Below are 94769 nucleotides of genomic sequence, written 5' to 3'. Positions count from 1 at the left end.
CGATCATCTCGCCGATCTCGGTGTCGCCGTTGGCGGAGATCGTGCCGACCTGGGCGACCTCTTCGGAGGAGGCGACCTTCTTGGCGCGGGCGGTGATGTCCTTCACCGCGGCCTGGGTGGCGAGGTCGATGCCGCGCTTCAGGTCCATCGGGTTGATGCCGGCGGCGACGTACTTGGCGCCCTCGCGGACGATCGCCTGGGCCAGCACCGTGGCGGTGGTGGTGCCGTCACCGGCGATGTCGTTGGTCTTCGAGGCCACTTCGCGCACCATCTGGGCGCCCATGTTCTCGAACTTGTCGGCGAGCTCGATCTCCTTGGCGACCGTCACACCGTCCTTGGTGATGCGGGGGGCGCCGAAGCTCTTCTCGATGACGACGTTGCGGCCCTTGGGGCCGAGGGTGACCTTGACGGCATCCGCGAGGATGTCGACGCCGCGCAGCATCTTGTCGCGAGCGTCGGCGGAGAAACGAACGTCTTTCGCTGCCATGTGAGTACCTGCCTCAGATGAGAGTGTCGGAAAGCCCTGAAGCCTGCGGGAGCGGCCTCGAAGGGCGATGGAACGGGGTCGGCCTTAGGCGGCGACGACGCCCATGATGTCGGATTCCTTCATGATCAGGAGATCCTGGCCGTCGATCTTGACCTCGGTGCCGGACCACTTGCCGAACAGAACGCGGTCGCCGACCTTGACGTCGAGGGCGTTGACACGGCCCTGCTCGTCACGGGCGCCGGGGCCGACGGCGACGATCTCGCCCTCTTGCGGCTTCTCCTTGGCGGTATCCGGGATGATGATGCCGCCCTTCGTCTTCTCTTCGCTCTCGATGCGACGGACGACGACGCGGTCGTGCAGCGGACGGAACTTCATGAGCTGCCCTCTTGCTTCGAAATGGCGGTTGGTCTTCATGCGGCCGGGGGCGACCGCGCTCCACCTGTTTGTTAGCACTCTAAGCAAGTGAGTGCTAACGACGGCCGCGAGATAGGCGCGGGCCGATTTCGAGTCAAGGCGCAGCTTCCTAACGGCTGCGGCGTTTTCGCACGAATTTCTCGCGCAGCCCGGACGAGACGGACGATTCTTCCCGATGATGAGCCTGCATGGGGCAAACGGCGCCGTCGAGCACGGCGGCGCGGAGGGCGGCGCGAGCCTGCCCGATCACGCGCTCTGGATCGACCTGAACGATCCGACCGCCGAGGAGGCCGAGCAGGTCGAGCGCAAGACGGGCATCCGCGTGCCCTCGCGCGCGGCGCTGAGCGAGGTCGAATCGTCGAGCCGCCTGCGCCGCAACCGCGACGGCCTCTCCCTCTCGACGCCGATGGTCACCTTCGACCGCTCGGATTTCAGCCTGAAGCCGCTGGGCTTCCTGCTGAATGCGGACCACCTCGTCACCGTGCGCTTCCACGAGATGCGGGCCTTCGCGGCGGTCAGAAAACGTGTGGACGACGGCGATGGCGACGGAGGGTCCAGCACGCGGATGTTCCTGCTCGTAGTCGAGGAACTGGTCGACAACCTCGCCGACCTGCTCGAGGAGATGTCCGGCGACCTCGACTCGCTCTCGACGCGCATCTTCGATTTCGATTCCGGCGCCCGGCCCGGTGCCCGCAAGGGCGATTCCACCGCTCCCAAGCGGCGCGATCTCGCGCTGCGCCGCCTGCTCCGCTCGGTCGGCCGCCACGGGAAGTCGTTGTCGAAAGTCCGCGCGAGCCTGCTCGGGCTCGGGCGCATCATCGCCTTCGCCAAGAGCGAGTGCGGCCAGATCCTCAAGGCGGACGATGCGCCGCGCTTCGATACCCTGGCGGGGGACATCGCCTCGCTCGACGAGTTCGAGACGCGGCTCTCCGAGACCGTTCAATTCCTGCTCGATGCCACGCTCGGCCTCATCAACATCGAGCAGAACAACGCCTTCCGCATCCTCACCGTCGTATCGGTGGTCGGCGTGCCGCCGACGCTCGTCGCCTCGATGTACGGCATGAACTTCAAGCACATGCCGGAACTCGACTGGGTCTACGGGTATCCCTACGGCCTCGCGCTGATCGCGATCTCGGCGGTCGTGCCGCTGCTCTATTTCCGTTCAAAGGGCTGGCTGTAAAGGCGCGGCTCTGACCGCTCGGCCCGGTCACATGAGCTGAGTTCTCGACGGGGACGATACAGGCTTTCTTCGAGTTATGCGGAGTGGAATGCAGCCTCTCTGGCGCATCACGCATTGAATATATATATTCATCAAATAATGAGATAATTTTCACTTTATCTCGAATCATCTATTGATGTCGGTCCGCTCTTTCCTGCCGAGAACCGCACATTTTCATCTTCGGCCTGCAATTTGAGGTATTGCGCCTCGCGCCGAAAGCATGAAAATATCGCCGAAATTGATAAAATCCTTTGATTCGCAGGTTATTTGCCGTCTCACCAGGAGTGGGTCGATGGAAGTACCGGATTTCGTCAAGACGATCCTTCGCAACGCCGCGCCGACGCTGTTGACGGCGTTGGGGTTGCCGCCGCCGTTCAGCAACATCGCCGCCTCCGTCGTGACCGGCGTTCTCGACAAGTATCTACCGCAGTCGCCGGTCGCCGGCCCGCCCGCGACGAAGCCGCCGCTCACGCCCGAGCAGGTCACGGACATCGTCCGCACGAAGGCGGACGACCCTCAGCTGATCCTCGACCTCAAGAAGGCCGAGGCCAGCCTGCGACAGTACGAGCTCGATGCCGGCATCCGCTTCGCCGAACTCGAGATCAAGGATCGGCAACGGGCCGGCGACTTTCAGCAATCGACCGGACTGGCGCTGCGCAGCTTCAACGTCGGCATGGCGATCGTGATCCTCGCGGTGGCCGGCATGTTCATGATGATCGCCGGCGCGCTCTACATCTCGCTCGGCGGTTTCACGTTCGATCCGGGAAAGGCGGAACTGACGACCGCCGCCTTCAGTCTGATCGGCACCGCGGTCGGCTTCATCAACGGCATCGCCGCGACCATCATCTCCTTCTACTACGGCAGCAGCCAGGGCTCGAAGGAGAAGAGCGACGTCATCTCGACCGCCGTCCGCAATCTCGGCGAGGGCATCGAGCGCGTCGCCGCGCGCGAACCCACCGTGATCGCCGCACCTGCGCCCGTACCCGCGCCGGCCCCGGAGGCGGACCCCGAGGTGGCCTCGCCCAAGTTGCTGGAGCCGGCCAAGCCGGCCGATGTGAGCACCCTCACCGACGCCCTTCCCGGACTGACCAAGCCGCACCGGTTGTTCCCGGACAGCGTGGCCTGGAGCCTCGGCGCCGCCGGGATCGGCGTCGACGGGGCGCAGCCGCAGGGCACCTACGGACAGCCTCTGACCGTGCGCAAGATCTGGCTCAAGTACGGCGAGGCCTGCGCCGCCAGCGCGCGGGCCTACGGCGTGCCGGTCGAACTGATCGTCGCGACGATCGCAACCGAGAGTTCCGGCGATCCGACCGCCCGCCGGCGGGAGCCCAAGATCAACGACGAGAGCGTCGGCCTGATGCAGACCCTCGTCCGCACGGCACGGGGCGCCCTCGGACGCGGCAGCCTCCGGGGCGACGATCTCCTCGACCCGGCAACCTCGATCGCCGCCGGCACCGCCTACATCGCCCAGCAGCGAGCGCAGACGCATTTCGACCCGCCGCTGGTCGCCGCCGCCTACAATGCCGGCTCCCTGCGTCGCGACGACAGCGACAAGAACCGCTGGCGGACCCATTGCTACCCGGCTGGGACCGGCCAGCACATCGATCGCTTCGTCGCCTGGTTCAACGACTGCATGGAAGTCGCGGGCAAGGACGGTTGGGGCGGCGGCGGAACACCGAGCTTCGCCGTCGCTCTCACGGGGGCGGAAAGCGCTGCGACGAAGCCGGCCGCGCCGTTCGTCGTCGGCACCGGTACGGGGACGACCTTTCCGCCGGCACCGGATTTCGTCCCCCTGAAGAACACCGCGGCCCGGCAGGCGCTGTTCGGGACGTTCCAGTACGTCCTCGATCCCCAACCCGACAATCCGGAGCATATCCGGATCACGGACGGCTGGGACAAGAAGGAGATCGTGAACGTTCAGGTCACCACCCTCGACGTCGCCGGCAGGAAAGGGCCCTTCGCCTTTCCGTTCAACCGGAAGGCGGCGCCGCAATTGCAGGCGCTCTGGGCCGCGTGGGAGAAGGCCGGGCTGCTCGACCGCATCCTGACCTTCGACGGCAGCTTCGTTCCCCGGCTCATCCGCGGCTCGCAGGCCTCGCTCAGCTGCCACGCCTTCGGCGCAGCCTTCGACATCAATGCCGCCTTCAATCCCCGCGACAGGATCCCGGCGACCATCGACAAGAAGGGATCCGTGCGCGAACTCGTGACCATCGCGAACGCCCACGGCTTCTTCTGGGGCGGACATTTCAGGACCCGCCTGGACGGCATGCATTTCGAGGTCGCCAAGCTGCTGTAGCCCCGCCGCCTCTCGCCCGACCGAGCTCAGATTGGCCCGGGCCTCGGCGCGCCGGGGCCTGTCCGTTCAATCTTTCTTTGGGTCTCGCCTCAAATCTGCCCTGGCGCGTTCCGAACGAGCGGCAGATCCGAGCGAGCCCGATCCTTCATGGCCGTCATCGCCGCCTTCATCCTCAATGCCGGGCTGAATTTCGTCCTCGGCATCGCCATCGCCCGGATGCTGGGCCCGGCCGATTTCGGCCGCTTCGCCCTGGCGACGGCGGGCGCGGTGGTGCTCAACACCCTCCTGTTCGAGTGGCTGCGGCTCTCGGCGACGCGGTTCTACTCGGCGCGGGTGCGCGAGGCCGAGCCGTGGATCCGCCGCGGGCTCGACCAGGCCTACGGGGCCGTCGCCCTGGCGCTGTTCGCCGCCGCCGCCCTCTGCGCCGGGCTCGGGATCGCCGTCAACCCGACCCCCGAGGGCCGGCTGGTGATGACCGCCGGCACCATGGTCGCGGCGATCGGCATCGGGTTGTTCGACTACCACGCGGCGCTCGCCCGCGCCCGCTTCATCGGCGGCGCCTATCTCCGGCTGGTGGTGTGGAAGAACGCGCTCGCCTTCGTGCTGATGGCGGGCACGGCGTGGCTGTTTCCGCAGCCGGTCTGGGTGCTGATCGCGGGGGGCTTGAGCCAGTTCCTGGCGGTGCTGCCGATGCGCAAGGTCCTCGGCGACGGGCTGCTCGGGCACGCGCCGGCCCTGCCGCGGGGCAAGGCCCGGGAGACCCTGCGCCTGTTCGCGGTCTACGGCCTGCCGCTGATCGCGGCCAACGCCGTCTACCAGATCATGCCCTTCCTCAACCGCGCCGCCATCGCCGGGACCGCGGGCTTCGCCGAGGCCGGCTACTTCGCGCTCGCCGCCGATCTCGGTTCGCGGGCGTTTTCCACGCTCGGCGCGGCGCTCGACCTGCTGCTGTTCCAGATCGCCGTGCAGGCCGAGGAGCATCACGGCCGCGAGGCCGCCGAGACCCAGGTCTCGCGCAACATCGCCATCGTGGTGGCCCTGCTCCTGCCCTGCGCCGCCGGCTACTGGGCGGTGACGCCCGCGCTGCAGGCGCTGATCGTGCCGGCGGAGTTCCGCGGGCCGTTCGCCGACTATACCGACTGGCTGATCCCGGGGCTGCTCTGCCTCTCGATCATGAACTTCGCCCTCAATCCCGTCTTCCAGATCCGGCGCCGGACCAGCCCGGTCGTCTCCGCCGCCCTCGTCGGCCTGGTCGTCAACGGGATCGGCATCCTCCTCCTGCCGCGGGTGATGGGGCCGCAGGGCGTCGCCGTCGCGCAGACCCTGGGTCTCACGGCGGCCGTCGTCGTGCTCGGCGGCAAGGCGCTGATGGGCGTCGAACGGCTGCGTCTGCCGGGCCGCGACCTCGCCCTGACCGCGGGCGCCTGCCTCGCCATGATCTTGAGCGTCCTGCCGTTCCGGGGCCTCGAACCGGCGCTCGCCCTGCCGGCCTGCGTCGCCGTCGGCGTGCTTGTCTACGGCGCGCTGGTCTGGTTCCTCGACATCGCGGGGCTGCGCACGATCGTGCGGGAGCGTTTTCCGAAGCGGCTTCCCGCGGCCGCGCGGTGACTTCGGCTTGCCAGCTTCGCCCAATCGGGGTTTGAGTCCGGCCTTTCGAGAAACGTTCAAAAACACCCCACGGGACGGAAACGATGACCTCATACGCGCCGGCCAACGAGCAGGAGGCGGCCGCCATCGTCGCGCAGGCCGCCGGCCGGTCGGAGCCGCTGCGGCTCGTCGGCGGCGGCACCAAGGCGGCGTTCGGCCGTCCGCCCCAGGACGAGGCGACGCTTTCCGCGACGGGGCTCACCGGCATCACCCTCTACGAGCCCGCCGAGATGGTGGTCGCCGCGCGGGCCGGCACGCCGCTCGCCGAGGTCGAGGCGCTGCTGGCCGGGCGCGGCCAGATGCTGCCCTTCGAGCCGATGGATCACCGCCCGCTCCTCGGTTCTACCGGCGAGCCGACCTTCGGGGCGGTGGCGGCGGCCAACAATTCCGGCCCCCGCCGTATCAATGCGGGCGCAGCCCGCGACAGCCTGATCGGCGTGCGTTTCGTCAACGGCCGCGGCCAGCCGATCAAGTCCGGCGGGCGGGTGATGAAGAACGTCACCGGTCTCGACCTCGTGAAGCTGATGGCCGGCTCCTGGGGCACGCTCGGCCTGCTCACCGAGGTGACCTTCAAGGTGCTGCCGGTGCAGGAGCAGGTTTCGACCCTCGTTCTGCCGGGCCTCGGCGACGCGGCGGCCGTCGAGGCGCTCGCCGCCGCGCTGGGCTCGCCCTTCGAGCTGACCGGCGCCGCCCACCTGCCCGCGGGCGTCGGCGGCCCCGAGCCGCGGACGCTGATGCGTGTCGAGGGCTTCGCGAAATCGGTCAACTATCGCCTCGGCGAGCTGCGCCGTCTCCTGCGCCGCACCGGCGAGGCACACGTCGTCGAAGGCGAGGAGAGTGCCGCGCTCTGGCGCGCCGTGCGCGACGCGACCCCCCTCGCCGAGCCGCGGGAGGCCGCGATCTGGCGCATCTCCACCGCCCCGACCCGCGGTCCGGCGGTCACCGCGGCGATCGGGGCCGCACGCGCCGCGCGCTGGTTCTACGATTGGGGCGGCGGCCTGATCTGGCTCGCCACCGAGGCCGCCGACGATGCCGGGGCCGCGATCATCCGCGCCGCGGTGAAGGCGGCGGGCAGCGGGCACGCGACGCTGGTGCGCGCGCCTGAGACCCTGCGTGCGGCCGTGCCCGTCTTCGAGCCGCTGCCCGAGCCGCTGATGCGGATCACCGCCGGCATCAAGGCGGCCCACGACCCGGCCGGCATCTTCAATCCCGGCCGGATGTACGCGGGGGTGTGACACTTAAGCGGCGAAGCGCGGACGCCGCCTGCGTGAAAGTGAAAGAAGAGGCCGAGCCGGGCCGGATGCATCCGCCCGTCGAGATCGGGCCTTGGGGCACTGAGCCGCTGCCCTCAGCCTATCCGATCCCGTCCTCGTCCATTCGGGCTTGAGTCCGTCTCCGGGTCGAAATCCGTCGGCTCCCGTCGAGGGACCGACGGCACTCGCGGATGCCGACAACCCGCTTCGGGGACCGGCGACCAGCGGGACGCTCGGGTCCGGATCGTCGTACAAGGTCGCCATGCTGACTCTCGCGCTCTCGCTCGCCCTCCTCGTCGTGCTGATCTTCATGATCGTCCGGCGGCGCCATCTCACCATCCTGATGAGCGTGGCCAGCCTGCTCGCGGGCCTACTCGCCATGCTCTGGCTTCAGGATCTCGGGCTGCTGCCCGGCTCGCAGGGTCCGCTCACCCACACGCGTCCGCAGACCCTGGAGGATGCCCGCCGCTGAGGAGGGGGTGATGCGCGGCTCGGCCAGGGAACTCTCCCGGGCCTCGCGCGTCTGCCGCGATGATGCCGGCGTCGCGAGGTCCGCCGGAATGGAGACGTCCCGTGCGCAACCTTCTTCTGCTCCTGATCCTGATCGCCGGCGGCTTCGTCCTGACGGCCATGTACGTCGCGCCGAAGCAGCCCGAGCTTCGGGGCTGGTACGAGACCAATGCCTGCCCGCATCTCGACCAGATCAGCCCGAAGATCTGCGAGCCGATCCGTGCCGCCCGGGGCACGGGCGCGATCTGAGGCCCCGCTTGCGCCGGGCTTTCGACTGGTTCTTCCGCGACCGCACCACCGGCGCGGTCGTGATCGGCCAGTGGCCGAATTGGCCGCTGTGGATCTTCGCCGCCGCCTCGGCCCTGGAATGGCTCCTTGAGGCGGCGATGCCGGGTCTGCCCGTGCCCGTCTTCGCGGGCCTTCGCGTCCTCGCGCTCGTGAGCCTCACGATCTGGGCGCTCGATGAGATCGTGCGCGGGGTCAATCCGTGGCGGCGCTGCCTCGGCGGCGCCGTGCTGATCGGGATCGTCGTCAGCCTCGGCCTCAGCGGTCTGGGCCGCCCGTGAGCGAACCCGTCGATCTTCTCGTCATCGGTGGTGGCATCAACGGCGTCGGCATCGCCCGCGACGCCGCCGGACGCGGGCTGCGGGTCCTGCTGTGCGAGCGGGGCGACCTCGCCGAGCACACCTCGTCGGCCTCGACCAAGCTGATCCACGGCGGCCTGCGCTACCTCGAACAATACGCGTTCCGGCTCGTGCGCGAGGCGCTGGCCGAGCGCGAGCGGCTGATGCGGCTCGCGCCGCACATCATCTGGCCGCTGCGCTTCGTCCTGCCGCACGATGCCGGCCTGCGCCCGGCCTGGATGCTGCGGATCGGGCTGTTCCTCTACGACCACCTCGCGCGCCTCAAGGCGCTGCCGCGCTCGCAGGCGCTCCGCCTCAGCCGCGAGGGTGTCGGCGCGCCGCTCCAGAAGCGGCTGACGCGCGGCTTCGCCTATTCCGATTGCTGGGTCGAGGACAGCCGCCTCGTCGTGCTGAACGCCCTTGACGCCGCCGAGCGCGGCGCGCGGATCCGCACCCGCACCACCGTCGAATCCGCCCGGCGCGAGGACGGCGCCTGGACCGTCACCCTCCACGATGCCGAGCGGCGGCAGCGGGAGAGCGTGCGGGCACGGATCGTCGTCAACGCCGCCGGACCCTGGGTCGGCGAGACGCTGCTGCGCACGCTCGCCGTCGAAGCCCGGCCGAAGGTGCGGCTCGTCAAGGGGAGCCACATCGTCGTGCGGCGGCTCTACGAGGGGGACCAAGCCTACATCCTGCAGCAGCCCGACCGGCGCATCGTCTTCGCCATCCCCTACGAGCGCGACTTCACCCTGATCGGCACCACCGACGTGGCCCACGAGGGCGAGCCCGGCCCGGTCCGGATCTCGGCCGAGGAGACTCGCTATCTCTGCGCCTGCATCAACCGCTCGTTCGAGCGGCAGATCGGCCCGGACGACGTGGTCTGGAGCTTTTCCGGCCTGCGCCCGCTCTACGACGACGCGGCCGCGAACGCCTCCGCCGTCACCCGCGACTACGTGCTCGAACTCGACCACGACGGGCCACCGGTGCTCTCGGTGTTCGGAGGCAAGATCACCACCTACCGGCGCCTCGCCGAGCACGCGCTGGAGAAGCTCGGACCGCACCTGCCGGGCATGAAGCCGGCCTGGACGGGCGACGCGCCGCTGCCCGGCGGCGACATGGCGGGCGCCGATTTCGATCTTTTCGTGGGGACCCTCGCGGCCCAGTACCCGTTCCTGCCCGAAGCGACCGCCCGGCGTCTCGCCCGCGCCTACGGCACCCGCGCCGAGCGGCTGCTCGGCGATGCGCGCACGTTGGCCGATCTCGGCGAGACGTTCGGGGGCGATCTCAGCGCCCGCGAGGTCGATTACCTCGTGCGGCACGAATGGGCGCGCACCTCCGACGACATCCTTTGGCGCCGCTCGAAGCTCGGCCTGCGCATGGATCGCGAGGGCGTCGCGCGGCTTGGGCGCCACCTCGCCGCCGTGTCGGCCGAGGCCGGCGCTCACCGTCCGTAGACGTCCTCCAGGCGGATGATGTCGTCCTCGCCGGTGTAGGAGCCGACCTGCACCTCGATCAGTTCGAGCGGGATCTTGCCGGGATTGGTCAGCCGGTGCATCGAGCCGATCGGCAGGTAGACCGCCTCGTTCTCGTGGACGAGGATGACCTGATCGTTGAGCGTCACCTCCGCCGTGCCCTTGACCACGACCCAGTGCTCGGCCCGGTGGAAATGCTTCTGCAGCGAGAGCCGCCCGCCCGGCGTCACCATGATCCGCTTCACCTGGAAGCGCTCGCCGATATCGATGCGCTGGTACCAGCCCCAGGGCCGATACATCCGGCGGTGGGCGTCCGCTTCCGGGTGCGCCTTCTCGCGCAGGACGCTCACCAGGTCCTTCACCTTGCCCGACTGCGCTTTGGAGGCGACGAGCACCGCGTCGGGGGTCGCGACGACGACCACGTCGTCGAGCCCGACCACGGTGGTGAGCCCGTCGCCCTCGCTGTGGACGAGGCTGCCCGTGGTCTCCACCAGCTCGACGCGGCCGCGCACGGCGTTGCCCTGCGCGTCCCGCTCCAGCACCTGCCAGACGGCGTCCCAGGTGCCGACATCCGACCACGCGAAGGAGACCGCGAGCACGCCCGCGCGGGTCGTCCGCTCCATCACCGCGTAGTCGATCGAGGTCTTCGGCGCGCGGGCGAACGCCTCCGCCTGGAGCCGCACGAAGTCGAGATCGGTGACGGCGGCGGCGAGCGCGGCGCGGGCGGCGTCGAGCACCGCCGGTGCGTGCGCCTCCAGCTCGGCGATCATCACGTCGGCGCGGAACAGGAAGTAGCCCGAGTTCCACAAGGCGCCCTCCCCGATCAGGCGCTCGGCGCCCGCCGCGTCGGGCTTCTCGACGAAGCGCTCGACCCGGTGCAGGCCCGGCGCGTCGGGAAGGGCGCCGCCGGTGCGGATATAGCCGTACTCGGTCGCGGGCCGGGTCGGGGTGATGCCCAGCGTCATGATGTGGCCGAGCCGGGCGCCGCGGGCGGCCTCCTGCGCGGCGCTCGCGAAGGCGTCGGCGTCCTCGATCACGTGGTCGGCCGCCATGACCAGCACCACCGTCTCCGGTCCCCGCCGCGCCCCGTGCAGGGCGGCCACCGCCACGGCGGCGGCGGAATCGCGGCGCTCGGGTTCGAGCAAGATGTCGGCAGCGATGCGGCTCTGAGCAAGCTGCTCGGCGACGATGAAGCGGGACTCGGCCGAGGCGATGACGGTGGGCCGCGCGAACACACTCCCGTCGGCGACGCGGCGGGCGGTGGCCTGGAAGGTGGAGGTCGAGGGATCGACGAGCGGCGTGAACTGCTTGGGCATGCTCTCGCGCGAGGCCGGCCAGAGCCGCGTACCGGAGCCGCCGCACAGGATCACGGGCAGGATTTTGTCGTGGTCCGCCTCGGCCATCGCCCAGCCCCGTCGCGTATCGAGAGGCGCCAGCCGGTCGGGAAACGTGCGAGAGCGGCGAGCGCGAAAATCAGCCCTCGCGTCTTAGCCGATCCACCCGCACGGCACCACGATGCGGGCCAACCTGCCTGCGATTCAGGTAAATCCCGGAGAAATCCGGTGAGGAACGGCGGAGGCGAAAAGCCTCCGCCGACTGTCCGGATCGGCTATTCGGCGGCCTGCCGCTCGCCGTAGCCGAGGCGATCGTTCAGTTCGTGCAGAAGCTTCACGGCGGCTTCCGCGATCACGGTGCCCGGCGGGAAGATCGCCGAGGCGCCCGCGGCGGTGAGCGCGTCGTAATCGCCCGGCGGGATCACGCCGCCGACGACGATCATCACGTCGTCGCGCCCTTCCGCCTTCAGGGCGGCCTTCAGCTCCGGCACCAGCGTCAGGTGGCCCGCCGCGAGCGAAGAGACGCCGACGATGTGCACGTCGTTCTCCACCGCTTGGCGTGCGGCCTCGTCGGGGGTGGCGAAGAGCGGCCCGATGTCCACGTCGAAGCCGAGGTCGGCAAAGGCCGAGGCGATCACCTTCTGGCCGCGGTCGTGCCCGTCCTGGCCCATCTTGGCGACCAGGATGCGCGGCCGGCGCCCGTCATTCTCCTCGAAGGCCTCGACGAGGCCGCGGACCTTCTCCACCACCGGCGACATGCCGCCCACCTCCCGCTTGTAGACGCCCGAGATCGAGCGGATCTCGGCGCGGTGACGACCCCAGGCCTTCTCCAGCGCCTCGGAGATCTCGCCGACCGTGGCCTTGGCCCGCGCCGCATTCACCGCCAGTTCGAGCAGGTTGCCCTCGCCGTCCGCGGCCTGCGTCAGGGCGGCGAGCGCCGCATCGACGTCGGCCTGGTTGCGCTCGGCCCGCAGGCGCTTGAGCTTGTCGATCTGCTTGGCGCGTACGTCGGCGTTGTCGACCCGCAGCAGGTCGATCTTCATCTCGTCGTTGGGCTTGTACTTGTTGATGCCCACGATCGTCTGGCGCCCGGAATCGATCCGCGCCTGGGCGCGGGCCGCCGCCTCCTCGATGCGGAGCTTAGGGATGCCCGCCTCGATGGCTTTCGCCATGCCGCCGAGCGTCTCGACCTCGCGGATATGCTCCCAGGCCCGCGCGGCGATGTCGTGCGTCAGCCGCTCGACGTAGTAGGAGCCGCCCCACGGATCGATGATCCGCGTCGTGCCGCTCTCCTGCTGTAGGAAGAGCTGGGTGTTGCGGGCGATGCGGGCCGAAAAGTCGGTCGGCAGCGCCAGCGCCTCGTCGAGCGCGTTGGTGTGCAGCGACTGCGTCCCGCCTTGCGTCGCTGCCATCGCCTCGATGCAGGTGCGGGTGACGTTGTTGAACACGTCCTGGGCCGTCAGCGACCATCCGCTCGTCTGCGAGTGGGTGCGCAGGGGCAGCGACTTGTCCGATTTCGGATCGAACTCCTTGACGAGCTTCGCCCAGATCAGGCGCGCGGCCCGCATCTTGGCGATCTCCATGAAGAAGTTCATTCCGATCGCCCAGAAGAACGACAGGCGCGGGGCGAACTGGTCGATGGTCAGGCCGGCCGCCAGACCCGCCTTGATGTACTCGACGCCGTCGGCCAGCGTGTAGGCGAGTTCGAGATCCTGCGTCGCCCCGGCCTCCTGCATGTGATAGCCGGAGATCGAGATCGAGTTGAACTTCGGCATGTTCTTCGAGGTGTAGCCGAAGATGTCCGAGATGATCCGCATCGATCCCTTGGGGGGATAGATGTAGGTGTTGCGGACCATGAACTCCTTGAGGATGTCGTTCTGGATCGTGCCGGCGAGCTTTTCCGGCGGCACGCCCTGCTCCTCCGCCGCAACGATGTAGAGGGCGAGAACCGGCAGCACCGCGCCATTCATCGTCATCGACACGGTCATCTGGTCGAGGGGAATCCCAGAGAACAGTGTGCGCATGTCGTAGATCGAGTCGATCGCCACACCCGCCATGCCGACATCGCCTGAGACGCGCGGGTGGTCGGAATCGTAACCGCGGTGGGTGGCGAGGTCGAAGGCGACCGAGAGGCCCTTCTGGCCGGCCGCGAGGTTGCGCCGGTAGAAGGCGTTCGAATCCTCCGCCGTGGAGAAGCCGGCATATTGCCGGATGGTCCAGGGCTGGGTGACGTACATCGCCGGATAGGGGCCGCGCAGGTAGGGCGGCAGGCCGGGGAACGAGTCGATGCCCTCGCATCCCTCGCGATCCTCGGGGCCGTAGAACCCCTTCACCGGAATGCCCTCGGGCGTCATCCAGGGCTCCCCGGCCGGCGGAGGCGGCGCCTTGAAGCCGTCGGCCGCGTAGGCGACGGAAGCGAAATCGGGGATCCGGGAGCTCATCGTGCAACTGTTCCTGGCGTCAGTCTCGGCGTCGGCGGAGACGATGAATTTTTTTGAGCATTATAGGCAAGCCACCAAACGCGGCTACTGTCCATTAGGCGGGGCTCACCGGCCGCGCTTGCGCCGGCTGGCCGCCAGGTGATGACGTCCGCGCGCGTCCCGGCGCAGGCTCGGGGCCGGTCCCGACGGCGCGGCGAGCCAGGCCCGGCGCTGCGCGATCAGAGCCTTGAGCCGCTCGGCCCGCTTCTCCTTGCGCGCGCAGTCGCAGGGGCAGTCGCAGTCGAAATGGTGCGAGCCGCCCTCGCCGGAGAACAGGCTGAGGAGCCCCACCACGATCCCGACCAGGCCCACGATGCCGATCACCAGCGCCGGCCACGCGAGGCCCAGGCCGACGAGGACCGCGATGGCGGCCTTGCCCGCGAGGGTCCCGATCACCTTCACTTTCAGGAGAGCGAGGAAGGTCGCCGCCGCGCCGGCCGATCCGCGCAGCGCGCGAAGGCTCCGTCTTCGGTATCGCTTGCGCGCCGCGAGCGCTTCGAGCCGGCGCAGCTCGCGCTCCATCCGCCGCCGGGCCGGCGCCCGATCCTCCGCGACAGGTGCCTCCACGCCCCCTCCCCGCCGTGTTCGACGGGGTGAAGTGTGGGACATGGCAAGCGCGACCGTCAAACCGCCGCTTTCCGACCCTCGTTTCGCGCGAGAGCGCCGGGCGCGACGGAGGACGGGATGCGGTCAGGGCGGACGACGCCGAGTGCGGCACGCAACTGGCCGTTCCTGGCAGGTTTCGTGGCGACCGAGCGCAGGCTCGGCGAGCGCGCGCGCGCCGCGGGAAGCGGGCCGGCCTTCGCCTACGAGTTCTTGCGCTTCGGTGTGAAGCAGGGCTGGGCCTGCCTGTTCGGCGGCCTCCTCTGCGCGCTCCTGATCGGCACGCACCTGTTCTACCCGGCCGACGCGCCGCTGACGCGATACGATTTCCTGACGCTCGCGGCCGTCCTGATTCAGGTCGCGCTGCTGGCGCTCGGCATGGAGACCTGGGAGGAGGCCAAGGTCATCGCGATCTACCACGTCGTCGGGACCGCGATGGAGATCTTCAAGACCGGCGTCGGCTCATGGATCTATCCGGAGGCGAGCCTTCTGCGAATCGCCGGCGTGCCGCTCTTCACGGGCTTCATGTATGCCAGCATCGGCTCCTACATCGCCCGCGTCTGGCGCCTGTTCGATTTCCGCTTCAGCCGCCATCCGCCGCTGGCGCTCACGCTCCCTCTGGCGGGGGCGATCTACGTCAACTTCTTCAGCCACCACTACACGGCGGACATGCGGGCCGTGCTGTTCATCGCCACCGGACTCCTGTTCGGCGGCACGGTGGTGCACTTCAAGGTCTGGCAGGTGCATCGCCGGATGCCGCTGCTGCTCGGCTTCGTTCTCGTGTCGCTCTTCATCTGGCTCGCCGAGAACATCGGCACGGCGAGCCGCGTCTGGCTCTACCCGAACCAGGCGGCCGGCTGGTCGCCGGTCTCGGCGGCCAAGCTCGGCTCGTGGTTCCTGCTGATGATCGTGTCCTACGTGCTGGTCACGCTGGTGAACCGGCCGGAGCCGATGCCCGAGGCCGATGCGGCCCCCGGGCAGCCCGTCGGTTCGAACGCACCGCGGCCCGCGCGCTGAGGCCGCGATCAGTTGACGTAGGTGCGGATCCAGTTCGGGGAGAGGATCTCGCCCTCTTCGGTGATGATCCAGGGCTGCTTCGAGGGATCGCCCAGGGCGCCTTTCGCGGCGGCGAGCGCCTCGCGCAGGGTGTCGTAGCGCTCGGGCTGGGCCAGCGGAGAGGAGGCCGGCAGCGTGCGCCAGATGGTGAGGTCGGCAGGACGTTCGAGAGCTTCGGTTTCCATCTCTTGTTCTTCCTGTTCGAACCGTCTTCGTCCGTTGAGGACATCGCGACGACAAGAGCCGTCGGGACGGTATGCTCAAAGTTTCAAGGGCGATCGAAGCATCTCTGGGGCAGCTTTGCGATCAATTCGAGTGCTCGACAGCCGATCGGTCACCGTCTCGTCGCAGTTCCTCGCCCAGACCTTGCCTTGGTTTCGCCAAGAATTGATCCAGGCCCGCCCACCGATGCCTTCTCATCAGTAGGAAGACACTGCGTACGAAACAGTATGCAATTGGTTACTCTCGGTAGCGAGCCTTGACCGTGCGGTGTCGCACCCGGCCCGCCTGTGAGGAAAAGCGGGGATTTGTTGACCGGAAGCCACACCGGACACAGCTAAGTCTCATTCTTCGAATTCCCGCGATCGCTGTCATGGACCGCATATCGGGGAGTTTGCCGGAGCCAGTCTGAACGCGGCCCGTACCGCCGGGGCGGATCGCGCGTTCGGTGAGCGTGCCGGCATCGGGCGGGCGTTAGGATAAGGGTTGGGGTTGTCGGTGCCGGATCGTTTCGTGCGGATCGCCCTGGGCGTGACCCTGGGCCTGCTGATCGCCTTCGTGGCGCAGCCCTACATCCTCGCCTTCCTCTACTCCGCGGACGCGCCCCGCTCGGTGACGGCGCGCGGCGACCTGTCAGCGGCGGAGAAGACCACGGTCGATCTCTTCGCCCGCGCCTCGCCCTCCGTCGTCCACGTCTTCGCTCAGGCCGCGGCGCAGGGGCGTGCCCTGATGGAGCCCGACGACGAGTTCGGCCAGGGGCCGGGAGGGGGCGAGCAGCAGCAGGGCTCCGGCACGCAGACCGGCACCGGCTTCGTCTGGGACGCCGCCGGCCATGTCGTGACCAACAACCACGTGGTCGAGGCCGCGACGAAGGGTGGCGGCACGATCTCCGTGCGGCTCGCCTCCGGCGAGGTGGTCGGCGCGCGGGTCGTCGGCACGGCGCCGAGCTACGACCTCGCCGTGCTCCAGCTCGGGCGCGTCGCCAAGATGCCCCCTCCCCTCGCCGTCGGCACCTCGGCCGACCTCAAGGTGGGGCAGTCGGCCTTTGCCATCGGCAACCCGTTCGGTCTCGATCACACCCTCACGACCGGCGTCATCAGCGCGCTGCAACGGCGCCTGCCGACGCAGGAGGGCCGCGAACTGTCGGGCGTGATCCAGACCGATGCGGCGATCAATCCCGGCAATTCCGGCGGACCGCTGCTCGATTCCGCGGGCCGCCTGATCGGCGTCAACACCGCGATCTTCTCGCCCTCGGGCGCCAGCGCCGGCATCGGCTTCGCGGTGCCGGTCGATGTGGTGAACCGGGTGGTGCCCGACCTCATCAAGAACGGGCGCGTGCGCAACCCCGGCATCGGCATCATCGCCGGCCAGGAGGCGACCGCGGCCCGGCTCGGCATCGACGGCGTCGTCGTGCTGCGGGTGCTCCAGGGCTCGCCGGCGGCGCAGGCGGGCCTGCGCGGCGTCGATCCCCGCACCGGCGACATCGGCGACATCATCGTCGGCGCCAACGGCCGGCCGGTCCACCGCCTGTCCGACCTCACCGCCGTGGTCGAGGAGGCCGGGCTCGACCGCCCGGTCACGCTGCTGGTCGAGCGCGACGGCCGGGTGCGGACCGTTCGGCTGAACACGGCGGACGTGGCGCAGACGCGGTTGTGATGCCGCTGCCCCGGCTCGTGCGCCGGATGAGCGCTTTACCCGCGGGCCGAACCGGCCGATGAGCGAAGGATGCTCCTCGCCCTCGGCCTTCTGGCGCTCATCGGATTCTGGTGGCTCGGCCGCCGCAAAGGGCGCCTGCCCTTCGGCCTGACGCCGCGGCTGCTCGCCGGCTACGGCCTCCTGGCGACGGCCTTCGCGCTGTCCCTGCGCGGCAGCGTCCTCCCCGCCCTGCTGCTCGGCGCCGGAGGGCTCTGGCTGGCGGAGGGCGAGGCCGGCGTGATCCGGCGTGTCCGCGCGTGGCGCGGGTACCGGCAGCCGCAGCCCCTGCGCACGGCCTCGCTCGAACTCGACATCCGCTCCGACGGCGTGCCGCGCGACGGAACCCTCTTCGTCGGGCCCTTCGCCGGGCGCCGCCTGTCGGCGGTGCCGACGGAGGCGCTGATCGAGCTGACGATCCTTCTGCGCGCCAACGATCCCGAGGGCGGGCGCCTTTTAGAGGCGTATCTCGACCGCCGGCAGTCCGGCTGGCGTGTAGACGCTGATGGCGACGGTGACCCGCGGCCGGGCGGCGCGGCGAAGCCAGGGACGATGACGGAGGAGGAGGCCTATCAGGTCCTGGGGCTTGAGCGCGGGGCGTCCCTGGAGGAGGTCCGCGCGGCTCATCGGACGCTGATGAAGCGGCTGCATCCCGACCAGGGCGGCAGCGTCGAGAGGGCGGCGCGCGTCAACGCGGCGCGTGACAGGCTGGTGAACCGACATCGCTAGAACTCCACGCGCGTTGTCAGGGTCGATGGATCGAAAGAGGTCCCGGCCGCTTCGGCGCGGCTCTTGTCATCGAAGGGCCGCCGGCCGAACGCGCCGGCAGCCGCTCCGAGGAAGGCTGTTCGAGACGGTCAGCTCCGGGTGGCGAAGCAGTTGAAGCCGTTCTTCTTCAGCGCGGCGCAGGCATCCTGCGCGGTGCTCTGCTCGGAGAAGCCCGAGAATCGGGCGCGGTAGAGCGTGGCGCCGCCATGGGTCACCCGCACCGTGTAGGGGGCGGCCTTGGACAGCATGCCGGTGCGGCTGCGGGCGTCGGCGAGGATCGACTTCGCCTTGTCCTCGTCGTCCATGGCGCCGAGCTGGATCACCCACGGCGTCGGCGTGACGGGCTTGGCGCTGTCGCCGCGGGCATCCTTCGGGGGGCCCTCGGCGCGGGAGGCGACGCCCTCGACAGCGGGCAGGCGGGCGGTCGACTTGCTGCCGGCGCCCGGGAACGGCGCCTGGCTCGCCGGCCCGGCATACGCCTGGGCGGCGTTCGGCAGCGCCTGGAGGCCCGCGCGGCGCGATCCCGGGGTCGTCGTGGCCGGGCGGATGTCGAGGGGGGCGGTGCTCGTCGAGCTCGTGGTCTCGACCGCGTCGTCGTCCGCCGAGGCGATGACGGTGCGTGTGCGGGATTCGGCCTCGGCGACGACCGCCGGGCGGCCGCGCTCGGCCACTTCCACCACCGGCGCCGTCTGGCGGGCGCCGGCATAGGCGCGCGGCAGGTTGGCGCGGACGAGGTCGGCCATGATCCGGTCGCGGCTGGCGCCCGACTTGCCGCCGAGCACGATCGCCACGATCTGCCGGTCGCCGAGCTTGGCCGCGGTCATCAGGTTGAAGCCGGAATCGCGCGTGTAGCCCGTCTTGATGCCGTCCACGCCCTCGACATTGCCGAGCAGGCGGTTGTGGTTGCCGATGGTCCGGCCGCGGAAGGCGAAGGAGCGGGTCTGGAAGTAGCGGTAGTAGCGCGGGAACCGGTCCTGGATCGCGCGGGCCAGGATGGTGAGATCCTGGGCGGTGGTGATCTGGTCGGGATCGGGCAGGCCGGAGGCGTTGGCGTAGTGGGTGCGGCTCATGCCGAGCGCCTTGGCCTTGCGGGTCATCATCTCGGCGAAGCGCGGCTCGGAGCCGGCGATGTTCTCGCCGATGGCGCAGGCCACGTCGTTGGCCGACTTGGTGACGAGCGCCTTGATCGCCTCCTCGACGGTCACGGTCGAGCCGGGGCGCAGGCCGAGCTTCGACGGCGCCTGGGCGGCGGCGTTGGCCGAGATGGTGAGCGGCGAGTCGAGGTCGTAGCGGCCCTTATCCAGCTGCTCGAACAGCATGTAGAGGGTCATCACCTTGGTGATCGAGGCCGGGTGGCGCAGCGCGTCCTCGTTGACCGCGTGCAGGGTCCGGCCCGACTTCACGTCGACGACCATGGCGGCGTAGGGCGGGTTGTAGCCGCCGACCGCCTTGCGGGCGTGGCCTCGGCGCCTCGCCTCGGCGGGATCGGCCACCGCGACGAGGAAACTCGTCGCCAGGAGCAGCACGGCGACAGCGCGGGATCCCGTGGGCCGGCCTTCTACGCGACGCATCTCGAAACCTTCGCCTCGACAGCCGGACGTTCGAGCCCGGCTGGCACCCTTCACGGACGCCGCCAGCCGGGTCCGCAATCTCTGGCGAGGACGGTAGGATGAACGCGGTTACGCGGCCGTTAATGCGGCCGCTCGCAAGTTCGAGATCGTCCTTTCGCCACAGGGGTTAAGCCGATCTTGACGAATGCGGCGCCCTCCGCGCCGCTCGATCGTGCGTTGCGTCGCCGCCGCCCGCGTCGTCGCCATTCGGACCGAGCGCCGCTGCGGCTCCGGGAATGCGGCTTGGCCGGACAGTTTCACGCACCTCTCTGGCGCAGTCGCCGATCGGCCTATAGATTGCCTCTTGAGCGCCGCGCCCCTTGCCGGGACGCCGGTGCCGAAGGCTGCCAGACCAGGGTCGCTTCGATTCAGATGTCTTCCAAGCTGATCCAGAACGAAGTGCAGGAGGCGGGTCGGGGACGGGTTCCGGTGCGTGCGGCCTCGACACCGCGCAACCCGGGCGACGACGATCGTTCGGGCACCGCGATCATCACCCGGACCAAGCCGCGGGCGAAGCGGCCGAGTCTGTACCGCGTGCTGCTTCTCAACGACGACTACACGCCGATGGAGTTCGTCGTGCACGTCGTCGAGCGCTTCTTCAACAAGAGCCACGACGACGCCTACCAGATCATGATGCACGTCCACCACAATGGTGTGGGGGAGTGCGGCGTGTTCACCTACGAAGTCGCGGAAACGAAAGTGACGCAGGTGATGGATTTCGCCCGCAAGCACCAACATCCGCTTCAGTGCGTTATGGAAAAGAAATAGGCATCCAGCGAAGGCCAGAGCATTGCCAAGCTTCTCACGTAGCCTCGAGCAAGCCCTCCACCGCGCCCTGGCCCTGGCCGGAGAGCGCCGCCACGAATACGCGACTCTCGAACATCTCCTGCTCGCCCTCGTCGACGACCAGGATGCCGCCGCGGTGATGCGGGCCTGCAACGTCGAGATCGACGTCCTGCGCCGCAATCTCGTCGAGTACGTCGACACTGAGCTCTCGAACCTGACGGGCGACGGGCGCCAGGACGCCAAGCCGACCGCCGGCTTCCAGCGCGTGATCCAGCGCGCGGTGATCCACGTGCAGTCGTCGGGCCGCGAGGAGGTGACCGGGGCCAACGTGCTCGTCGCGATCTTCGCCGAGCGCGAGAGCCACGCCGCCTACTTCCTGCAAGAGCAGGACATGACTCGCTACGACGCGGTGAACTACATCAGTCACGGCATCGCCAAGCGGCCGGGCGCCTCCGAGGCCAAGCCCGTGCGCGGCGCCGACGAAGAGGCCGCGTCCGAGCGTCCGGGCTCCGACGACGGCGAGGCGCGGCCCAAGAAGAAGGGCGACGCGCTGGAGGCCTACTGCGTCAACCTCAACAAGAAGGCGCGTGACGGCAAGATCGACCCGCTGATCGGCCGCCACGCCGAGGTCGAGCGCACGATCCAGGTGCTCTGCCGCCGCCAGAAGAACAACCCGCTGCTGGTGGGCGACCCCGGCGTCGGCAAGACGGCCATCGCCGAAGGTCTCGCGCGAAAGATCATTCAGCACGAGGTTCCCGAGGTTCTGGCCGACGCGACCGTCTTCTCCCTCGACATGGGCACGCTGCTCGCCGGCACCCGCTACCGCGGCGACTTCGAGGAACGCCTCAAGCAGGTGATGAAGGAGATCGAGGCGCACCCGAACGCCATCATGTTCATCGACGAGATCCACACCGTCATCGGTGCGGGCGCCACGTCGGGCGGCGCGATGGATGCCTCGAATCTGCTCAAGCCCGCACTCGCCTCCGGCGCGCTGCGCTGCATCGGCTCGACCACCTACAAGGAGTACCGCCAGTACTTCGAGAAGGACCGTGCCCTGGTGCGCCGCTTCCAGAAGATCGACGTCAACGAGCCGTCGATCCCGGACACGATCGAGATCCTCAAGGGCCTGAAGCCCTACTTCGAAGAGTTCCACAAGCTGAAATACACCACCGACGCGGTGAAGGCGGCGGTGGAGCTGTCGGCGCGCTACATCAACGACCGCAAGCTGCCGGACAAGGCGATCGACGTGATCGACGAGACCGGCGCCTCGCAGATGCTCGTGCCGGAGGCGCGCCGCAAGCGCACCATCGGCGTCAAGGAGATCGAGACCACCATCGCCACGATGGCGCGGATCCCGCCCAAGACCGTGTCGAAGGACGATGCGGTGGTGCTCAAGAATCTGACCGAGAACCTGAAGCGGGTCGTCTACGGCCAGACCAACGCCATCGAGGCGCTGACCTCGGCGATCAAGCTCGCCCGCGCCGGCCTGCGCGATCCCGACAAGCCGATCGGCTCCTACCTGTTCGCGGGCCCGACCGGCGTCGGCAAGACCGAGGCCGCCAAGCAACTCGCCGCCTCGCTGGGCGTCGAGATGCTGCGCTTCGACATGTCGGAGTACATGGAGCGCCACACGGTCTCGCGGCTGATCGGTGCGCCCCCCGGCTATGTCGGCTTCGACCAGGGCGGCCTGCTCACCGACGGGATCGACCAGCACCCGCACTGCGTGCTCCTGCTCGACGAGATCGAGAAGGCGCATCCGGACCTGTTCAATATCCTGTTGCAGGTGATGGACCACGGCAAGCTGACCGACCACAACGGCAAGCAGGTCGATTTCCGCAACGTCATCATCATCATGACGTCGAACGCGGGTGCCTCGGATCTGGCGAAGTCGGCCTACGGCTTCACCCAGAGCAAGCGCTCGGGCGACGACGTCGAGGCGATCAACCGGCTGTTCGCGCCGGAATTCCGCAACCGTCTCGACGCGATCATCTCGTTCGGCCACCTGCCGAAGGAGGTCGTGGCCAAGGTCGTCGACAAGTTCGTGCTCCAGCTCGAAGCGCAGCTCGCCGACCGCAACGTCACGATCGAGCTCTCGGACGAGGCCCGCGACTGGCTGGTGGAGAACGGCTACGACGACGCGATGGGTGCCCGGCCCATGGCCCGCCTGATCCAGTCCACCATCAAGACGCCCCTCGCCGACGAGGTGCTGTTCGGCCGCCTCAAGGATGGCGGCGCGGTCAAGGTGGTGCTGAAGAAGCCGGAGGGCGAGGACGGCAAGGCCAAGGCGGAGCTCGGCTTCGAGTTCCCCGCCGGGCCGGTCACGCCGAAGCCCGAGACGGACGTCGCCAACGCCGCCAAGCGCAAGCGCTCCAAGCCGCGCTCGGCCCCGCGCAAGAAGGCGAACAAGCGCGACGGCGGTCCGTCCGGCGGCGGATCCTCCGGTGGAGGATCGGTCCGCACCGTGCCGAAGGTCCCGCTGAAGGTCTGACGCTCGCAGGATCGGTCACTCGGAAGGGTGACCGATCTTCCGTGCCGGCGCGGGTTGCGTTCCCGTGCCGGCTCCCGGATATGGACGGCGCCGCTCTCTGCCAGAGAACCCGGCATCGGCCAGCAATGGGGGTAGCATGACGAGCGACGCGCAGGAGGAGCCCCTCACGCCTGTCGCGCCACAGCCGGCTCCGGCGCGGCCGAATCCGCCGACCGCCCGCGAGAGACGCCGCCGCCGCCGCAAGGCCCGCCACCGCGGCGAGGAGATCCTGGGCTGGATCCTGGTGCCGGTGATCCTGTTCGGCCTGTTCTGGGGCGTGAACGCGGTCCTCGAGGCGATGGGCACCAGCCCCGGCGTGGTGTGGGATCAGCTCATGCAGGTGAAGGCCGCGCTCGAGAAGAAGATGTAGCCGCGGGGGCGGCGATTCAGCTCGCTGCCTGTTCGAGCGCCCGCGCGACCCATTTGTTGAGGCTGAGACCGGCGCGGCGGGCCGCGGAGGCGACGGCGCGGTGCAGTCCGGGATCGACCCGGACGACGAACTGCCCGGAGAACGGCTTTTCCGGCTCCTCGCCGCGCTCGGCACAGAAAGCCATATAGTCCTCGATGCTGTCGGCCAGCGCCCGCTTCAGCTCCTCGACCGAACGGCCCTGAAAGGTGATCACGTCGCGGAGGTTGAGCACCTCCCCGTGGAACAGCTCGGCTTCCTCGTCATACTCGACGAGGGCCTCGTAACCCTTGTGATGCATGACGGTCATGGCCGCAGTCCCGCTTCGCTCAGGAAGCGCCGGACGGATTTCACCGCCCCCTTGTCCGTCTCCTTCTTCGGGTGCGGGCGGTGGAACACGGCCCGCACACCGTTCAGGGCAATCCGGACGCGAGAGCCTCGTCCTTCTTCGATCGATGCACCGCAGGCCGTCATCAGGGCTTCGATGTCGGTCCAAGCGATGCCGGAACGGACAGGATCGGCGAAAACCGCTTCGAGCGTCGCTCGATGCTTCCCACTCAGCTTAATCTAGTATCGATTTTCGATACTGAAAGCCAGCAGGCGGCGGCGCCCCATCGCCTACTCCGCCGCCGCCTTGCTCAATCCGATCCGCCGCCAGATCGTGCTCAGCGCGTCCACGAGATGATCGATGTCGGCGTTGGAATGCAGCGGCGAGGGCGTGATGCGCAGACGCTCGGTCCCGCGCGGCACGGTCGGGTAGTTGATCGGCTGCACGTAGATGCCGAACTCGTCGAGCAGGGAATCGCTGATCGCCTTGCACAGCACGGGGTCGCAGACCATCACCGGAACGATGTGGCTGTGGTTGGCCAGCGTCGGGATGCCCGCCGCGTCGAGCGCCTGCCGCACCCGCGCGACCCGGTCCTGATGGCGCGCCCGCTCGACGCTGCTGGCCTTGAGATGGCGGATGCTCGCTGCCGCGCCCGCCGCGACCGCGGGCGGCAGCGAGGTCGTGAAGATGAAGCCCGAGGCGAAGCTGCGCACGAAGTCGCAGAGTTGGGCCGAGCCGGTGATGTAGCCGCCATGGACGGCGAACGCCTTGCCGAGCGTTCCCTCGATCACGTCGAGCCGGTGGGCGAGGCCCATCCGCTCGGAGATGCCGCCGCCGCGGTCTCCGTAGAGGCCGACCGCGTGCACCTCGTCGAGATAGGTGAGCGCCCCGTGCGCCTCGGCCACGTCGCAGATCTCGTCGATGGGCGCGATGTCGCCGTCCATGGAATAGACCGACTCGAAGGCGACGAGCTTGGCCCGGCCGGGCTCGATCAGGCCGAGCTTGCGGTCGAGATCCTCCGGATCGTTGTGGCGGAAGATCTGTCGCTCCGCCCGGCTCGACCGGATGCCCTCGATCATCGAGGCGTGGTTGCCCTCGTCGGAGAACACCACGCAGCCCGGAAGCTTGGAGGCGAGGGTGCCGAGCGCCGCCCAGTTCGAGACGTAGCCGGAGGAGAAGATCAGCGCCGCCTCCTTGCCGTGGAGGTCGGCGAGTTCCTGCTCCAGGAGCACGTGGTAGTGGTTGGTGCCGGAGATGTTGCGGGTGCCGCCGGCGCCCGCCCCGCAGCGGTCGATCGCCTCGTGCATCGCCCGCAGCACCGAGGGGTGCTGGCCCATGCCGAGATAGTCGTTGGAGCACCAGACGGTGACCTCGCGTTCGCCGCCGGGGCTGTGATGCGTGGCGTAGGGAAAGCGCCCCGCCTGCCGCTCCAGGTCGGTGAAGACGCGGTAGCGCCCCTCCCGGTGGAGTCCGGTGATCGCGCTGCCGAAGAAGGCTTCGTAGTCCATGCCCGTCCTCCCCGATGAAGATCTAACTGTGCGGGCGGATCTCGTGTCCGCCTCGGTTCATTCGCGCGGCACCCCTGCTTCCGGCACCTCGGTGACGGGCGCCGCGCGGCCCGGCAGGCTCCAGTTCCACAGGGCCGCCGAAGGCAGCGGCAGCATCAGGAACCAGTGTTCCAGGGTGGCGAGCGCCGCGAGGGTCGCGAGCAGGCTCATGCCCGTGACCATGTGAGGGGCGACGTCCACCCCGAGCGCGCCGCGGGCGAGCAGCACCGTCGCGGCGGTCCCGAGCGTCACCGAGACCGGAAACAGCGGGTTCATCGGCCGCCGGCTCAGGTAGCAGGCAAGATAGCCGAGATGCGGCGGCAGGAACTCGGCGTGGAGGTTGCGCACGCCGAGGAACAGGTTGAGCCGCGCCGAGGCGTTCATCAGCGCGAGCAGCGCGTAGGTCCAGAGCGCCACCCGGTTCCCCTCCCCCCAGGTGAGGCAGAGGATGGCGAGCCCGCCGAGCAGGATCGCGAATTCGTGCCAGAGGCTGGTGCCGAGCGCCGCGAGGAAGCGATCGAGCCCGCGCAGGTTCGGCGCGCAGGCGGCCGCCTTCGGGCCGGAGACGAAGCCCATATAGTAGCTCATCTCCTGCCAGCCCCAGACGATCACCGCGGCGGTGAAGCCGACATAGGCGCCCGTCTCCGTGTCGTCGTCGGCGACCGCGCCGATCGCCCAGAGCGCCGCCGCCAGCACGGCGCTCGCCGCGACCATGCTGCGCGGATGCGTCCGCCGCGGCAGGTGCTGGAGCACCAGCACCAGCCCGGTGGCCGACCACCACAGCAGGACGGCGTAGAGCGCCGGGGCGGCGTAGGCAGACATGCTACCAGACCGGCCGGAGGCGGATGTCGGCCGGCATCGCGTTCTGCTTGACCGGCAGCAGGTAGAGCCGCGCGAAGGTCGCGGCCGCGATCAATGCTTGAGCTCCGTGCTTCAGCTTGCCCGACACGCCGCCCTCCGCCCGCGCGGCGGCGATCTTCTCGGCGCAGACCAGGAGCCGATCGAGGCCCGCCTTGAAGCGCGGATCGTCGAGGTCGAGGGTGATCGGGAAGGTCTGCTTCGAGATCTCGGAGGTGATCCGGAAGACCTTGAAGTCGTAGTCGGTCGGATCGACCCCGAGCGCCTTGTGGAAGGCCGGGCGGCAATGGTCGCGGACATACATCGTCGCGAACACCGCGAGCAGGAAGAAGCGGATCCAGTAGCGGTTGACGCCCTCCGTCAGCTTCGGGTTGGCCCGCATGAGCAGCGCGAAGGCCTCGCCGTGGCGGAACTCGTCGTTGCACCACTTCTCGAACCACTTGAAGATCGGGTGGATGCGCCGCTCCGGATGCCGCTCCAGCTCACGGTAGATGGTGATGTAGCGGGCGTAGCCGATCTTCTCCGACAGGTAGGTCGCGTAGAAGATGAACTTCGGCTTGAAGAAGGTGTACTTCTTCGTCTTGGTCAGGAAGCCGAGATCGACGCCGACGCCGAAATCCTTCAGCGTGTCGTTGATGAAGCCGGCATGGCGCGCCTCGTCGCGGCTCATGAAGCCGAACAGCTCCTTGATGTCCTTGTTCTTGGCGCGCTTGCGCATCTCCGCATAAAGCACGCAGCCGGAGAACTCGGCGGTGATCGAGGAGATGAGGAAGTCGAGGAACTCCTTGCGCAGTTCCGGATCCATGTCGGCGAGGTCGCAATCGAACTCCTCGTTGCGCACGAAGTGGCGCTTGTTGGGGTCCGAGCGCAGCTCGTCGATCAGGATGTCCCACTCGCGGCGCACGGGCTCGACATCGGTGCGGTCGAGCTCGTCGAAATCGGTGGTGTAGAAGCGCGGGCTCAGGAAGGTCGTCTGCTGCGCGCTCTTGGTCGAGTCGTTGACCGGATGACGCGGCAACGGCGCGCCGGGCGCCGAGGGATGTTGGGGCTGGACGTTGGCGTTCACAGCTTCCTCCGCTCGGAAAAGCTCACCTCGTAGAGCTCGGTCAGCTCGAGATGGGCGATCAGCTTGGTCCAGGCCCGCTCCAGCCGGCCGGCGCGGGTGACGGTGGCGGTGCGGCGCACGGTCAGGCGCTCGCCGTAGGGAACCTCGGTCGGCGCGTCGTGGACCTGGACCTCGTCGCCGGGCTCGATCTCGAACCCGGCATCGAGCGTCACGTGCGCGTGCAGGCTCTCCGGGGTCTGCTCGATCTCGACGGTGCAGGGCACCTCGACGACCGTCTTGCCGATCCAGGCCATGTCTGCCCCCTCTGCCATCACCGCAGCTCCGTCCCGGGCAGCAGGCGGGCGAAGGCCCTCGCGTTCGAAGGGCCGAAGGCCAGCAGCGGCACCTGCCGCCCGGTCGCCTCATCCTCCAACGACAACGTGCCGTTGTCGAATCGCGTGAGGGTGAACGGGGGCTCGCGGCTCAGGCCCTCCCGCTGCCGCGCCTGGGCGAGCCCGCGCAGGGTGCCGCGGATGAAGCCGTCCTGCCCCGGCTCGATCCGCGCGACCAATCTCCCGTCGCCGGCCGCGCGCAGGTCGATGGCGCCGTCCGGCTGATCCTCCGCGTGGAAGGCCAGCGTCTGGATCGGGTGGGCCGGATTTCTCTCCGGCTCAGCCTCCTGGCCGCGACCGAGGGCGACCGCGAGCAGCACCACCGTCAGCAGGGCGGCGACCGCCAGCAGGGCCGGCCGCTGCGACGGCGGCTTCTGCGGGGAACGGCGGAAGTTCAGCTCCACGGGCATCGCTCTCAACTCCCGCTATCGGGCTCCGGCCGTCGTGAGACGGCCTGGGGCGGTGCTTGCCCGATCGCGCACGGCGACGGGCTCCCCGATGCGCGTGGGGCCGTCGGCCCGCGCGGCGAGCGCCGGCGCGAGCAGGGCCGCGACCTCCTGAGCCTCCGGCACCGAGCGCAGCATCGGCTCCGGCCGGCTCACGCGCCAGGGACGGGCATGCGGCCAGAGATGCAGGTAGGCGACCCGCTCGCTCGGCGGCAGCCGCAGGGGGATGTCGCCGCTGCCGTCGGAGAAAAGCCGCAGGTCCGCCGCCTCGATCCGGGTGAGCGGCAGGTTGAGGGTGATCGGCAGGGCGATGCCGACATGCAGCACCATCCGATGGTCGGTGAGCGTGTAGACCGTGGTGCGATGGACGAGCCAGGCGAGGAGGGTGAGCAGCCCCAGCGCGCCGAGACCGATCAGCAGGGTCGGACCGGCGACGGCGAGCGCCCGGACCGGACCTCCGCCCGCGGCCGCGCCGACGGCCAGCACCGCGGCGGTGCCGGCGAACCAGAGCATGACGAGCCGGGCGTGGAAGACGCGCAGCAGCACGCCGGACAAGGTCGGGGCGCCGCGCCAGAGGATGCGCTCGCCCGGCGGCAGCGGGCCGGGCAGCCCCCGCAGCGTCCCTTCGGGCAGGAAATCCGACTCGCTCATGGGATCGGCCCTCTAGAGAATGGGTTCTTGGCGGGCCGGCGAGGCGTAGAGCGTGCCGGCGCCGAAATAGGCCATGATCCGCTCCTCCTCGAGGAGGGTGACGGAGTCGGGATCCTTGATTCCGGGAATGTCGGCGAACTGCGCGGCCAGAAGCGCCTCGGTCTTCACGGTGCGGGAGAAGCGGCCGGTGGTGCAGAAGGTCACCGGCATCAGCACCCGGCGCCCGCCCGCGCCGAGCTCGACCTCGTAGTAGCGCACGAACGATTCCCCGCGATCGACCCACAGGTCGACGACGGTGCCGGCGACCTGCCGGTCGGCGCCGAAGACCGGCATGCCGATCGGGTTCGGTCCGTCCTCGTGGACCACGAAGGCTTCGGCGACGCGCAGGGGGACGATGCGGTACTGCCCGTCCCAGGTCCGGTCGTGCTCGTCGTGGCGCGGCACCCAGGAGCCGGGACCGACGCCGGCCCGGAAGGACGTGTCGGTGCGGAAATAGGGAGCGCCGGGAAAGGCTTCGCGCCGCGCGCTGGGCACGTCGGCGTCGTAGGCGACGTTGGTCTGCGGCGCGTACATCGTGTGGCCGCTCGACAGGTGGAAGGCCTTCGGCGTCGGGATCAGGATCGGATCCGGACTCTTGAGCCGGCCGGCGGCCTCGTTCTCCAGCGGATAGCCCTCGCGCCGGTCCTCGCGGCGCAGGTAGAAGACCAGCCCCGCGAAGAAGAGCCAGAACGCGTAGAGCGTGACCTGCGCGACGTCGATGTAACCGGTGATCTCGCCTCTGGGCATGGCAGGCCTCCCGATCAGGTGGGGCGGTTGACGAGGGGATCGAACCGGCCGGCTGGCCCCTCGTCCGGGCGGTCGGCTTCGGGGACGGACGCGCGCACGAGCGGGCCGATGGCGACCAGCGTCGCGAAGAGCAGGGCGATCTCGACGTGGTAGACGATGAGGTAGCCGATCGCCGGCTCGTTCATCCCCTCGCCGAGCACGCCCGATTGGGCGACGGCCGCGCCGAGATCGCGCAGGATGCCGCTCGCGGCGATGGCGGTGCCGGCGGCGGTAGCCTGCGCCGCGCCCCAGGCGCCCAGTGCGAGGCCGGTATCCTCCGGCCCGGCCTTGGCCATGGAGGCGGTGAGCGTGCCGTGGGCGAAGAGGCCGCCGCCGATGCCGATCAGGGTGACGCCCGCGGCGAACAGGCGGGTCGAGGCGAGCGGCGCGGCGAAGATCACCGCCGAGAAGGCGGCGATGCCGATCACCGAGCCCGCGGCCGCGACCCGGTAGGGATCGCCGCCGCGATTGAGCCAGCGCGCCGCCGCGATCAGGCCGAGCCCGCCCCCGGCGGCCAGCATCGCGGTGAGCGCGGTGGTCTGCGCCACGGTCAGGCCGAGGATCTGGCCGCCATAGGGTTCGAGCAGGATGTCCTGCATCGAGAAGGCCGCGGTGCCGAGCGCGATGGCCGCGAGCCGCCGCCGCGCGGTGCCCTCCCCGGCGTAACCGCGCCAGGATTGGGCGAAGCTCGGCCGCGGCTTCGCCCTATCGGTGCGGCCGGGATCGCGCGGCTCCTGCTTCCACAGCGCGACGCCGTTGAGCACGATGGTGATCAGCGCCGCGCCCTGGATCACCTGGATCAGCCGGACCGCCGAGAAGTTCGCGAGCGCCAGCCCGAACAGCAGGGCGCTGCCCATCATGCCGGCGAGCAGCATGGCGCAGAGCAGCGCGACCACCTTCGGCCGGGCATGGGCGGGGGCGAGATCGGTAGCGAGCGCCAGCCCCACGGTCTGCGTGGTGTGGAGCCCGGCGCCGACGAGGAGGAAGGCGAGCGCGGCCGCGACATGGCCGACCCAGAGCGGGCCGGTGGTGTCGCCCGACAGGATCAGCAGGGCGAAGGGCATGATCGCCAGGCCGCCGAACTGCAGCAGCGTGCCGAACCAGATGTAGGGCACCCGCCGCCAGCCCAGCACCGAGCGGTGCGTGTCCGAGCGGAAGCCGACCAGCGCCCGCAGGGGGGCGAACAGGAGCGGCAGCGACAGCATCACCGCGACGATCCAGGCCGGCACCGCCAGTTCCACGATCATGACGCGGTTGAGCGTGCCGATCAGCAGCACGGCGGCCATGCCGACGGTCACCTGGAACAGCGACAGCCGCATCAGCCGCCCGAGCGGCAGCTCCTTCGTCGCCGCGTCGGCGAAGGGAAGGATCGCCGGGCCGAGACGCAGCAGCGCCTGGGTGATGGCGAGGCCGGATTTCATCGGGATTGCCCTCCCCCGTTTGCGGGGGGAGGGCTCTTTCGGAGCTCGATCGCGTTCGAGAGGTAGAACGCGCTGTTGACCCGGCGCGTCCGCCCGACGGCGAAACGCTCCAGCGCCGGTTCCCGCGCGATGCGCCGCCGCAGGCCGCCCTCCGTCACCGGCACGATGGCGGGCGCTCGGTCGGCCTTCGGGAACAGCTTGCCGGCCGCGTGCATCAGCGTCAGCAGCGCCGTGCGCGGGGCGACCGTGAACAGCAGGCTGCCGTCGGTGCGCAGCGAGAGTTCGGCGAGCGCCCGCACGATGTCGGGGGCCTGGTAGTGGATCAGCGAATCCATCGCGACCACGTGGTCGAAACGGCCGAGCCAGGGATCGAGCATGTCGCCGACCCGGAACTCGATCGAGCCCGTCCCGGGGATCGCGGGCAGGCGCTCGCGGGCGAGCCCGATCAGCGTCGGCGAGACGTCGATCGCGGTCACCTCCGCGCCGCGCCGGGCCGCTTCGACCGCGAGCGCGCCGGTGCCGCAGCCGGCATCCAGCAGACGCAGGCCGGTGAGATCCTCCGGCAGCCAGCCGAGCAGGGTCGCCCGCATCGCGTCGCGGCCGGCCCGCACCGTGGCGCGGATCTTCGAGACCGGCGCGTCCGAGGTCAGCCGCGACCACGCCTCGACGGCGGTGCGGTCGAAATAGGCCTCGAGCTGCGAGCGGCGGGTGAGGTAGGGCGTGCTCATCAGTCGAACCCGAGAAATTCGAACAGGTCGCGGTCCTTCATCGGCGCGGCCTCGCAGGGGTCGGCGCCGGCCCAGAGCGTCTCGGCGAGCCGCATGTACTCGTCGGTGACGGCCTTCAGCTCCGGCGACGGGTCCATCTCGAACAGAGTCGATTTCTTCAGGCGCGAGCGCCGCACCACGTCGAGGTCGGGGAAATGCGCCAGCCGGCGCAGGCCGACCGCGGCGTTGAAGCGGTCGATCTCGTCGGTCTTGGCCGAGCGGTTGGCGATGACGCCCCCGAGCCGCACGCCGTAGTTCTTCGACTTGGAATGGATCGCCGCGACGATCCGGTTCATCGCGAAGATCGAGTCGAAGTCGTTGGCGGTGACGATCAGCGCCCGGTCGGCATGCTGGAGCGGCGAGGCGAAGCCGCCGCAGACCACGTCGCCGAGGACGTCGAACACGACGACGTCGGTGTCCTCAAGGAGGTGGTGCTCCTTGAGGAGCTTGACCGTCTGCCCGACGACGTAGCCGCCGCAGCCGGTGCCGGCGGGCGGGCCGCCGGCCTCGACGCATTTCACGCCGTTGAAGCCCTCGACCACGAAGTCCTCGGGCCGCAGCTCCTCGGAGTGGAAGTTCACCGATTCGAGCGCGTCGATCACCGTCGGCGCGAGGCGCTTGGTCAGGGTGAAGGTCGAATCGTGCTTCGGGTCGCAGCCGATCTGGAGGACGCGCTTTCCCAGCTTGGAGAAGGCGACCGAGAGATTCGACGAGGTGGTGGACTTGCCGATGCCGCCCTTGCCGTAGACCGCGAACACCTTCGCCGTCTCGATGCGGTCGGCGGGGTCGAGGGCGACCTGGAGGCTGCCCTCCTCGCGGCGGATCGGGACCGGATTTCGGATGGCGATGTTCATGCCGCGACTCCTGCGGTGATGCCGGGCATGGCTCCGGGCGTGACGCCTTCGAGCCGGTCCTCCAGTTCCTCCTCGGCGCGGTCGAGCGCGTCGCGCATCGCCGGGTCGGGGGTCCAGAAACCGCGGCGATGGGCTTCGATGAGGCGGCTCGCGACCTTGGCGCAGGCCGTCGGGTTGAGCGACGCCATCCGGTCGCGCATCGCGTCGTCGAGGACGAAGGTCTCGGTGATGCGCTCGTAGATCCAGGGCTGCACCGCGCCGGCGGTGGCGGACCAGCCGACTGTGTTGGTCAGCGTCGCCTCGATCTGGCGCACGCCCTCGTAGCCGTGGCCGAGCAGGCCCTCGTACCATTTCGGGTTGAGCATGCGGGTGCGGGTCTCCAGCGCCACCTGCTCGTCGAGGGAGCGCACGCGCCCCTCACCGCGGGTCTGGTCGCTGATGTAGATCGGCACGCTCGCGCCCTTGGCGCGGGCCACCGCCCGGCCCATGCCGCCGAGCCCGTCGAAGTAGTGATCGACGCTCGTGACGCCGAGTTCGACCGAGTCGAGGTTCTGGTAGGCGAGATCGACCCGCGACAGCACCGCCTTCATCAGGTCGCGCTGCGGCGCCGGGCGGCCCGACCGGCCGTAGGCAAAGCTCTTCCTCCGCGAAAAGGTCTCGCAGAGTTCGTCCTCGTCGTCCCAGCGGCCGGATTCGACGAGATGGTTGACGTTGGCGCCGTAGGCGCCCTCGGCGTTGGAGAAGACGCGCAGGGCCGCTGTCTCGAAGTCGCAGCCCTGCTCGGCCTGGATTGCCAGCGCGTGCTTGCGAACGAAGTTCCGCTCGATCGGCTCCTCGGCGCTGGCCGCGAGAAAGCTCGCCTCCGCCAGGAGCTTGGTCTGCAGGGGCAGGAGATCGCGGAAGATCCCCGAGAGCGTGACCACCGCATCGATGCGCGGACGGCCGAGCCGTTCGAGCGGGATCAGTTCGGCCCCGGCGAGCCGGCCGTAGCCGTCGAAGCGGGGCGCCGCGCCGATCAGCGCCAGCGCCTGGGCGATGGGGCCGCCCTCGCTCTTCAGGTTGTCGGTGCCCCAGAGGACGAGGGCGACGCTCTCCGGCAGCGCCCGCCCTTCGGCGATGTGGCGCTCCAGCACCCGCGCCACCTGCTTGGCGCCGTCGGCCAGGGCGAAGGCGGAAGGCAGGCGGTAGGGGTCGAAGCCGTGCAAATTGCGCCCCGTCGGCAGGATGCCGGGATTGCGCAGGAGGTCGCCGCCCGCGACGGGGGCGACGAAGCGCCCGTCGAGCGCCCGCAACAGGGCGGGCAGTTCGCTGTCGCGGGCAAGCTCCCGGTCGATCCGGGCAAGGTCAGCGAAGGCGGTCCGGTGGGTCTCGTCGGCGGACAGGCCCGCGGCGGCCAGCGCCTCGCCGAAGGCGGCGCCCTCGACCAGCCGCTCGATCCCGGCGCGGGCCGGCTTCAGGCCGTGCGAGGCGTCCGCCAGGGCGAGCAGGAGATCGATGCGCTCCTCGCGGGCCATGCCCTCGCCGACCACGTGGAGGCCGTGCGGGATCAGGGTCTGTTCGAGTTCGCAAAGCGCGGCGGCGAGTGCGGCGACCTGCGGGCCGGGATCACCCTCCCAGGCGGGTTCGGCCGGCACCAGATCGACGGCCGCGCCCTGCGCCTGGATGATCGCGGCGAGCGCCGTCCGCTCGGTCACCGCCTCGGGCTCCAGGCCACGCCAGCGCTCGACCGAGGCTTTGAGGTCGCTCAAGCCCCGGTAGAGCCCGGCCGCCGCGAGGCTCGGCGTGAGGTAGCTCACCAAGGTCGCGGCGGAGCGGCGCTTGGCGAGCGTGCCCTCGGAGGGGTTGTTGGCGGCGTAGAGATAGACGTTCGGCACCTCGCCGATCAGCCGCTCGGGCCAGCACGAACCCGACAAACCAGTCTGCTTGCCGGGCATGAATTCCAGCGCGCCGTGCGTGCCGAAATGCAGCACCGCGTCGGCGGAGAAATCGTCACGCAGCCAGCGGTAGAAGGCGCAGAAGGCGTGGGTCGGGGCGAAGCCCTCCTCGAACAGCAGCCGCATCGGGTCGCCCTCGTAGCCGAAGGCGGGCTGCACCCCGACGAAGACGTTTCCGAACCGCGCGCCGAGCACGAGGATGTCGGCGCCGTTGCTCTGGTGGCGGCCGGGCGCAGGGCCCCACTGCGCCTCGATCTGGGGCAGGTAGGTCTCGCGGCGGACGTGATCCTCGGCCGAGACGCGGGCGTGGACGTTGGCCGGAGTGCCGTACCGGGCCGCGTTGCCGCCGAGGATCGCCTCGCGGAGCGCATCGACGCTCTCGGGCACATCGACCGCGTAGCCGTCGGCCGCGAGGCCGCGCAGGGTGTTGAGCAGCGAGGCGAAGACCGAGAGGAAGGCGGCGGTGCCCGTGGCGCCGGCATTCGGCGGGAAGTTGAACAGCACGACGGCGAGGTGCCGCTCCTGCTTCGGCCGCCGCCGCAGGGCGACGAGCCGCTCGATGCGGGCGGCGAGGCGCTCGGCGCGCTCGGGATGCACGCGCATGTCGCGGGCGTTGCCGGGGCCGGAGGCCGAGGAGCGGCCGCCGAACACCGTCGGCGCGGTGGCGCCGTCGAGTTCGGGGATCGCGACCATCATCGTCGCCTCGACCGGCGAGAGGCCGCGAGCGCCCGCCTCCCACTGCTCGATCGTCTGGAATTCGAGCGCGTGGGCGGCGAGATAGGGCACGTCGAGCCGCGCCAGCGTCGCCTCGGCCGCCGCCGCGTCGTTGTAGGCCGGGCCGCCGACCAGCGAGAACCCGGTCAGCGAGATCAGCGCGTCGATTGCCGGCCGGCCGTCCGCGGTGAAGAAGGCGTCCACCGCCGGGCGGTTGTCGAGGCCGGCGGCGAAGGCGGGCACCACCGAGAGGCCCCGCGCTTCGAGGGCGGCGATGACGCCGTCGTAATGCGCCGTGTTGCCGGCGAGCACGTAGGAGCGCATCAGCAGCAGTCCGACGCGGCCGCGGCCTCCCCGCACGGTCGGCACCGCCGAGAGGCTCTCGCCGACCCGGCCCGGCATGCGCGGATGGTAGAGTCCGGTCTCGGGGTAGTGCTGCGGGGCGGGTGCGGCGGCGATCTCCCGCCACGCGGCGCGGGGGCCGGCGGCGTAGCGCTGCACGAGGAAGCGCACGAGGCTCGCGACGTTCTCGTCCGAGCCCGCGAGCCAGTATTGCAGGGTCAGGAAATAGGCCCGCACGTCCTGCGCCGAGCCGGGGATGAAGCGCAGGATTTTGGGCAGCTTGCGCACCAGAGCCATCTGCCGGGCGGCGTTGCCCTCGGCCCCCGGCTTGCCGCGCAGGCGCTTCAGGAAATCGAGGGCCGAGCGCTTCGCCCCGCTCATGTCGAAGCGGTTGAGCCGCGTCGTGCGCACGATCTCGGCGGCGGAGAGACAGCCGATCATCGCGTCGCAGGCGTCGCGGCGGGCGAGCAGCGCCGGCAGGATCGCCCGGACATGCTCGTCGAGGAACAGCATCGCCGAGACGACGATGTCGGCGCGGGCGATCTCCGCCTCGCAGGCGTGAAGCGCCGCCCTGTCGGTCTCCCACTCGGCGGCGGCGTGGAAGCTCAAGGTGAGGCCCGGCATCTCGGCGGCGAGACGCAGGCGCGCCCGCTCCACCGCGCTCGCCAAGTGATTGTCGAGCGTGACGATGACGACGCGGATGGTGGGCCTATCGGCCGAAATGCGCCTTGGCATCGTAAAGGGTCTCGAGGGTGATGAGCGGGAGCTGCCGCTCGCGGGCGAAGCGCTCGGTGTTGGCGCGGGCCTTCCCGCGCACGAAGAACGGGATCTTCCTCAGCTCCTTCTCGGCATCGGGCGCCCACGGCGCGGTTCGCACCGCGTCGGCGCCCTGGACGTGGAGGGATGGAACGGGCGCCGACGCGAGGGGAGGATGGTTCGGCGCCCGTTCCACGGCGTCCGCGATCCTGCTCGGCGTGCGACCGAGATGAGACGGGGCGGCGCCATCGTGAAATTCGGGATCTTCGCGGAACATCCCGAGGAGATGTTCCTCCAGCCCCATCATCAGGGGGTGCACCAGGGTGTCGAACAGGACGTTGGCGCCCTCGAAGCCCATCTGCGGCGAGTGGCGCGCGGGAAAGTCCTGGACGTGGGTCGGCGCCGAGATCACCGCGCAGGGGATGCCGAGACGCTTGGCGACGTGGCGCTCCATCTGCGTGCCGAGCACGAGTTCGGGCGCCGCCGCCTGGATGGCCGCCTCGACGTCGAGGTAGTCGTCGGTGATCGTCGCCTCGATGCCGTGGAGGGCTGCCTCCGCACGGACCTCGCGGGCGAATTCGCGGGTGTAGGTGCCGAGCCCGACAAGCCGGAAGCCGAGTTCGTGCGTCGCCACGCGGGCGATGGCCAGGGCGTGGGTGGCGTCGCCGAAGACGAAGACGCGCTTGCCCGTGAGATAGGTCGAGTCGACCGATCGGCTGTACCAGGGCAGGCGCGACGGCGCGTCGGCGAGAACGGGCGCGGGATCGACGCCCGCGAGCGCCGCCACCGCTTCCACGAAGCGCGTCGTCGCCCCGACCCCGATCGGCACCTCGTCGGTGAAGGGCTGGCGGAAGGTCTTTTCGAGGTACTGCGCGGCGGCGCGCGCCACCTCGGGATAGAGCACCACGTTGAAGTCGGCCGCGCCGAGTCGCCCAAGGTCGGCGGGGCTGGCCCCGAGCGGCGCGACCACGTTCACCGCGATCCCGAGCGCTTCGAGGATCTTTCGGACCTCGATCAGGTCGTCGCGGTGACGGAACCCGAGCGCCGTCGGCCCCAGGATGTTGCAGGACGGGCGCCGCCCCTCGCGCGGCGAGCGCTCGGTCGGAGAGCCGGAAAGCGCGCGCACCAGACGATAGAAGGTCTCGGAGGCGCCCCAGTTCTCCTTCTTCTGATAGGCGGGCAGCTCGAGCGGGATCACCGGGATCGGCAGGTCGAGGGCCTTGGCCAACCCCCCCGGATCGTCCTGGATCAGCTCCGCGGTGCAGGACGCGCCGACGATCATCGCCTGCGGCCGGAAACGCGCGTAGGCGGCGGCGACCGCGTCCTTGAAGATCGCCGCGGTGTCGCGGCCGAGATCCTGGGCCTGGAACGTCGTGTAGGTGACCGGCGGGCGCTGGGCGCGCCGCTCGATCATCGTGAAGAGCAGGTCGGCATAGGTGTCGCCCTGGGGCGCGTGCAGCACGTAGTGCAGGCCCTCCATCGCGGTGGCGACCCGCATGGCGCCGATATGCGGCGGTCCCTCGTAGGTCCAGACGGTGAGCTGCATCGCGGCTACACCTCCAGCCGGGCGCGTCGGTCGAGGGGACGCGCGAACAATTCGGCGAGGTCGCCCGCCTGCTCGTAGCCCTGGATCGGCGTGAACAGCAGCTCGATCGACCACTTCGTGGTCAGCCCCTCCGCCTCCAGCGGGTTGGCGAGGCCGAGACCGCACACCGTCAGGTCGGGGCGCGCCGTCCGGCAGCGGTCGAGCTGGTCGTCGAGGCTCTGGCCCTCGACCACCGGCGTGCCGCCGGGCAGCCACTCGATCTCGGCCGCGAGGTGGCCGCGGTGGAGGTAGGGCGTGCCGACCTCGATCAGCTCGGCGCCCATCTCCCGCGACAGGAAGCGGGCGAGCGGCACTTCGAGCTGCGAATCGGGGAAGAAGAACACCCGCTTGCCCGCGAGTTTCGCTGAATGGGCCGCCAGCGCCTGACGCGCGCGCCGGAGGGCCGGCGCCGTCACCGCGTCGAAGCGGTCGGCAGCGACGGCGAAGGTGTCGGCGGCCGCGCGCAGCCACTCGGTCGTGCCCTCCGCGCCGAGCGGAAATGGGGCGGCGATGCGCCGGGCACCGCGCTCCTCGAGGGCACGGGCGGTGTCCGCGAGGAAGGGCTGGGCGAGCAGGAAGCGCGTGCCGCGCCCGACCGCCGGCATCTGACCCGCCCGGCGCGCCGGCAGGAACCGCGCGGCGATGCCGAGATCGGCGAACAGCCGGGCGAACTGGTCCTCGACCACGTCGGCCAGCGCGCCGACGACGAGGAGCGCGTCCGTCCCCGCCGCCTCGGGCAGCTCGGGCACCAGGGAGGCGAGGCAGGCATCCTCGCCCTGGGTGAAGGTCGTCTCGATGCCCGACCCCGAATAGTTGAGCACCCGCACGCCCGGCGCCAGCCGCTGCGACAGCCGCAGGGCCGCCCGCGACAGGTCGAGCTTGATCACCTCGGAGGGGCAGGAACCGACGAGGAAGAGCAGCCGGATGTCGGGCCGGCGCTCGATCAGCCGGGTCACGACTCGGTCGAGCTCGTCGTTCATGTCGGCGAGGCCGGCGAGATCGCGCTCGTCGATGATGGCGGTGGCGAAGCGCGGCTCCGCGAAGATCATCACGCCCGCCGCCGACTGGATCAGGTGGGCGCAGGTCCGCGAGCCGACCACGAGGAAGAAGGCGTCCTGGATCTTGCGGTGCAGCCAGACGATGCCGGTGAGGCCGCAGAACACCGCACGCTGACCGCGCTCGGCGCGGATCGCCGCGCCGCACTCGGCGGCGGGACGGTCGGCGGCGGGAAGGGGCGCGTGCGCGTTCACCGGCCCGCCTCCCCGGCGAAGGTCAGGGAGGCCGGCGCTTCGAGCCGCGCCGCCCGGAGTTTCAGGAGGAACTGGCCGGCGTTGATGAGGTAGGCGGCGTAGGCGGCGAGCGCGAGGACGAGCAATCCGTGCGTGTCGAGCCAGCCGAGACCGAGGGCGGCGAGATAGGCCGTGTGCAGCGCCAGCACGAGCATGCTGAACACGTCCTCCCAGAAGAAGGCCGGCGCGAACAGGTAGCGGCCGAACACGGCCTTCTCCCAGATCGAGCCGGTCACCATGATCGCGTAGAGGACCAGGGTCTTGGCGACGACGGAGGCGTTGGCGGCCTCCGCCCCCTCCCCCGTCGCGAGCGTGCGCAGCACCAGGCCGAGGCTCGCCAGGAAGACGAGGAACTGCAGCGGGGCCAGCACCCCCTGCACGAGGGTCCAGGGCGAGGCGTCGCGCCGTTCACGCTCGGCGCTCGTGTAGAGCGGTTTATGCTGGCCCTGGCGTTGCCGCATGGCGTCCGCCCTCGCTCGATACCCGGCCCCGTTTCGCGGAACCTCGATTGCGGCAGAGCCTAGGCCCGGCCGCCGGAAACTGTCAATCCAGGTTGACGTTCGCTCCAAATTACATTTCGAAGAGGCCCAATCCGTGCTGGGGATTGCCAATCGCGAGCGGAAGCGTATCGTTAGCCTGCACGCATCCGTTGCTTTCGGTGCGCCAGGACGCATTAAAATGCTTCTTGTCGCAGGGGGCCGCATCCTCGGGGAGAGACCCATGGGTGAGTGGAGGCATTTCGGCGAGCGACTCGAACTGCCCGCCGTTGCGCCGGATTGCGGTGCCTTGGCGGAACCGCTGTCGGGCTCGCCCTTCGAGGACCAGCCCGGCGGCGCGCGGATGCGCGGTCAGCTCGCCAGCGTCGTCGAGGCGGAGATTCTGCCCCGGCTCATGCTGACGCACCGGCACCGCGCCGAGCCGCGGACAGCATCGTCGAACCGACCGCCGACCTCCGAGGAGGTCCAGCGCCTCTGCGATCTGCTGCTCGCCCGCAACGACACCGACGTCGCGGCCCATCTGCTGCAGTTCCTCGACGCGGGGCTGACGCTCGAGGGCGTGCTCGTCGAGCTCCTCGCGCCGATGGCCCGGCATCTCGGGCAGCTCTGGGAGGACGATTCGTGTGACTTCGTGGACGTGACCGTCGCCCTCGGACGACTCCAGGCGGCGGCTCGGGAGCTCTGCGCGAGGCTCGAGGATGACGCCGTCGATCCGTCGGGGCGCAGCATCCTTCTGGTGCCGTGCCCCGGCGAGACGCATGTCTTCTCCCTGTCGATCGTGGCTTCCATCTTCCGCGAGGCGGGATGGGACGTGACCACGACGGGCATCGGGTCGAATCACGTGCCCGAAGAGCTGATCCGGTCGGAATGGTTCGATGTCGTCGGGCTGACGCTGTCCTGCGATGTGTTCCTGGCCGCCCTGCCGGACCTGATCCGCGGCTTGCGCGTGGCCTCGCGCAATCCGGGGCTCAAGGTGCTGGTCGGCGGCCCCTATTTCGCTAGGAATTCGAACCATGTGCGCCTCGTGGGCGCGGACGGCACCGCGGAAGATGGGCGGCTCGCGCCGCTGATCGCGGAAAGCTTGCTTGAAAAGCGATCGCGAGCCTGTTGATAAGGGCGCTTCCCGCCCCCCCTCACGAAGTGTTGACCTTGAGCAGCTTGGCGAGTCCTTCTCCCCGGCGCCCTTCCCCGGCGCTGCAACAGGCAGCCGGTCTCCTCGACGGCGAGGCGGCCGGAATGCTGATCGCTGCGACGGCCGATCTCTCCCTCGTCGTCGATGATCGCGGCATCATCCGCGACACCGCGGCGGGCCGGGCCGATTTCGAGGGCCAGGGAATCGAATCCTGGCTCGGAAGGCCCTGGATCGACACCGTGACCGTCGAGAGCCGGCCGAAGATCGACGCGCTGCTGCGCGACTCAGCGCCCGGCACCATGACCCGCTGGCGGCAGGTCAACCATCCCTCCCCCACCGGCACCGACCTTCCGATTCGCTACGCCACGCTCAGGCCGCGCAAGGACGGGCCGATCATCGTCATCGGCCAGGATCTGCGGGCGATCGCCGCCCTTCAGCGCCGTCTGGCGGAGACCCAGCAGGCGCTGGAGCGGGACTACGACCGCCTGCGCACGGCCGAGACCCGCTACAAGCTCCTGTTCCAGCTCTCGGGCGAGCCCGTGCTGGTGGTCGATGCGGGCACGCGGCGCGTGACCGAGGTCAATCCGGCGGCGATGCGGCTGCTCGGCCGCTCGCAGAAGCGCCTGATCGGCCAGGATGCCGCCGACCTGTTCGATGCGGGGAGCCTGCGAGAACTGGAGACCCTGTTCGCCGGCCTGCGCGTGACGGGGCAGGCGACCGATCTCGTCATGCCGCTGACCGGCGGCCGGGGGGATGTGCGCGTGTCCGCTTCCCTGTTCCGCGGCGAGGGCACGACGTCGGTTCTGGTGCGGCTCGCGTCGCTGGCGCCGGTGACGCCGGAGCGCGTCGAGTTCAGCGGCGGCGCGCTCGACGTGATCCAGCGGATGCCGGAGGGCTTCGTCGTCACCGACGCCGCGCGGCGCATCCTCACCGCCAACACCGCCTTCCTCGATCTCACCCAGCACGCCACCGAGGAGCAGGTGCGCGGCCGGACCTTGGACAGTTGGCTCGGTCGCGAGGAGACCGAGGCGCTCGCGCTGTTCGCGATGCTGCGCGATCACGGCTCGGTGCGCCATTTCCCGACCGTGATGCGCGGCCAATACGGCTCGATGGAGGAGGTGGAGATCGCTGCGGTCGCCACCTCCCACGCCGAACAGCCCTGCTTCGGCTTCACCGTGCGCGCGACGCCCCGCCGGGCGGCCCCGGTCCATGCCGGCGGCGGCCATGATCTGCCCCGCTCGGTCGAGCAGATGACGGAGCTGGTGGGCCGCGTCTCGATGAAGGCCCTCGTGCGCGAGACGACCGATCTCATCGAAAAACTGTGCATCGAAGCGGCTTTGAGGATCACCCGCGACAACCGCGCCTCGGCCGCGGAGATGCTGGGACTCAGCCGGCAGGGCCTCTACGCGAAGATGCGCCGATACGGCGTCGGCGATCTCGATACCAACGACCCAGAGTTGACCTCGTAATCGCCACCCCAATTTTCTGCATTATAATGCATCTTAGCCGAGAACGAACTGTGCAAACACTTTAGACGAGGTCAGGTGTAAAGTTCAGTTGACACCGATCGTCTGCCGCCGGTAGCTTCCGGGCATGGCTACGCCCGCACCGAGCGCCGTCGTCGAGCTCCTTAAGCCGATCACATGGTTTGCGCCGATGTGGGCGTTCGCCTGCGGGGTGATCTCCTCCGGTCAGGCCCCGTCCGGGCAATGGCCGGTCATCGCCGCGGGGGTACTGCTGGCCGGGCCGCTGGTCTGCGCCACGAGCCAAGCCGCCAACGACTGGTTCGACCGCCACGTCGACGCCATCAACGAGCCGAACCGTCCGATCCCGTCGGGGCGCATCCCCGGCCGGTGGGGGCTCTATCTCGCCGCCGGCTGGACCGTCCTGTCGCTGGTCGTCGCCGCGATGCTCGGACCCTGGATCCTCGGCGCGGCCCTGTTCGGCCTCGTCCTGGCCTGGATCTATTCGGCGCCCCCGCTCCGCCTGAAGCGCAACGGGTGGTGGGGCAATTCCGCGGTCGCCCTCTGTTACGAAGGGCTGCCCTGGTTCACCGGCGCGGCGGTGATGGCGGCCTCGATGCCCGACCGGCGGGTGCTCCTCGTCGCCCTGCTCTACTCCGTCGGCGCCCACGGCATCATGACCCTCAACGACTTCAAGTCGGTGGAGGGGGACCGGGCCATGGGCCTGCGCTCACTGCCGGTGCAACTCGGCTCCGAGCGCGCGGCGCGCTTCGCCTGCCTCGTCATGGCCGTGCCGCAGGTGGCGGTGGTGGCACTCCTTTATCATTGGGAGCGTCCCTGGCACGCCGCCCTGGTCGGCGCCCTGCTCGCCGGGCAACTCGCCCTGATGACGCACTTCCTGAAAGCACCCCGGGCCCGCGCCGCCTGGTACAACGGCACCGGCACGACGCTCTACGTCCTCGGCATGCTGGCCTCGGCTTTCGCCCTGCGCCCGCTCGTGCAAGGGCTGGCGCCATGAACAGCGCGCCCCTCCCATTTTCTCGCTCGTTTTCCTGGCTCCAGATCGTCCGGCTCGGTCTCGTCCAGACCGCCCTCGGGGCGGTCGTCGTCCTCATGACCTCGACCATCAATCGGGTCATGGTGGTGGAACTGGCCCTGCCCGCGATCGTGCCCGGCGCCCTCGTCGCCCTGCACTACGCCACGCAGGTGCTGCGGCCCCGCTGGGGCTACGGCTCGGATGTCGGCGGGCGGCGCACGCCGTGGATCGTCGGCGGCATGGCCGCGCTCTGCCTGGGCGGTTTCGGCGCCGCGGTGGCGACCGCCCTCGCCGCGACGCACGTCGCCGCCGGGCTTTCGCTGGCGGTTCTCTCGTTCCTGCTCGTCGGGATGGGAGCGGGCGCAGCGGGCACCTCGCTCCTCGTCCTGCTCGCCACCGGCGTGGACGCCGGGCGGCGCGGGGCGGCGGCGACCATCGTCTGGGTGATGATGATCGCGGGCTTCGCGGTCACCGCACCGCTCGCAGGGCATTTCCTCGATCCGTTCTCCGGCGCCCGGCTCGTTGCCGTGTCGGGCAGCGTCTCGCTCATCGCCTTCGTCGTGGCCGTGCTGGCGGTCGCCGGCATCGAGCCGCGCCGCGCCGGGGCATTGGCCGGCCGGAGCGAGGCGAAGCCGCCGTTCCGGGCCGTGCTGGCGCAGGTGCTGGCGGAGCCCGCCGCGCGGCGCTTCACCCTGTTCATCTTCGTCTCGATGCTCGCCTACAGCGCGCAGGAACTGATCCTCGAACCCTATGCCGGCCTCGTCTTCGCGATGACGCCGGGGGCGACGACCAAGCTCGCGGGCCTGCAGCACGGCGGCGTGCTCGCCGGCATGCTGTTCGTGGCGGGCGTGACCGTGTTCATCGGCGGGCCGGTGCTGGGCTCGCTCAAGGTCTGGACCGCGGTCGGATGCGGACTCTCGGCGCTGGCGCTCGGGACGATCGCCGCCGGCGGGCCGGTCGGACCGGACTTCCCCTTGCGGGCGGCGGTGGCGGGACTCGGCTTCGGCAACGGCGTCTACGCCGTGGCGGCGATCGGCTCGATGATGGCGCTGGCCGGCCGCGGCGGCGAGGCCGAGCGCGGCACCCGCATGGGCGTCTGGGGCGCGGCCCAGGGCGTCGCCTTCGGCGCGGGCGGATTCCTCGGCACGCTGGCGGTCGATCTCGCCCGCCTCGTCGCCTCCGAGCCCGTCTACGCCTACGCCGCGATCTTCGCGGCCGAGGGCGTGCTGTTCCTCGCCGCGCTCCTCATCAGTCTCCGCGTCGAGCACGTCACCGTCGCCCGTCGGCAGAACCCGCTCGCCGAGACGGCCTCCTTTCAGCTCAATCCCGGCTTCGAGGCGAGGTAGCGCCATGGCAGACCACGACGGTTGCGAGATCTTCGACGTCGTGGTGGTGGGGGGTGGCCCCTCGGGGGCGACGGCGGCCGCCGACCTCGCGGCCTCCGGTCACCGGGTGCTGCTTCTCGACAAGGCCGGGCGGATCAAGCCCTGCGGCGGCGCGATCCCGCCGCGGCTGATCCGCGACTTCGCGATCCCCGATCATCTCCTCGTCGCCCGCATCCGCAGCGCCCGCATGGTCGCGCCGAGCGCGCGCCACGTCGACATGCCGGTCGGCGACGGCTTCGTCGGCATGGTCGATCGCGAGCATTTCGATCCGTTCCTGCGCGAGCGGGCCGTCCTCGCGGGGGCGGCGCTGCGCGACGGCCTGTTCGAGCGCATCTCCCGCGATGGCGCGGGGCTCGCCACGGTGCATTACCGCGCCGGCAAGGGCGGTGAGGAACACCGGGCGCGGGCTCGCCTCGTCATCGGCGCCGACGGGGCGACCTCCGCCGTCGGCCGCGCCGAGATCCCCGGGCATGCCCGGATGCGGCAGGTCTTCGCCTATCACGAGATCGTCCAGCGGCCGGCGGATGCGGGGCACGACGGCGCGCGCTGCGACGTCTACTACCAGGGCCGGCTCTCGCCGGACTTCTACGCCTGGATCTTCCCGCACGGCGAGACCGTCAGCGTCGGCACGGGCAGCGCCCGCAAGGGCTTTTCCCTGCGCGGCGCGATCCGCGACCTGCGCGCCGGCACCGGCCTCGACGCCTGCGAGACGATCCGCCGGGAGGGCGCGCCGATCCCACTGAAACCCCTGCGGCGCTGGGACAACGGACGCGACGTGCTGCTCGCGGGCGACGCGGCGGGCGTGGTCGCGCCGGCCTCCGGCGAGGGCATCTACTACGCGATGCTCGGCGGGCGCCTCGCGGCCGAAGCGGCCGAGGCCTTCCTTGCCACCGGCGACGTCCGCGCGCTGGCCCTCGCGCGCAAGCGGTTCATGCGGCTGCACGGGCGCGTCTTCTGGATCCTCGGGATGATGCAGTGGGTCTGGTACCGCAGCGATGCCCTGCGCGAGCGCTTCGTCGCGATCTGCAAAGACCGGGACGTCCAGCAGCTCACCTGGGACGCCTACATGAACAAGGAGCTCGTGCGCGCCAAACCCACCGCCCACGCGCGGATCTTCTTCAAGGATCTGGCCCACCTGTTCCGCTGGGTCTCGCCGTGACCGGCCTGCTCGACGGCGGCTGGGGGCCGCCCGCCGTCGCCGGCCTCGTCGCCCTCGCCGTCGCCGCGGCGGGCGGCATCGCGACCCGGACCGATGCCTGGTACCGCCGCCTCCGTGTTCCCGGCTGGAAGCCGCCGGACTGGGCCTTCGGTCCGATCTGGACCGTGATCTTCGCCCTGACCACCGCCTCGGCGGTCGTCGCCTGGAACGCCGACCCAGATCCCGCAATGCGGACGCGCCTCGTCGCGGTCTTCGCCGTCAACGGCGCGCTCAACATCGCCTGGAGCGTGATCTTCTTCCGCCTTCGCCGGCCCGACTGGGCCTTCGTCGAGCTGCTTCTGCTGTGGCTTTCCATTCTGGCGGTGGTGCTCGCCGTCGGCCGGGTCTCGACCGTCTCAGCCCTGCTCAACCTTCCCTATCTCGCCTGGGTGAGCGTGGCCGGATGCCTGAACCTCACCATCCTGAGGCTCAATCCGCGCTTCGGGAGCGCCTGAGCGATGGCCGAGATGTTCGTCTCCGGGCGCATCGTCGACATCATCCTCGTGCTGGTCGCCGCGGAGGCGCTGGTGCTGCTCGCCGTGCGGGGGCGCTGGGGCCGCGGCCCGGCGCCGGGCGCCTTGCTCACCAACCTCGCCTCCGGCGCCGCGCTGATGCTGGCCCTTCGCGCGGCGCTGACCGGCGCGGCCTGGCCCGGCATCGCGGCCTGCCTCATCGTCGCACTGGCCGCGCACCTCGCCGATCTGGCGCTGCGCTTTCGCCGGAGCGATCCGGCCCGCGCACCGGACTGTGACAAAGCGGCCTGGAACAACCGATGGTGGCGAACGTTCGGTGCGCGTCCGCCGATGACTTAGAACAATTCTTGCCGGGGCTCTTCCATATCGGAGATCGGGTTCATGTCACGCCTCACCGCCCTGGGCTCCGGTTGGCTCGCCGTGGCCGCATTCCTGTCCGTCGGCACGGCCCGCGCGCAGGAGGCCGACGCCGACCTCGTGAAGCGCGGTGAGTATCTGGTGACGGCGGGCGATTGCACGGCTTGCCACACAAAGGCCGGCGGCAAGTACATGGCCGGCAACTACAAGCTCGACACGCCGATCGGTGCGATCAAGACGCCCAATCTCACGCCGGATGACGAGACCGGCATCGGCAAGTGGACTTACGAGACCTTCGAGAAGGCATTCCGCCACGGCATCGGTGACGAGGGCGAGTATCTCTACCCGGCCTTCCCGTTCGGTTGGTACACCAAGGTGTCCGACGAGGACACGAAGGCGATCTTCGCCTACCTCAAGTCTTTGACGCCGGTGAAGGAGAAGCGGGAGGAGAACGAGATCCCCTTCCCCTTCAATGTCCGCACCGCCCTGATCACGTGGCGCACCGCCTTCTTCACCGCCGAGCGCTTCAAGCCCGATCCGAATGCGAGCGCGGAGGTGAACCGCGGCGGGTATCTCGTCGAGGGGCTCGGCCATTGCGGCATGTGCCACAACGAGCGCAAGCTCGTCGGCAATTCGAGCCTCGCCGGACGCTTCGGCGGCGGCGTCATCGACGGCTGGTACGCGCCCAACATCACGCCGGACGGGCACCAGGGCATCGGCGCCTGGAGCGACGCGGAAGTCGTCACCTATCTCAAGACCGGCACGGCCCCGGGCAACCGACCGGGCGTGGCCGCGGGCCCGATGCGCCAGACCATCGAGGAGTCGCTCTCCAAGATGACCGACGCCGACCTGCAGGCGATGGTGGCGTATCTGCGCACGATCCCCGCCAAGCAGACCTACAAGGAGAAGGATCTCCAGGCCTTCAACCAGCCGGGAGCGCCGGGGGCGGACACCTACCTGACCTACTGCTCCTCCTGCCACCGCCCGGACGGCAAGGGCGTCGAGGGCGCGATCCCGGCGCTGGCGGGCAACACCTCGGTCCAGTCCGCGGGCCCCGAGTCGGTCATCAACGTGATCGTCGGCGGCCTCGCGGCGCAGAGCGGCTACGCGCCGATGCCGGCCATCGGCCAGGAGATGACCGACGAGCAGATCAAGAACGTCACCGACTACATCCGCAATTCCTGGGGCAACAAGGCTCCGGTCGTCTCCGAGACCGGCGTCGTCGCGACCGCGCGGCAGAAGATCAAGACGATGATGGCCGGCAACGCGCCCTGCTCGACCATCGATGATGACAAGCTCAAGGCCGGCGTCGAGCAGGCCGTCGGCGGCGACCGGCTGAAGGGGCTGAAGCCGAACGACTTCGTTCCGGTCCTCGCCCGCGCCGCGCCGCAGGTGAAGGCGGCCGCGCCGGAAGCGGGCGACGACGCCGTCGTCAACGGGCTGCTCGCGGCCTTCTGTCAGGCGAACCGCAGCGATCGCGAGGCAGAGCCGCTGCCCTGGTCGGCGACCATCGGCTCGTTCGGCAACGTCGCCTACAGCCAGGTCAAGAACCCGGAGAAGCGGGTGGATGCCATGCCCGGCCAGCCGCCGGCCTCGGGGGCGCGTCCGGCGAAGCCTTGATTCCGGATTCTGCGCCCTACCATTGGCGGGTGTAGTCGCCGCTTCGGACCACCCGGTTTCGAACCGTGAGGGATCGCGCGGCGCACTCTGATGGCCTCGATGGGAGTGCGACCGGATGCAACTCGGCATGATCGGCCTCGGCCGGATGGGCGGCAACATCGTCCGCCGTCTCCTGCGCGACGGCCACACGGCCGTGGTCTACGACCGCGATCCGAAGGTGGTGGAGGCGCTGGCCGCCGAGGGCGCGACCGCCGCGTCGAGTCTGGAGGATCTCGTGGCGAAGCTGGAGGCGCCGCGCACCGCCTGGGTGATGCTGCCGGCCGGCCAGATCACCGAGGAGACGGTGATCGCGCTCGGCGGCCTCCTGAGCGCCGACGACTGCATCATCGACGGCGGCAACTCCTTCTACCAGGACGACGTGCGCCGTGCCCGCGACCTCGACGCCAAGGGCATCCACTACGTCGATGTCGGCACCTCCGGCGGCGTGTGGGGCCTGGAGCGCGGCTACTGCATGATGATCGGCGGCCACAAGGAGGCCGTCGACCGGCTCGACCCGATCTTCCGCACGCTGGCGCCGGGCCTCGGCGAGATCCCGCGGACGCCAGGGCGCGACGGCCGTGATCCGCGGGCCGAGCAGGGCTACATCCATGCCGGTCCGAGCGGGTCCGGCCACTTCGTGAAGATGATCCACAACGGCATCGAGTACGGCCTGATGCAGGCCTATGCCGAGGGCTTCGACATCCTGCGCCACGCCAACTCCCCCGAGATCCCGGAGGGACGCCGGTTCGATCTCAATCTCGGCGACATCGCCGAAGTCTGGCGGCGGGGCAGCGTGGTCTCGTCCTGGCTCCTCGATCTCACCGCCGCGGCGCTGGCCGGCGACGAGCGCCTCGAAGGGTTCTCGGGCTACGTCGAGGATTCCGGCGAGGGCCGCTGGACCATCAACGCGGCGATCGAGGAGGCCGTGCCGGCCACCGTCCTCTCCAGCGCGCTCTACCGCCGCTTCCGCTCCCGCGAGGACGAGAGCTACGCCGACAAGCTGCTCTCGGCGATGCGCCAGGGCTTCGGCGGCCACAAGGAACCGCCGCGCCGCGGGCCCGCGCCGTGATCCCGCTTCCCCCGAACACCGAGTTGATGGCGGATGCGGAGGCGACGGCCCGCGCGGCGGCCGAGCACCTCCTGGCGATGGCCGGCAGTGCCGAGGGCGATCGCGTCGCCATCTGCCTGTCCGGCGGCTCGACGCCGAAGCGGCTCTACGCGCTGCTGGCCTCGCCCGGCTTCGTCGAGCGCGTGCCGTGGGCGCGGATCCACTGGTTCTTCGGCGACGACCGGGTGGTGCCGTGGGACGACGCCTTGAGCAACGTGCGCATGGTCCGCGAGGCGTTCGGCCACGCGGCACCGGTGCCCGCGACGCATCTGCACTTCATTCCCTCCGACGAGGGCGCCGAGCCGGGCGCCCGCGCCTACGAGCGGACGCTGCAGGAGTTCTACGGCAGCGACCGGCTCGACCCGAATCGGCCGCTCTTCGACCTCGTGCTCCTCGGTCTCGGCAGCGACGGGCACACCGCCTCGCTGTTTCCGGGCAAGCCGGCGCTTGCCGAGCGCGAGGCCTGGGCCGCGCCGGTGCCGGAGGCGGGAATGGAGCCGTTCGTGCCGCGCATCACCCTCACCTTCCCGGTCCTGGCCTCCTCGCGGTCCGTGCTCTTCCTCGTCAACGGCGCGGGCAAGCGCGAACCATTGCGGCGACTCGCCGAGGGCGAGGACCTGCCGGCGCGTCGCGTCGAGAGCGCGGGACGGGTGACGTGGTACGTCGATCGCGACGCGGCTGAGGCCTGAAGCCGCCGACACCCGTTTGCGGTCCGCCTCGTCCACCGCGACGGGCGGATCCGCCTCACTTTCGACGTGGATCCTACCGGAGTATGAACCGGCGATCCTCGACGACACGGGAGTACCCCCGATGGTAGCAGCCGAAGGCGCAACCGCGTCGGAACCTCGGCTCCGAGCCGATCCGCCGCGCTCCGCTCGGCGGCGCGGCCGCATCCAGCCCGGACCGCTGAAGCCCCTGGACCGGCGCAGCCGCCGGCCCGTCTGGGCCGTGTATGCCGGGCTGCTGGGTCTCTCGCTCGTCACGACCTGGGCGATCGCACCGCAGATCCGCACGGGCACGGACGTCGCCGAGCAGCCCGCACCCGCGATGATGGCGGAACCTGCTCAAGACGCCGCGCAACCGGCCCGCGTCGTCGGCGCCGCGCAGGCGCCGGAGGCTGCTGCACCGGCCAGCGAATCACCGCCCGCGGTCGAGGCGTCCCTGCCGTCGCCTTCCGCGGGGCCGTCGCCTGACCCGCAGCCGGCCGTGCCCGTCGCGGTCGCGCCGGCGGTCCCGGTTGCGAAACGGGCGGCCGCACCCAAGGTCGATCTCGGCGCTCTGCCGGTTCTGACGCTCGATGAAACCGTCTTCGACGCCGTTCAGGCGCCGGTCTCCGAGAGAACGCCCCCCGTCGCCGCGAGGGCTTACGGCAGACCGTGATCCGAGCCGCGCCCGATCGCGCGGCTTCCGGTTGATTGGTTCGGTCAGAGCATGGCCTGTCCCCTCCCCCTTGTGGGGAGGGGTTCGGGGTGGGGGTGGTGCAGAAGGCACCGCTGCGCTTGATCCGGCACCACCCCCACCTCCTGCCTCCTCCCCACAAGGGGGAGGAGAGAGAGGCGGCGGCCGAAGCGATCAGCCGGAAACCGTATCCGTTGCCACCGGCTGTGCGGACCCTGACGAATCAAGCCAGGGCGGGTGCATCTCCGGCACCACCCCGGCGCCGGTCGCGAGGTTCCATTTAGGCGGCGAGCGGCAGGTCGTCCTCGGCCTCGGCGGCCATGAACTGGGCCCGGGCGAGCGCCGCGAAGCGCTGGTTCAGGGCGACCAGCTCGTCGAAATTGCCGGCCTCGACGATCTTGCCGTTCTCGAAGACGAGGATGCGGTCGGCGTTGCGGATCGTCGCCAGGCGGTGGGCGATCACGAAGGTCGTGCGCCCCTCCATCACCGTCTCCAGCGCCTGCTGCAGCTTGCGCTCGGTGGCGGCGTCCAGCGCGCTCGTGGCCTCGTCGAGGATCAGCATCGGCGGGTTCTTCAGGAGCGCCCGGGCGATCGAGAGGCGCTGGCGCTCGCCGCCGGACAGCGACCGGCCGCGTTCGCCGATGATCGTATCGAGCCCCTCGGGCTGACGCGCCATGAACTCGCTGGCCTGGGCGCGCTCGAGGGCGTCGATCATCTCCGCATCGGTCGCGTCGGGGCGGCCGACCTGGAGGTTCTCGCGGATCGAGCGGTTGAACAGCATCGGCTCCTGGAACACGACACCGATATTGTGGCGCAGGGACGAGAGGCCGATGTCGCGGATGTCGATGCCGTCGATGCGGATGGCGCCGGCATCGGGATCGAAGGTCCGGTGCAGTAGGCCCAGCGTCGTCGACTTGCCCGAACCCGTGGTGCCGACGAGCGCCACGGTCTCGCCGGGCAGCGCGGCGAAGGACACGCCGTCGAGGGCGTTGCGGCGGCCGTCGTAGGAGAAGGCGACCTCGTCGAAGCTCACCGCGCCCTCGAACCGGGCCACCTGCTTGGCGTGCGGCCGGTCGCTGACGGTCGGCACGGTGTCGACCACCTCGAAGAACTCGCGCATCTTCGGCGCCTGCATGAACACGCCGTTCACGAAGGTCACGACGTGGTCGAGCTTCGTCACGAGCATGGTGGCGAGGCTCATGAAGGCGACGATCTCGCCGACGGTGGCCGCGCCCTTCTGGTGCAGGGCGATGCCGGTGATGAAGATCGCGGTCATGGTCAGCGTGCCGGAGGCGCGGGTGGCGACGTTCGCAAGCGCCCACCACGACAGGACGGGGATCTGCACCCGCAGCAGGTCGTGGATGATGTCGCGCATCGCTTCCTTCTCGGCGCGTGCGCGGGTGAAGGACTGGATCACCGCGACGTTGCCGAGCGCGTCGGAGGCGTGGGCGGCGAGCCCCGACTGGAACTGCTCGACCTCGCCCTGAAGCGTCTCCGTCCGGCGCAGGACGTAGCTCGCCAGCGCCGTGAAGACGAGGACCAGGACCACGAGGATCGCGCCGAGCCGCCAGTTCACGAACAGCGTCAGCGGCAGCAGCACGCCCACGGAGAGCAGCGCGGAGAAGTGCTCGCGGAAGAAGTTGAGCCAGACCCAGGCCATGGCGTTCGTGCCTTCCAGCATCGCCTTCAGCACGCGGCCCGAATGGTTCGAGGAGTGGAACGCGATCGGCAGCTCAAGCACGTGCTCGAAGAAATTCGCCATGGTGGAGAGCCGGTTGCGGTGGGCAAGCCGGTCGGAATGCAGGGCGATCGCCACGCCCGCGCCGATGGTGAACAGGCCGAACACCACCCAGGCGACGATCCACGGAATCAGCGTGGTCGCGGGCGTCTCTTTGGAGAGATGGGTCAGGCCGTCGATGATACGGCCCATGATCAGTGGCTCGGCGAAGGCCGCCACTGCGAGCAGGACGTTGGCCACGATCAGACCGATGGCCAGCCGCTTCTCCGCTCCGAGCAGGCCCAGCACCCGCGCATAGAGTCGAATCATCGACATCGTGTTTTCGCTCCCCGCCCCATTCGGCTGCGGCCGTGGGGATCCCGTCGTTGGAACCGGACCGTCCCGGCGCCGGCCGACCGAGAGGCTGCGGATCTCCGCAAGGGCCGCCCGGTCAATCGGCATGGGAACTTATGGCTCGTTGCCCCTGAACGGCACATGACGGCGAAACGATGGATCGGCCAATCCCTTTTACCCTTCCTTCAGCCTGTTTTTTTAGACCTGGGGCACGGCTGGCAGGATCGGCCGGGCTTCGGGCGTCGGCGTCATGGATCTCGCAACCGGTATCGGGCTGCTCGGCGGCATCGGCGTCGTGTTCACGCTCATCATGATCGATGGCGGCAACTTCGCCGCCTATTTCGATAAACATGCGGTGATCGTGATCTTCGGCGGCGCCGTCGCCGCGACGATGATCCGCTTCCCGTTCTCGACCATGCTGCACGGCCTGCCGATGGGCCTGCGCTACGCCTTCACCATGCGCTCGGTGAAGCCGCACGACCTGATCGAGGAGATCACCAAGATCGCCGACGTGGTGCGCAAGTCGGGCCCCATCGCCCTGGAGAACATGGAGATCTCGGACCCGTTCCTGGCGCAGGGCGCGCGCTACATCGCCGACGGCTACGACCGCGACTTCATCCGCGACACGATGGAGCGCGACCGCGACAACTTCCTGATGCATCTCGACGAGGGCTCGAAGATCTACCGGGCCTTCGGCGACTGCGCCCCGGCCTGGGGCATGATCGGCACCATCCTCGGCATGGTGACGATGTTCGCCAACATGTCCGATCCGTCGAAGCTCGGCCCCGCCATGGCGACCGCCCTGCTCGCGACGCTCTACGGCGCGCTCATCGCCAACATGGTCACCCTGCCCATCGCCGACAAGCTGCACGTCAAGCTCGAGGAGGAGGACGTGTCGCGCTCCCTCATCATCGACGGCATCCTGCTCATCCGCGACCAGAAGAGCCCCTCGCTGGTCCGCGAGATGCTGATCGCCTACCTGCCCGCGCACCACCGCGAGGATCTCGCCGCGGAAGCGGCGTGACGGGAGTATAGGCGGTGGCCAAGAAGAAGCGCGGCGGCGCCCACGGCGGTCACGGCTGGTTCGTGACCTTCGCCGACCTGATGGCGCTCCTGATGAGCTTCTTCGTCATGATCGCCGCCTACTCGACGCAGGACCAGAAGAAGCTCCAGGTCGTCGCCGGCTCGATGCGCGACGCCTTCGGCGTTAACAAGGAATCGAAGTTCGCCGGCATCCTGGAGAGCGAGGGGATCCCGACGGCGGACAAGTTCAAGCATCTACGCGACGTGCCGCCCGAGCGCGCCACCGACCGCACGACGCCGCCGCAGATCGACAGCGGCCTCGACGACGGCATTCCCGACCGCGGCTATCCGGACGCCTTCGGGCAGGCCGCCGCCTCCCTGCGCCAGGCGATGCAGGACATGCCCGAGGTGGCGGAGCTGTCGAAGAACGTCATCATCGCGCCGAGCCGGAAGGGGCTCGACGTGTCGATCGTCGATCAGGACGGCCGCTCGATGTTCCCCGAAGGATCGAGCCGCCCCAACGACCGCACCCGGCGGCTCCTGGAGCGCCTCGCCCCGACGCTGATGAAGCTGTCGAACCGCATCGCCGTGACGGGCTTCACCGCGACCCTCCGCCCCGGCAGCCGCGACACGGCTCCGCCCTGGGAGCTCTCGGCCAATCGCGCGCTCAGCGTGCGCGACGTTCTGGCGAATGCCGGCCTGCCCGACGACCGCTTCGCCTCGGTGACCGGCAAGGCCGATACCGAGCCGATGTTTCCCGACAATCCCTACCTCGCGGCCAACCGTCGGGTGACGGTGACGCTGCTGTCCGAGCCGCCGCCGACGCCGAACGGCAAGACCGTGCCCTGACGGCCGAAGGCTACTTGGCCACCAGCAATGCCCAGTAGACCTTGTACTTGGAGCCCGGCGCGTAGGCCGTGGCGATCCCCATGCGCTTGGCCTCCGGCGCGAGCATGACGGCCCGGTGCGGAGGGCTGTCGCGCCACCCCGAGAAGGCCTCCGCGAGGGTGTGGTAGCCTGCCGAGAGATTCGCGTCCGCGCCCTCGTAGCCAAGTCGGGTCACGGCGGCGCGCACCGTCTGGCTCTTGCTCGGCCGATCGGAGACGGCCATGGCGGCGGCCTCGGTCTCGGCCAGCCGCTGCAGTTCCGGATCGATGACGAGCGGCGCGGCGCCGTTGTTGCGGCGATAGGCCGAGATCATGTCCCGGGCCGCGCCCGCGTCGACCGCGGTGCTGCCGGTGGTGAGCGGCAGATACATGCTCGGCAGACCCGTCGCGTCGGGCGTCATCTGCCCCGCGCAACCCTGGAGAAGGGCCACGAGGGCGAGGACCGCGGGGGCGGCGAGGAAGGTCTGACGTCCGAGCACGAAAGCAGCTTTCCCGTGGGCAGACGGCTCAGGTGGGCCTTGCCCGCTGAAAACTCAAGTGTTTCGGCGGCGGCGGCCCCGCTTTCCCCAGGGGGGCGCCGTCGATCGTGCCCCCTCATCCGTGGCGCCGGAGGTTCCCGTCCTGAGACGCGCTTCCCGACCGGCGGGCTGGTTCGCGCGCATCGGACGAAGCGGCTTCGTCGGCCGTGGCCGGGCCTTTCTCGTCGCCCTCCGATCGCGACGCCGCCGGAGGCGCGATCACGTGCGCCGCCGGGCTGCCGACCGCGTGGGCGATCTGTCCGAGGGCGTCGCGCACCGGCTCCAGGCCCTGCACGGTGATGAAGCTCGAGGCCGGTCCCATCGGCGGGATGAACTCGGCGTCGGCCAGCGTCTTGAACACTGAGAAGTTCAGGTCGCTCTGCACCTTCTGGCCGAGATTGACGTCGACCACCATGGCGATCAGCTCGAACTCCAGGAAGGGGTCGCCGATCTTCTTGAACACCACCCGCGGCGCCGGCTCCTTCAGCACGTCCGGGTGCGCCTTGGCGCACTCGACCATCATCTCGGCCGCCTGCACCGGATCCTTGCTGCGCAGAACGCTGACCGAGATGATGACCCGGCCGGTGCGGTCGCCCCGCACGCGGTTCTTCACGATGCCGGAGATCAGGTTCGAGTTCGGTACGATGACGGCCGAGCGGTCGAAGGTCTGGATCTCGGTGGAGCGCACCGAGATGCGCTTCACGATGCCTTCGCTGTCGCCGATGAGCACCTGATCGCCGACCCGGATCGGGCGCTCCCACAGCAGCAGCAGGCCCGAGACGAAGTTGTTGACGATCGACTGGAGGCCGAAACCGATACCCACGGACAGCGCGCCGGCGACGATGGTCAGCTTCTCCAAGCTGAGGCCCAGATAGGAGAAGGCCAGCGCCAAGGCGAGCAGGAAGCCGACATAGCCGGCCACCGTCGAGATCGAGTTGCGCAGGCCCGCATCGAGGTCGGTCGCCGGAAGGTAGGTGTTCTCCAGCCAGCGCTGCACGCCGCGGGTGATGAACACGCCGAGGACGAGGATGCTGACACCGAAGGCGATCGCCGAGAGCGAGATCGTGACGTCGCCGACTTTGAAGCCGAAGAAGGCCGTGCGGACCGACGAGAAGACGTCCGTCGAATCGAGACCCCAGGGCGCCAGCGCGAGCAGCGCGGCGACGGCGATCAGCAGGACGCGGGCGAAACCGGTCGTCAGCACCGCGATCTGGTTCAGCGAGCGCTTGCGCAGGCCGGTATTGGCCTGGAGCGTCGTGGCGATGCGGGTGTCCTCGCACAGCGAGCCGCCGATCAGCACGTCGGCGCTGACGATCAGGAGCCAGAGCAGCACGAGGATGCTCGCGCTCCAGATCAGCTGATCGACGACGAAGGCCGAGAAGGCGACGTAGCCGACGAGCGGCGCGACCGCGATCACGGCGACCGCGACCCAGCCAAGCAGCCGCAGCGGCCCGCCGATGTTCGACGAGGTCTCGGTGCCGACGTAAGGGCCGAAACACTCCTCCTCCTTCTCCGCCGTGTCGGCGAAGCGGTGAAGGCCGATGGCGAGCAGGAGCGCCGCCGTCACGGCGCCGAGGCCGCGCGTGGCGATCGAGATCGGCAGCGCGGCGTAGATCGCCGAGTTCAGCGCCTCGGTCGATTTCGAGACCGTGATGACGACGGCGATGCTGACCGCCAGCGCGTTGATCCGCCACGCCGCGGCGTCCGAGACCGGCGCCGGACGCCAGGCTGGCTTATTGACCGCGAGCAGCGCGTCGCTGGTCGCCTCGACGAAGGCGATGAAGGCGATGCCGCCGAGGATGGTGCTGGCGACCGGCAGGAAGCGGGCCGGCAGCAGCTCGGTCACGTCGAGGGCGAAGTAGACCGCGTAGCTTCCCGCCAGGGCCGGCAACGTCCCGAGCAGGAGCACCCGCCACGCGCCCAGGAGCTTGGCGCGCTTCGAGGGCGTGGCGACGTTGATGTCCCGGCGCCCGAGGGCAGGCGCGATGTTGCGCCGGCCGAAATACAGGGCGAAGGACAGGCCGAGGGCGAGGCCGAGGATCAGCAGGTTCCACAGGCTGCCGTTGCGGCGGACCATGGCCACGGTGTCGTCGAACCCGCTCTTGAGCGAACTGATGTCCCGCGGGATGTCCGCGCCGACCCGCATCCACAGGTCGGGGCTCACCAGCGACGAACTGCGCTCGAACAGACCGCGGGTGAAGGCGGCGCGGCGGCGATTCGAGATCTGATCGACGATCTGGTCGCTCTGCACCAGCAGCGACTTGGCCAGCCTCTGCGTTCCGTCGATGTCGTTGACCGCCTGCTCGCGCTCGGCGCGCTCGCGGGCGACCTCCTCGCTCTCCTCACCCTCCTTCGGCTTCGGGCCGATCTGCGCGAGGCGCTCGCGGGCGGCGTCCAGCCGGGGTCCCAGAAGGTCGATCACCGTCCGCAGCCGGTCGGCGAGCGGGTCGAGACCGTCCCGGGCGCGGGTCAGATCGCCCGCGCCGACATTCGGCCCGGTGATCGCCTTCTCCCGCGAGTCGAGATCCGCTTTGATGGTGTCGAGGCGGTCGCGGAGCGTCTGCAGCGCCTCCGAGACGGGCGCCTTCGGTGCGGCCGGCTTGGCGGCCGGTGCGGCTTGCCCGTTCGCGGGAGCCGGCTGACCGTTCGCCGGCGGCGGCGCGGCGTTCGGCTGCTTGGCGGCCGGTGCTTGCGTCGCCGGTGCCGCCGGCGGACTCCCCTGCCCCACCGCCGCGCTCGGGAGGACGGCGGTCGCGGCCAGCGTCGCGATCAGGGCCGTGCCGCGAACCACATGGCGGAAACGGGAGAGAAGGGAGTGTCGTCGCATAGTCATCCTTCGCGGGAGGAACGGATCGCCTCGGGTCCGCGGCGCTTGAAACAGGTGTCGCTCCGGCTGCGATGCCCGCGCGACCGCGCCGTACCAAAATTTTCTGCCTTATGATGCCCTGAGCTAGGGCCTCGGCCAAACCTGCCGAGGGGCATCGGCCAAACTTTTTGCGATGCACAAAAGGAATGGCGCATCATCGTGGCCCGGTCTCTGCCCGCGTAATGGGGCGAAAGCGTGCGGGAGGACGGCGGAAGTCCCATTTTCAGGGAAAATCGGCGGCCGCGACGTCGCGGACCGCCCGCTCGCCTTCACAAGCTTGTCACGCTGATATTACACTAAGCCGCGATGGACTTGGCCATATCCTCACGCAGCGAGGAGGCGGCGCTGATCGTCCGCCCCGCCACGCTTCGGTTCGAACCGGCACGATTCGCCGGTCGGGGGAGCCGTCGGCTTCAAGGTCCACCCGATTTCCTTCAGTTCCGCCGTCCCGCCGGAGCGCGCCGCGTTCCGGTTGTGGATGTGGCGCGAGCGCGCGCGACGGATCGGAGAGGCGCGGCCGTGTGGGGGCGCCATGCGCTCCGGCACGGTTCCAAGGCGCCTCCCGGACCCCGGCCGTCGCGGGCACGGCATGGCCTTTCGGACCTCAAGCGTCCACGGCCGAGGCGCCCACGGGGCGCCGTCACGAGCAGTGAGTGGCGTCGATGATCGATCTGCAAACCCTGGTGCTCAACGCGGATTACCGGCCGCTTTCCTACAATCCGCTCTCGTTGTGGTCCTGGAAGGACGCATTCACGGCCCTGTTCCTCGACCGCGTCACCCTGGTCGCGAACTACGACATCGAGGCGCACAGTCCGAGCCGCTCCCTCAAGGTGCCGAGCGTCGTCGCCCTCAAGAGCTACGTGGCGCTCGCCCGCAGCCCGGCCTTCACGCGCTACAACATCTACCTGCGCGACACCTTCACCTGCCAATATTGTGGCCTGCGTCTGCCCTCGGGCGGCCTCACCTTCGACCACGTCGTGCCGCGCTCCCGCGGCGGCCTGTCCACCTGGGAAAACGTCGTGGCGGCCTGTTCGCCGTGCAACCTGCGCAAGGCCAACCGCACGCCGGACGAGGCGGAGATGCCCCTCCTCAACGAGCCGCACCGGCCGACGCGCCACGAACTGCACCGCCGCCAGCCGGAGTTCGACCACCGCCAGTATCACCACACCTGGCTCGACTATCTCTACTGGGACAGCGAGCTCGACAGCTGAGCGCGCGTCAGCGCAGCGGCTGCGGCGGCTCGTTGAACATCGGCTGGTTGGTCGGCCGCGGCAGGTAGCCCCGGACGGCAAACCGCTCGACCGGCGGTCGTGCGCGGAAGCGCGGGCGCGGATCGCGATAGGGCATCTCCGGCGGGAGTATCGAGACGGCGGGTCGCGGTGCCGCGCGCCGGATGTGCCCGCCCGCCTCCGCATAGGCGGGTGCCGTGGCGAAGCCGGCAAGACCGAGGGCGGCGAGCGGAAGCAGGTGGCGCATGTCGGCCCTTCGATGGGTCAGGCGGTTCAGAATTTGATGGCGGCGCCACCGCGCACGGTGTTCAGCTCGGCCTTGTGTCCCTGGAAGTCGTTGAACAGGACGTATTGGTACTCGCCGCGCAGCAGGAAGTTCGACGTGATGGCGTATTCGATGCCGCCACCGACGGCGAGGCCGACGACCGTGACCTTCTTCGTCGCCCCGTAGATCGTGCCGGGCGCCGGAATGCTGCCGGGGGGATTGGACTGACTGAACCAGGAGTAGCCGTAGTTCTTGACGTAGGTCGTCGTGCCGCCGGTCTGGTTGGCGCTATAGGCGTTGTTGTCGTAGGCGTAATTCTGAACCGAAACCGTATCGCTGACCGTTGCCCGGCCGACCGCGAGGCCGCCGGTGATGTACGGGAGGAAGCTTCCGAACGCGTAGCCGAGGCGGCCTCGGACGGTTCCGTAATCCTCGATTTCCGTGCTCGCTTGGCCTTTCAGAGCGACGGTGGTGAGGAAGCCATCGTTCGTGATCCGGAAGCGGGCGATTTGGTCGAAAGAAGAGCCCGACCGTCCGAAATACGTGTAGTCGGCTTCGAGGCCGGCGACGACATCGTCGAACTGGTAGTTGACGCCGGCGAACACGCCGTAGCTGGCGCCGCCGGAATGGGTCGCACGCGTCGCGAGATACTGAGACGCGCCCATCTCGACCTCGGCCACCGTGTTCCGGAGCGCATTCGCGACGATCGGCTGGAACGCGTTGGTGAATCCCAGGGCCGCCGACGAGTAGCCGCCATGTCCGCCGACATAGAACCCACTCCAGTCGATCAACGGAGCCGATTCGAGGTAATCGTCGTCGGCGCCGCGCAGAACGCCGTAGTCGAGATCGGCCGCGAGAGCAGGTGACACCAGAACGGAAGTCAGAAGAGCCAGGGTCGCGATACGCATCGTCGTCGTCCTCACGCACCGGGCCGTCATCGCGCCGGGCTGACCCCTCCGTTCTAATTCGGTAACCTTAATTTTCCGTGCCGGATCAACATGGAATGGCGTCCCGGGATGATTGGTACCGTTTGCCGTTGATGGCTTCGGCTCCGCCTTGGGACGACGGAGTGGGACCAAACCCCAAGTGATCGACCGGAAGCCGCATGACACGCCGCTCGGGAGTTCGGATCGACGGCCGGCGGCGTCCGTGATCGCGCATCGGCAGGCGGCCTTCCGGGATGGTGTCTCTCGAAGCGGCTCAAGCAGAAACGGCGCCCGGGTTTCACCCCGGACGCCGTACGGTATCGAGAGACAGGTTCGATCGGCTCAGTTGCCGAAGTTCTGGGCGGAGGGCGAGAGCAGGCTGTCGGCGAAGCGGTAGCGCAGGCCGACCCGGAACTCGTTGGCCGCCAGATCCTTCACGCGGGTGAGGCCGCCATACTCGTCCAGCCCGCTGCGGACCTTGCCGAGATTGATGTAGCGATAGGCCGCGTCGAGGCTGAAGCCGGCGCCGATCTCGTAAGAGACACCGGCGGTCAGGGCCCAGGCGAAGGTCGTGACCGAGTGGTTGGCGCGGAAGGCGGCGTTGCGCGGACCCGTGCCGGCGGCCCCGTCACAGCCGTCGATCACGCAGGTCGTCTGCGTGTAGTTGCGGCTCATGCGCTTGTCGGCAAAGCCGACGCCGGCACCGACGTAGGGCGTGAAGCCGTACCACGTTCCGATATCGGCGTAGACGTTGACGAGCCCCGTCAGCACGTCGACCTTGCCGGCCTCGAGGTTGTAGCCGGTCTGGAACACCGAGCGCGAGGAGTAGCCGCGGAAGGACGAGGCGCCGCGCTGGTCGATCGTCGCGTCGACGCGCAGCCACGGATTGATCTGGTAGCCGACGCCGCCGCCGTAACCCGCTTCCGAGCTCAGCCGCAGCCCAACCAGCGGCGGCATGCCCGGATCGCTCGGATCGGGGATCGCGTCGTCGCGGGGATGCTCGTACCAGGTCTGGGTGAAGTCGCCGCGGAGGTACCAGCCGCTGCCGATGGTCACCGGAGCGACCTCGACCGGGGGCGGCGGCAGCGGCGGCAGATCCGCCGCCGTGGCCGTGCCGGGGAAGGCGAAGGTACCGGTCAGGAGTCCAAGGAGCGTGCCGGTCGCGAGCGTGGCCGCCAGCGCCAGACGATGCGATGCAATCATGGGAAGCCTCGTCGGAGGTGCGGCGGCAGGAAGAGCCCGCGCCTCGATTGACCGCCAGTCTTCCCGATAAAAGTTATAATCGGCTTAACCTTAACCGGCCGGGTTCGCGCTTCGTCGAAAACAGAAACGGCGCGGAGAGGGTCCGCGCCGTTTGGGTGCTGGTCGCTGAACGGGAGCGATCAGTACTTGCGCACGAGAGGCGGAGGCGGCGCGTAATCGACGGCGGCGACCGCGACGGGCGCGCCGAACATGTAGCGCAGACCGACCTTGACGTCGTGCGACTCGAGTTCCTTCACGCGGTAGACCGTCTTCGGGCAGTCCGGCGCGCAGGTGACGACGCCGGTCGTGGCCTCGCCCATGTTAAGGTAGCGATAGGCGGCCTCGAACCGGACGTTCTGCGAGATGGCGTAGCCGAGACCGGCGTGCAGCGCCCAGGCGAAGTTCGTCCGCTCGTTGTGGCGGCCGATCCCGTAGCCGCCCTCGTAGGCGCCGTAGCCCTTGTCGGTCACGCCGCCGAAGCTGTGGTGGGCGACACCGACGCCGGCGCCGACGAACGGCGTGACGCCGTACCACGTTCCGAGATCGATGTAGCCGTTGGCGAGGCCGACGATGGAGTCGAACTTGCCGCTCGTGACGTTGTAGCCGCCGGTATCGCCGAAGGTCTTGTCCTCGGTCGCGAAGCTCCACTTGCTGCGGAACCGGTACTCACCGGTCGCATCGACGCGCAGCCACGGATTGATCTGATAGCCGACGCCGCCGCCGACGAAGTATTGGTTCGAGACCTTGTCCTGCACGACGGCGTATTCGTACGGCTTGGACGGATACGAAACGTCCTCGGCGATGCTCTTGCGCAGGTCGAGCGAGCCGTAGCCGCCATCGACACGCAGGTACCAGCCGCCGGCGAACACCTCCGGTTCGGGCAACGGCGCGGGCATGGGGGGCGGTGGCGGCAGCAGGTCGGCGGCTTGTGCAAGGCAGGGCACCCCGACGCCCGCGAGGAGCGTAAGAGTGCGCGCCAATGCGGGAATTATGGAGCGGCGGCGCATTAAGATATCCTTCACCCGTCGAGCGCGCCGAAAGGTCAGGCCGGCCCGAAATGCGAGTGCAAGGATGTTGTATGGAGGTTAAGCCCGACTTAACGTAAAAAATTAGTCTTGCCGATCTGTTTCATCGATCGGCAAAGCGGCGGGAAATCAATACCAATCGCCGATTGTGCGACCCGGCCGGAAATTGCCTCGCGGCTCCGCTCCGCCCTCGAACTTTACACGCCCTGCGCGTCGCCGGACCGATCCCGGGTCCGGCGATGTCCGCGTGCTTCGCTCCCGCTTCGAGGCGAAGCGGGATCGTGTCGGGAGGGGCGGCTCAGGCCGCCGCGCGGGTGACGGCGTCGACCACCTCGTCGACGACCTCCGCGACGAGGTCGCGGTCGTCGCCCTCGGCCATCACGCGGATGACTGGCTCGGTGCCGGAGGGACGGATCACGAGGCGGCCCGACTGGCCGAGCCGGTCCTTGGCGTGGGCGATGGCCGTGACGACCGAATCCGCCCGCAACGGCTCGCCGGAACGGAAGCGGACATTCTTGAGGATCTGCGGCAGCGGCTCGAAGCAGTGGCAGACCTCGCTCACCGGGAGGTTGCGGCGCTTGACGACGCTGAGGAGCTGCAGGGCGGCGACGAGCCCGTCGCCCGTGGTCGCGTAGTCCGACATGATGATGTGGCCGGACTGCTCTCCGCCGAGATTGTAGCCGTGCTCGCGCATGTGTTCGAGCACGTAGCGGTCGCCGACAGCGGTGCGGGCGAGCGTCAGGCCGAGGCCGTTGATGAAGCGTTCGAGGCCGAGATTCGACATGATCGTCGCCACCAGGCCCGGTTGGGTGAGGCGCTCGTCTTCCTTCCACGAGCGCGCCACCGCCGCCATGAGCTGGTCGCCGTCGACCTTCTGGCCCTTCTCATCGACGATCAGCACGCGGTCCGCGTCGCCGTCGAGGGCGATGCCGACATCGGCGCGCAGCTCCCGCACCTTCTGGACGAGGGTCTCCGGGGCGGTGGAACCGACATCCTGGTTGATGTTGAAGCCGTCGGGCTCGACGCCGATGGAGATCACCTCGGCGCCGAGTTCCCAGAGGGTCTCCGGGGCGACGCGGTAGGCGGCGCCGTTGGCGCAGTCCACGACGACGCGCAGGCCGTCGAGGGTGACGTGGCGCGGCAGCGTGCGCTTGGCGAACTCGATGTAGCGGGCATGCACGCTCTCGATCCGCTTGGCGCGGCCGAGGTCGCGCGAGCCGGCGAGGCGGCGGCGCATGTCGCCGTCGATCAGGCTCTCGATCTCGAGCTCCAGATCGTCGTTGAGCTTGAACCCGTCGGGGCCGAACAGCTTGATGCCGTTGTCCTCGAACGGGTTGTGCGAGGCCGAGATCATCACGCCGATATCGGCGCGCATGGAACGGGTCAGCATCGCGACGGCGGGCGTCGGCATCGGCCCCAGGAGCAGCACGTCCATGCCGACGGAGGTGAAGCCGGCCACGAGCGCGGTCTCGATCATGTAGCCCGACAGCCGGGTGTCCTTGCCGATGACGACGCGGTGGCGGTGGTCGCCGCGCTGGAAGATCAGGCCCGCGGCCTGCCCGACCTTGAGGGCGAGTTCCGGCGTGATGACGCCGTTGGCCCGTCCGCGGATGCCGTCGGTTCCGAAGTGTTTGCGCAACGTCGCTTCTCCGCGCTCGGCGTGGCTGGCAGCTGGCCACGTTACCAGAACAGGACCCGGCCGGCGGAGCGGAACGCGGGCTTGGTGAATCGGTTGCTCCGCGACAAAGGCGGTCGAAATGGGGCGACCGGCCGCCTTCCGCCGCCGTTAGCGAAGAACCTGCGGGGCGGCCGAGACGAGCAGGGCGATGCCCGAGACGGTGAGAAGCCCGAGGACGAGCCTGCGGAAGCCGGCTTCGCTCAATCCGACATAGGCGCGGGTGCCGAGAATCGTCGGGATCAGCATGGCCGGCAGGACTACCAGGATCATCGGCAGCATGGTCCAGGTGACGAGGCCGGAGGCGACGTAGACCGCCAGCGTCACGGCCAGCATCGACAGGTTGAAGTTCTGGATGACCGCGCGCTGCACATCCCGCTCGTAGCCGCGGAGCGTGCACCAGAGCGTCGGCAGCGTGCCCGTGAATCCGCCGAGACCGCCGAGGATGCCGCCGCCGAGGCCGATGGCGGCGTCGGCGATGCGTCCGCCGACGGTGATCCGCGGCAGATCCTTCGACAGCAGCATCGCCGGGCACCACAGGACGAGGAGGGTCCCGAGGATCGCCTTGAACCAGTGCATGTCGAGATGCGGCAGCAGGAAAGCGCCGAGCGGGATGCCGGCGAGGCCGCCGAGCACGAACGGCGCCAGCAACCCGACCGCGAAGCCCCGACGCACGGTCACGGCGGCGACGACCTGACCGGCGAGAGCCCCGGTGACGGCGAGGGCGGCCGCGAGCTGGGGATCGATGACCCACGCCCAGATCGACATGGCGACGAGGCCGAAGGCGAAGCCGGACAATCCCTGCACGAAGCCGGCGACGGCCGCGCCGAGGGCGACGATCAGGTAGACCGAACTCGGCATCGTCGCCGTTCCGTCCGTGGTTCGAGAGGTGGTGTGGGCCGTCGATCCCGCGGGATTATGCGGCCACGAAAAAAGGGGCGCCTCGCGGCGCCCCCTTCCCTGTCCGATCGGCCGTTCAGCCCTGCGGCTGCGGGCTCGGCTCCAGCCCGCCGTCGCTGCCGCGGGGGCGGCCGCGACCGGTCGAGGGAACCGGCGACCCGCGCGCCGGGGTCGGCGGCACGTCGCCCGAATCGCGCACCGGCGGCTCGCCCTGGAGCAGCTTGCGGATCTCCTCGCCGGACAGGGTCTCGTATTCGAGCAGGCCCTGCGCCAGCGCTTCCAGGTCGTCCTTGTGCTCGGCGAGGATGCGGCGCGCCTCTTCCAGGCCGGCCTCGACGAGGCGGCGAACCTCGGCGTCGATCTTCTGGGCGGTCGCCTCCGAGACCGTCTGCTGACGGCCCATCGACATGCCGAGGAAGACCTCATCGTTGTTGTCGCCGTAGGCCACGGTGCCGAGTTCCGGCGAGAAGCCCCAGCGGGTGACCATCATCTTGGCCAGCCGCGTCGCCTGCTCGATGTCGGACTGGGCGCCCGAGGTCACCTTCTCGGGGCCGAAGATCATCTCCTCGGCGATGCGCCCGCCCATCATGATGGCGAGCCGCGAGGTCATCTGCTCGAACGACATCGACAGCTTGTCGCGCTCGGGCAGCTGCATGACCATGCCCAGCGCACGGCCGCGCGGAATGATCGTGGCCTTGTGGACCGGATCGGTCGCCGGGACGTTGAGCGCGACGATGGCGTGGCCGCCCTCGTGGTAGGCGGTCAGCCGCTTCTCGTCCTCGGTCATGACCAGGGTGCGCCGCTCGGCGCCCATCATCACCTTGTCCTTGGCGTCCTCGAACTCGTGCATCGTCACGATGCGTTTTCCGCGACGAGCCGCGAGAAGGGCGGACTCGTTGACGAGGTTCATCAGGTCGGCACCGGAGAAGCCGGGCGTGCCGCGGGCGATGGTCTTGAGGTCGACGTCGGGCGCCAGCGGCACTTTGCGGACGTGGACCCGCAGGATGCGCTCGCGGCCGGTGACGTCCGGGTTCGGCACCATGATCTGGCGGTCGAAGCGGCCGGGACGCAGCAGCGCCGGGTCGAGCACGTCGGGGCGGTTGGTCGCCGCGATGATGATTACGCCCTCGTTGGCCTCGAACCCGTCCATCTCCACGAGGAGCTGGTTGAGGGTCTGCTCGCGCTCGTCGTTGCCGCCGCCCAGGCCGGCGCCGCGATGGCGGCCGACCGCGTCGATCTCGTCGATGAAGATGATGCAGGGCGCGTTCTTCTTGGCCTGCTCGAACATGTCGCGCACGCGGGAGGCGCCGACGCCGACGAACATCTCGACGAAGTCGGAGCCCGAGATCGTGAAGAACGGCACGTTGGCCTCACCCGCGACCGCGCGGGCGATCAGGGTCTTACCGGTGCCGGGCGGGCCGACGAGCAGCACGCCGCGCGGGATGCGGCCGCCGAGGCGCTGGAACTTCTGCGGGTCGCGCAGGAACTCGACGATCTCTTGCAGATCCTCCTTGGCCTCCTCGACGCCGGCCACATCCTCGAAGGAGACGCGCCCATGCGCCTCGTTGAGGAGCTTGGCCTTCGACTTGCCGAACCCCATGGCGCGGCCTGCGCCGGACTGCATCTGGCGCGAGAGGAAGATCCAGGCGCCGATGAACACGAGGATCGGCAGCCAGCTCACGAGAAGCTGGATGAACCAGGGCGTGTTGTCGGAGGGCGGACGCGCGGTGATCTGCACGCCTTTGCTCTGGAGCTTCGAAACGAGGCTCGGATCGTTGGGGATGTAGCTCGAGAAGTTGCCGCCGCCCACATACGTGCCGCTGACGTCCTGACCGGAGATCGTGACGGACTGGATCTTGCCGGCATCGGCGTCGTTCAGGAGCTGGCTGTAGGCGATCTCGCTGCCGCCGCCACGGTGACCCGGGTTCTGGAACAGGGTCACGAGGGCGAGCACAAGCAGGAAGATGACGACCCACAGGGCGAAATTGCGGAAATTCGGGTTCATCGATCGGTCCTGGGAGGCGTGCGAGCGTCGTCCCGCAAGGTCGCGGCATACCCCACGCGCTCGGAGCCAATGTAGGCGGCGCCCCTTCGGTTGCCAAGTAAATCGGTTGCGCCTGCGGCGAGGGCGACCGCGTCGCGTCAGCGGCGCTTCGCGAATACCCTGCGCGGCGGGGCGGCGGCGAGGCGGATCGCCCCCTTCCGGTCGGTCTCGATGAGGACGCCGCGAAGGGTGCGGCGCAGCGCCCTCCCCTCGGCCAGGGCCGGCAGCAGCGCTTCGAGAACAAGGGTTTCGAGCCGTTCCAGGCGCTTCGGGACGGGTGGCTCGTGGTCCGGCGCGATCCCGTCGAGCGCCGCGTCGAGGACGCGCAGGACGATCGCTTCCGGCTCGCGGCGCAGGCGGTGACCGTCGAGGTGGAGCCCGCCTTCGCTGCTCGCCGCGATCTCCGAGAACACTGTCTGACTAAGCTGCTCCAGCGCCGCGTCGTCCCGCCCGGCGCGGGCGGCGAGACGGCCGATTCGTGCCGCGGTCAGGCCCTCCTCCTCCAGCAGGGGCAGGAGGCGACGCAAGCGGGCGCGGGCGAAGCGCTCGTCGGCGTTGGAGGGATCGCGCAGGAACGGAAGACCGTTCCGCTCGCAATAGGCCACGAGGTCGATCTTCGGGATGTCGAGGAAGGGCCGCACCAGCCGGATGCCCGGCGCCAGCGGGCGTTCGCCGCGCATTCCGGCGAGGCCGGACGGGCTGCTTCCGGCCATGAGCCGCATCAGGACGGTCTCGGCCTGATCGTCGAGGGTGTGCGCGGTGAGAACGAGCCCGGCGCCGATCCGGGCGGCATGGTCCGCGAGGAGCCGGTAGCGGGCGTCGCGCGCCGCCGCCTGGATCCCGCTGTCGCGCCGCGGCGCCTCCCAGGTCAGGATCGTGTGGACGAGACCGAGTTCGGCCGCGAGGCGCCCGACCCCTTCCGCCTCCGCGGCCGATCCCGCCCGCAGCCCGTGATCGACGGTGGCGACCTGGACCCGCCCCCCCGCCGAGCGGGCCGCATGCATCAGTGCCGTGGAATCAGGCCCGCCGGAGACCGCGAGCAGGATGGAAGACGTCGCCCTGTCGAGGAGCGGGGCAAGGGCGCGGGCGAGCCGTTCGTCGAGGGACGCGGGCGCGTCGCTCAAGCGGCGCAGCGGGCGCGCTTCTGCTCCCGCTCGACACCCTGGCGCACGCCGGCGCCCGCACCCGGGAACTTCCGCTCGACCTCGGCGAGCGTGGCGCAGGCCTGAGCCTTGGCCCCGAGCGCGTGCAGGGAGGCGCCGAGCTTCAGCATCGCCTCCGGGGCGACGGGCGAGTTGGCGTAATCGGTCGAGACCTTGAGGAACTGCTCCGCCGCCTCGCGGGAGCGGTTGCGCTGGAGGTAGCTCTCACCGAGCCAGTAGGTCGCCTTGGGCACCAGCCGGTCGCGGGGATGCGACTGGATGAACTGGCGCAGGCTCATCTCGGCCTGCTCGTACTGGCGCTCGCGGATCAGGGTGTAGGCCGCCTCGAAATCGGCCTGCGCGTCGCCGCTGCCGGTGGCGGCGATGCTGGCGCCGGCGGCGGGCACCTCGACCGGCTCGATCGAGCCGGTGCGCGCGGGCGGGGGCGAGAGATCGACCGGGCCGCCGAAGCCGGGCGGCGGCAGGTCCATGTCGTCGGAAGCGCCTGCATCCGCGTCCGCCACCGTCGGCGGAACGGACCGGCGCAGGGGCGTCTCGGCCTCGGCGATGGCGCCGGTGGGCAGCGGGAGCGAGGGCTGCGTCGTCCCGAGCGGCTTCGGAGCGCCCGGCGCGTTCGGGTTCTGCTCGGGATCGAAGGCATCGCTGCGCTTGCCCGGCCGGCCCTCGCCGGGATTGGTGCCGTAGGGCGCGGCGGAGGGCGGCGACGCGGCGGGCGCGGGCGCCTTGCGGGCGGGGGCGGCGGCGCTCCCCTTCCCTTCCTGGAAGCGGAACTCGACATCCTCCTGGAACTTCCGAAGCTGTTCCTTGAGCTGCCGGTTCTCGTACTGGAGCGTCTCGATCTGCCCGGAGAGCTGCCGGGAGACGTTCTCCAGGCGGTTGAGGCGCACCACGAGTTCCGAGGCGTCCTGCGCCTGCGCGGCGCACAGGGCAGCCGACGAGACCGCGAGACCGAGTCCGAGGGTGAGGAGGAGGCGACGGAACATGGCGGCTGGCACCGATCGGTCTACTGGCTCGCGGCCGTCTTCGCGCCTCTCACGAACCGCCCGCCCCGCCATCGCGGCGAGAGCGGCTCCGGTGGATCACCGGGAATTCGACGAGGCACGCTCACCCGTTAGCAGAAGGCCCGGTCGGCCGCAAAACCGGGCCTCGACGGGTCTCAGGAGCCGGCGCCGCCGTCGAGGACGCTGACGGCGCGGCGGTTCTGCGACCAGCAGGAGATGTCGTTGCACACCGCCACCGGACGCTCCTTGCCGTAGGAGACGGTGCGCATCCGCGAGGCCGCAATGCCGCGGGAGGCGAGATAATCCTGAACGGTCTGCGCGCGCCGGGCACCGAGCGAGTAGTTGTACTCGCGCGTGCCGCGCTCGTCGGCGTGCCCCTCGATGAGGAAGCTGTAGCGCGGATAGCGCTGGAGCCAGGACGCCTGCTTGTCGAGGGTCGCGGTGGCGGTCGGCGTGAGATCGGTCGAGTCGGATTCGAAGAACACCCGGTCGCCGACATTCACGACGAAATCCTGGGCGCTGCCGGGGCGTGCCACGCCGCCGGCGCCGCCCGCTCCGAAGCCGGAGGCGTCGGCGAGATCGCTGTCCTTGCTGCAGGCGCCGAGCCCGAGGGCGGCGCAGAGTGCCAGCGTCAGGGAAAGCCCACGGAAGCGCGCGGGTGTCGACATCGTCTCTCTCCTCACGGCCGAGCCGTGCCGGTTGTTCTGCCGGTGCCCGCCACGATCGTTCGGCGATCGGGGCCGGCTCCGAGTTCCTGCGTGGATGAGGCCTCGGTCACCGCACGCGTTTTGCGTCGGCCGAGGGCTTGCTCATCCCCGATGCTAGCCGAGGATGGTTAAGTGTCCCTCACAGTGGCGCCCGCGCCGCTGTCTGCCCGTGAGACGGGTCGCCTCCTCGCGCGGACGACACGGTGCGATCGCGACCGTGACAAGCTCGGCCGCAACCGGGGCCAGTGTTCAGCCGATGATTGCGGCGCGCCGTGGGCGCAGACCTAGAACGCGCCGCTTTACCCTTTGATGTTGCAGCGCAGCAACAGCGCGGTCGTCAGGCCGCGCGCAGGGTCGCGATCGCCTGCCGCGCATGGCGGGCGGCGTGGATGGCGGTTCCGAGCGGCACCGCGATCTCCGCTCCGCTGAGGCAGGCCCGCTCCAGGGCCGCACAGGCCCCCGACAGATCGTGGAAGGAGAGCCCGCCGCTCGACGAGACGAGGATGTGCGCGTCCTGAGCCAGCCGCGACGGCTCGCTCGCGGGCGGATCGAAGCGATTCGCGATCTCGCGGTCGAGGACGTCGAGCAGGTCCATGAGGCGGGACCGGCCGAACAGCTCCTCCAGCTCGGCGAGAGCGTCGGCATCGAAGGCGGCCATCGGGGCGGAGCCGGGCCGATGCGCGGCGGGCTGGTTCATTTCATTGCTCGGCTTTGCGAAAGATTGGTATGCAGCAGTCGAGTTAACGAAGCATTAACCGTTCGACCGTGTGATGAGCACACCCCGAAATTGGATAAGGGCCATGTCGTCCGTCACGACCGTGCTCATCGTCGAGGACAATTACCTGTTGTTGGAGATGCTGACGCGGCTGTGCGAGCGCGAGGGCATGCGCGTGCTGGCGGCGTCCAGCGGCGAGGCCGCGCTCACGGTGCTGCGGGACGGGGGCGAGTCCATCGATTGGCTGTTCACCGACATCGTCCTGCCGGGCCTCATCGACGGCTGGACCGTCGCGAGGGCCTATCGCGAGCGTCATCCGCAGCGGCCGGTCGTCTATGCCTCGACGGCGCCGCAGATCGAGAGCCGGACGGTTCCGGGCAGCTACTATCTCCGCAAGCCGTTCGAAACGCGGGAGATCGTGGAGCTCGCCAGCCTGATGGCCGGGCGCCCCGGCGAAGGCAGGGGCCGCGCCGCCGGCTGAACGCGTGCGCGCCGGATCGCGCTATGCCGCCGCGTCGAAGAGTGCGCGGATGTCCGGCTCCGTTCCCCAGGTCTCAAGGCGCGTGCAGGTGAGATCCTGCGGCCGGTGCCGCGCGTAGAGCGCGAAACTCTCGGCCACGAAATCGGGCAGGTCGAGCAGGCGCGGCGGAGCGCGCCGGCCGTCCCCCTTGAACAGGTTCGAACCCGCCACGCCGTAGCGCTCGGCGATCCCCGGCAGGACCGGCCAGACCGGCTCGATCGCCAGGGTGTCGGGCGCGTAAGCCTCGACCTGGATATCGAGCGGATCGCAGCCCGCCTCGCGGGCGAGGCGCCGGGCGATGTCGCCGAGCACGAGAAGCCGCGGGTGGTTGATGACGTGCATGAACACGCCGCCCCGGCTCCACAGCGCGAATTCCCGGTCGAGGCCGAACCCGACGTCGCGGGCGGTGCGCAGCAGGTAGTCCGCGCTCCGCTGCCACAGGTCGAAATAGCCGAGCCGCTCGAAGACGGCGCCGGTATAGAGCCGCAGGGTCGCCTCGACGCTGAGGCCCCGGCGGAAACCCTGAAGGGCAATCGCCGAGTGATACGGCCCGATCGGCGAGGCGACGAGCCGCGACAGGCGCAGGCTCGCCTCGTCGCCGACATGGACGAGATCGGGGTGGAAGCCGGAAAACAGGATCGTCGGGAAGAGCCGCAGGCCCGGCACCCGCTCGGCCAGCCCGTGGACGTTGCCGCCCGCGACGAAGCCCACGGGGAAGAACTGCGAGAAGACGAGATCGTGGTCCCGCAGATGGTGCGCCAGCCGGTCGATATGCCCGAACCGGCGGGCGAGCCCGGCGACGAGGATCGTCTCGACCGCGGCGCCCGGCAGCAGCAGGCGCAGGGCCTGCGCGATGCCGGTGGCTTGGCAATTGCCGATCACCGCGATGCGCGGGCGGCCCGTCGGCTGCCGCCACGGTCTCGCCCAGGATCGCGGGGAGAACGGGCGCGCTGCCGCGGCCTGGACGACCGGGACGATCGGCTTGAAAAGGGCGGGGAGCGGGGCCAAGCGGCGCGCGGCCTCTCGCGGGCGGGCGTGCAGGATCGGATCAGGCGATGAACCCTTACCGCGATCTACCGGCCGAGCGGTTCTGGCGCAAGGCGGTGGCAGGCGTGCCGCCCTTCGCCGTCGATCCGGGCCCGCGCGACGTGTTCCGAATCGCGCGCACCGACCGGGTCGCGACCGCCGGCTCCTGTTTCGCGCAGCGCGTCTCGCAGGCGCTCGCCCGCGGTGGTTTCCGCTACTACGTCACGGAAGCCGCGCCCGACGGGATGACCGAGGCCCAGGTGTCGGCGCGCCAGTACGGCACCTTCTCGGCCCGCTACGGCAATCTCTACGGCCCCCGCCAGTTCGTGCAATTGTTCGACCGGGCCTTCGGCTCCTTCGAGCCGGAGCTCAAGGCGTGGCGGCGGGAGGACGGACGCTTCGTCGATCCGTTCCGCCCGACCATCGAGCCCGACGGGTTCGCTGACGAGGCGGCGGTGATCGAGGCCCGCGACCACCATCTCGCCCGCGTCCGCGAGCTGTTCGAGACCCTCGACGTGTTGGTCGTGACGCTCGGCCTCACCGAGGGTTGGCGCTGCCGCGCCGACGGGGCGGCGCTGTCCCTCGCACCAGGTGTCGCCGGCGGGCGGTTCGATCCGGACGAGGTCGCCTTCGTCAACGCGAACACCGCGGAGGTGATCGCTGACGTCTCCGGCTTCCTCGACCGCCTCTGGAGCGTGAACGCCGCCGCGCGCGTCGTCCTGACGGTCTCGCCGGTGCCGCTGATCGCGACCTACCGCGACCAGCACGTGCTCGTCGCGAACGCGCATTCGAAGGCGGTCCTGCGCGCCGCCGCCGGAGAGGTGTGCGAGCGCGGCGACCCGCGGCTCGTCTACTTTCCCTCCTACGAGATCATCACGAGCCACACCAACGGCGGACGGTACTACGAGGAGGACCAGCGCAGCATCGCCGAGGCCGGCGTCGCGCACGTGATGCGCGCCTTCATGGCGAGCCTCTCACCCGGATCGGTCGAGCGGCGGGAGCCGCCTCCGTCCCCGGCCAGCGAGGCGGAATTCGCCGGCACGGCGGGCGTCATCTGCGACGAGGAGACGATCGAGCGCAGCCTCGCCTGAGGCGAGGCTACTTGAGGTGCGCGAAGTAGACGTCGCCGGCCGCCCGCTTCAGCTCAGCCCCGGCATCGCGGCCGATCGCGTCGGCTTCCGCCGCCGCACCCTCGCGGCGGACCGCCCAGTGGCGGCTGCCATCGGGCAGGAAGAGCAGGCCGTCCAGGGTGAGGCGGTCCCCGTTCACCTGCGCGAGGGCCGCGATCGGTGTGCGACAGGAGCCGTCGAGTTCGGCAAGCAGGCCGCGCTCCGCGTCGAGCGCCGTGGTGGTGGTCGCGCAGGCGACCGGCGCCAGCAGCGCCCGGATCGCGTCGTCCCCGGCCCGGCACTCGATGCCGAGCGCGCCCTGCGCCACGGCCGGCAGCATCTCCTCCACGGAGAGCACGCTGCGCGCGACATCCGTCATCCCGAGGCGCTGGAGGCCGGCGAGCGCCAGCAACGTGGCGTCGCACTCCCCCGCTTCGAGCTTGCGCATGCGGGTGTTGGCGTTGCCGCGCAGGGGCACGATGGTGAGGTCGGGCCGGTGCATGAGCACCTGCGCGCCCCGCCGCAGCGACGAGGTGCCGACGCGGGCGCCGGCCGGCAGGTCGGCGAGGCCGTTGGCCGCGCCCGCGCTGAGGAAGGCATCGCGCGGGTCGTCGCGTTCCAGGATGCAGGCGATCACGAGCCCGTCCGGCAGCCAGGTCTCCACATCCTTCATGGAGTGGACCGCGACATCGATCGCGTCGGCGAAGAGCGCCTGTTCCAGTTCCTTGGTGAACAGCCCCTTGCCGCCGATCTCGGAGAGCGGCCGGTCGAGCACCCGGTCGGCGACGGTCGAGACGACGACGATCTCGGTCTCCAGACCCGGATTGGCCGCCACGATCCGGTCGCGGACCATGCCGGTCTGTGCGAGCGCCATGGGGCTGCCGCGGGTTCCGATTCTCAGGGGTCGCGCGAGACTCATGTTCGCGCTGTAGCCGAGACGGCGGCGTCCGTCACGCTTGGGCGCGCATCCGCACACGCAACTCATCGGGAGGTCGAGCACGACGCTTCGTCGGAAAACTTTTCGATGGGGGCTGGACAGGGCGCCCGCCCATTGCTAATTCGCCGCCACCGCACGGGACTGGTGGCCCGGCGGTCCGGCCTCTCCGAAGAGGCTTCGGGCGCATAGCTCAGTTGGTAGAGCAGCTGACTCTTAATCAGCGGGTCCTAGGTTCGAACCCTAGTGCGCCCACCAAACACTTCAAGCACGCGATTTATAGTCTGCCTGACCATCCCCCGTGATGGCTCGCGCCGAGTCCAGCTCGGCGATCCTCTCATCGATCGCCGCTCGGCAAGAAGCGTGTACGCTGGAAGCGGGGGCATGCCGTTGTGCCGACGACGCAGCGCTGAGCGTCAGGCCGTCCTGATCGATGGTCACGCGCCAGTTCCGGATAGCCCCGTCCTGGGCCGACATGGCGGCGACGCACCGGTCCATGAAATCGAGGCGGGCTGAGTCACCTCCGGACACCGTCCTCAGAGCGGCGCAGATGAGATCGGTCTCTTCGCGCGTGAGCCAGACCGTCGATGTTCCGAAGCCCTGACGTTCGGCCTCCATCATCTCCCGCGAGAGCCGGGCCGCCAACGTCTCGCGAGCCGAGCGCGGATCGGTCACGGGCGATCTTCCCTGCATCCGGTTCGCCCCCTCTCCTGCCGGCTGCCGGGATGTGTCGATGGCCGCGATCACCTGGGACGTTCGGCGCATCTCATCTCCACCGGCTTCCGGTCATCAACGCGGTCGGATCGTCCGAGATGCCGCGTCCGCGCCGATCCGGTCGATTCCGTGCGCGGGTGATCTTATCTCTCGGCGTGGTCGTCCCTGCTGCCGACCGATCGTCCATCACGATTCGGTTGCATGATGACGCGCCGAGGCGTCGGGTGGTCGGAACGTCCTAACCGGCCCACAACGAGCGCAACGCATTCGCATCGCGCGGAGCAAGGCTTCGCTCCGGCCTCGGATCCGATCGAGGGTCGCCGGGACGCGATCGATGCCGTTGCGGAGAGCCTTGCTTCGGTACAAGGCGCCGATCCGCCCCGGAGCCGGCGCGTGGCAGCTCGCCGTTCCCACGGCCGATGTGGCCAGCAATTCGAGCGGTCGGTGCCCCACGGGCCTCACGCTCATTCAATCCGACGGGACGAGCTTCCCGATCCGGCTCCGATTTTGGGACGCGCGGTCCGATCCCGATATAATGTCCAGCAATATCAGGAGACTAGTGGGCCGGCACGTTGAAGGGGCCGACCCACCAGTCGCTGGCCCGACAGTATCAGCGCAGCTGCCGCACTTCATGAAGTTGGTGCCTCCATTGTCAAGCTTCTGTTGCTTGACCTCGCCGAGTCGTGATGCCGCACCAGCCGCTTGGTGCGTCATACGGTTTCCGGTTGATTAGTTCGGTACAGCCCGCACCCCGTCATTCCGGGGCGCCGAAGGCGAACCCGGAATCCACCCGTGATGCCATGCTGAGCCGCGCGTCACGGGTGGATTCCGGGTTCCGCTGCGCGGCCCCGGGATGACGGGGGAAGCAATACCGAAGGATTCAAGCGGAAACGGTTTCACTCCGCCTTTGACGCGTTTCAACAGCCCGGCCTCTCGCGATGCCGGCACCGGCTCCCGCTCGGTCGTGATAAGGCTCGCCGTCTCGCGCGTCGGTCCACCCCTCGCGCGAGACGCTCGTTTCGGCTGTTCACATGGCGCGTGTTTCGGGCCGATTCCTCAAATCGAACGGATCGCGTGCACGGGCTGGCAAGCTCGGCGTCGTAGAACGAGGCCATGCACTTGCCTGACTCCGAATTCCGATTGATCGGTGTGGCCGCCGCCCTGGGCGGCCTGCTGGTGACGATGTTCGCGGGTCAGCCCTCGATCGCGTCGCTGAGCTGGGGATGCCTGGGGCTCGCCCTGTTCGGGGTCTCCCGGTTGATGCCGCGTCCGCGGAGCAAGGACGTGCCGAATCTCGCCCTCGACGCGCTGGCGGTGCAGGCCGCCGATACCGCCGAAGGCACGGAGCTCGATGCGCCTGTGGACCCGAAGCCGGGCGATCTCCACGCCGTGCTCCAACGCAAGGTGCGCGTCCAACGACCTTCGAGCCCGATGATCGTCTCATCCGTCCTGCCGCCGTCCCGCGCCTCGCGATCGCCCTCGACGCCCTGACCGCGCCGGCGCGCCGCTCCTCCGGGGGATGAAGGCGTCGTCTCCGTCGGGTCGATCGGTCGGATCGCATCTCCGCGCCTTGCCTTCCCCTCTCTTTCCCACTGCGCCTTGGCCCTCAGGCATTCTCGGCCGCTCCGCTCGAAGCCATGTCCCGGTTCGGGTCGCGGCCGAGGCGCAGGACCGCCAATCCCGCGAGGATCAGGACGACGGCGACCGCAGCCAATCCGGCATCGAAGCGTCCGGTGGCGTCGCGGACCCAGCCCATGAGGGCGGGCCCGGCAAAGCCGCCGAGACTGCCGAGCGCATTGATCAGCGCGATGCCGCCCGCGGCCGCCGTTCCGGAGAGCAGCCGGGTCGGCAGGGTCCAGAAGGTCGGCAATGCCGCGAACACGCCCAGCGCCGCCGCGCTCAGTGCGATGATGGTGAGGAGCGGCGTGCCGACCTGGCTCGCGGCGATGAGGGCGAGGCCCGCGGCGACCGTCGGAAGGGCGACGTGGCGGACCCGCTCGCCCTTGCGGTCGGACCGCCGCGTCCAGGCGAACATCCCCGCTGCCGAGACGATGTACGGGATGGCGGTGACGAACCCCGTCGCCGTCGTCGTGAAGCCGAAGCCGCTCACGATCTGCGGCAGCCACAGGCCGACTGCGTAGAGCCCGGTGCTGAGCCCGAAATAGACGAGCCCGAGCCCGAGCACCCGCGGATCCCGCAGCGCACTGCCGAGATGCGCCGTACGGTCTGGCCGTGAACGGTGATCCTCCGCCATCCGCGCGACGAGGCGCGCCCGTTCCTCGACGGTCAGCCAGTCGGCGCGTTCGGGCCGGTCGGTGAGCACGAACAGCGTCGCCAGGCCGAGAACGAGGCTCGGCGCGGCTTCGAGGAGGTAGAGCCACTGCCACCCGGCCAGCCCGAGCCAGCCGTTGGTCCCGCTCATCACGAGGGTCGAGAGCGGCGCGCCGATGGCAGCCGAGAGCGGCACCGCCATCATGAAGGTGCCGACGATGCCCGCGCGCTGCGCGGCGGGAAACCAGTAGGTCAGGTAGAGGATGATGCCGGGGAAGAAGCCGGCCTCGGCGAGGCCGAGGAGGACGCGGACGAGGTAGAACGACCATTCGCCGACCACGAAGGCGGTCGAGGCGGAGATCAGCGACCACGTCACCATGATCCGCGCGATCCAGATCCGCGCCCCGACCCGTTCCAGGATGAGGTTGCTCGGAACCTCGAAGGCGACGTAGCCGAGGAAGAACAGACCCGCCCCGAAGCCGTAGGCCGTGGCCGACAGGCCGATATCGCGATTCATGGTGAGGGCGGCGAAGCCGACATTCACCCGATCGAGATAGGCGAAGAAGTAGCACAGCATCAGGAAGGGCAGCAGGCGTCGCGCCACCTTGCCCGTGAGCGCATCCGCCATTCCGTCGTCCCGCCCTTTGCTGAGCTTTCCGGCCCTTCGAGCGCGGTCCTCCAGGGTTCGGACGCCCCGCGCGCGGCTCTCGTAACGAACTTGCCGGTAGCCGGATAGGAGGTGCCTCCGCTCGAGCGGCACCGGGCCGATCATCGCCGGCCGGACGGGATCCGTCGTGACGCCCGATACCATCCAGCGCACGGACAACGTGAAGGGAAGCTCGCGCTGTTCCGGTCTGCGGCGCGGCCGGTCGTTCGGAACCGGCACCGTCCGGCCCGGCTTCTCCTGTGACGGGGCCTGCTCCCCTATGGCCCCCGGACATCGTCACAGGAGGACGCCATGGGTCTGTTCACGAAGGACATCAAGTCGCTGGACGACCTCTTCGTGCACACGTTGCAGGACATCTATTACGCCGAGAACCAGATCACCAAGGCGCTGCCGACGATGATCGGGAAGGCGACGAACGCCCAGTTGCGCCAGGGTTTCGAGACGCACCTGCGGGAGACCGAAGGGCAGATCAAGCGCCTGGAGCAGGTGTTCGAGATGCACGGCCACAAGCCGAAGGCGGTCAATTGTCCGGCGATCGACGGCATCATCAAGGAGGCCAACGAGACCGCCGGCGAGGTCGCCGACAAGGAGGTGCTCGACGCGGCCCTGCTCGCGGCGGCGCAGGCCGTGGAGCATTACGAGATCGCCCGCTACGGCACCCTGGTCGCCTGGGCCAAGAGGCTCGGCCGGGACGATTGCGCCGCCGTGCTCCAGCAGACGCTCGACGAGGAGAAGGCGACCGACCAGAAGCTCACGGCGCTGGCCGAGAGCCGGGTGAACCAGAAGGCGGCCTGATCATGGTCGGGCGGGAGTGTCCCGATTCCGACGATCGCCCCAAGCTTCCCGCGCGAGGCCCGGTCCCGGATCTCGAGCGCCCCCGATCCGATCCACAGCCCGGCCCGCACTCCCCGCCTCTGCCGAGCGAGGATGAGCCGCGGCCCTCGAAGAGGGTTGGGAGCGGCTGAGCCGTGACCGCTCGCGCTGCCGGTCGGCCGGCATCCGTCCGAAGGACCGATGTCGGCCGACCGAGAAGCGTAGAGCCGGTTTGACCGGCCTATCCGATCGAATCCCTCATCCTGAGGCTCCGCTTCGCTCCGCACCTCAGGATGAGGGTCAGGACCGAAACAATCGCGACTTCGATGCAACTCGGTGTCGAAGACATCGGTCAAAGCCTCTCTGAGACCCTTCCGTCCCGGCCGATCCCCGCGCGCGACCGCGCCCTCGTTCACCATCCCGCAGGCGAACCTCGACGCTCCATCCCTCGGCCTCGCGAACCGCACGCTCTTCCGACAGCCAAGGTGAGCCGGATAGAAGGGCGGCCTCGCGGATCGCTTCGCCCGGGCCGCGGGGCCGAGGCGTGGACCTTGCGCCCGTCCCCGCCGTTCCCTCTGTTCTGTTTCGAGTCTCCTCGCACCGGTTCCGCCGATGACCGCTCTCTTTCCCTTCGACAACAGCTACGCACGCCTGCCCGGCCGCTTCTTCGCGCGGATCGCGCCGACGCCGGTGGAGGCGCCGAGACTGGTGCGGCTGAACCGAACGCTCGCCAGCGATCTCGGCCTCGATCCCGCGCGGCTCGAAAGTCCCGAGGGTCTCGAGATCCTGGCCGGGCGACGCGTACCGGAGGGGGCCGAGCCGATCGCGACCGCCTATGCCGGGCACCAGTTCGGACAGTTCGTGCCGCAACTCGGCGACGGGCGCGCCATCCTGCTCGGCGAGGTCGTCGGTCGCGACGGCCGCCGCGACATCCAGCTCAAGGGAGCGGGGCCGACCCCGTTTTCCCGCCGCGGCGACGGGCGCGCCGCCCTCGGGCCGGTGCTGCGGGAATACCTCGTCAGCGAGGCCATGCACGCCCTCGGCATTCCGACGACCCGTGCGCTCGCCGCGGTCACCACCGGAGAGCAAGTGATCCGCGAGACGGTGCTGCCCGGCGCCGTCCTGACCCGGGTCGCGTCGAGCCACATCCGGGTCGGCTCGTTCCAGTTCTTCGCCGCCCGCGGCGACGTCGAGGGCCTGCGTGCGCTCGCGGACCACGCGATCGCGCGCCACGATCCGGCGGCGGCCGACGCCGAGAACCCCTACCGTGCCCTGCTCGAAGGCGTGATCCGGCGTCAGGCCGAGCTGGTGGCCCGCTGGCTCTCCGTCGGTTTCATCCACGGCGTGATGAACACCGACAACATGTCGATCGCCGGTGAGACCATCGATTACGGTCCCTGCGCCTTCCTCGACACCTACGATCCGGCCACCGCCTTCAGCTCCATCGACCGGCACGGGCGCTACGCCTACGGCAACCAGCCGCGGATCGCCCTGTGGAACCTCACCCGGCTCGCGGAAGCCCTGCTGCCGCTCCTGTCGGACGACGAGACGAGGGCCGTCGCCGAGGCCGAGGCCGCCTTGTCCGGCTTCGCCGCGATCTTCGAGGCGGCCTATCACGGAGGCCTGAACCGCAAGCTCGGGCTCGCCACGACCCGCGACGGCGATGCCTCCCTCGCCGGGGATCTCCTGAAGGCCATGGCCGAGAACGAGGCCGACTTCACCCTCACCTTCCGGCGGCTCGGCGATGCCGTGCCGGAACCGGGGAGCGGTTGCGAGCCGGCGGCGGTGGAGGCGGTGCGGAGCCTGTTCATCGACCCGACCGCCTACGACCGCTGGGCCGAGCGCTGGCACAACCGGCTCGCCGAGGAGCCCGGAACGGCCGCTGAGCGGAAGCGGATGATGCGGACGGCCAATCCGGCCTTCATCCCGCGCAATCATCGCGTGGAGGCGATGATCGAGGCTGCGGTCGAACGGCAGGATTACGCGCCGTTCGAAACGTTGCTGACGGTTCTGTCGCGCCCCTACGACGATCAGCCGGACTTCGCGCACTACGCCGAAGCCCCGGAGGGCGGGGGACGCGGCTATCGCACGTTCTGCGGAACCTGAGAAAGAATTCTTTCCTTGCACTATCTCGTCAGTCGCAAGACGTCAGGAATATAAATTCCACATCACATGTCGGCGATGCGTCGTCGGCCGATTTCTCTGAAGTCAATCCTTCGGTAAGGACGCGCCCTTAACCCAATCCCTGATCTATCTTCTTCTGCGATGTGCTCGGGGATTTTATCATGGCGAACACCGTTCGCTCGCGCCAGACGGTTCGATTGTCGCTTGCTGCCCGTGTTGCCCTGCTCGGCAGCCTCTTCGTCCTGGTCGCGACGCTGGCCGTCGGCAGCTATCTGCTGCTTGAGGCAAGGACGGTGATGCACGCCCGCGCCGCCGACGCTCTGGACAGCAGCATGCGCCTGCTCCGGGCCGGCATGGATCGCGACATCTCCGGGCAAAGCGCGGATCCCAGCACCGCCGTCGATCGCGTCGAGAGCGTCACCGGGGGCACCGCGACCGTCTTCACGGGCGAGGTCCGGACTGCCACCACCGTGCGCAAGGCCGACGGCAGCCGCGCCGTCGGCACCCGGCTCGCGCCCGGTCCCGTCCATGATACGGTGCTGGGCAGCGGGAAGATCTATCGCGGCGAGGCGGACATCCTCGGCACGCCCTACCTGACGCTCTACGAGCCGATCCTCGGCGCCGACGGGCACGTCACCGGCATCCTCTATGTCGGCCTGAAGCGGGCCGAGGTCTTGGCCGGGCTCGACCGGATGACCCGTCAGGCCATGCTGGTGGGCGGCGGGATGCTCGTCGCGGCGATGGCCCTGCTGTGGCTCGCCATCCGCCGGACGCTGCGTCCCCTCGACGGCCTCGGGCACACGATGACGCGGCTGGCCGAGGGCGATGTCGCGGCCGAGGTGCCGGGTCTCGGCCGTCGGGACGAGATCGGCGGCATGGCCGCCGCGGTGCAGGTCTTCAAGGAGAGCCTGATCCGCACCCGTAAACTCGAACGGGAGAGCGCCCTGGCCCGCGCCGCCTCCGAGGACGAGCGCAAGCGGGCGCTGGGCGCCATCGCCGAAGGGTTCGAACAGGCCGTCGGCGGCATCGTCGGCATGGTCGCCTCCTCTGCCACGGAGCTGCAGGTCACCGCCGACACCATGGCGGCGACCGCGCGGCAGACGGCGAGCCGCTCGGGTCACGTCGCCGGAGCGGCCGAGGAAGCCGCGTCGAATGTCGGGACCGTGGCGGCGGCGGCGGAGCAGCTCGGCGCCTCGGTGCAGGAGATCGGCCGTCAGGTCGCCAACTCGTCGGACCTCGCCGCCAGCGCCGTCTCGGAGGCCGATCGCACCGCGATCCTGGTCCACGAACTCGATGCCGTCGTGAGCCGGATCGGCGACGTGGTGGGCCTGATCGCGACCATCGCCGGCCAGACCAACCTGCTGGCGCTCAACGCCACCATCGAGGCCGCCCGCGCCGGCGAGGCCGGTCGCGGCTTCGCGGTCGTCGCGGCGGAGGTGAAGGAGCTCGCCAACCAGACCGCGCGGGCGACGGAAGAGATTTCGAGCCAGATCGGTCGCGTCCAGGGGGCGACCGGGCAGGCCGTCACGGCCATCGGCGGCATCACCACCCGCATCCGCGAGATCAGCGACGTCGCCAACGGCATTGCGGCGGCGGTCGAGGAGCAGGGTGCGGCGACGCAGGAGATCGTGCGCAACGTCGCCCAGGCCGCGACCGGAACCGGCGCCGTCACGTCGAACATCGCCGGCGTGGCGCGGGCCTCCGAGGAGACGGGCGCGGCGGCGGCCCAGGTGCTCGCCTCGGCCTCGGAGCTGTCGCGGCAATCGGAGCATCTCAGCGCCGAGGTGGCCCGTTTCCTGGGTACCGTGCGGGCGGCCTGAAGGAGAAGGGCGGCGGAGCCGCGAAATGTTTTGCGCTTCGCCGCCTCGAATACGAGAACCGCGGATTGACGAGAGGGTGCGTATCGCTTAATCCGCGCCACTCACTTGCTGACAGGCCCTTGCCAGAAGTCGGCGAGGAAGCGGCGAACGGATCGACGATGCGCACGGTTCTTATCGTAGTGGAAGCGCCACGGACGGGGCGGGCTTGATCTAAGCCTGACAGGCCCGGTCGGTGGCGCATGCAGGGTCCCCTAGGGGCCCTTTTTTATTGCGCGAAATCCAACGGGCCGGCATGCGGATCGGAACACGAAGAACGGATTGATGGAGGAGTCGATGAGCGGCGAGGTCATGACCGGGGCCCAGATGGTCATCCGGGCGTTCCAGGATCAGGGCGTGGACACCCTGTTCGGCTATCCGGGCGGTGCCGTGCTTCCGATCTACGACGCGCTCTTCGACGAGACCACGATCAACCACGTGCTGGTGCGCCACGAGCAGGGCGCGGTCCACGCGGCCGAGGGCTATGCCCGCTCCTCCGGCAAGGTCGGCGTCGTCCTCGTCACCTCCGGTCCGGGTGCGACCAACATCATCACCGGCCTGACCGACGCGATGCTGGATTCGATCCCGCTCGTCGCCGTCACCGGCCAGGTCCCGACGCACCTGATCGGCTCGGACGCCTTCCAGGAATGTGACACCGTCGGCATCACCCGGCACTGCACGAAGCACAACTACCTCGTCAAATCGATCGAGGACCTGCCGCGCATCCTGCACGAGGCGTTCTACGTCGCGAGCCATGGGCGCCCCGGCCCGGTCGTCATCGACCTGCCGAAGGACGTGCAGTTCGCCACCGGCGTCTACGAGCGCCCGAGCCATAGCGGCCACAAGACCTACAACCCGCCGGTCAAGGGCGACTCGGAGAAGATCCGGGCCGCGGTCGAGCTGATGGCCGGCGCGCGCCGTCCGGTCTTCTACACCGGCGGCGGCGTCATCAATTCGGGGCCGGAAGCCTCGCGACTGCTGCGCGAGCTGGTCGCCGAGACGGGCTTCCCGGTCACCTCGACCCTGATGGGGCTCGGCGCCTTCCCGGCCTCCGACGACAAGTTCCTCGGGATGCTCGGCATGCACGGCACCTACGAGGCCAACCTCGCGATGCACGATTGCGACGTGATGATCTGCATCGGCGCGCGCTTCGACGACCGCATCACCGGCCGTCTCGACGCCTTCGCGCCGTATTCCAAGAAGATCCACGTCGATGTCGACGCCTCGTCGATCAACAAAGTCGTCAAGGTCGATGTCGGCATCCTCGGCGATTGCGCCTCGGTGCTGGAGGAGATGCTCGCCCAGTGGCGCGCCCTGCCGAGGCAGCCGGACAAGGCGCGGATGGAGGACTGGTTCAACAAGATCAGCCGCTGGAAGTCGCGCGACTGCCTCGCCTACTGGCCCTCGGGCACGATCATCAAGCCGCAATACGCGGTCCAGCGCCTCTACGAGGCGTGCAAGGACCGCAAGACCTTCATCACCACGGAGGTCGGCCAGCACCAGATGTGGGCGGCGCAGTACTTCAAGTTCGATGAGCCGAACCGCTGGATGACCAGCGGTGGCCTCGGCACCATGGGCTACGGCCTGCCGGCGGCCATCGGCACGCAGCTCGCCAACCCGGACGGCCTCGTCATCGACATCGCGGGCGAAGCCTCGATCCTGATGAACATGCAGGAGATGTCGACGGCGGTGCAGTACCGGCTGCCGGTCAAGATCTTCATCCTGAACAACGAGTACATGGGCATGGTGCGCCAGTGGCAGGAGCTGCTGCACGGCTCGCGCTACTCGCAGAGCTACTCGGAGAGCCTGCCGGACTTCGTGAAGCTCGCCGAGGCCTACGGTGCCAAGGGCATCCGCTGCGAGAAGCCCAGCGAGCTCGACGCGGCGATCCAGGACATGCTGGCCTATGACGGGCCGGTGATCTTCGACTGCGTCGTCGACAAGACCGAGAACTGCTTCCCGATGATCCCGTCGGGCAAGGCGCACAACGAGATGCTGCTCTCCGACTATCTCGGCGAGACCGGGGTCGAGCTCGGCGACGTCATCTCGGCCGAGGGCAAGATGCTGGTCTGACCGGACCGGCATCCCGTCTCGCGGCACGGAGCCATGGACCGGACGCTTCGATCGGCGGGGTCGGGCCTTCCCTCAGCGGAAGGCCCGGCGCCAGCGCCGCGGGAGCCGCAGGGCGAGTCGCTGCGGCCAGCGCGGTCGCGGCAGCGCGTCGTGGCGGCGCGGATCGAGGCGCGGCACCGTCGCGGCGCGTTCCGCCGCCGTCCGGTCGGTGCGCTTGCGCAGGAGCACGAAGAACTCGCTCTCCCATGGGCAGGTCGGCTCCAGCGCCGCGCACTCGAACGGCAGCAGGTCGAGGCCGATCAGCTCCGCGAGGATGTCGGCGAAGCTGCAGGGCGTGAACACCGCGCAATGCACATCGACCGACGCGCCGGTCTCGGCGATGCCGGCGGCGATGGACAGGGCCTCCGTCGGACCGCCGCTGATCGGTCTCAACAGCACGGGTCTGCCCTTCCAGACCGCACTCGCCTCGACCGGGCTCGCCCGGGCGAAATGCTCGTAGACGACGGCGACCGGCGGTTTGCGCAGGCCGGCGAGATGGGCGGCGACCAGCGCGCCGGCCGTCGTCGGCCTCCGGAAATGGTCGAAGGTGAAGCGCTTGTCGGGCACGATGAGGCAGAACACGCCGCCCTCCCGCAGGGCGTCGCCGGCCTCGCGCAGCCAGCCGATGGCGTTCGGGACGTGTTCGACGACGTGCGAGGCCACGATGTAATCGACCGGCCCGCGCGGACCGAGCGCGTCCGCCAGACCGCCCTCCCCCAGCACGACGTCGACGGGAACGATGCCGTCGGTGCCGACGGGGCCGAGAGTGGGATGGCCGTCGTACTGGCGGCGCAGCGCGTCCGTCGGCAGATGGTCGGCGTAGAGCACGTCGCCCTCGTCCTTGCGGATGAGGGGGTTCGTGAGGGGGCCGATCTCGACGCCGGTTCGGCCCTGCGGCAGGACGAAATTCAAGACACGCTGGCGCCGATCCATGGCGCGGCCGGTATCACGCCACCGGCAGGTGGGTCCAGCACCGGGGTGCGGACCGCAGGTGGCGCAAGCGCGATCGAGCAAAGATCCAGTTGAGGGACGCCAGACCATGAACGCGATGAACACCCACTACCCCGAGCCGACGCGGATCGAGTCCGTCAACCGCCACACCCTGGCGGTCATCGTCGACAACGAGCCCGGCGCGCTCGCCCGCATCGCCGGCCTGTTCTCCGGCCGCGGCTACAACATCGAGAGCCTGACCGTCTCGGAGACGGAAGAGGCGCGCCACCTCTCGCGCATCACCATCGTCACCACCGGCACCAACGCCGTCATCGATCAGATCAAGGCGCAGCTCGACCGCCTCGTGCCGGTCCACCGCGTCGTCGACCTGACGCTGCAGGGGCAGGCGCTGGAGCGGGAGCTGTGCCTCGTGAAGGTGGCCGGCACCGGCGAGCACCGGAGCGAGGCCCTGCGCCTCGCCGCCGCCTTCGGCGCCCGCACCCTCGACGCCACGCTGAACTCCTTCGTGTTCGAGCTCACCGGCTCGACCGAGGAGATCGACCGCTTCATCCGCCTGCTCTCGGTGATCGGCCTCGTGGAGATCTCCCGCACGGGCATCGCCGCCATGGGCCGCGGCGCGGAGCCGCTGTAACGGGCCTTTCGGGCCGGATCGCGCTATACTGGGCCGACTTCGGGAGAAGGATGTCTCCGATGGAAGCCAAGGTGGTGCGCTGGGGCGACGATCTCGCCGTGAGACTGTCGGCCGACGAGGTCCGGCAGCTCGGCGTGCGCGAGGGCGAGGTGGTGGAAGTCCGTCCGGCGCTCGCGTCGCCGGCCGTCGCAACCGGCGCTCGGGAGGAGGCGATCGTCCCCTCCCCGCGCGCGCACTCCGCCACCGGAATCCCGGTCTACACACTGGAAGAGATGATCGCCGAAGCCCGACGCCTCGGCCCCGACTTCGAGCCCCCGAGCGTCGATTGGGGGCCGGATCGCGGTTCCGAGGTGATCGATGACGACGATCCCCGGTGACGCCATCCACCGCGCCGGCGAACTTCTTCTCGTTGATCTCGATCCGACCCGCGGTACGGAACAGCGGGGGCGTCGGCCGGCCCTGGTCGTCTCCACCGATCATACGGCCGTGATGACACGGCGGGTCATCGTTTGCCCGGTCACGCGGAATGTCCAGCCCTGGCCGACAAAGGTGCTGCTGCCGCCCGGTTTGCCCGTGCAAGGCGCTGTCCTCGTCGATCAGATCCGTTCGCTCGATCGCGACGCGCGCATCTTGCGGACCCTCGGCTACGTTCCTGATGAAACACTTGCCGAAGTTCGGGGCAGGCTCGCACCGCTGCTCGGCATCTCTCTGACGCGAGTTTCCTCGTCATGACCGCCCGCACCCTCTACTACGCCTCCGGGGCCTGCTCGCTCGCCTCCCACATCGTGCTGGAGGAGATCGGCGCGCCCTACGAGACCGTCCGCCTCGACCTCGCCAAGGGCGATCAGCGCGCACCGGAATACCTCGCGGTCAACGAGCGCGGGCGCGTCCCGGCGCTCTACGAGGACGGCTGGGTCCTCACCGAGAGCGCGGCGATCCTGCGCCACCTCGCCCGCTCGCATCCGGAGGCCGGATTGCTGCCGCAGGACCTGCGCGGGCAGGCGGTCGCCGACGAGTGGATGGCGTGGCTCTCGACCGGGCATCAGGTCGCCTACGCCCATGTCCGCCGGCCGGAGCGCTACAGCGCCGACGAGGCCGCCTTCCCGGAGATCCGGGCCAAGGGCGCCGACACCTTCGGCGATCTCTGCACCATGACCGAGGTGCGTCTCTCGAACGGCGGCTGGGCGCTGGGCGAGGGCTACAGCGTCGTCGATCCCTACCTGATGGTGTACTGGATCTGGGCCCGCGGTCCGGTCATCGGCTTCGACATGCCGGCCCGCTTCCCGGCCTGGACCGCGCATGCCCGTCGCATGGCCGAGCGCCCGGCAGTTCGGGCGGTGTTCGCCCGCGAGGGGCTGAAGCTCCCGGCCTGAGGCGCCCCCACCGCTTCGATCCGCCGGTGAGGTCCCGAGGGCGATCACCCGGCAATGGCTCGAAAATCGCTTGGTCGGAACGACCGGAGCGAACGTGCCGCGCGGCATCGGACGAAGGTGAGCGTTTCGCCGGCGGCAGGGAACGGGCCGGGCGCCATCCGGTTCTGACGCTCAGGTTCGAACACCGGGGACGAGACGAGGACGGCCGGCGACGATGTGCGGTATCTGCGGAGAAATCAATTTCGGCGGCGCGGCCGATCCGAACGCCGTGCGGGCGATGATGGAGGTTCTGCGCCCCCGCGGACCCGATGCCGGCGGCCTTCACGGCCAGGGCGGCGTCGTGTTCGGCCATTGTCGCCTCAAGATCATCGACCTGTCGGAGGCCGGCCAGCAGCCGATGATCGATGCCGAACTCGGCCTCTCGATCGTCTTCAACGGCTGCATCTACAACTACAAGGATCTGCGCGAGGAGCTGACGGCCAAGGGCTACCGCTTCTTCTCGACCAGCGACACGGAGGTCGTGCTCAAGGCGTTCCATGCCTGGGGTCGGGACTGCGTGAAGCGCTTCCTCGGCATGTTCGTGTTCGCGGTCCACGAGCGCGATTCCGGCCGCGTCACGCTCGCCCGCGACCGGCTCGGCATCAAGCCGCTCTACTACGCGGAATCCGGCCGTCGCTTCCGCTTCGCCTCCTCGCTGCCGGCCCTGCTCGCCGCGGGGGAGGTCGATACGACGATCGATAAGGTGGCGCTGCACCACTACATGAGCTGGCACGCGGGCGTGCCGGCGCCGCTGACGATCCTCAGGGGCGTGCGCAAGGTCCACCCGGCCACGACCCTGACCTTCGAGCCCGACGGCTCGCGCCGGGAAGAGACCTACTGGACGCTGACCGTGGGCCCGCGCGCGGAAGACCGCCACATGAGCGAGGCGGATTGGCGCGCGGCGGTGCTCGACTCCCTCGGCACGGCGGTCGCCCGCCGCCAGATCGCCGACGTGCCGACCGGCGTCCTGCTCTCGGGCGGTCTCGATTCGTCGGTGATCGTGGCGCTGCTCGCCCAAAACGGCCAGAGCGGGCTGAAGACCTTCTCCGTCGGCTTCGACGCGGTGAACGGCGTCGAGGGCGACGAGTTCAAGTACTCCGACATCATCGCCGAGCGCTTCGCGACCGACCACGCCAAGCTCGTGGTGGACGGCTCGCGCACGCTGGAAGCTCTGCCGACGGCGATCCACGCCATGGCCGAGCCGCAGATGAGTCACGACGCCGTGGCCTTCCTGCTGCTGTCGCAGGAGGTCGCCCGGCACGTGAAGGTGATCCAGAGCGGTCAGGGCGCCGACGAGGTGTTCGGCGGCTATCACTGGTATCCGAAGCTGATGGGCTCGACCGATCCGACGGGCGATTACGCCCGCGCCTATTTCGACCGCGACCACGCGGAGATGCGCGAGGCCCTGACCCCCGACTTCGTCGACGAGGATTACAGCCGCGACTTCATCGCCCGCTTCTTCGCCGAGTCGCGGAGCGCGAGCGCCATCGACAAAACCCTCGACCTCGACCAGCGGATCATGCTGGTCGACGACCCGGTCAAGCGGGTCGACAACATGACCATGGCCTGCGGGCTCGAGGCGCGGGTGCCCTTCCTCGATCACGAGCTGGTCGAGCTGGCCGCCCGGATCCCCGCCGAGCTGAAGGTGCGCGACGGCGGCAAGTTCATCCTCAAGGAGGCCGCCCGCGCTGTCGTGCCAGCGGAGGTGATCGACCGGCCGAAGGGCTATTTCCCGGTTCCGGCCCTGAAGCACATCCGCGGGCCGTTCATGGACTTCGTGCGCGACGTGCTGGATCGTCCGGCCGCCCGAGAGCGGGGGATCTTCAACCGCGCTTACGTCGATCGCCTGCTCGCCGATCCCGACGGGACGCTGACGCCGAAGGGCAATTCCAAGCTCTGGCAGGTCGCCCTGCTCGAAGCGTGGCTGCAATCGCACGGCATCTGATCGTCCGCTCCCGCGTTGCACGCATGACCCGTCGCGCCGGAAGCCCCCCGGCGCCGGGCTGCGCTCAAGGTGACGCGGATTCTCCACGATCATCCCCGATGCGCGATGCGCTGGAACGCTGCGGGAGAGTCGAAACGATGTGTCGCTGGATCGCCTATCGAGGCCGCACGATCCCGCTGGAGCATTACGTGACCGAGCCGGCGCATTCGCTGGTGTCGCAGAGCATCAAGGCGCTCGAATCGACCGCGAGCACCAACGGCGACGGGTTCGGCCTCGGCTGGTACGGCGACCATCCCGAGCCCGGCCGCTTCCGCGAGGTACAGCCGGCCTGGTCCGACGAGAACCTGCGCTACATCTGTCGCCACCTCCACTCGCACCTGTTCTTCGCCCATGTGCGCGCGGCGACCGGCACGCCGATCACCCGGCCGAACTGCCATCCCTTCGCCTGCGGCCCGTGGCTGTTCATGCATAACGGCTATGTCGGCGACTGGGCGCGGCTGCGCCGGCCGCTTGAGGCGCTGATCCCCGACGAGCTCTACCCGTCGCGCAACGGCACCACCGATTCCGAGGCCCTGTTCCTCGCCATCCTCGGCCAGGGCCTGATGGCCTCGGAGGTGAAGCGCGATCCGATCACCGCCACGGCCCTGGCGCTCGCCAAGGTGACGGAGCTGGTCGGCGGCATCGAGGGCGGCCACCCGTTCCGCTTCACCGCGGCGCTCGCGGACGGGCGCGACCTCTACGCCTTCCGCTACGCGGCAAACGACGCGGCCAACAGCATGTATTACCGGCAGTCGCCGGACGGCGTCGTCGTGGTCTCCGAGCCGCTGGACAAGGAGCACGCGACCTGGACGCCGGTGCCGGACAACAGCGTCGTCATCGCCCGCAAGGACGCGTTGGTCGAAGTCGTCTCGCTGAAAGAGTTCGGCCTCGCCCGGACCTCGCGCCTGCCGCAGCTGCAATTGCAGATGAGCGCGTGACGCGGGACGGTGCCGGACACGGCACCGTTCGGAGGCGGGCGTCTACGCCATCCAGGTCGAGCCGCCGACCGCCGAGAGCGTCATGCCGTCGGAGCCGACATCGGCGGCGCTATAGCCGAGGATCTGCGCGAGCTGCTCGCGGGCGCGCCAGACACGGCTCTTCACCGTGCCGATGCGGCAGTTCATCACGGTCGCCGCTTCCTCGTAGCTGAGGTTCTCGATCGCCACGAGGATCAGCGCCTGCCGCATCGGCAGGGGCAGTTTGGCGAGCGCCGTCTGCGCATCCATCAGATCGACATGGCCCGACTGTTCGGGGGCAGCGGCCAAGCGCTCGGCGTAATCGCCATCGCTGTCGGCGACCTCGCGGACCTCCTTGCGGTGGCGCGAGTAGAAGGCATTGCGCATGATCGTGAACAGCCACGCGCCGAGATTGGTGCCGACGGTGAAGCGCGAGCGGCTGCGCCACGCCCGAAGGAACGTGTCCTGCACGAGGTCGTCGGCGGCCGACGGGTTCTTCGTCAGCGACATGGCGAAGTTGTAGAGGCGCGGCGTCATCTCGATGATGGCGGCTCGGAACGTCTCCTCGTCCTTGCCCTCCTGGGCGACGAGCACGCTCTCCAACCGGGCCAGCAGAGCGTCGAAGCGACCGGCTTCGGCGCTCGGGTTGCCCGGCATTCCCGCATAGGCTTCGGCGAGGAGGGCTCCAAGGCGTTGTTGGACGTCGGGGGGGAGCGTCGGCACCTCACCGTCGAGAGGCAGGGCGATGGCGTCGAAGGCAGTCTTTGGCATCAGGTCCTGTGGCAGGTCACGGACTCAAACGGGGCTTGCGCCCCGGCGCCGGATTAGTCCCGCGATTTGCATGCTCCCGCGCCAACATAGATTATCAGTGCTCAAAAGAGCCGGGCGCTGTGCATAGGCATGTGAAGGGTTCAAAAATCCCTTCGTGCGCATCGTATGTGCCGCATCGAAACCAGCCTCGCCTACGTTATTTTCAGTCGCAACGAACGAAAGTTCGAGAAAGAAGTTTTCTCGACGCGTTTTTTTGTCCTCATTGCCTCGAGGAACCTACGCCCTAATGGCTTGGCCACTTCGTGTCGTCCTGATCTCCGCGATTGCGGGAGGGGCCGTTCTTGCCGCCGGATCCTTGGTCCGCTTCAGTCACGCACCGATGCCCGATGATGGCGAATTGCTGAACCCGGAACGCTATCCGCTGCGGACCGCCTACGACGTTCTCGGCCGCCGCGTCGGGCAGGAAGTGGCGCAGCGGCTGAACGCCACACCCGAGGGACGTGCAGCCCTCTCCGCCGCGAACGGCGCCGTCGCGATCAATGACGCGCTGGTGAGGCGCGGCCGGGAGGCCTTCTATCGCGAGACCTTCGGCAACGAGGTCTTCCTCTCCGACGTGATGGGAATGCTCGACGGCGGCCTGACGCCCTACGAGGTCGCCCGCGCCATCCTCCTGCTCGGGGGCGGCGGCACCACGAACCTCAAGGTCCGCATGGCCCGCGACGTGACCGTGGGCGACCGGGTCTGGAAGACGGGTGAGCTGGTCCCGACCGGCCTCGACGTCGCGCGCGGCTCGGCCTTCATCCTCGGCATCCGCACCTTCTACGACCGCGGACGCCTGCGCATGGGGATCACCTGCGCGCTCTGTCACGCGGCGGTCGATCCGGCCTCCGGCAAGGTGGTGGAGGGTGCGCCCAACACCGACCTCAATGCCGGCCTGCTCATGGCGCTCGCGAGCAATACGACAGCCTACTTCATGCATGGCAGCGCCGACCCATCCGCCCATCCCGGCGATCCGGCACGCGGCGTCACGGTCGAGGGGGGATCGAAGGTGCCCCTCCCCGACCGGGCCGGGTTCGAGGCCGCGGCCAAGGCCGAGGTCGCGAGCTGGCCCGCCGGCAGCTTCGATTCATCGGCCGATCGCGAGACCAACCCGACCTCGATCCCCTCGAGCTTCTCGGCCTACGGCGAGCCCTACAGTTGGAGCGGACGCGCCGGGATCGGGCCGTTCAAGGGACTGTCGGCGCTCAACAACAACGTCCACGCCGCCAACTCCGACACGACGCAGCAGACGCAGGCCGCGATGACCCTGTTCGGGCTCGATCCGGAGGTCTATCTCGGCACGGTCCTGCAGGGCGCGGCGGCACCGGCCCTGCGCTACGACCCGGATTCCGGTCGGCGCCCGACCGAGCTGCTGAGGGCCGCCGACCCGACGCCGGGCGCGCCGGGCCTCAACAGCTACGCGGTGCTGCCGAGCTTTCCTGCCACCAACTACATGACCGACAACGGCCTTCTGGCCTCGGTTCCTGGGGAGGCGGCCAATTACGCCAACAACGCGATGTCGGCCTTCCAGAATCTCCTGCGCGCACCGCAGGCATCGGCCGGGGGCGACGACGAGCGGGTGAGGCGGGGCCGCGCGGTGTTCGAGCGAGTCGGCTGCGCCGGCTGTCATTCCGGACCGGCGCTCAGCAACCACCGGGTCGTTCCCGTGGAGGAGATCGGCACGCAGCCGAGCCGTGCGCGTTCGACGGTGCGGATGGAGGCGCGCTTGGCTCCGCCGGCGATCTTCGCGACCGACACGCCCTTCCCGCTCCCGCCCGATCCGAAGCTCGTGCCGATCCCCCTCGCCGGGGAAGAACTCAAGCAGGTGCAGCTCGCCTGGGGGCATGCCGGAACCAAGGGCGGTTACAAGGTGCAGAACCTCGTCGGTCTCGCCTGGAGCGCGCCCTATCTCCACGATTCCGGCGTCGCCGTCGGTCCCAACGCGGAGAGGCAACTCGGCGTCTCCGGAACGCTCGACGCGGGCATCCTGCCCGATCCGGCCAACAGCTTGAGAGCCCTGGTCGACCGCGGCCTGCGCGCGAACGTCGTGGCCGCGAACGCGGCCTCGCAGAAAGCGCGGATGGCCCGCGTCACGGGCGAGGGCCATGCCTATTGGGCGGATACGGAGGCCGGGATCTCCGCCGAAGAGCAGACGGCCCTCGTCGCCTACCTGATGTCGATCAACCAGTTGACCGAGCCGGTTCCGGTCCCGTGATCACCCGTCCGGCCGGATCTCCTGCGACGCATCGTCTTCCGCTTCCGAGGTGACGGGAAGCGGTCGGCATGGGTTAATCTCGGGACGGCCGGCCTCGGCGGCCCGAACCGCACGCGCGAGAGTCCGAACCATGAGAGCCTTGGACTTGCTCCCGCTCCTGGCCTTCCTGGCGCCCCTGCCGCCGATCCGCCCGGAGCCGCCCTCGCCCCCGCGGATGCCGGAATGGTTTCCCGCCTTCATCATGGGCATGACCGTGTTCATCATGGTCGCGCCGATGATCGCGATCTGGGGCTTCCACCGGTCCGAACGGTCGTTCCGATCGACCTGCGAGGCGGCGGGCGGACAGGTCGTGCGCGCCTCGCTCGCCGACGAGGCGGTGCGCTGCCGCCGGTTCTAGTCAGTCGCACCGGCCGAGTCGCACGGTGTCCGGTTGATCGCTTCGGCCGCTGTCGCCCCTCTCCTCCCCCTTGTGGGGAGGAGGCAGGAGGTGGGGGTGGTTCAGGATGAGGCGGTGCGGTGCCGTCTGCACCACCCCCACCCCGAAC

86 protein-coding genes and 1 tRNA gene are annotated in these 94769 nt (G+C 69.6%); 44 read left to right on the top strand and 43 right to left on the bottom strand.

The window, feature by feature from the left end; genetic code table 11:
• Together ABS772_RS12690 and groES are read right to left on the bottom strand one after the other, a co-directional pair.
• Positions 1–487: TCP-1/cpn60 chaperonin family protein (locus tag ABS772_RS12690; RefSeq protein WP_350394980.1), on the bottom strand; the 487-nt coding region annotated here is incomplete at its 3' end.
• 84 nt (positions 488–571) lie between these two features.
• Entirely contained in the window at positions 572–862 is a 291-nt protein-coding gene (groES, locus tag ABS772_RS12685) for a co-chaperone GroES (protein WP_012457015.1), read from the bottom strand.
• A gap of 214 nt (positions 863–1076) precedes the next feature.
• Here groES and ABS772_RS12680 point away from each other — a divergent pair, with 214 nt between their 5' ends.
• The 8 genes from ABS772_RS12680 (at position 1077) to glpD (ending at position 9903) form a co-directional block, all read left to right on the top strand.
• Complete coding sequence (locus tag ABS772_RS12680) at positions 1077–2081, top strand: magnesium transporter CorA family protein (protein WP_238257288.1); 1005 nt, start codon at positions 1077–1079, stop codon at positions 2079–2081.
• A 331-nt stretch (positions 2082–2412) separates the two neighbouring features.
• Positions 2413–4416 (top strand): transglycosylase SLT domain-containing protein, encoded by a 2004-nt coding sequence (locus ABS772_RS12675; RefSeq protein ID WP_350394977.1) that lies wholly within the window; start codon positions 2413–2415, stop codon positions 4414–4416.
• A gap of 147 nt (positions 4417–4563) precedes the next feature.
• Positions 4564–6024 carry a lipopolysaccharide biosynthesis protein gene (locus ABS772_RS12670; protein ID WP_350394975.1) on the top strand — a complete coding sequence of 487 codons (1461 nt, stop codon included), beginning with the start codon at positions 4564–4566 and terminating at the stop codon, positions 6022–6024.
• An 83-nt stretch (positions 6025–6107) separates the two neighbouring features.
• Positions 6108–7298, top strand: a complete 1191-nt coding sequence (glcE, locus tag ABS772_RS12665; RefSeq protein ID WP_350394974.1) for a glycolate oxidase subunit GlcE — start codon at positions 6108–6110, stop codon at positions 7296–7298.
• A 280-nt stretch (positions 7299–7578) separates the two neighbouring features.
• Positions 7579–7788: a hypothetical protein gene (locus ABS772_RS12660; protein WP_238253486.1), complete on the top strand. Its 210-nt coding sequence runs from the start codon at positions 7579–7581 to the stop codon at positions 7786–7788.
• Between the two features lie 101 nt (positions 7789–7889).
• A complete protein-coding gene (locus tag ABS772_RS12655) occupies positions 7890–8075 on the top strand; it encodes a hypothetical protein (RefSeq protein WP_238253485.1) in 186 nt (61 codons plus the stop codon).
• 8 nt (positions 8076–8083) lie between these two features.
• Complete coding sequence (locus tag ABS772_RS12650) at positions 8084–8392, top strand: hypothetical protein (protein ID WP_350394972.1); 309 nt, start codon at positions 8084–8086, stop codon at positions 8390–8392.
• On the top strand, positions 8389–9903 hold the full coding sequence (gene glpD / locus ABS772_RS12645; RefSeq protein ID WP_350394970.1) for a glycerol-3-phosphate dehydrogenase: 1515 nt from the start codon (positions 8389–8391) through the stop codon (positions 9901–9903). Before ABS772_RS12650 ends, glpD begins: the two co-directional genes overlap by 4 nt.
• Here glpD and ABS772_RS12640 read toward each other — a convergent pair.
• The 3 genes from ABS772_RS12640 to ABS772_RS12630 all read right to left on the bottom strand — a co-directional run bounded on the left by ABS772_RS12640 (position 9891) and on the right by ABS772_RS12630 (position 14302).
• Positions 9891–11324, bottom strand: coding sequence for a mannose-1-phosphate guanylyltransferase/mannose-6-phosphate isomerase (locus ABS772_RS12640; protein WP_350394969.1), 1434 nt, complete (start codon positions 11322–11324; stop codon positions 9891–9893). The genes glpD and ABS772_RS12640 overlap by 13 nt on opposite strands.
• Positions 11325–11530: 206 nt before the next feature.
• On the bottom strand, positions 11531–13696 hold the full coding sequence (scpA, locus tag ABS772_RS12635; RefSeq protein ID WP_350394967.1) for a methylmalonyl-CoA mutase: 2166 nt from the start codon (positions 13694–13696) through the stop codon (positions 11531–11533).
• A 105-nt stretch (positions 13697–13801) separates the two neighbouring features.
• Positions 13802–14302 carry a hypothetical protein gene (locus tag ABS772_RS12630; RefSeq protein WP_350394966.1) on the bottom strand — a complete coding sequence of 167 codons (501 nt, stop codon included), beginning with the start codon at positions 14300–14302 and terminating at the stop codon, positions 13802–13804.
• Between the two features lie 117 nt (positions 14303–14419).
• Between ABS772_RS12630 and ABS772_RS12625 the strand changes: the two genes are divergently transcribed.
• On the top strand, positions 14420–15355 hold the full coding sequence (locus tag ABS772_RS12625) for a DUF817 domain-containing protein (protein WP_350394964.1): 936 nt from the start codon (positions 14420–14422) through the stop codon (positions 15353–15355).
• An 8-nt stretch (positions 15356–15363) separates the two neighbouring features.
• On the opposite strand, the gene ABS772_RS12620 is transcribed toward ABS772_RS12625, so the two are convergent.
• Positions 15364–15579, bottom strand: coding sequence for a hypothetical protein (locus ABS772_RS12620; protein WP_183435316.1), 216 nt, complete (start codon positions 15577–15579; stop codon positions 15364–15366).
• A gap of 532 nt (positions 15580–16111) precedes the next feature.
• On the opposite strand from ABS772_RS12620, the gene ABS772_RS12615 reads away from it, so the two are divergent.
• Both ABS772_RS12615 and ABS772_RS12610 read left to right on the top strand, forming a co-directional pair.
• A complete protein-coding gene (locus tag ABS772_RS12615; RefSeq protein ID WP_350394962.1) occupies positions 16112–17269 on the top strand; it encodes a S1C family serine protease in 1158 nt (385 codons plus the stop codon).
• 69 nt (positions 17270–17338) lie between these two features.
• Positions 17339–18034 carry a J domain-containing protein gene (locus tag ABS772_RS12610; protein WP_350394960.1) on the top strand — a complete coding sequence of 232 codons (696 nt, stop codon included), beginning with the start codon at positions 17339–17341 and terminating at the stop codon, positions 18032–18034.
• A 128-nt stretch (positions 18035–18162) separates the two neighbouring features.
• Here the strand turns inward: ABS772_RS12610 and ABS772_RS12605 are convergent, their stop codons facing one another.
• Positions 18163–19644, bottom strand: coding sequence for a D-alanyl-D-alanine carboxypeptidase (locus tag ABS772_RS12605; protein ID WP_350394958.1), 1482 nt, complete (start codon positions 19642–19644; stop codon positions 18163–18165).
• Between the two features lie 411 nt (positions 19645–20055).
• Between ABS772_RS12605 and clpS the strand changes: the two genes are divergently transcribed.
• The 3 genes from clpS (at position 20056) to ABS772_RS12590 (ending at position 23366) form a co-directional block, all read left to right on the top strand.
• Complete coding sequence (gene clpS, locus ABS772_RS12600; protein WP_238253475.1) at positions 20056–20451, top strand: ATP-dependent Clp protease adapter ClpS; 396 nt, start codon at positions 20056–20058, stop codon at positions 20449–20451.
• Between the two features lie 22 nt (positions 20452–20473).
• Positions 20474–22957 (top strand): ATP-dependent Clp protease ATP-binding subunit ClpA, encoded by a 2484-nt coding sequence (gene clpA / locus ABS772_RS12595; protein WP_350394956.1) that lies wholly within the window; start codon positions 20474–20476, stop codon positions 22955–22957.
• 136 nt (positions 22958–23093) lie between these two features.
• Complete coding sequence (locus ABS772_RS12590) at positions 23094–23366, top strand: hypothetical protein (RefSeq protein WP_238253473.1); 273 nt, start codon at positions 23094–23096, stop codon at positions 23364–23366.
• A 16-nt stretch (positions 23367–23382) separates the two neighbouring features.
• Here ABS772_RS12590 and ABS772_RS12585 read toward each other — a convergent pair whose 3' ends face one another.
• The 16 genes from ABS772_RS12585 to bchF form a co-directional block, all read right to left on the bottom strand.
• Positions 23383–23712: a type II toxin-antitoxin system HicB family antitoxin gene (locus tag ABS772_RS12585; RefSeq protein ID WP_350394954.1), complete on the bottom strand. Its 330-nt coding sequence runs from the start codon at positions 23710–23712 to the stop codon at positions 23383–23385.
• The gene (locus ABS772_RS12580; RefSeq protein ID WP_350394987.1) at positions 23709–23888 is read right to left on the bottom strand and encodes a type II toxin-antitoxin system HicA family toxin; all 180 of its coding nucleotides are present in this window, start codon (positions 23886–23888) and stop codon (positions 23709–23711) included. Before ABS772_RS12580 ends, ABS772_RS12585 begins: the two co-directional genes overlap by 4 nt.
• Positions 23889–24020: 132 nt before the next feature.
• Positions 24021–25238, bottom strand: coding sequence for a 5-aminolevulinate synthase (gene hemA, locus ABS772_RS12575; protein WP_238253471.1), 1218 nt, complete (start codon positions 25236–25238; stop codon positions 24021–24023).
• A 57-nt stretch (positions 25239–25295) separates the two neighbouring features.
• Entirely contained in the window at positions 25296–26099 is an 804-nt protein-coding gene (puhE, locus tag ABS772_RS12570) for a putative photosynthetic complex assembly protein PuhE (protein ID WP_350394952.1), read from the bottom strand.
• 1 nt (position 26100) lies between these two features.
• Complete coding sequence (gene acsF, locus ABS772_RS12565; protein ID WP_350394985.1) at positions 26101–27153, bottom strand: magnesium-protoporphyrin IX monomethyl ester (oxidative) cyclase; 1053 nt, start codon at positions 27151–27153, stop codon at positions 26101–26103.
• 44 nt (positions 27154–27197) lie between these two features.
• The gene (locus ABS772_RS12560; RefSeq protein WP_041929137.1) at positions 27198–27494 is read right to left on the bottom strand and encodes a hypothetical protein; all 297 of its coding nucleotides are present in this window, start codon (positions 27492–27494) and stop codon (positions 27198–27200) included.
• Positions 27495–27511: 17 nt separating this feature from the next.
• The gene (gene puhC / locus ABS772_RS12555) at positions 27512–27982 is read right to left on the bottom strand and encodes a photosynthetic complex assembly protein PuhC (RefSeq protein ID WP_350394950.1); all 471 of its coding nucleotides are present in this window, start codon (positions 27980–27982) and stop codon (positions 27512–27514) included.
• 15 nt (positions 27983–27997) lie between these two features.
• Positions 27998–28669 carry a photosynthetic complex putative assembly protein PuhB gene (gene puhB, locus ABS772_RS12550; RefSeq protein WP_238253468.1) on the bottom strand — a complete coding sequence of 224 codons (672 nt, stop codon included), beginning with the start codon at positions 28667–28669 and terminating at the stop codon, positions 27998–28000.
• A 12-nt stretch (positions 28670–28681) separates the two neighbouring features.
• Complete coding sequence (gene puhA / locus ABS772_RS12545) at positions 28682–29455, bottom strand: photosynthetic reaction center subunit H (protein WP_238253467.1); 774 nt, start codon at positions 29453–29455, stop codon at positions 28682–28684.
• A 14-nt stretch (positions 29456–29469) separates the two neighbouring features.
• Positions 29470–30915, bottom strand: coding sequence for a BCD family MFS transporter (locus ABS772_RS12540; RefSeq protein WP_350394948.1), 1446 nt, complete (start codon positions 30913–30915; stop codon positions 29470–29472).
• A complete protein-coding gene (bchM, locus tag ABS772_RS12535; protein WP_350394946.1) occupies positions 30912–31643 on the bottom strand; it encodes a magnesium protoporphyrin IX methyltransferase in 732 nt (243 codons plus the stop codon). The genes ABS772_RS12540 and bchM overlap by 4 nt, the downstream gene beginning before the upstream one ends.
• The gene (bchL, locus tag ABS772_RS12530; RefSeq protein ID WP_350394944.1) at positions 31643–32536 is read right to left on the bottom strand and encodes a ferredoxin:protochlorophyllide reductase (ATP-dependent) iron-sulfur ATP-binding protein; all 894 of its coding nucleotides are present in this window, start codon (positions 32534–32536) and stop codon (positions 31643–31645) included. Before bchL ends, bchM begins: the two co-directional genes overlap by 1 nt.
• Positions 32533–36261, bottom strand: coding sequence for a magnesium chelatase subunit H (locus ABS772_RS12525; protein WP_350394943.1), 3729 nt, complete (start codon positions 36259–36261; stop codon positions 32533–32535). The genes bchL and ABS772_RS12525 overlap by 4 nt, the downstream gene beginning before the upstream one ends.
• Positions 36236–37828 carry a ferredoxin:protochlorophyllide reductase (ATP-dependent) subunit B gene (gene bchB, locus ABS772_RS12520; RefSeq protein ID WP_350394941.1) on the bottom strand — a complete coding sequence of 531 codons (1593 nt, stop codon included), beginning with the start codon at positions 37826–37828 and terminating at the stop codon, positions 36236–36238. Before bchB ends, ABS772_RS12525 begins: the two co-directional genes overlap by 26 nt.
• 5 nt (positions 37829–37833) lie before the next feature.
• Positions 37834–39117: a ferredoxin:protochlorophyllide reductase (ATP-dependent) subunit N gene (locus ABS772_RS12515; protein WP_407942987.1), complete on the bottom strand. Its 1284-nt coding sequence runs from the start codon at positions 39115–39117 to the stop codon at positions 37834–37836.
• Positions 39114–39617: a 2-vinyl bacteriochlorophyllide hydratase gene (gene bchF, locus ABS772_RS12510; protein ID WP_350394939.1), complete on the bottom strand. Its 504-nt coding sequence runs from the start codon at positions 39615–39617 to the stop codon at positions 39114–39116. The genes ABS772_RS12515 and bchF overlap by 4 nt, the downstream gene beginning before the upstream one ends.
• A 259-nt stretch (positions 39618–39876) precedes the next feature.
• Between bchF and ABS772_RS12505 the strand changes: the two genes are divergently transcribed.
• The 11 genes from ABS772_RS12505 (at position 39877) to ABS772_RS12455 (ending at position 50844) form a co-directional block, all read left to right on the top strand.
• Entirely contained in the window at positions 39877–40764 is an 888-nt protein-coding gene (locus ABS772_RS12505) for a cobalamin B12-binding domain-containing protein (protein WP_350394981.1), read from the top strand.
• A 29-nt stretch (positions 40765–40793) separates the two neighbouring features.
• Positions 40794–42254: a transcriptional regulator PpsR gene (gene ppsR / locus ABS772_RS12500; RefSeq protein WP_350394936.1), complete on the top strand. Its 1461-nt coding sequence runs from the start codon at positions 40794–40796 to the stop codon at positions 42252–42254.
• Positions 42255–42378: 124 nt separating this feature from the next.
• Positions 42379–43266 (top strand): chlorophyll synthase ChlG, encoded by an 888-nt coding sequence (gene chlG, locus ABS772_RS12495; protein ID WP_350394933.1) that lies wholly within the window; start codon positions 42379–42381, stop codon positions 43264–43266.
• Positions 43263–44630, top strand: a complete 1368-nt coding sequence (locus ABS772_RS12490) for a BCD family MFS transporter (protein WP_350394931.1) — start codon at positions 43263–43265, stop codon at positions 44628–44630. Before chlG ends, ABS772_RS12490 begins: the two co-directional genes overlap by 4 nt.
• A 4-nt stretch (positions 44631–44634) precedes the next feature.
• Positions 44635–45828 carry a geranylgeranyl diphosphate reductase gene (locus tag ABS772_RS12485; protein WP_350394930.1) on the top strand — a complete coding sequence of 398 codons (1194 nt, stop codon included), beginning with the start codon at positions 44635–44637 and terminating at the stop codon, positions 45826–45828.
• Positions 45825–46322: a TspO/MBR family protein gene (locus tag ABS772_RS12480; protein WP_350394928.1), complete on the top strand. Its 498-nt coding sequence runs from the start codon at positions 45825–45827 to the stop codon at positions 46320–46322. Before ABS772_RS12485 ends, ABS772_RS12480 begins: the two co-directional genes overlap by 4 nt.
• A 3-nt stretch (positions 46323–46325) precedes the next feature.
• On the top strand, positions 46326–46679 hold the full coding sequence (locus ABS772_RS12475; RefSeq protein WP_350394926.1) for a hypothetical protein: 354 nt from the start codon (positions 46326–46328) through the stop codon (positions 46677–46679).
• 42 nt (positions 46680–46721) lie between these two features.
• Positions 46722–48317, top strand: a complete 1596-nt coding sequence (locus ABS772_RS12470) for a cytochrome c (RefSeq protein WP_350394924.1) — start codon at positions 46722–46724, stop codon at positions 48315–48317.
• A gap of 115 nt (positions 48318–48432) precedes the next feature.
• Positions 48433–49425: a phosphogluconate dehydrogenase (NAD(+)-dependent, decarboxylating) gene (gene gnd, locus ABS772_RS12465; RefSeq protein ID WP_350394922.1), complete on the top strand. Its 993-nt coding sequence runs from the start codon at positions 48433–48435 to the stop codon at positions 49423–49425.
• Complete coding sequence (gene pgl, locus ABS772_RS12460) at positions 49422–50153, top strand: 6-phosphogluconolactonase (RefSeq protein ID WP_350394920.1); 732 nt, start codon at positions 49422–49424, stop codon at positions 50151–50153. Before gnd ends, pgl begins: the two co-directional genes overlap by 4 nt.
• A gap of 121 nt (positions 50154–50274) precedes the next feature.
• Positions 50275–50844 carry a hypothetical protein gene (locus tag ABS772_RS12455; protein ID WP_350394918.1) on the top strand — a complete coding sequence of 190 codons (570 nt, stop codon included), beginning with the start codon at positions 50275–50277 and terminating at the stop codon, positions 50842–50844.
• A 298-nt stretch (positions 50845–51142) separates the two neighbouring features.
• Here ABS772_RS12455 and ABS772_RS12450 read toward each other — a convergent pair whose 3' ends face one another.
• A complete protein-coding gene (locus tag ABS772_RS12450) occupies positions 51143–52915 on the bottom strand; it encodes a glucan ABC transporter ATP-binding protein/ permease (RefSeq protein ID WP_350394917.1) in 1773 nt (590 codons plus the stop codon).
• Positions 52916–53183: 268 nt separating this feature from the next.
• Between ABS772_RS12450 and ABS772_RS12445 the strand changes: the two genes are divergently transcribed.
• Positions 53184–53957 (top strand): motility protein A, encoded by a 774-nt coding sequence (locus tag ABS772_RS12445; protein WP_238255826.1) that lies wholly within the window; start codon positions 53184–53186, stop codon positions 53955–53957.
• Between the two features lie 14 nt (positions 53958–53971).
• Positions 53972–54805: an OmpA/MotB family protein gene (locus ABS772_RS12440; RefSeq protein ID WP_238255827.1), complete on the top strand. Its 834-nt coding sequence runs from the start codon at positions 53972–53974 to the stop codon at positions 54803–54805.
• 10 nt (positions 54806–54815) lie between these two features.
• On the opposite strand, the gene ABS772_RS12435 is transcribed toward ABS772_RS12440, so the two are convergent.
• Positions 54816–55322 (bottom strand): CAP domain-containing protein, encoded by a 507-nt coding sequence (locus ABS772_RS12435; protein ID WP_350394915.1) that lies wholly within the window; start codon positions 55320–55322, stop codon positions 54816–54818.
• Between the two features lie 115 nt (positions 55323–55437).
• Positions 55438–58188, bottom strand: a complete 2751-nt coding sequence (locus ABS772_RS12430; RefSeq protein WP_350394913.1) for a DUF3772 domain-containing protein — start codon at positions 58186–58188, stop codon at positions 55438–55440.
• Between the two features lie 701 nt (positions 58189–58889).
• On the opposite strand from ABS772_RS12430, the gene ABS772_RS12425 reads away from it, so the two are divergent.
• Entirely contained in the window at positions 58890–59438 is a 549-nt protein-coding gene (locus tag ABS772_RS12425; protein WP_012457067.1) for an HNH endonuclease, read from the top strand.
• A gap of 7 nt (positions 59439–59445) precedes the next feature.
• Here ABS772_RS12425 and ABS772_RS12420 read toward each other — a convergent pair whose 3' ends face one another.
• The 11 genes from ABS772_RS12420 to ABS772_RS12370 form a co-directional block, all read right to left on the bottom strand.
• Positions 59446–59703 carry a hypothetical protein gene (locus ABS772_RS12420; RefSeq protein ID WP_350394911.1) on the bottom strand — a complete coding sequence of 86 codons (258 nt, stop codon included), beginning with the start codon at positions 59701–59703 and terminating at the stop codon, positions 59446–59448.
• Between the two features lie 26 nt (positions 59704–59729).
• A complete protein-coding gene (locus tag ABS772_RS12415; RefSeq protein ID WP_238255846.1) occupies positions 59730–60629 on the bottom strand; it encodes an outer membrane protein in 900 nt (299 codons plus the stop codon).
• 360 nt (positions 60630–60989) lie between these two features.
• Positions 60990–61850: an outer membrane protein gene (locus ABS772_RS12410; RefSeq protein WP_350394909.1), complete on the bottom strand. Its 861-nt coding sequence runs from the start codon at positions 61848–61850 to the stop codon at positions 60990–60992.
• Positions 61851–62029: 179 nt separating this feature from the next.
• Positions 62030–62896: an outer membrane protein gene (locus ABS772_RS12405; protein ID WP_350394908.1), complete on the bottom strand. Its 867-nt coding sequence runs from the start codon at positions 62894–62896 to the stop codon at positions 62030–62032.
• Positions 62897–63212: 316 nt separating this feature from the next.
• A complete protein-coding gene (gene glmM / locus ABS772_RS12400; protein ID WP_238255833.1) occupies positions 63213–64553 on the bottom strand; it encodes a phosphoglucosamine mutase in 1341 nt (446 codons plus the stop codon).
• 147 nt (positions 64554–64700) lie between these two features.
• Entirely contained in the window at positions 64701–65450 is a 750-nt protein-coding gene (locus ABS772_RS12395; RefSeq protein WP_238255834.1) for a sulfite exporter TauE/SafE family protein, read from the bottom strand.
• A 115-nt stretch (positions 65451–65565) separates the two neighbouring features.
• Entirely contained in the window at positions 65566–67494 is a 1929-nt protein-coding gene (ftsH, locus tag ABS772_RS12390; protein WP_238255835.1) for an ATP-dependent zinc metalloprotease FtsH, read from the bottom strand.
• A gap of 137 nt (positions 67495–67631) precedes the next feature.
• The gene (gene tilS, locus ABS772_RS12385; protein ID WP_350394905.1) at positions 67632–68657 is read right to left on the bottom strand and encodes a tRNA lysidine(34) synthetase TilS; all 1026 of its coding nucleotides are present in this window, start codon (positions 68655–68657) and stop codon (positions 67632–67634) included.
• Positions 68654–69679, bottom strand: a complete 1026-nt coding sequence (gene ybgF / locus ABS772_RS12380; protein ID WP_350394903.1) for a tol-pal system protein YbgF — start codon at positions 69677–69679, stop codon at positions 68654–68656. The genes tilS and ybgF overlap by 4 nt, the downstream gene beginning before the upstream one ends.
• 173 nt (positions 69680–69852) lie before the next feature.
• Positions 69853–70365 carry a peptidoglycan-associated lipoprotein Pal gene (gene pal / locus ABS772_RS12375; RefSeq protein WP_238255838.1) on the bottom strand — a complete coding sequence of 171 codons (513 nt, stop codon included), beginning with the start codon at positions 70363–70365 and terminating at the stop codon, positions 69853–69855.
• A gap of 376 nt (positions 70366–70741) precedes the next feature.
• A complete protein-coding gene (locus tag ABS772_RS12370; protein ID WP_350394902.1) occupies positions 70742–71101 on the bottom strand; it encodes a hypothetical protein in 360 nt (119 codons plus the stop codon).
• Between the two features lie 103 nt (positions 71102–71204).
• Here ABS772_RS12370 and ABS772_RS12365 point away from each other — a divergent pair, with 103 nt between their 5' ends.
• A complete protein-coding gene (locus ABS772_RS12365; protein ID WP_350394900.1) occupies positions 71205–71600 on the top strand; it encodes a response regulator in 396 nt (131 codons plus the stop codon).
• Positions 71601–71621: 21 nt separating this feature from the next.
• Here ABS772_RS12365 and ABS772_RS12360 read toward each other — a convergent pair whose 3' ends face one another.
• Complete coding sequence (locus ABS772_RS12360) at positions 71622–72647, bottom strand: WcbI family polysaccharide biosynthesis putative acetyltransferase (RefSeq protein ID WP_350394898.1); 1026 nt, start codon at positions 72645–72647, stop codon at positions 71622–71624.
• Between the two features lie 47 nt (positions 72648–72694).
• On the opposite strand from ABS772_RS12360, the gene ABS772_RS12355 reads away from it, so the two are divergent.
• The gene (locus ABS772_RS12355) at positions 72695–73756 is read left to right on the top strand and encodes a GSCFA domain-containing protein (RefSeq protein WP_350394896.1); all 1062 of its coding nucleotides are present in this window, start codon (positions 72695–72697) and stop codon (positions 73754–73756) included.
• 7 nt (positions 73757–73763) lie between these two features.
• Here the strand turns inward: ABS772_RS12355 and hemC are convergent, their stop codons facing one another.
• Positions 73764–74693: a hydroxymethylbilane synthase gene (gene hemC, locus ABS772_RS12350; protein ID WP_350394895.1), complete on the bottom strand. Its 930-nt coding sequence runs from the start codon at positions 74691–74693 to the stop codon at positions 73764–73766.
• 197 nt (positions 74694–74890) lie between these two features.
• Between hemC and ABS772_RS12345 the strand changes: the two genes are divergently transcribed.
• Positions 74891–74966: transfer RNA gene (locus tag ABS772_RS12345), tRNA-Lys, on the top strand.
• A 6-nt stretch (positions 74967–74972) separates the two neighbouring features.
• Here ABS772_RS12345 and ABS772_RS12340 read toward each other — a convergent pair.
• Positions 74973–75383, bottom strand: a complete 411-nt coding sequence (locus ABS772_RS12340) for a hypothetical protein (RefSeq protein WP_350394893.1) — start codon at positions 75381–75383, stop codon at positions 74973–74975.
• A gap of 1152 nt (positions 75384–76535) precedes the next feature.
• On the opposite strand from ABS772_RS12340, the gene ABS772_RS12335 reads away from it, so the two are divergent.
• A complete protein-coding gene (locus ABS772_RS12335; RefSeq protein ID WP_407942986.1) occupies positions 76536–76913 on the top strand; it encodes a hypothetical protein in 378 nt (125 codons plus the stop codon).
• 115 nt (positions 76914–77028) lie between these two features.
• Here ABS772_RS12335 and ABS772_RS12330 read toward each other — a convergent pair whose 3' ends face one another.
• Positions 77029–78321 carry an MFS transporter gene (locus ABS772_RS12330; protein ID WP_350394888.1) on the bottom strand — a complete coding sequence of 431 codons (1293 nt, stop codon included), beginning with the start codon at positions 78319–78321 and terminating at the stop codon, positions 77029–77031.
• 330 nt (positions 78322–78651) lie between these two features.
• Here ABS772_RS12330 and ABS772_RS12325 point away from each other — a divergent pair, with 330 nt between their 5' ends.
• The 4 genes from ABS772_RS12325 (at position 78652) to ABS772_RS12310 (ending at position 85226) form a co-directional block, all read left to right on the top strand.
• Positions 78652–79155 carry a YciE/YciF ferroxidase family protein gene (locus ABS772_RS12325; RefSeq protein WP_238254710.1) on the top strand — a complete coding sequence of 168 codons (504 nt, stop codon included), beginning with the start codon at positions 78652–78654 and terminating at the stop codon, positions 79153–79155.
• A gap of 630 nt (positions 79156–79785) precedes the next feature.
• The gene (locus ABS772_RS12320) at positions 79786–81279 is read left to right on the top strand and encodes a protein adenylyltransferase SelO (RefSeq protein WP_350394886.1); all 1494 of its coding nucleotides are present in this window, start codon (positions 79786–79788) and stop codon (positions 81277–81279) included.
• Positions 81280–81458: 179 nt separating this feature from the next.
• On the top strand, positions 81459–83117 hold the full coding sequence (locus tag ABS772_RS12315; RefSeq protein WP_350394884.1) for a methyl-accepting chemotaxis protein: 1659 nt from the start codon (positions 81459–81461) through the stop codon (positions 83115–83117).
• Positions 83118–83450: 333 nt separating this feature from the next.
• On the top strand, positions 83451–85226 hold the full coding sequence (locus tag ABS772_RS12310; protein ID WP_350394883.1) for an acetolactate synthase 3 large subunit: 1776 nt from the start codon (positions 83451–83453) through the stop codon (positions 85224–85226).
• Positions 85227–85298: 72 nt separating this feature from the next.
• Here ABS772_RS12310 and ABS772_RS12305 read toward each other — a convergent pair whose 3' ends face one another.
• Positions 85299–86177, bottom strand: a complete 879-nt coding sequence (locus ABS772_RS12305; protein ID WP_350394881.1) for a methyltransferase domain-containing protein — start codon at positions 86175–86177, stop codon at positions 85299–85301.
• Between the two features lie 127 nt (positions 86178–86304).
• Between ABS772_RS12305 and ilvN the strand changes: the two genes are divergently transcribed.
• The 6 genes from ilvN (at position 86305) to ABS772_RS12275 (ending at position 91181) form a co-directional block, all read left to right on the top strand.
• On the top strand, positions 86305–86847 hold the full coding sequence (ilvN, locus tag ABS772_RS12300) for an acetolactate synthase small subunit (RefSeq protein ID WP_238254705.1): 543 nt from the start codon (positions 86305–86307) through the stop codon (positions 86845–86847).
• A 59-nt stretch (positions 86848–86906) separates the two neighbouring features.
• Entirely contained in the window at positions 86907–87224 is a 318-nt protein-coding gene (locus ABS772_RS12295) for an AbrB/MazE/SpoVT family DNA-binding domain-containing protein (RefSeq protein WP_350394880.1), read from the top strand.
• Positions 87205–87579 (top strand): type II toxin-antitoxin system PemK/MazF family toxin, encoded by a 375-nt coding sequence (locus ABS772_RS12290; protein WP_350394879.1) that lies wholly within the window; start codon positions 87205–87207, stop codon positions 87577–87579. Before ABS772_RS12295 ends, ABS772_RS12290 begins: the two co-directional genes overlap by 20 nt.
• Positions 87576–88220, top strand: coding sequence for a glutathione S-transferase family protein (locus tag ABS772_RS12285; RefSeq protein ID WP_238257951.1), 645 nt, complete (start codon positions 87576–87578; stop codon positions 88218–88220). Before ABS772_RS12290 ends, ABS772_RS12285 begins: the two co-directional genes overlap by 4 nt.
• A 214-nt stretch (positions 88221–88434) precedes the next feature.
• Positions 88435–90204 (top strand): N-acetylglutaminylglutamine amidotransferase, encoded by a 1770-nt coding sequence (locus tag ABS772_RS12280; protein WP_350394877.1) that lies wholly within the window; start codon positions 88435–88437, stop codon positions 90202–90204.
• Between the two features lie 137 nt (positions 90205–90341).
• Entirely contained in the window at positions 90342–91181 is an 840-nt protein-coding gene (locus ABS772_RS12275) for a class II glutamine amidotransferase (protein ID WP_350394876.1), read from the top strand.
• Between the two features lie 42 nt (positions 91182–91223).
• On the opposite strand, the gene ABS772_RS12270 is transcribed toward ABS772_RS12275, so the two are convergent.
• On the bottom strand, positions 91224–91970 hold the full coding sequence (locus ABS772_RS12270; RefSeq protein ID WP_238257956.1) for a sigma-70 family RNA polymerase sigma factor: 747 nt from the start codon (positions 91968–91970) through the stop codon (positions 91224–91226).
• A 286-nt stretch (positions 91971–92256) separates the two neighbouring features.
• On the opposite strand from ABS772_RS12270, the gene ABS772_RS12265 reads away from it, so the two are divergent.
• Positions 92257–94224 (top strand): cytochrome C oxidase Cbb3, encoded by a 1968-nt coding sequence (locus tag ABS772_RS12265; protein ID WP_350394874.1) that lies wholly within the window; start codon positions 92257–92259, stop codon positions 94222–94224.
• 130 nt (positions 94225–94354) lie between these two features.
• Positions 94355–94621, top strand: coding sequence for a hypothetical protein (locus ABS772_RS12260; protein ID WP_350394873.1), 267 nt, complete (start codon positions 94355–94357; stop codon positions 94619–94621).
• Positions 94622–94769 lie beyond the last annotated feature (148 nt).

This window comes from Methylorubrum podarium, from assembly GCF_040270385.1.
In the GTDB taxonomy this organism is placed as follows: domain Bacteria; phylum Pseudomonadota; class Alphaproteobacteria; order Rhizobiales; family Beijerinckiaceae; genus Methylobacterium; species Methylobacterium podarium.
This window is presented reverse-complemented; position numbering and strand designations above follow the sequence as displayed.

Bases quoted from the DNA above. Each gene is read 5' to 3' on its own strand.
- ABS772_RS12420 (WP_350394911.1), bottom strand. From the start codon at position 59,703: ATGCGCCACCTGCTTCCGCTCGCCGCCCTCGGTCTTGCCGGCTTCGCC.
- ABS772_RS12425 (WP_012457067.1), top strand. From the start codon at position 58,890: ATGATCGATCTGCAAACCCTGGTGCTCAACGCGGATTACCGGCCGCTT.
- ABS772_RS12270 (WP_238257956.1), bottom strand. From the start codon at position 91,970: ATGCCAAAGACTGCCTTCGACGCCATCGCCCTGCCTCTCGACGGTGAG.
- ABS772_RS12455 (WP_350394918.1), top strand. From the start codon at position 50,275: ATGGTAGCAGCCGAAGGCGCAACCGCGTCGGAACCTCGGCTCCGAGCC.
- puhC (WP_350394950.1), bottom strand. From the start codon at position 27,982: ATGCCCGTGGAGCTGAACTTCCGCCGTTCCCCGCAGAAGCCGCCGTCG.
- ABS772_RS12605 (WP_350394958.1), bottom strand. From the start codon at position 19,644: ATGCGTCGCGTAGAAGGCCGGCCCACGGGATCCCGCGCTGTCGCCGTG.
- ftsH (WP_238255835.1), bottom strand. From the start codon at position 67,494: ATGAACCCGAATTTCCGCAATTTCGCCCTGTGGGTCGTCATCTTCCTG.
- ABS772_RS12405 (WP_350394908.1), bottom strand. From the start codon at position 62,896: ATGCGCCGCCGCTCCATAATTCCCGCATTGGCGCGCACTCTTACGCTC.
- puhB (WP_238253468.1), bottom strand. From the start codon at position 28,669: ATGAGCGAGTCGGATTTCCTGCCCGAAGGGACGCTGCGGGGGCTGCCC.
- ABS772_RS12590 (WP_238253473.1), top strand. From the start codon at position 23,094: ATGACGAGCGACGCGCAGGAGGAGCCCCTCACGCCTGTCGCGCCACAG.
- ABS772_RS12285 (WP_238257951.1), top strand. From the start codon at position 87,576: ATGACCGCCCGCACCCTCTACTACGCCTCCGGGGCCTGCTCGCTCGCC.
- ABS772_RS12475 (WP_350394926.1), top strand. From the start codon at position 46,326: ATGGCCGAGATGTTCGTCTCCGGGCGCATCGTCGACATCATCCTCGTG.
- ABS772_RS12525 (WP_350394943.1), bottom strand. From the start codon at position 36,261: ATGCCAAGGCGCATTTCGGCCGATAGGCCCACCATCCGCGTCGTCATC.
- ABS772_RS12335 (WP_407942986.1), top strand. From the start codon at position 76,536: ATGCACTTGCCTGACTCCGAATTCCGATTGATCGGTGTGGCCGCCGCC.
- bchL (WP_350394944.1), bottom strand. From the start codon at position 32,536: ATGAACATCGCCATCCGAAATCCGGTCCCGATCCGCCGCGAGGAGGGC.
- ABS772_RS12395 (WP_238255834.1), bottom strand. From the start codon at position 65,450: ATGCCGAGTTCGGTCTACCTGATCGTCGCCCTCGGCGCGGCCGTCGCC.
- ABS772_RS12320 (WP_350394886.1), top strand. From the start codon at position 79,786: ATGACCGCTCTCTTTCCCTTCGACAACAGCTACGCACGCCTGCCCGGC.
- ABS772_RS12485 (WP_350394930.1), top strand. From the start codon at position 44,635: ATGGCAGACCACGACGGTTGCGAGATCTTCGACGTCGTGGTGGTGGGG.
- chlG (WP_350394933.1), top strand. From the start codon at position 42,379: ATGGCTACGCCCGCACCGAGCGCCGTCGTCGAGCTCCTTAAGCCGATC.
- ybgF (WP_350394903.1), bottom strand. From the start codon at position 69,679: ATGTTCCGTCGCCTCCTCCTCACCCTCGGACTCGGTCTCGCGGTCTCG.
- ABS772_RS12310 (WP_350394883.1), top strand. From the start codon at position 83,451: ATGAGCGGCGAGGTCATGACCGGGGCCCAGATGGTCATCCGGGCGTTC.
- ABS772_RS12290 (WP_350394879.1), top strand. From the start codon at position 87,205: ATGACGACGATCCCCGGTGACGCCATCCACCGCGCCGGCGAACTTCTT.
- ABS772_RS12680 (WP_238257288.1), top strand. From the start codon at position 1,077: ATGATGAGCCTGCATGGGGCAAACGGCGCCGTCGAGCACGGCGGCGCG.
- ABS772_RS12640 (WP_350394969.1), bottom strand. From the start codon at position 11,324: ATGGCCGAGGCGGACCACGACAAAATCCTGCCCGTGATCCTGTGCGGC.
- ABS772_RS12470 (WP_350394924.1), top strand. From the start codon at position 46,722: ATGTCACGCCTCACCGCCCTGGGCTCCGGTTGGCTCGCCGTGGCCGCA.
- ABS772_RS12540 (WP_350394948.1), bottom strand. From the start codon at position 30,915: ATGAAATCCGGCCTCGCCATCACCCAGGCGCTGCTGCGTCTCGGCCCG.
- ABS772_RS12265 (WP_350394874.1), top strand. From the start codon at position 92,257: ATGGCTTGGCCACTTCGTGTCGTCCTGATCTCCGCGATTGCGGGAGGG.
- ABS772_RS12490 (WP_350394931.1), top strand. From the start codon at position 43,263: ATGAACAGCGCGCCCCTCCCATTTTCTCGCTCGTTTTCCTGGCTCCAG.
- clpS (WP_238253475.1), top strand. From the start codon at position 20,056: ATGTCTTCCAAGCTGATCCAGAACGAAGTGCAGGAGGCGGGTCGGGGA.
- ABS772_RS12430 (WP_350394913.1), bottom strand. From the start codon at position 58,188: ATGCGACGACACTCCCTTCTCTCCCGTTTCCGCCATGTGGTTCGCGGC.
- ABS772_RS12330 (WP_350394888.1), bottom strand. From the start codon at position 78,321: ATGGCGGATGCGCTCACGGGCAAGGTGGCGCGACGCCTGCTGCCCTTC.
- ABS772_RS12280 (WP_350394877.1), top strand. From the start codon at position 88,435: ATGTGCGGTATCTGCGGAGAAATCAATTTCGGCGGCGCGGCCGATCCG.
- ABS772_RS12315 (WP_350394884.1), top strand. From the start codon at position 81,459: ATGGCGAACACCGTTCGCTCGCGCCAGACGGTTCGATTGTCGCTTGCT.
- bchM (WP_350394946.1), bottom strand. From the start codon at position 31,643: ATGAGCACGCCCTACCTCACCCGCCGCTCGCAGCTCGAGGCCTATTTC.
- ABS772_RS12295 (WP_350394880.1), top strand. From the start codon at position 86,907: ATGGAAGCCAAGGTGGTGCGCTGGGGCGACGATCTCGCCGTGAGACTG.
- ABS772_RS12450 (WP_350394917.1), bottom strand. From the start codon at position 52,915: ATGTCGATGATTCGACTCTATGCGCGGGTGCTGGGCCTGCTCGGAGCG.
- ABS772_RS12355 (WP_350394896.1), top strand. From the start codon at position 72,695: ATGAACCCTTACCGCGATCTACCGGCCGAGCGGTTCTGGCGCAAGGCG.
- ABS772_RS12410 (WP_350394909.1), bottom strand. From the start codon at position 61,850: ATGATTGCATCGCATCGTCTGGCGCTGGCGGCCACGCTCGCGACCGGC.
- hemA (WP_238253471.1), bottom strand. From the start codon at position 25,238: ATGGACTACGAAGCCTTCTTCGGCAGCGCGATCACCGGACTCCACCGG.
- ABS772_RS12585 (WP_350394954.1), bottom strand. From the start codon at position 23,712: ATGACCGTCATGCATCACAAGGGTTACGAGGCCCTCGTCGAGTATGAC.
- ABS772_RS12660 (WP_238253486.1), top strand. From the start codon at position 7,579: ATGCTGACTCTCGCGCTCTCGCTCGCCCTCCTCGTCGTGCTGATCTTC.
- ABS772_RS12370 (WP_350394902.1), bottom strand. From the start codon at position 71,101: ATGAACCAGCCCGCCGCGCATCGGCCCGGCTCCGCCCCGATGGCCGCC.
- glcE (WP_350394974.1), top strand. From the start codon at position 6,108: ATGACCTCATACGCGCCGGCCAACGAGCAGGAGGCGGCCGCCATCGTC.
- scpA (WP_350394967.1), bottom strand. From the start codon at position 13,696: ATGAGCTCCCGGATCCCCGATTTCGCTTCCGTCGCCTACGCGGCCGAC.
- ABS772_RS12445 (WP_238255826.1), top strand. From the start codon at position 53,184: ATGGATCTCGCAACCGGTATCGGGCTGCTCGGCGGCATCGGCGTCGTG.
- ABS772_RS12325 (WP_238254710.1), top strand. From the start codon at position 78,652: ATGGGTCTGTTCACGAAGGACATCAAGTCGCTGGACGACCTCTTCGTG.
- ABS772_RS12625 (WP_350394964.1), top strand. From the start codon at position 14,420: ATGCGGTCAGGGCGGACGACGCCGAGTGCGGCACGCAACTGGCCGTTC.
- ABS772_RS12505 (WP_350394981.1), top strand. From the start codon at position 39,877: ATGGGTGAGTGGAGGCATTTCGGCGAGCGACTCGAACTGCCCGCCGTT.
- groES (WP_012457015.1), bottom strand. From the start codon at position 862: ATGAAGTTCCGTCCGCTGCACGACCGCGTCGTCGTCCGTCGCATCGAG.
- ABS772_RS12415 (WP_238255846.1), bottom strand. From the start codon at position 60,629: ATGCGTATCGCGACCCTGGCTCTTCTGACTTCCGTTCTGGTGTCACCT.
- bchB (WP_350394941.1), bottom strand. From the start codon at position 37,828: ATGCAGCTCACCGTCTGGACCTACGAGGGACCGCCGCATATCGGCGCC.
- pal (WP_238255838.1), bottom strand. From the start codon at position 70,365: ATGTCGACACCCGCGCGCTTCCGTGGGCTTTCCCTGACGCTGGCACTC.
- gnd (WP_350394922.1), top strand. From the start codon at position 48,433: ATGCAACTCGGCATGATCGGCCTCGGCCGGATGGGCGGCAACATCGTC.
- ABS772_RS12275 (WP_350394876.1), top strand. From the start codon at position 90,342: ATGTGTCGCTGGATCGCCTATCGAGGCCGCACGATCCCGCTGGAGCAT.
- ABS772_RS12670 (WP_350394975.1), top strand. From the start codon at position 4,564: ATGGCCGTCATCGCCGCCTTCATCCTCAATGCCGGGCTGAATTTCGTC.
- ABS772_RS12560 (WP_041929137.1), bottom strand. From the start codon at position 27,494: ATGGCCTGGATCGGCAAGACGGTCGTCGAGGTGCCCTGCACCGTCGAG.
- ABS772_RS12365 (WP_350394900.1), top strand. From the start codon at position 71,205: ATGTCGTCCGTCACGACCGTGCTCATCGTCGAGGACAATTACCTGTTG.
- ABS772_RS12620 (WP_183435316.1), bottom strand. From the start codon at position 15,579: ATGGAAACCGAAGCTCTCGAACGTCCTGCCGACCTCACCATCTGGCGC.
- puhE (WP_350394952.1), bottom strand. From the start codon at position 26,099: ATGTCTGCCTACGCCGCCCCGGCGCTCTACGCCGTCCTGCTGTGGTGG.
- ABS772_RS12260 (WP_350394873.1), top strand. From the start codon at position 94,355: ATGAGAGCCTTGGACTTGCTCCCGCTCCTGGCCTTCCTGGCGCCCCTG.
- ilvN (WP_238254705.1), top strand. From the start codon at position 86,305: ATGAACGCGATGAACACCCACTACCCCGAGCCGACGCGGATCGAGTCC.
- ABS772_RS12675 (WP_350394977.1), top strand. From the start codon at position 2,413: ATGGAAGTACCGGATTTCGTCAAGACGATCCTTCGCAACGCCGCGCCG.
- hemC (WP_350394895.1), bottom strand. From the start codon at position 74,693: ATGAGTCTCGCGCGACCCCTGAGAATCGGAACCCGCGGCAGCCCCATG.
- puhA (WP_238253467.1), bottom strand. From the start codon at position 29,455: ATGCCCAGAGGCGAGATCACCGGTTACATCGACGTCGCGCAGGTCACG.
- bchF (WP_350394939.1), bottom strand. From the start codon at position 39,617: ATGCGGCAACGCCAGGGCCAGCATAAACCGCTCTACACGAGCGCCGAG.
- ABS772_RS12610 (WP_350394960.1), top strand. From the start codon at position 17,339: ATGCTCCTCGCCCTCGGCCTTCTGGCGCTCATCGGATTCTGGTGGCTC.